The organism is Rhizobium sp. BK312, from assembly GCF_014193605.1.
GTDB lineage: Bacteria > Pseudomonadota > Alphaproteobacteria > Rhizobiales > Rhizobiaceae > Rhizobium.
In genome coordinates, this window is record NZ_JACHZP010000009.1 from 1 (window position 1) to 114,075 (window position 114,075).

A 114,075-nucleotide genomic window follows, 5' to 3' on the forward strand; every position below is an offset into this window, starting at 1 on the left:
ATATCTATAGAATCTTGCAAATGAAGTAATAACAGATATTATTATGTCGCGTTTCTAAATTGATTACTTTGTCTCATCTCTAAATAGCTGTGACATTAGTTGTAGCCGGGTACATTCTTTTTTCAAGTGCGACAGACACACAGCATCAGCCATGGTTTCTTGAGCACCGGATGGCCTGCTCTTTTGCGCGATTGAACATGCCTGCCCCTCATGCCTCCAGTGTCATGACAACGATCCAGGCCTGCCATCTGACGGCAGGGATTTTGAGCAGCAGATTGTCGATCTGTTCGCCTGTACCCCGGACCGCGGCGCCGAGCGGGCTCCTGCGAAACGGAATGGAAGCAAGCGCAGCGAGCCCGAAAAACTCCAGATCACACTTCGAGAAATATTTGCGCACGATCTCGAAGTCGGATTTCAAGAGCGGATGCTCATCGACCGTTCGGGCCTCCGGCGTCCGATTGCGATAGAGATTGATCACGGGGTTGTGGCCGAGTGGTTCGAAGAAGAAAGCCTTGCCACCGGGTCTGAGCACACGCCGGATCTCGCTAAGCGATTTCTCCAGAACCAGATGGTGCAGGATGCCGCTGCCGAAGACGACGTCAAAACCCGCTGACGGCAGGCTCATATCCTCGGCATTATCGACCTGAAACGTCACGTTGTCGATTCCGAGGAGAGCCGCCGAATTCTTGGCCTGCTGAATAGCGACATCAGAAATGTCGATACCGGTGATCCGCTCGGCGGAGTGCGCAAGACCAATACTGCTCATGCCGTTCGAGCATCCGTATTCGAGCACATCCCTTTCGGGACAAGCCGCCCTCACCAGCCGCCAATAGGTGTCCACGGCGGCTCTGACGGCGAAATAAAACGAATCCTCCTTGCGCTCCTCCACCGCACCGAAGCGTTCATTGTGAAAGTCGCGCTCACGCGTCAAACGTGCATCATCATACGTCATTCCGGTCCTCCCAACTTGACCCTAATGCGTTGAAATATTTGCTTTGCGAGATTTTACAGGAGCATCAGACCGGTCGCGGCCAATGATGGATCCTTCATTTCGGAGAATACAAACTGAAACCAGATATCTCCGCCTACGCGAATTCGCAGTTCGGCGCTGATTCCTACCAAATCACGGCAAGCGCAGCGAACGAGCAACAGTAGACATAGGGCAGTCCGCCAGTTCGGCAATCACTGTTCGACTATTCATCATGAGAGAGCCCTCTCACTGATCAACCATGAAAAAGCCTTGCGTGAAGGTGGCAGGTCAGCTTCTCCACGGAGCGGCTTCGGAAACGGAGCCCCCCCTCGTCAGCCGCCCAAAGATCAATGGTCGGCCGGACGCTGAAATCAAGCAGAAGTCAGTTCGCCCAGCTTTGCTTGGGAGCGCCGGTCGATACCGTGGTCGTTGATGCCACGGGGGCGAGATAGGTGTCCAGAAGGTTCGCCATCTTGTCGTCGCGAATTTGCGCCGTCTTCTCCCCCATCACGACGCCGACGACGCGGCGGCCGTTTTTCGAGGCTGACGTCACGAGATTGTAGCCGGAGGCATCGGTATAGCCGGTCTTGATGCCATCGGCGCCTGCGTAACGATACATCAGATTGTTGTGGCCCCGCAGCTTCATGCCGCGGAACTTCATGCCGCGCAGCGAGAAAAGTTTGAACTCTTCCGGAAAGTCGCGCATGAGCGCAACGCCCAGCGTTGCCATATCGTGTGCGGTCGTGACCTGTTCCGGATCCGGCAAACCTGACGGATTCTTGAAGACGGTCTTGCTCATACCAAGCTGGTGCGCCTTCGCGGTCATGATCTTGCCGAAGCTCTCCTCCGAGCCACCAAGCTGCTCGGCAATCGCGACAGCCGCATCATTGGCCGACAGGACGACGATGCCTTCGACAGCCTCGCGCGTCGTGACCTTGCGGCCTGCACCGATCGCGAATTTGAAGGGCTCCTTGCTCTCGGCATTCTCCGACATGTTCAGCTTCTGATCCCATTTCAGGCGACCGTCATGCAGCGCTTCGAAGGCGAGATAAAGCGTCATCATCTTGGTGAGCGAGGCCGGATAATTCAGCTCGTTCTCGTTCGATGCTTCCAGCACCTGACCGCTATGCGCATCCACGAGATAACTCGCCTGCCCGGCCTCCGCTGCCGAAGCTGCGCCGAGAAGCGATAGGGTCGAAATCGCCGCGGCGAGGAGCAGGGATTTTGTCTTGAGCATGGATTTTGCGGTCTCTTACTTTGATGTTCCAGGCGAAACAGCAGATCACCGAGGAAACCGGCTGCCTGCTTTCGAGCGGAATGGATCGGGCAAATCTGTGGCGGAAAAAAGAACAATGGGATGAAAAAAGGACGATCGGAAAATACTCCCCAGACCATTTTGCCCGCCCTCGCCCAAATGCCAAGCTTTCAACCGCTTTCCGCCAGCAATCGCTGCAAAATACCGCTATTCCAACCCGCGCGCCGATGGTTTGAACGCCTTCAAGCGCCCTATCCCCAGAACCATGACTTATTGACTTCGGTCCTGGCCTCGGTGCGCGTCATGCCAATGTCTCGAAGCTGGTCATCGGTCAGCTCGCGCAGGTTCCATCTCGTCTCGCGCTTTTCAAGATAGGTCAGGAATCTCTCCAGCGCTTTTCGCCACAATTCTCGCTTTCGCCGACCTCTACCTGCAACGGCGGCCGCTGCTTGCATCGGTCTGTTGATATCGGTCGTCATTTTCCTGCTCCTCAGGCTCATTTGAACATGAGCTTAGGATGCACTGGCGCTGACAATGAATGAAGCTTATGATATTTATACAAATCATAAGGAATTCTTTTTGCTCAACCTGGATCAGCTAGCCGCCTTTGTCAGTGTTGTCGATCTCGGAAGCTTTACAGCCGCTGCCGACAAGGTCGGGCTCACACAACCGGCTGTCAGCCTGCAGGTGAAACTGCTGGAACAGCATCTCGGCGTAAAGCTGATCGAGCGCGTCGGCAGGCGGGCGCAGCCCTCGCCGGCCGGGCTTGATTTGCTTGCGCATGCCCGCCGCATCATCGAAGCCTGCTCGATCGCAGAGGAATCGATGACGCCTTTTCGGGAGGGATCGGTCGGACGCGTGCGGATCGGCAGCGGCGGCACCGCTTCGATTCATCTGCTGCCGCGCGCCATCGCCATGGCAAAGAAGCGCATGCCCGATCTCGAGATCATCGTCCGTGTCGGCAATATCGAGGAGATCCTGCGTGATCTCGAAGCCAATGCGCTGGACCTCGCGGTCGTTGCCCTGCCCGCCTCTGGCCGTTCGCTGGAAGTCGAGCCATTCCATGAAGACGAGCTTTTGGCCGTGGCACCCAAGGGAAGCGCGATGCCGGAGGGCGGGCCAGATGTAGAATTCATGAAAACCAAGACGATGCTGCTTTACGAAGGCGGCAACACGCGTCGCGCCACGAATGGATGGTTCGAGGCCGGCGGGGTTCACCCCGAGCCGGCCATGGAGTTCGGCAGTGTCGAAGCCATCAAGGAACTGGTCGCCGCCGGCCTCGGATGGTCCATCCTTCCCGACATGGCTCTGAGACGGGATAGGTCGGGCCAGCTGGTTACCTCGCCACTCAAGCCGAGGCTCGTTCGGCAACTCGGCATGGTGTTGCGCCGGGACAAGCATCTCACAAGAGGCCTTCGCGAAGTCATGAAAGCGCTGCGTGATTTTCAAACATCGGAATAGGCGATGTAAGCCTTGGCGGGACATCTAGACGGTGTCCCGCCGCCAGCCTTTGGCTGCCTATTCGAGCCGCCTGCGGCGCTCCATCTCCTCTTCAGAGGGATTCTGACCAACGAAGGAGCCCGTCTTCACCGGCCCATCGGGTTCGTAGGTCGCGAAGATGACGCCGGTCGGAGAGATCTTGCTGCGCAGCAGCTTCATTGCGCAAGGCACTGCCCCGCCGGCAAACAGCTTCTTGCCGCCGCCCAGCACCAGCGGAAAGATCACCAGATGGTATTCGTCGATCAGCCCGTGGCGGAGGAGGGTCTGAATGAAATCGCCACTGCCCTGGATCAGCAGATCCGGCCCCTCACCCGCCTTCAGTTCCTTGATTGCAGCAACGACATCCTTGCCGAGCGATCGGCTCCTGTTCCATTTCAATTCGGCGTCGCCGCGCGTCGCGACATATTTGCTGACGCTGTTGAATTTATTGGCAATCGGATTGTCGTTGTCGATATAGGGCCAATAGGCTGCGAAAATGTCATATGTCTTGCGGCCGAGCAGTAGATCGAACGGCTTTTCGAACAGTTCGAAGAGCGTCTTGCCGGTTTCTTCGTCAGAGTGCGGGAAGACCCAACCGCCATACTTGAAGCCGCCGGTCGGATCCTCGTCCGGACCACCGGGCGCCTGCATGACGCCGTCGAGGCTGATGAATGTCGCTGCGATAATCTTGCGCATGATGCTCTCCTTTTCTGGCATGGTGCCCCAAGGACGCCTCATCAAACTCCATCCCGACATCTCATCGGCAATTTTTTGAACACGCAATCTAACGTTCGCGTGGCACTTGTGACCGATTGACTCTTGAACGTCGCCATGGAATCGGCAAAATTCATCCTATCAATACTTTCCTTGAGATACGAACCCGTCAGCGGGCCCGCCTCGTTCAATTATGCCTGGATAAAAGCGTGAGCAGCGATTCATCAAGAAGCGCCGCGAAGCCATTGGCCTCGCGTGCGCATATCAATGCGGTCGGGTGGGGCCAAGGCCTGTCGACGATCGTCCGGATCACCCATATGACGCTGCGCCACCCATGGCAGACGAGCTTCGCCATAGTGGCAACATTCGTAGCTGCAACGTTGCAGCTGACGATCCCGCGCCTGCTCGGTCGCGCGGTCGATCAGACACAGACAGCGGTCGCTGGCGGTACCGCTGGCCAGATCGCCGAAAATGCTTTGATGACGACCGCTTTGCTGCTGCTCGTCGTCAGCGTTCTGCGCGGCCTGTTCACGATGGTGCAGAATTATTACAGCGAATCGGTCGGTCACCATATGGGCTATGAGCTCCGGCTTGCCTGCTACGAGAAGATCCAGCAGCTCTCCTTCAGCTTCCACGATAAGGTCCATTCCGGTGATCTTATCACCGTCGGCCTGCTCGATCTCGAAGGCGTGCGCATGTATTTCTCCACCGCGCTGGTGCGCATGGTGCTGCTCACCATGCTGATCGGTGTCGGCGCCTATATGCTGCTTACGACGGATGTGGCACTTGGCCTCCTGGCCTTGAGTTTCGTGCCCTTCGTCGCTTGGCGCTCCTCCGTCACACAGCTGCGGCTGCGTTCGACATGGCTGGAGCTACAGGAACGGCTCTCGGTGCTGACGCGCGTCATGGAGGAAAATCTCGGCGGCATCCGTGTCGTCCGGGCCTTTGCCGCTCAGGCGCATGAAATCCTGAAGTTCGATCGTGCCTCCCACAATGCGCTTTCGCTGGCGCACAAGCGCGTCGGCATCCGCGTGGTTAACACCAGCGCCATGAACTTCTCCTTTTTCGCGTCTATGGGGCTAGTGCTTTGGCTGGGTGGTCTCAAGGTCATCAATGGCGAGATCAGCGTCGGCACGCTGGCCTCGTTCCTGACCTTCATGACCATCTTGCAGATGCCGGTGCGCCAGCTTGGCCTGATGGTGAATGCCTTCGCCCGCGCATCGACCTGTGGTTCGCGCCTGTTTGCGCTGCTCGATCTCGATATCCCCATCAAGGATGCGCCGGACGCCAAGCCGCTCGTCGTGACCGACGGCACGCTGCGGTTCGAGAATGTGGACTTCAGCTATCTAGGCGCTGAAGAGCGCCCAGTGTTGAAGAATATCTGTTTCGAGGCAAGACGCGGTGAAACGATCGGCATTGTCGGCCCGCCCGGTAGCGGCAAGTCCACCATCGCGCATCTCATTCCACGCTTCTACGATGTCACGGCCGGAGGGATCACTCTTGACGGTCAGGATATCCGCAAGGCGACACTGCAATCGCTGCGACAGAACGTTGCCGTCGTGCAGCAGGATTCCTTCCTGTTCACCACAAGCATCGAGAACAACATCGCCTATGGCGATCCTTGGGCAAAGGAAACCCGCATCGAGCGCGCCGCAGAGTCGGCGCAGTTGCATAATTATATTCTCGGCCTGCCCGCCGGCTACACCACGGTCGTCGGCGAGCGCGGCGTATCTCTTTCCGGTGGTCAGCGCCAGCGTCTGACGATCGCTCGCACATTGATGCTGAAGCCCGCCGTCATGGTCTTCGACGATTCCACCGCCGCGATCGACGCCGCGACGGAGCAGCGCATCCGCAGCGCCATGAAGCGTTTTGCCCGCGACCGCGTGACCCTGATCGTCGCCCATCGACTGAGCTCGCTGATGCATGCCGACCAGATCCTCTTCATCGAGGATGGCGAGATCGTCGAGCGCGGCACGCATGAGCAGCTTTTGGCCGCCGCTGGCCGTTACAAGGCGCTTTACGATCTCCAGGTTCGCCCGGAGGACGATGTCGTCAGGACGTCGGGCGACGTGCTCGAAAGAGCAAAGAGGGAGGTATGACAATGTCGGACATCACCGAAACCGAGCGCAACGATGTGCGCGACGACGGTCGCCGCCCTCCCCGCGCAGTTGTCGGCTCGCACCGTGTCGAAGAAGAGATCTTTGGCAAGGTCTTCGACAGCAAGATCATCCGCCGCATCTGGGCCTTCGTCAGCCCCTACCGCCGGCAGGTCTATATTTCGGTCGTCGCCGTTCTGCTTTTCACGGGATCGCAGATCGTCATCCCGCTCGTGATCCGGCATGCGATCGACAAGGCGATGGCACCCGGTGCCATCGATTACTCCGCGCTTTGGCTGTCCCTGGCGATTTTTTCTGCGGCCATTCTCGTCAACTACGGCGCGAGCTACGTGCAAGAAACCTTTGTCGGCCAAGTCGCCGAAGAAGTGTTGTTCGACATCCGCCGGGCGATGTTCGCGCATCTGCAGCGCGTCTCTCTGTCCTTCATGGACAAGACGGAAGTCGGACGTTTGATGTCGCGCCTGCAGGGCGACGTGAACTCGATGCAGGAATTCCTTGAAACTTCAGTGCTTTCCGTCGGCGATATAGCCCTGCTTTTCGGCATCGTCATCGTCATGCTGTCGCTCGATTTCCGGCTCGGCCTGCTGACGCTATCCGTCATGCCGATCCTCTTCATCGTGCGGCTGTTCTGGCTGCCGAAAGCGCGTGTCGCCTTCATGAACGCGCATGAGACCAACTCCGTCACCAATGGGGCGCTGGCGGAGGCCATCCATGGCGTACGCGCTGTCCAGGGCATGCATCGGCAATCCGTCAATTTCGCTCTTTTTGATGACAAGGCACATACGAATCTTCAGTCGCATCTGACGGCGGCACGCTATGCGCAGATCATGGTGCCGATCGTCGATACGCTGACCGGCATGGCTATGGCGATCGTTATCATTGTCGGCGGCTCGATGGTGCTGAACCACAGGCTCGATGTCGGCATCATGGTCGCCTTCCTGTTCTACATCCAGCGCTTCTTCGATCCGATCCGCTCGCTCACCATGCAATATTCGGTGATGCAGCGCGCCATGGCCTCCGGCCAGCGGTTGACCGAGGTGCTTGATGTTCCGATCGACATCAAGGATGCGCCCGATGCGATCGAGCTCTCGGCCGACATGGACGGCTCGGTGGAATTTCGCGATGTGATCTTCGGCTATGATCCGAAGCACCCTGTGCTGAAGAATGTCAGCTTCAGGGTCAATCCAGGAGAAACGGTGGCGCTGATTGGGCCGACGGGCTCGGGCAAATCCAGTTCGATGGCGCTTATCCATCGCTTCTATGATGTGCAGCAGGGCCAGGTACTGGTCGGCGGTCACGACGTACGCTCCCTCACCCAAGATTCGCTCGGCCGCCAGATCGCCATGGTGCTGCAGGAGCCGTTCCTCTTCACTGGCACGGTGCTGGAGAATATCCGCTACAACAAGACGGAGGCGACGCGCGAGGAAGTCATAGAAGCCGCCAAGGCCGTCGGCGCGCATGAGTTCATCATGCGCCTTCCGGATGGCTACGATTCCGTTCTCGGCGAGCGCGGCGGCGGTCTTTCGCTCGGCCAGCGCCAGCTCGTCAGCTTCGCCCGCGCTCTCGTGGCCGATGCCAAGATCCTCGTGCTCGACGAAGCGACGGCGAATATCGACAGCTACACCGAAATGCTGATTCAGAAGGCGTTGGTGAAGCTGCTCGAAGGCCGCACCGGTCTCGTCATCGCCCATCGTCTGGCCACCATCCGCGAAGCCGACCGCATCATCGTGCTGCAAAACGGTCAACTGCTTGAAAGCGGCAACCACAATCAGCTGATGGCAAACGGCAAGCTTTACTCGAAGCTCTATAACCTCAATTATGCGTCCTTCGACGATATTCCGGAGGAGGAGGCGTCTGCTTCAGTGCCTGCGGAGTCGCAGACCTAGAGTAAGGTCACACAAAACTGTTGGGGGCATAATCAACAATGACCGACAGTATTCTGGTTCTCTACGGTTCCTACCGCTCGGATCGCCTCGGCATCCGTCTCGCGAATTATCTCGTAACCAGCCTGCGTCAGCGCGGAAACGATGTGGAGCTCATCGACGCCAAGGCAGTTGGCCTGCCGATGCTGGACCGAATGTATAAGGAATATCCCAAAGGCTCCGCTCCTTCGGCCATGGAGCAGCTTGCCGAGAAAATTCTGGCTGCCGATGCCTTCGTCTTCGTCACGGGCGAATATAATTGGGGCATGCAACCCGGCCTGAAAAACCTGACCGACCATTACCTTGAGGAGTGGTTTTGGCGACCGGCGGCGATTGCCAGCTATTCTGGCGGCCGCCTTTCCGGCGCCCACGCGGCGGTCTCCTGGCATGGCACCCTTTCCGAGATGGGAATGGTCGTCATCTCAAGCACCCTCGCAGTCGCCAATATCTCGGCCGCGTTGGACGCTGACGGCAAACCTACCGGGAACGGAGGCGATGCCCTTGCGAAAGCATTTCCCCGTTTTGCCGAGGACCTCGCCTGGTGGACCGAGGCAGCAAAACAGCAGCGTGCCCGCAAGGCACCTCCCTATTGAAACCTCTTTGCGATGAACAATTATCTCGTATAGATGACTTGTTCGGCTCCAAACCGCTGCAATCGTCGTAGCTCCTTCATTCCTAGCCTTTCGAGCAGACGGCGGGACGCAGTGTTGGCAGACTGGGTTTCCGCTATCAGCCGCTTGAGCTGCAGATCATTCAGAGCAAATTCGATGACACACATTGCTGCTTCGGTTGCATAACCGAAGCCCCACGCATCAGGATGAAGCTGATAAGATAGTTCATAATCCTCGCCGTCTGTGTGGCGTGAAATGCTAATCAAGCCAAGAGGATGTCGCACTTCCCTGGTTTCCACCAGCCAAACCAACTTTCCCTCGGCGAACGAGAGATAATCAGATATCGCCGCTTCGCGCTGAACAGTCGGAACAGGACCGCCGAGAAAGCGCCGCACCTCGTCATGGCTGATCAACTCTCCGATGAACGAGACGTCGGAAGTAAGAATTTGGCGTAGGTGTAACCGCTCCGTGATGAAATATGGGGTTGTTATCATATCGCTACGCCAGTGGGATTCTCTCTCAATATCAATCCTATAAGAAGCTGAACATCTGGATTGAAATTATGGCAAGCGGATTCCGGTTCGCTCCATTTTATTGCTGATACCCTGATGCAAATTCCCATAAATGCTGCGCCAGTTTAGTAACTTGCATCATGATAGCTACTTGTGCTATCTGCCTCCACATGCAGAGAACGAGCTTCAGCAGTTTCAAATGCCCAGCCGCCCGTGCGCTCGAAAGTGTCGGCGACTGGTGGAGTATCTTGATCCTGCGCGATGCGCTTCAGGGGTTGAGGCGGTTTGATGAATTCCAGAAAAGCCTTGGAATTGCACCCAATATTCTGACGCGCCGGCTCAAGCATCTGACCGATGAAGGCCTGTTTGAGCGACAACTCTATCAAGAGCGGCCGCCACGCTACGAATATGTCTTGACTAACAAGGGCCGAGATTTCTTCCCTGTGCTGATGGCGCTCTTCACTTGGGGCAATCGGCACTTGCCTGCCGAAGAAGTCGCCGTGCGGCTAGCCGACGCTAACACCGGTGAAGATCGCGACCCGCTTCTCATCGACCGCGTCACCGGCCGCGCCTTTCAGCCCGAAGACACGATCCTCGTGCCGGGACCGGCCGCCGACGACGCGGTTCACGAACGCATTGCCCAGATGAAAGCATGGTTTCTGGGCTTCGACGCCTGAGATAATAGGAGCAAAAGATGGATCGTATCGTCGTCACCGGCATGGGGCTGGTTTCGCCCCTTGGCGTAGGTGTCAATGCAAGCTGGAAGAGGCTTGTCGAGGGGCGCTCAGGCCTGAGGCTGTTGCCCGAGGAGATGGTGGGCGATCTCGGGGCGAAGATCGGCGGCGTCGTTCCCGATAGCGCCGAAGATCCCGAGGCTGGCTTCGATGCCGATCGCTATGTGCCCGTCAAAGACCAGAAGAAGATGGATCGCTTCATCCTCTTCGCCATGGCTGCCGCCGAGGAAGCGATCCTCCAGTCAGGCTGGCAACCGACTGACGTCGGCGCTCTGGAGCGGACGGCCACGATCATTGCATCGGGCGTCGGTGGCTTTCCCGCCATCGCCGATGCTGTGCGCACAGCCGAAACGAAGGGCGTGCGGCGTTTGTCACCCTTCACGATCCCCTCCTTCCTCGTCAATCTTGCCGCCGGCCAGGTGAGTATCCGCTATGGTTTCAAGGGGCCGCTCGGTGCGCCGGTCACCGCCTGTGCAGCCAGCGTGCAGGCAATCGGCGACGCGGCGCGGCTGATCCGCTCCGGAGAGGCCGATGTTGCCATCTGCGGCGGAGCGGAAGCCTGCATCGACAAGGTCAGCCTTGGCGGCTTTGCTGCGGCGCGTGCGCTTTCAACAGGCTTCAGCAATCGCCCTGAGGAAGCCTCCCGTCCCTTCGACAGTGGCCGTGACGGCTTCGTCATGGGTGAAGGCGCGGGAATGCTTGTCATCGAGACGTTGGAGCATGCCCTTGCGCGTGGTGCCACGCCGCTTGCCGAGCTTGTCGGCTATGGCACCGCCGCCGATGCCTATCACATGACGGCAGGGCCGGAAGACGGCGATGGCGCACGCCGGGCTATGCTCGCTGCCCTCGCCCAAGCACGGATTTCGCCTGCCGAGGTCAAACACCTGAATGCGCACGCGACATCGACCCAAGTCGGTGACCGCGGCGAGATGGAAGCAATTAAGACCGTCTTCGGCCGCGAGGGTGCGATTGCCGTCAGTGGCACGAAGGCGGCGACTGGCCACCTTCTGGGCGCGGCCGGCGGCATGGAAGCGATCTTCACCATCATGGCGCTGCGGGACCAGATCGCGCCGCCGACGCGCAATCTGCAGGATCCGGATCCCGCGGCCGAGGGCATCGACATTGTCGGCGGCACGGCGCGACCGATGGCCATGGACTACGCAATCTCCAATGGTTTCGGTTTCGGCGGCGTCAACGCCAGCGCCCTCTTCCGCCGCTGGCAGTAATCGCTTCTGCTTGCGATCAAAGCGCGCTAAGCTTTCTCCATATGGCTGGGGACGGACATGCGCGCTTTTTCTTTCGCCGTTTTTCTCTTCTGCGTTGCCTTTGCACCGGTCGCTTACGCGGAAGATCCGGTGCAAACGGCACAGAGCCTTATTGAGCAGCAGATCGGAGCTTTTCTGCACGATGATGCAGCAACGGCCTATTCCTTCGCCGCACCTGGCATCAAGGCGCTCTTTCCCGACAAGGACAGCTTCTTCGCCATGGTGAGGAAGAACTACCTGCCGGTCTATCATCCCGGCAACTATGCCTTCGGCAAAAGCCGCGCGATCGACAATGGCGCAGTCGTCTATCAGGAGGTGTTGATCACAGGCACTGATGACAAGGACTGGACGGCGATCTACCAGATAACTCGTCAGCCGGACGGCAGTTATAAGATCAACGGCGTGCAGATTCTTGCCAAAACGGCAAGTGAGGGCATTTAGAGCATTTCCGCTTTTATTCGAATCGCGAAAACGCTCTATCTTTTTGTTTTTACGCAGTTCCGGACGCAAAACCGCTTCGCACTTTTGCTGGAACTGCTCTAAGGCATCGCTGGCCACAAAATGCAAACAGCGCACCTCTAAACAAGAGGCGCGCTGTCATAAAGCATGGGCCTGATCTTATTAACCGCGAACTCTAAGCGAGTTTCCTGCGGGCGTGTTGCCTTCGAATTCCGGCCGCGGCTGCGGAATCACAACTGTCGAAGCCGGCATAGGCGTATTCGTGTATGTGGTCTCGCCGCTCGAGAGCGGTCCTGAAATTGCCATGTCCGTAGGTGCGGGCGTCGGGATCGGAACCGCAGTCGGGATGACGACGGCACTCTGCGGCATGGTCACCGTCGGATTCGAGACCGGCGTGAAGGCCGCTACGGCAGACGTCATGGACGCAGGCTGCGTTTCCGGCAGGACAAACGGAGATTGCGGCGCGCCCTGCGCGGGCACGTAATTCATCGCAACCTCATAGGCCGGAAGCGGCGCAGGCGTCTGCAATTCGCCATCGCGACCACGCTTCTCATAGAACGCGTTGCCGCCAGCATAAGCGACGTAGTGCATATTATCGTATGGGAATCTCAGGCCTTCGGTATGAAAGAACATCGCGTCCTTCACCTGGGGATGCCGTTCGCCGCGCAGGATCTTCGAGGCAGCGACTTCAAGATCGGGCTTTGCCTGGTCCTTGACTTCCCTGGTCATCACGCCTGGAGCGAACTGCTTTTCCTGGGCAACGACGCCGCATATCGTAGGCGGATAAGCACCGGAGGTCAGCCGGTTCATTACGACCGTACCGACAGCCATGTAACCGCTCGGGTCGGAACGCTCTGATTCGAAGTACATTGCCCGTTCGAGACAGTCTTTGTCCTTCGTCGTGTAATTGTATGTTACTTTAGCGCCACGAATGGGCTTGGTGGTATTGCTGGGGGTGGGGGTTGTCTTCTGCGTCGTCGTGCAGCTCGTAGCGGCCAAACCGACAACCAATAGTCCCGAAAGACATGCCCCGAATTTGCGTTGCGCCCTCAACGGCAAGTGCCTCCTATTTTCGGTAGTACAGCCCTTATCGATTAAGAGAATGCGTTTTAGCCGGATTTTTTCAAAATTCCAAGCGGCCACGCAATCAAATCTGCCAATGACGTTTTTCAAAGGCGGATGGACCGTTTATTCCGATTCGCTATTTTTCCCAATGGTTTATTGTCGCCGAGCTCATTTTGAAACACGGCCGGGAACGGAAATTGCCCAAGGCAAGCCCGTTCCAGCCGGCTCAGAATGATGTTTGTTAAGGATAGCAATCAATCGATAATAAATGATTTACCAACAGAGCAAGGTCCATGCGCCAGCCGACTTCGACGAGGATTCGCCCCGGCGCGAAACAATAGAACGACCAATTGCCGCGTATGATCGAAGGTGGTTTCGAAACTTCACAGCCGCTCGATTTCACCCGCTCGAACAACAGATCAACCGCCTCGCGGGAGGGCTGCATGAAGCCGATGTGATAGGTATTGCGACCGACGGAGACGCCATCGGCGCCACCGAATTTCGCGACAGGCCGGCTGATGACAAGTTCAAGTCCGGCATCGTCGCGAAGGATGGCAAGGCCATTTGCGCCCCGCGTTTCCACCTCCGTCAGACCGAAAACGGAAACAAAAAAATCCCGGGTCGCGGCGACATCGGGAACGTGCAAATCCAGGTGGTTCAGTCTCATGACAGCTCCAAAAGGCTTTCCCGCGGAGACATGTCGGTCGAAACGGCACGCCAACGCGAGACACTCGACCACAATGGTCAAGTTCCGCGTCGCGGGCTCTCATAACTAACGGCTAGGAGCAGTGCTTCCAGATTGGAAGGGGTTGGGCCTACCGAAACCAACCCTGCCTTTTTCGACACGCTTCTGTTAGCGCGAAACCGCCACTGGAGCAAGATCGCGTGGCGCATCCTCGTCGTCATTGAATCAAACGGGCTCGAGATCACCCCTCGCCCAATTTTCCTGCGTCTCGGCCATGAAATCGGCAAAGCGGCCTTCGGCGATCGCCTGGCGAATGCCCTGCATCAGTTCCTGATAGTAGGCGAGATTGTGCCAGGAGAGCAGCATACCGCCGAGCGCTTCGTTGGCGCGGACGAGATGGTGCAGATAGGCGCGGGAATAATCCCGCGAGGCCGGGCAATTGGACTGCTCGTCTAGCGGACGCATGTCTTCGGCGTGGCGGGCATTGCGGATATTCACCTTGCCGCGGCGCGTGAAGGCCAATCCATGACGACCCGAGCGGGTCGGCATCACGCAATCGAACATGTCGATGCCGCGGGCGACGGATTTCAGGATGTCGTCGGGCGTGCCGACGCCCATCAGATAGCGCGGCTTCTCCGTCGGCAGCTCCGGAAGCGTGATCTCGAGCATGCGCAGCATGACTTCCTGTGGCTCGCCGACGGCAAGGCCGCCGACCGCATAGCCCTTCAGGTCCATACCGCTCAGCGCCTGTGCGGAGCGGACGCGCAGCTCCGGCACGTCGCCACCCTGGACGATGCCGAACATCGCCTTGCCGGGCTGTTTGCCGAAGGCAACCTTGCAGCGCTCCGCCCACCGCAGCGACATTTCCATGGCGCGCTCGATTTCCTTTGGCGTTGCCGGCAGGGCGACGCATTCGTCGAGCTGCATCTGGATATCGGAGCCGAGCAATCCCTGGATCTCGATCGATCGCTCCGGTGACATGTGATGCAAGCTGCCGTCGACATGCGATTTGAAGGTGACGCCCTGCTCATCGAGTTTACGCAGACCGGACAGCGACATCACCTGAAAGCCGCCTGAATCGGTGAGGATCGGGTGCGGCCAGCGGATCAGCTGGTGCAGGCCGCCAAGGCGGGCGACGCGCTCGGCTGTCGGGCGCAACATCAGGTGATAGGTATTACCGAGAATGATATCGGCGCCTGTTTCGCGTACCTGATCGAGATACATCGCCTTGACTGTGCCGACGGTACCGACAGGCATGAAGGCCGGCGTGCGGATCGTGCCGCGCGGCATGGAAACTTCCCCGAGGCGGGCGCCACCATCGGTCTTCTTCAATTGAAACTGAAAGCTCTCGCTCATTTCGTCCTAGTCTTTCCGGTGGAGCAGGCTGCCATCGCCATAGGAATAGAAGCGATAGCCCGTCTCGATAGCATGGGTATAGGCCGCGCGCATCGTATCGAGGCCGGCAAAGGCCGATACGAGCATGAATAGGGTCGAGCGCGGCAAGTGGAAATTGGTCATCAGCATGTCAACGGCCTTGAAGCGGTAGCCGGGCGTGATGAAGATGCCGGTAGCGCCTTGCCAGGGCTGGATTGTGCCGTCGTTAGCGGCGGCGCTTTCGATCAGTCGCAGCGACGTGGTGCCGACGCAGACGATGCGCCCACCCCTCGCCTTGACGGCGTTGAGCTTCTCGGCGGTGGCGGCATCGACATAGCCGATCTCGAAATGCATCTTGTGGTCGTCGGTATCGTCGGCCTTGACCGGCAGGAAGGTGCCGGCGCCGACATGCAGCGTCACGAAATGCCGCTCGACGCCCATGGCATCGAGCGCGGCAAAGAGCGACGGCGTGAAGTGCAGGCCGGCGGTGGGCGCTGCGACCGCGCCCTCTTCACGCGCATAGATCGTCTGATAGTCGGCGCGATCGCGCTCGTCTTCGGGGCGCTTCGCCGCGATGTAAGGTGGCAGTGGAATATGCCCAACGCTGGCAATCGCCTCGTCGAGAGCCGGACCGGACAGATCGAACCGCAGGGTAATCTCGCCGCCCTCGCCCTTTTCCTCGACAGTGGCGTCGAGCGAACCGAGCGCGCAGACATTTTCGCCGTGACCGAACTGGATGCGATCGCCGATCTTGATACGCTTGCCGGGCTTGGCAAAGGCCTTCCAGCGGTCGGGTGCGGCGCGCATATGGAGGGTAGCAGACACCTGCTGGCCGGGCGCGCCTTCGCGGTGACGAATGCCTTCCAGCTGCGCCGGGATAACCTTGGTATCGTTGAAGACCACCGCGTCGCCTGGGCGCAGGAAGGATGGCAGATCCCGTATCTGATAGTCGCTCAGCGCATGCGAGCCATTGTTCGGATCGACAACAAGCAGACGCGCGCTGTCGCGCGGCTCGGCAGGCCTGAGCGCGATACGCTCCTCCGGCAGGTCGAAATCGAAAAGGTCAACACGCATTCAATTGGTCCAGGCAGTTCATCCAGGCAAAGCGAAACCCGCCCCTCACGCCAAAGGCGCAAGAGGCGGGTTTCAGGAATAATCACGATCAGACGTCGGCGGCAACCCGCGCGGATACGATCGAATCCGGATCCTTCACCGGCTCGCCGCGCTTGATCTGGTCAACGAACTCCATGCCGGAGATGACCTGACCCCAAACCGAGTACTGCTTGTTGAGCCAAGGTGCATCGGTGAAGCAGATGAAGAACTGCGAGTTGGCCGAATTCGGGTTCTGCGAACGAGCCATCGAGCACGTGCCGCGAACGTGGGGAGTTGCGGAGAATTCAGCCTTCAGGTCAGGCTTGGACGAGCCGCCGGTGCCTGCGCGAGCGGTGTTGCCGCCAACCTTGCCATGCTCGACATCACCGGTCTGAGCCATGAATCCGTCGATGACGCGATGGAAAACAACGTTGTCATAAGCCTTTTCACGGGCAAGCTCCTTAATGCGGGCAACATGTTCCGGAGCGACCTGCGGCAGAAGCTGAATGACAACCTGGCCCTTGGTGGTTTCCAGGATGAGGGTGTTTTCTGGATCCTTGATCTCAGCCATGTTCGTTTCCTTGTTCTCTCTGTTTGCTTAGGAATTATTTCTTGGTGACGGTGACCTTGACCATCTTGTCAGGGTTGCTCACTTCGCCGTTCTGGCCTTCGCCACGCTTGATCTTGTCGACGAGCTCCATGCCCGAGATGACCTTGCCGACGACCGTGTACTGGCCGTTCAGGAAAGCGCCGTCGGCGAACATGATGAAGAACTGCGAGTTGGCGGAATTCGGGTCCTGGGCGCGCGCCATACCGACAACGCCGCGCGTGAACGGAACCTTGGAGAATTCGGCCGGAAGGTTCGGCAGATCGGAACCGCCGGTGCCGGCCTTGTTCGGATCAAAACCCTTAGAGGCGTTACCATACTGAACGTCGCCCGTCTGAGCCATGAAGCCATCGATGACGCGATGGAACACGACGTTGTCGTAAGCGCCCTTCTTCGCCAGCGCTTCGATCTGGGCGACGTGCTTCGGAGCAACTTCCGGCATCAGCTGGATAACCACCGGGCCGTCCTTGAGCTGGATGGTCAAAAGATCTGCGGCTGCGGCCGAGAACGCACTGCCTGCGAAGGCGGCAAGGCTCAGGAATCCTGCCAATGCAATATGAAAGAGTTTCATGGATGCTCCGTTCGGGATTGGATTTCGGCTCAGCTGTTGCCGCTGGCCTTATTTTTGAGTTTGCCGTTCAGCGCTTCCAGAACCGCCGACGGCACGAAGGCGCTGACATCGCCGCCCATGGATGCGATCTGCCGCACCAATGTGGCGGTTATAGGCCGCGAGGCCGTGCCGGCGGGCAAAAACAGCGTCTGAATATCCGGCGCCATCTGCCTGTTCATGCCGGCCATCTGCATTTCATAGTCAAGATCGGTGCCATCGCGCAGGCCGCGTACAAGCAAGGTCGCGCCGTGGGCACGGGCGGCATCGACGACCAGATTGTCGAAAGCGACGACGGAAATATCGCCCGCCTTCTGCGGCAGAGCCTCACCGAGCGATCTGCGGATCAACTCCGCCCGCTCCTCGAAAGAGAAAAGCGGCTTCTTGCCCGGATGAATGCCGATCGCGACGATCACCTTGGCGGCGACATTCAACGCCTGCACGAGGACATCCAAATGTCCGTTGGTCATCGGGTCGAAGGACCCTGGATAGAAGGCTGTCGTCATTATCAAGCCGGCTCGTTGTTTCGACGCCTTTTGTCATGGATGAGGCCGTATCGCAAGTGATTTGCAACCCGGCGGCAGCCTCTGAACTGCAGATGAACACGGCGTTCAAGCCTGTTTCAGCTCGACAATGCTTTACTGGCATCAACATCGAAACGGGCCTGGTTCAGCGGCTCGCCGATCTCGGTTTCAGGGACATCATGCCATGCTCGTCTTCATCACCGCAGGCGCCATCATCGGTTCATTTTTCGTCGAATACCTCGTTCATCTTTTCTCCGACCATTATGAGATCGAATGGGATTCCGCCTCGGAAAACGGCAAAGATATCAATTTTGCCCAAGAAATCGCCACTGCCATGCGCAAGACGCATCGCGAATCTGAACGCCAGATGAACAAGGCATTCAAGGTCGCTTCAGGCACGCATTGCTAGATAGCTCTCAATATCGGCGGAACCATTTGGAAAACGCCGCGTTAACAGTCCGAAACTCAGATTGCACATTGCGGCAAGAAGGAAGAAGAGTATGCCCGACAAGATCACCCTTATTAACGTTGTTTGGATGGCCATGATTTCGGGAATGCTTGCAGCAACCGTTGCGCTTTACGATCAGAAACCCGACCAGTCGAAGATCTACGGTCCCTTTGCTTCGGCTCGTCCGTTCGTTGCCTCGAGCCAGTACTAAGGGATCTGAACGCTAGTCCCACCAAAGGAGGGAGCGATCATGTTCACAATTTTGACGCTGCTTACGCTTTTCATCAGCATCATGTTTGTCGTGTCAGTCGCATCCACCATTTCGGCGCTTCATCGCGAAAGCGAAGAGAGCAAGAGGCTGCATAAGCGTCACAAGACGCTCTGATCTCCACGTACCGAGCATCTCTCCCCGCCACATGCTCGGATGAACCCTGAACCGGACGCTTTCCCCGCCAGCGTCCGGTTTTTTATTGCCCTTGTGGTCCCGGCGCTTCCCTTAGGCCCTGCTGCCGAGACGCCAAAGCATGATTTTGGAAGAGGAAGCGCGCCGGCTGCTTCAATCATGCTATGGTGATCACGGTTCATCGAGGGATCAAGATGCGCATTGTCCTGACAGGCAGCTCCGGGCGACTTGGCCGGGCGATCTTTAATGCGTTGGCGCCAAGCCATAGGGTGATAGGCATCGATCGTTCGCCGTTTTTGACGACGCATCTACTCGGAGATTTTACCGATGCGGCGTTGCTACGCCAGGCGTTGACGGGTGCGGATGCAGTCATCCATTGCGCGGCCCTGCACGCGCCTCATGTCGGCGCGGTTTCCGAGGATGAATTTCGCCGCATCAATGTGGACGGGACACGACGGCTGGCGGAAGCGGCGCTGACTGCCGGCGTGAGACGACTGGTGTTTACCAGTACGACCGCACTTTATGGTCGGGCGGTCGTTCCCGGTCATTGCACATGGGTCGATGAAGACACCGCACCGCAACCGAAAAGCATCTATCACCGCACGAAACTGGAAGCCGAGCAGACCCTTAAAGGCATGACTGGCCCGGATTTGCAGGTCCGCGTTTTACGCATGTCTCGAAGTTTTCCAGAAGCAGCCAATGTGATGGCTGTTCATCGCCTGCATCGCGGCGTCGATATCCGCGATGTTGCGGATGCCCATGTCGCGGCGCTGACGAACGGCGGCAAAGATTTTCAACGACATATCGTTTCCGCCGGCACGTTATTCAAACCGGAAGACTGCGAAGCGCTCGCGGCCGATGCCGCCTCCGTCATCCAGCTGCGCGCGCCAGGCCTTGCCGCGAAATTTGCACAGCGCAACTGGTCGCTGCCGGACAGAATCGATCGCATTTATGCATCCAAATCTGCGGGCACGGTTCTCGGCTGGCATTTCCGTTTTGGCTATGACGAGGTTTTTGCGCAGCTGGAACGGGAAAGCTTGGAGGTTCTGCCGCCCTTTTCGCAAAATAACGAACGCCCGGAATAAAGAGTTAGGAATCGGCCGCCAGATCCTATGCGCTCTGCTCCAAATGACAATCGCGTGAGCCTGTTGCCAAGCTCACGCGATCGAAAACCTTCAGCGTCCAGATGGGCCAGCCCGGCCCCACTGCTCTCCAAGCGGGCACAGCGAAGACTATTCTTCGCTGCCCCCCTCGCTGCCGGCATCACCGGCAACAGCATCGTCCTCGGCTGCCGAAACATCATCCTCGTCGCCTTCCGGCTCGCTGATACGCTCGACGGATACGACTTTCTCGTCCTTTGCGGTAGAGAAGATGGTGACGCCCTTGGTGGCGCGGCTGGCGACGCGGATGCCGCCGACTGGCACACGGATCAGCTGACCGCCATCCGAGACGAGCATGATCTGATCGCCATCTTCGACCGGGAAGGCGGCAACAAGCTCGCCGATCTCGCCCGTCTTCGACGTGTCGGTGGCGCGGATACCCTTGCCGCCGCGACCGGAGATGCGGAAATCGTAAGAAGACGACCGCTTGCCGAAGCCCTTTTCCGAAACCGTCAGGATGAACTGCTCGAGCGCCTTGAGTTCTTCATAGCGCTCGTCGCCGAGCTGTCCCTCTTCGGTGACTTCTTCGCCGACCAGTGCAATCTCCTCGTCGTCACCCGTCGCGGAGCGGCGCTCGCTGACGGAGCGCTTGAGATAGGCTGCGCGCTCCCACGGCTCGGCATCCACATGCCGGACGATCGTCATCGAAATGATGCGATCGCCTGGTGCAAGCGTGATACCGCGAACGCCGATCGAATTGCGGCCGGCAAAGACACGCACATCCGATACGGAGAAGCGGATGCACTGGCCGAGCGCCGTCGTCATCAGCACGTCGTCATGTTCGGTGCAGGTCTCGACGGAGAGGATTTCGTCACCCTCCTCCTCGAGCTTCATGGCGATCTTGCCGTTGCGGTTCACCTGAACGAAATCCGACAGCTTGTTGCGGCGCACGGTTCCGCGCGTCGTCGTGAACATCACGTCGAGATTGTCCCAGGTGCTCTCGTCTTCCGGCAACGGCATGATCGTGGTGATGCGTTCGCCGGGCTCCAGCGGCAGCATGTTGATCAGCGCCTTGCCGCGCGATGTCGGCGTGCCGATCGGCAGACGCCAGACCTTTTCCTTGTAGACGATACCGCGAGACGAGAAGAACAGGACTGGCGTATGCGTATTGAGAACGAATAGCCGGGTAACGAAATCTTCGTCACGAGTGGTCATTCCGGAGCGGCCCTTGCCGCCGCGGCGCTGCGCACGATAGGTGGTCAGCGGCACGCGCTTGATGTAGCCGAGATGAGAAACGGTGACGACCATGTCCTCGCGGGCGATCAGATCCTCGTCGTCCATCTCAAGACCGCCATCAACGATCTCGGTGCGGCGCGGCGTCCCAAATTCGTCGCGAACGGCAGCAAGCTCATCTTTTACAATGGTTTGGATGCGGGCACGCGACGAGAGAATATCAAGATAGTCCTTGATCTCAGCGCCGATCTGATTGAGTTCTTCATCGATTTCGTCACGGCCGAGAGCGGTTAGACGTGCCAGACGCAGTTCGAGGATGGCGCGAGCCTGCTCCTCCGAGAGATTATAGGTTCCGTCTTCGTTGATGCGATGGCGTGGATCGTCAATTAGCCGGATAAGAGATTCGACGTCTGACGCATTCCAGCGGCGCGTCATCAGCTCTTCGCGGGCCGATTGCGGATCCGGCGCCTGGCGAATGACGCGGATAACTTCATCGATATTGGCGACGGCAATTGCCAAACCGACCAAGACGTGAGCGCGATCGCGCGCCTTGCGCAGCAGATATTTGGTGCGGCGGCTGATGACCTCCTCGCGGAACGCCACGAAAGCGCGCAGCATGTCCATCAGATTCATCAGCTCGGGTTTGCCGCCGTTCAGCGCCACCATGTTGCAGCCGAAGGAGGTCTGCAGCGGCGTATAGCGATAAAGCTGGTTCAGGATGACATCGGCATTGGCATCGCGCTTCAGCTCGACGACGACCCGATAGCCCTGGCGGTCGGATTCGTCACGAAGGTCCGAGATGCCCTCGATGCGCTTCTCGCGCACGAGTTCGGCCATCTTTTCGATCATCGACGCCTTGTTCACCTGATAGGGAACCTCGGTGATGATGATCTGCTCGCGATCGCCACGCATCGGCTCGATGGTCGCGACACCGCGCATAACAACGGAGCCGCGCCCCGTCTCATAGGCGGAGCGGATGCCGGCGCGGCCGAGAATTTTCGCGCCGGTCGGGAAATCCGGACCGGGGATGATCTCCATCATCTCAGGCAGCTCGATCGCCGGATTGTCGATCAGCGCGATACAGCCGTTGATGACTTCGGAGAGATTGTGCGGCGGAATGTTCGTCGCCATGCCGACCGCGATGCCGCCCGAGCCGTTGACCAGCAGGTTCGGGAAGCGTGCCGGCAGAACCTTTGGTTCTTCCGTCGTCGCGTCATAGTTTTCCTGGAAATCGACCGTTTCCTTGTCGATATCCTCGAGAAGCTCGTGGGCGACCTTTGTCAGGCGGGATTCCGTGTAGCGCATCGCCGCCGGCGGATCGCCGTCGATCGAGCCGAAATTGCCCTGCCCGTCGATGAGCGGCACGCGCATCGACCAATCCTGCGCCATGCGGACCAAGGCGTCATAGATCGAGGCGTCGCCATGCGGGTGATAGCTACCCATGACGTCGGCGACGGGACGGGCCGACTTCACATATTTACGGTTCCAGTGATAGCCGCTCTGATGCGCCGCGTAGAGTATGCGCCGATGAACGGGCTTCAAACCATCGCGAACGTCGGGAAGCGCACGGCTGACGATCACGCTCATGGCGTAATCGAGATACGACCGCTGCATTTCCTCGATGATGGAAATCGGCTCGATGCCTGGCGGGAGCTTCCCGCCGCCGGGTGGTGTTTGCTCAGTCAAAACAGATCACGATCTCTTTTAGAATCACTGCGAAATTTATAGCCGAAAGGCCTGGCGAGCGCCAATTTTGGCCGGTGTTTTTGAACAGGTTTTGCCCCTTTAAGCCATGGAATCGAACATTTCCATGGCGAAACTGATCAACACCAGCGCATGACCCTTTGCGAAAGCCCGTTCCTCGCATAACAATGCTCGCTAACAGCGACAGAACAAGCTTCGGGGACTATATGGCGAGCGCGGATACCCTGATCAATGCCTTCACGACTCTGCTCGTCACTGTCGATCCGCCGGGGCTCGCGCCGCTTTTCATCGGACTTACGGCTGGCATGAATCGTTCGGAGCGCAAGCAAGTGGCGCTGCGCGGCTCGCTGATCGCCTTCTTCATCCTGGCGGCCTTCGCCCTGTTCGGCGCAAGCGTGCTTGGTGTGCTTGGCATCTCCATCGGTGCGTTCCGCATTGCCGGCGGCTTGCTGCTGTTCTGGATCGCCTTCGAAATGGTGTTCGAGCGGCGGCAGGACAGGAAGGAGAAGACGACCGAAGTCGCGATCACCAAGGATCATATCCGCAATATTGCGGTCTTTCCCCTCGCTCTGCCCCTGATCGCCGGTCCCGGCGCCATCTCGGCCACCATTCTGTTGGCCGGCTCGCTGCAGACGACGCTTGACCGGGCGCAGCTAATCGGCGTCATCGCCGTCAACCTCGCCCTCGTCTTTGCAGCCCTTGCCATTTCAGATAGACTCGATCGAATGCTCGGCGCTACCGGCCGCGCCATTCTCACCCGGCTGCTCGGGGTTATTCTTGCGGCGCTTGCCGCGCAGTTTGTCGTGGATGGAGCAAAAGCGGCGCTCACGCTTTCGTGAAAAGCACGTCGGTCAGACGGTTTGTTCGATGAGCCGGGATACTCGGTAACTGAAAGCGCTCGGAGCTCTCGATGTTAAAAAGCATAATAAGATCAGTCTTCAAAAGGTATGGCTATACGTTTCTCAAGACGGTGTATCTGCGCGACCATAAGGACAGCGAATATGCTTCAATGAGCATTGTCACCGAGGATGACCTCAACAAGAAAATCCTGTTCATCTATCTGCGCGATGAGGTTACCCGAACACATATTCTCACCGAGAAAAATCTCACTCAAACTATCGATGCGTGTGAAGCTATACTGAGAGAAATTAAAGGGGCTACGAAGGATAAATCAATTGATAATCCAGCCGCCCTAGAAGAATAGCGAAGACAAATCGAAGCTGATAAAAACCCGCCAAAAGACGGGTTCCAAAGTCAGTCGGGCACGCCGATCTCAGAACGGGATGTCATCATCCAGATCGCGCGAGAAGTTGCCGCCGCCCTGGCTGCTGGCACCACGGTTGCCACCGCCACGGGAGGAGCCTTGCGATGAGGACTGGCCGTAGTCGTCGCCACCGTAGTCGCCGCCAAAATCACCGCCGCCGCGGCCACCACGACTTCCACCTTCGATGGAACCGCCACCCTCGCCGCGGCCATCGAGCATGGTCAGGGTCGAATTGAAGCCCTGCAGCACGACTTCCGTCGAGTAGCGGTCCTGACCGTTCTGGTCCTGCCATTTGCGGGTTTGCAGCGCACCTTCGATGTAAACCTTGGCACCCTTCTTCAAATACTGTTCCGCGACCTTGCAGAGACCTTCATTGAAGATGACGACGCGGTGCCATTCGGTCTTTTCCTTACGCTCGCCGGAATTGCGGTCGCGCCAGGTTTCCGACGTGGCAATATTGAGGTTGGCGATTGGGCGGCCGTCCTGCGTGCGGCGGATTTCCGGGTCCGCCCCGAGATTTCCAACCAGAATTACCTTGTTCACACTACCGGCCATGATACCACCCTGCTTGCCGCCCATCGACGGCTTTGAAATCCTATGGGGAGCACCTTAACCCATAGCGGGCGTCAGGTGCTATTTATGCGGCCTTCTCAGTTCCGTTCATCCACAAAGAAATCGCCGCGATAATTTTGTTCTTTATTTGTTCTAATTTATCCCTATGATGATGTCAACAGAATCGAAAACGCGGCTCCATCCCTTCATTTCAGCCTCGACTCGCGGGCTGACATCACTAAATAAAGGCAGACTCCAAAGGACCTGCATACGACGATGAGCGAACTGAAGACTATTTCGATACGTGGTGCGCGCGAGCACAATCTCAAGGGCATCGATCTTGATCTGCCACGCAACAAGCTGATCGTCATGACCGGCCTTTCCGGCTCCGGCAAGTCGTCGCTCGCCTTCGACACCATCTATGCCGAGGGCCAGCGCCGCTATGTCGAAAGCCTTTCGGCCTATGCGCGGCAGTTCCTCGAAATGATGCAGAAGCCTGATGTCGACCAGATCGACGGCCTCTCGCCGGCGATTTCGATCGAGCAGAAGACGACCTCGCGCAATCCGCGCTCAACGGTCGGTACGGTCACGGAAATCTACGACTATATGCGTCTGCTGTTTGCCCGCGTCGGCGTTCCCTATTCGCCAGTCACGGGCCTGCCGATCGAGAGCCAGACCGTCAGCCAGATGGTCGACCGCGTGCTCGCCTATGAGGAAGGCACGAGGCTCTATATTCTCGCGCCGCTCGTGCGCGGGCGTAAGGGCGAATACAAGAAGGAACTGGCGGAGCTCATGAAAAAGGGCTTCCAGCGCGTCAAGGTCGACGGCCAGTTCTACGAAATTGCCGATGTTCCGGCGCTCGACAAGAAATATAAGCACGACATCGACGTGGTCGTCGACCGCATCGTCGTGCGTCCGGACATGGCGGCTCGCCTTGCCGACAGCTTCGAGACATCACTGCGTCTTGCCGACGGGCTCGCGGTCGCGGAATTTGCCGACAAGCCGCTGCCGCCGGAGGAGACTGCTGCCGGCGGCTCCGCCAACAAGTCGCTGAACGAGACACATGAGCGCGTGCTCTTCTCGGAGAAATTCGCCTGTCCGGTTTCCGGCTTCACCATTCCGGAAATCGAGCCGCGCCTGTTCTCCTTCAACAATCCCTTCGGCGCCTGCCCATCCTGCGACGGCCTGGGCTCGCAGCAGAAGATCGATCCGGAACTGATCGTGCCGGAGCCGGAACGTACGCTGCGCGATGGCGCGATCGCTCCCTGGGCCAAGTCGACCTCGCCTTATTACAACCAGACGCTGGAAGCGCTCGGCAAGCATTATGGCTTCAAGCTCGGCAATCGCTGGAACGAGCTGTCCGACAAGGCCAAGGATGTGATCCTGAACGGCACAGAAGACAAGATCGAATTCCATTACGCCGATGGCGCGCGCTCCTACACCACCCATAAGAATTTCGAAGGCATCGTGCCGAACCTCGAGCGCCGCTGGAAGGAAACAGATTCCGCCTGGGCACGCGAGGAGATCGAACGCTTCATGTCGGCCGCCCCCTGCCCGGCCTGCAACGGCTATCGCCTGAAACCGGAAGCCCTGGCGGTCAAGATCGACAAGCTGCACATCAGCCAGGTGGCGGAGATGTCGATCCGCATTGCTCGCGACTGGTTCGATGCGCTGCCGGGCACGTTCACCGACAAGCAGAACGAGATTGCGGTCCGCATTCTCAAGGAAATCCGCGATCGCCTCCGCTTCCTCAACGATGTCGGCCTCGAATATCTGAGCCTGTCGCGTAATTCCGGCACGCTGTCCGGCGGCGAAAGCCAGCGCATCCGGCTGGCATCGCAGATTGGCTCGGGCCTGACCGGCGTTCTCTATGTCCTCGACGAGCCGTCGATCGGCCTGCATCAGCGCGACAATGCACGCCTTCTGGAGACGCTGAAGCATCTGCGGGATATCGGCAATACCGTCATCGTCGTCGAGCACGACGAGGACGCCATCCTCACAGCCGACGATGTTGTCGATATCGGCCCTGCGGCCGGCGTGCATGGCGGGCAGGTGGTGGCGCATGGCACGCCGCAGGAGATCATGGCGAACCCGAAGTCACTGACCGGTAAATATCTTTCCGGCGAGCTCGGCGTGCCGGTTCCGGACGAGCGGCGCAAGCCTAAGAAGGGCAAGGAGATCAAGGTTGTCGGCGCAAGGGGCAACAATCTCAAGAACGTCACGGCGTCTATCCCGCTCGGTGTCTTCACTGCAGTGACTGGCGTGTCCGGCGGCGGCAAGTCTACTTTCCTGATCGAGACGCTTTATAAGTCGGCGGCGCGGCGTGTCATGGGCGCTCGTGAAATCCCCGCCGATCACGATCGCATCGACGGTTTCGAGCATATCGACAAGGTAATCGATATCGACCAGTCGCCCATCGGCCGGACGCCCCGCTCGAACCCGGCGACCTATACCGGCGCCTTCACGCCGATCCGTGACTGGTTTGCCGGACTGCCGGAAGCCAAGGCTCGCGGCTATCAGCCCGGCCGTTTCTCCTTCAACGTCAAGGGCGGCCGCTGCGAGGCCTGCCAGGGTGACGGCGTCATCAAGATCGAGATGCACTTCCTTCCCGACGTCTACGTCACCTGCGACGTCTGTCACGGCAAGCGCTACAATCGCGAGACCCTCGACGTCACCTTCAAGACCAAGTCGATCGCCGATGTGCTCGACATGACGGTCGAGGAAGGCGTCGATTTCTTTGCGGCCGTTCCCGCCGTGCGCGACAAGCTCCAAAGCCTGAAGGATGTCGGTCTCGGCTATATCAAGGTCGGCCAGCAGGCCAACACGCTTTCGGGTGGCGAAGCGCAGCGCGTCAAGCTAGCCAAGGAATTGTCGAAACGATCGACTGGCCGCACGCTCTACATTCTCGACGAACCCACAACCGGGCTGCACTTTCACGATGTCGCCAAGCTTCTGGAAATGCTGCACGAACTGGTCAACCAGGGCAATTCCGTCGTGGTCATCGAGCACAATCTCGAAGTCATCAAGACTGCCGACTGGATCCTCGATTTCGGTCCTGAAGGCGGTGATGGCGGCGGCGAGATCGTGGCTGTCGGCACGCCGGAGGCGATCGTGAAGGAGAAGCGCTCCTATACGGGGCAATTCCTGAAAGAATTGCTGGAGCGGCGTCCGGTGAAGAAAGTTGCGGCGGCGGAGTAAGGTTACCCGGCCGAATGGCCAAGGAGGAGAGAATGACCAAAGCGGGCGAAATCCGCACAGGCATAGGCGGCTGGACTTTCGAACCTTGGCGCGGGAGCTTCTATCCCGACACGCTGAAGCAGAAGGACGAGCTGAATTATGCCAGCCGCCAGCTGAAAGTGATCGAGGTCAACGGCACCTATTACAGCACGCAGAAGCCCGAAGTGTTTGCCAAATGGGCCGCCGATGTTCCCGATGGCTTTATTTTCTCCCTGAAGGCGACGCGTTTCGTCACCAACCGCCGCGTGCTTGCCGAAGCGGGCGACTCCATGCAGCGCTTTCTGGAATCCGGCATCAGCGAGCTTGGCGATCATCTCGGTCCGCTGCTTTGGCAGTTCGCGCCCACGAAGAAATTCGATCCGGATGATTTCGAGGCTTTCCTCAAGCTGCTGCCGGCGAAGCAGGATGGTCTTGCGCTGAGACACGTCGTCGAAGTCCGACACGATTCCTTCAAGGTGCCGGAGTTCGTCGCGCTGCTCGAAAAGTATAATGTGGCGCCAGTCTGTGCCGAGCATTTCGAATATCCGATGATCGCCGACGTGACCGCGGACTTTGTCTATGCCCGACTGCAAAAAGGCTCGGATGACATCAAGACCTGCTATCCGCCGAAGGACCTGAAAGCCTGGGCGGATCGCCTGAAAATCTGGGCCGCGGGCAAGGTGCCGGATGACCTGCCGCTGATCGATGCGAAACGCAAAATCAAAGCCGAGCCGCGTGATGTCTTTGCCTTCATGATCCATGAGGGCAAGGTAAACGCGCCTCCGGGCGCGATCGCATTGCAGGAAGAAGTGGCAAAGTAACCCTATAGCGGCTTGACGGCTGCTACGAGATCTTCGGCCGTCAGTCCTTTGCCGGCATGATGGCCCGCCAAGCCATGCAGCCAGACGCCGGCCGCGGCGGCTTCGAAGGCGGGCGCTCCCTGCGCCATGAGGCCGCCGACAATGCCGGCGAGCACATCGCCCGAACCGGCGGTCGCCAGCCAGGGCGGCGCGTTCGCGTTTATCAAGGCCCTGCCATCGGGGGCGGCGATCACGCTGTCGGCGCCCTTGTAGATGATCACGGCATGGGCTCTCTTTGCCGCTCCCCTCGCCTTGTCGATCTTGCTCAATGTCTCGTCGGCGGCAATATCGGGAAAGAGGCGGCCAAACTCCCCCTCATGCGGCGTCAGCACCAAGCGTGTCGGTCCTTCGGCAAAAGCATCGAACAATCGCTGCGGCTCGTCGCGAAACGAGGTGATGCCGTCTGCGTCCAATACCAGATGGCGATCCGCAATCGCGAGGCAGAATTGCCGCGCCTTCTCGCCGGCACCGAAGCCCGGCCCGAGAATAAAGGTCGAAAGACGCTGATCGGTAAGCCATTTCCGTAAAGCAGCGTCGTCGTCGACTGCATGCAGCATGATTGAGGTCAATAAACTGGCGTTGACTCCCAGGGCCTCCGAGGGTGATGCGATAGTGACGAGCCCTGCCCCCGCCCTCAGGCCCGCCATCGCCGACATGCGGGCGGCACCTGTCGCGTTCGGCCCGCCCGAGAAGACAACGAGATGACCTCGCTTGTATTTGTGCGTCTCGACGCCTGCCGAGGGTATGGCCGCCTGCCACTGTGCCGGCTTGTTTTCGGCGAGCAAGCGATCGGCATTGGCGCGGACGATACGGTCGGGAATGCCGATGTCGAAAACCTCAAGCTCGCCGCAAAGGTCACGACCGGGAAGGAGAAGATGCCCCGGCTTGCGCGTCATGAAGGTCACTGTTCGCACAGCGCGGAAAGCAGCGCCGAGAATCTGGCCGCTGCGCCCATCGAGCCCGGACGGCAGATCGACGGCAATCACCGGAATGCCGATCTCGTTGACACGCCCAATAATGGCCACCACATCATCCGAAACGGGACGGGAGAGTCCCGCGCCAAAGATTGCGTCGATCACCACATCTCCGGTCAAAGGGGCGTAACCACTGATCGCAGCGCCATCGATGGGACAATCGGCGAAAGCGCGGGCGGCGTCCCCTTTGAGCCGCTGTGGATCGCCCAGATGAAAGAGCTGTACGTCGGCTCCGGCCTGTTGCAGTGCCCGCGCCGCCACATAGCCGTCCCCGCCATTATTGCCAGGCCCGCAAAGGGCGACATAACGCAGCGCTCCGGGAAAGTGCCGAAGTGCAGCGGCAGCAACCGCCTGCCCTGCCTTCTCCATGAGGCCATAGGAGCTGATGCCGGATGCGGCCGCAACGCGGTCGACGCGAGACATGGCGTCAGGGGTGAGAAGCAGATCGGCGAGCGGGAACATCATGGCGGATATTATAGATGCGAAATCTGCCTCAAAAACAACCGCTATTGCGGCGGCCATTTTGGTTTATAAATATGCATTTGCACAACAATTAACCGATAACATTCAAGACCTTGCTGGAGCACAAACATGACGCGCACAGCACTTTTTTGCGAAATTTTGCTTATCCAACGCATTTCGACGCGAAATCGCTTCCATTTTCCCGAAAAATCCTCATCAATTCATCGTCTCGGTGCGAAATCGCCGGGAATTTTTACGGCAGCTTGTTTTCAATTGGCATGATACGTGCATTACGTTGGCCGAGCGGGAAATAAGCCTGCTGTAACAGGAGAAGCGGAGAGACATTTTCTCATGAAAAAGATCGAAGCGATCATTAAGCCCTTTAAGCTCGACGAAGTGAAGGAAGCCCTTCAGGAAGTCGGCCTGCAGGGCATCACCGTCACGGAAGCGAAGGGCTTCGGTCGTCAGAAGGGCCACACGGAGCTTTACCGTGGCGCCGAATACGTCGTCGACTTCCTGCCGAAGGTGAAGGTCGAAGTTGTATTGGCGGACGAAAATGCGGAGGCGGTGATCGAGGCCATCCGCAAGGCCGCGCAAACAGGGCGTATCGGCGACGGAAAGATTTTCGTTTCCAACGTGGAAGAAGTCATCCGAATTCGTACCGGCGAAACGGGCATCGACGCCATCTAATCCGCCCGGCCCTTCGGGCCGCGGCTCGTTCAATCGTCATCTATGTCAAGGGAAGTAATTTCATGACGACTGCAAGCGAAATTTTGAAGCAAATCAAGGACAACGACGTCAAGTTCGTCGACCTGCGCTTCACCGATCCGAAGGGCAAGCTGCAGCATCTCACCATGGATGTGGTCTGTGTCGACGAAGATATGTTCGCCGATGGCGTCATGTTCGACGGCTCCTCGATTGCGGGCTGGAAGGCCATCAACGAATCCGACATGGTGCTGATGCCGGATACGGATACGGTCCACATGGATCCATTCTTCGCGCAGTCGACGATGGTCATTCTCTGCGACATCCTAGACCCGATCTCCGGCGAATCCTATAACCGCGATCCGCGCGGCACTGCCAAGAAAGCCGAAGCCTATCTCAAGGCTTCGGGTATCGGCGACACCGCCTACTTCGGCCCGGAAGCCGAGTTCTTCGTCTTCGATGACGTCAAGTACAAGGCTGATCCCTACAATACCGGTTTCAAGCTCGATTCCAGCGAACTGCCGTCCAACGACGACACCGACTATGAAACCGGCAACCTCGGCCACCGTCCGCGCGTCAAGGGCGGTTACTTCCCGGTTCCGCCGATCGACAGCTGCCAGGACATGCGTTCGGAGATGCTGACGGTTCTGACCGAAATGGGCGTTACCGTCGAAAAGCACCACCATGAAGTCGCAGCCGCCCAGCACGAACTCGGCATCAAGTTCGATACGCTGGTACGCAGCGCCGACGGCATGCAGATCTATAAGTATGTCGTCCACCAGGTCGCCAATGCTTATGGTAAGACGGCAACCTTCATGCCGAAGCCGATCTTCGGCGACAACGGCTCGGGCATGCACGTTCACCAGTCGGTCTGGAAGGGCGGCAAGCCGACATTCGCAGGCGACGAATACGCGGGTCTTTCCGAGACATGCCTCTATTACATCGGCGGCATCATCAAGCATGCCAAGGCGATAAACGCCTTCACCAACCCGTCGACGAACTCCTACAAGCGTCTCGTTCCGGGTTACGAAGCTCCGGTTCTGCTCGCCTATTCGGCTCGCAACCGTTCGGCTTCCTGCCGTATCCCGTTCGGCTCAAACCCGAAGGCAAAGCGCGTCGAAGTCCGCTTCCCTGACCCGACGGCCAACCCCTATCTCGGTTTCGCCGCCATGCTGATGGCCGGCCTCGACGGCATCAAGAACAAGATCCATCCCGGCAAGGCCATGGACAAGGATCTCTACGACCTGCCGCCGAAGGAACTGAAGAAGATCCCGACGGTCTGCGGCTCGCTGCGCGAAGCTCTGGAAAGCCTGGACAAGGACCGCAAGTTCCTGACCGCCGGTGGCGTTTTCGACGATGATCAGATTGATGCCTTCATCGAACTGAAGATGCAGGAAGTCATGCGCTTCGAAATGACCCCGCATCCGGTCGAATACGACATGTACTATTCGGTCTGATATAAGTTGTGAAAGCCCCGGCCTTGCCGGGGCTTTCTTCATTATGAGGAAGCCGGTGGCAGGCGTCCCTCCAAATATCGTCTTCACATTGAGCTGCTGCTCGGAGCAGAACCGAGCCGAGTGTGACAGTTCAATGAAGGAATGGGGGCAAAATCCTTGATATCAGTGGTGAAAGTCACCACATGATTGCTTGAAAGGAAGTCGTGCCATGAAACAACGAAACGCAAAATTCAATATTGGCGACGTGGTTCGACACCGGATGTTCCCCTTCCGCGGTGTCATCTTCGATGTCGATCCGGAATTCGCAAATACAGAGGAATGGTGGAATTCCATTCCCGCGGAAGTGCGTCCCGATAAGGACCAGCCCTTCTACCACCTTCTCGCCGAAAACGACGAGACGGAATATGTCGCATATGTATCGGAGCAGAACCTCATCAACGATGAGAGCGGGCTTCCCTTGCGCAATCCGCAAGTCGCTCAGATCTTCGACCAGGCCCCGACCGGGCAGCTCAAGCCCAAGATGAGCTTCGCCCATTAAGCGTGGGTAAAACCTATCCTATTCCAAAGGGAAGGCGCTCCCAACGCCTTCCCTTTTTATTTGGCTTCCGAGCATCGCTTGCCCTCCCCAGCGCAAAGAAAAAGCCCGGATCGCTCCGGGCTTTTTTTATAGGATAATGAAATTCCGCAAGCTTACTGCGCTTTGGCAGCCTTCTGGGCGTCTTCCAGCTTCTTGCGTGCTTCCTCAGCCTTCTTCTGCATGCTGTCCTGCAGGCTCTTCTGGCTTTCGGCGAGCTTGCTGTCGGAGATAGCCGGGCCATCAAAAGCGGCGCCGAAGCCGGTCAGCGAGATCTTGATCGGGTTCGGAGCGCGACGGAAGTTCACAGACGTGAAGGTGACGTCGGTGCCCTTCTTCAGCGAAGCAATCATCGCGTCCGTCACCGGGACTTCCGCGGTGCACTTGTCCGGGAGGCAGACGGCGTAATCGAGCTTCTGGCCCTTGCCGCCATCGACCTGCATGGTTATGCCCGGCGGAATGAGGCGGGCCGTCGGAACTGAGATCTGCAGGATCTTGCGGTTAACCTTGCCATCGACGGAGATGAGCCCAACAGCCGTAACGAGCTGGCCGTTGTTTGCCATGATCAGGTTCTGCACGATGCAGATGTCGGCATCGTCCTGTTTGGTGCAGGTCTTGTACCAGCCCAGACGCGGCTGGTTGGGATCACCACCGCCATCGGCCGGAGCTGCGTTGGACGCATCCTGCGCGAAAGCGGCAGCTGGCATAGCCGCGCCAATCATGAGAGCCAGAGCAGAAAGACCTGCCCGCATTTTGTTGTCAGTCTTGAACATCATAGCGAAACCGCCTCCTGAAATCCGCTGCGGGACGACAGCGCGCCGTCCCATGCAATTCGGGTCAAACCGTCGTCCACCTGTCGAATGAATAAGGCAAATACATGACCCGAGAAACCCGGCACCCCTGTTACATCGCACTGGCACGGATATCCAGCTTTTCTTTGGCCTTTTCTGCCAAGTCCTAAGATTTCCGCAGTCGCGTGTTGAATTCGGCACGCTCATGATAATGTTCGGCCGAATCATACCCTTCCCGGAAAGGATGCCATGCAAGCGCTCCGGATCGCTGCCTTCCTGTTCTTCGCAACCTTGTGCAATGCCGCGGCAGCTCAGCCGCTTTACGGCATCGCCATGCATGGAGATCCGGCGCTGCCGGCGGACTTCAAGCATTTCCCTTACGTTAATCCGGATGTCAAAAAGGGCGGCCGCGTCAGCTATGGCGTCGTCGGCACTTTCGACAATCTCAACCCCTTCATTCTGAAGAGCATGCGCACGACCGCGCGGGGCATGTGGGACCCGGAATACGGTAATCTCGTTTATGAACCGCTGATGGTGCGCTCGCGCGACGAGCCTTTTACGCTGTATGGGCTGCTGGCGCAGACGGTCGAATGGGACGACAGCCGAAGCCATATTCAATTCAACCTCAATCCCGATGCCAAATGGTCGGACGGGCAGCCGGTGAAGCCGGAAGATGTGATCTTCACGTTCCAGCTTCTTCGCGACAAAGGCCGCGTCCCGTTTTCATCGTGGCTTGAGACCATCGCCAGCATGGAGAAGGTTGGTGAGCACAGCGTGATGATCCGCTTCAACGAGAAAGCCAATCGCGAAACGCCGCTCATCATCGCCTCGTCGCTGCCGATTCTGCCGAAGCATGCGATCGACACGGATAGTTTCGATCAGACCTCCCTGCGCATTCCGATCGGCTCCGCCCCCTACAGGATCAAGAGCGTCGATCCCGGCCAGCGCATCGTCTTCGAGCGCCGTTCTGACTACTGGGGCAAGAACCTCCCGTCGAAGGTCGGCATCGACAATTATGATGAAATCACCGTCAATTACTTCCTGCAGGACACGACGCTGTTCGAAGCTTTCAAGAAAGGCGATGTCGATATTTATCCCGACGGCAGCCCGGGCCATTGGCAGCAGGCTTACAATTTTCCTGCGGTAACTTCCGGCGCCATCATCAAGGAGACCTTTAGGCCAAAAACGCCGAGCGGCATGTTGGGTTTCGTCTTCAATACGCGGCGGCCGATGTTTGCCGACAAGAATGTACGCAAGGGACTGACCCTCGCCTTCGACTTCGAATGGCTGAACCGAAATCTCTATTCGGGCGCCTATAAGCGCACGGAGAGCTATTGGCAAAATTCCGAACTTTCGTCGTTCGGCATTCCCGCGGATCCGCATGAGCTCGCCATGCTGGGACCGATCAAGGACCGCATCGATCCGGATGTGCTCGATGGCACCTACAAGCTGCCCGTCAGCGACGGCTCCGGACGTGACCGCAAGATCCTGCGCGAGGCGGTAGCCCTGCTCAAGGAGGGTGGCTATACAATCCGCGGTGAGAAGATGGTCGATAAGAACGGCCGCCAGCTCAGCTTCGAAATATTGACCCAAAATGCAGATCAGGAGCGCATGGCGATCCCCTATCGCCGATCTCTGGAATTGCTCGGCATTGCCGTAACGATTCGCACGGTCGATGATTCGCAATATCAGCTCCGGACGATCAACTACGACTACGACATGATCATCAAGTCCTACCCTTCGTCGCTATCGCCGGGCATCGAGCAAGTGGGGCGCTGGAGCTCCTCTGCCGCCAAGACCGAAGGCAGCCTTAATTTCGTCGGCGTCGCAGACCCCGATGTCGATACGCTGATATCACATTTTCTGATGGCGCGTTCGGCCGAGGATTTCCGCGACGCCGTGCGTTCTTTCGATCGGATGCTGATTTCCGGATATTATCTAGTGCCGCTCTACCATATCGATCAACAATGGGCGGCGCGGCGCAGCCGCATCAATCATCCCGGCGTTCTGCCGCTTTACGGGTACTATCTGCCTGCGTGGTGGGACGCTTCCGCGCAGTAATCTCGGCCGGTTCCCTTTCGGTAACCGGTTGAAGCCATCGGCACAAAGGCATAGATGGAGAAGAACAGCGCGAAAAACCGAAAGGATAAAACCATGGAACGCATCACGATCGACATCGTCTCGGATGTCGTCTGCCCATGGTGCTATCTCGGCAAGGCCCGCCTGGAGCTCGCCATTGCCGAGGTGCAAGACGAAGTAGGCGTCGACCTCAACTGGCGACCATATCGGCTCAATCCCGACTATCCGCCCGAAGGCGTCGACCAGAAAAAGGCGCTGGAGCAAAAGCTTGGCGGCGCCGAGCGTGTCGCCGAGGGGCACAAGATGTTAACCGAGCTCGGCCGCGAAGTGGGAATCAAGTTCGATTTTGACGCCATCAAGATCGGCCCGAACACGCTCGATGCCCATCGCCTCATCCACTGGTCGGTCACCGAAAGCCGCGAAAAGCAGGACAAGGTGGTGGATGCTCTCTTCAAGGCCAATTTCGAAGAGGGCCTCAATATCGGCGATCATGCCGTACTGCTCGATATTGCCGAAAAGGCCGGCCTCGACCGCTCCGTCATATCAACCCTGCTTGCCTCCGACGCCGACCGCGATCTCATCATCGGCGAGATCGACGCCGCCCAGAAGATCGGCGTCAACGGCGTTCCCTTCTTCATCTTCGACCAGCAATATGCCATCAGCGGCGCGCAGACACCGGACGTGCTCGTCGAGGCCTTGCGCGACATCGCCAAGATGAAAGCGGAAGCACGGGCGGGGATGAACTAAGCGGGATTCCGCTTTTTCGATCATAGCTGCAAGAGCTTCCGCGAATCGCAGATCGCGGAAGTAGCCGCGTCATACCGGCATCAGGTTTTTGCCAGTAATCCCGAAGCCATCGCCCGGAAGGCTTCTATCGCCTTGGGCAGCACTTCCGCCGGATTATCGCTGGCAGCAACCCAGAGGGCGGCATTCAGCGCCGCACCGGAAATGAGCCGGGCTGCCGCCTCGGGATCGACCGGCTTGACCACCTCTTGTTCCAGAAGTTTTGAGACCGTCTGCCGGGTGCCGGCGAGACAGCTGTTCTGGCTGGGCCATTTCGAGGGGTCGCCCAGAACGGCCGGACCGTCGAGCAAGACGATGCGCTGGACCTCCGGATCGAGAGCCATCTTGATGTAGGCCTCGCCTTCCGCAAGCAGACCTTGCCAGTCCCCATCCGCCTGCGCGCCGATCTCCTTCGCCCGCAGCGCCAGTTCGTTGTCGATCTGATCGACGACGGCGGCGAGCAATCCGCGCTTGTCGCCGAAATTATGATAGAGGGCGCCTCTCGTCAGGCCGACGTCTGCCGTCAGCTCATCCATTGAGGCCGCCGCAAATCCTTTCTCCGCAAAGGCTTTCCGCGCAGCGGCAATCAGCTTGCTCCGATTTTCTTCCATGGTTTCCAGGCGCTTTGCCATATCACTCTCAAATTTCACATACGTTTCGTATTTGAAATATTGACATACGTCGCGCATATGAATATTTCACATACATGTCGTATATCAAACGAAGCGGCAGTTTGGAAGTCTCGCGTGAGCTTGCGTTCTTCCGATCTTTTCACATCAACGAAAGCCAAACATTATGACGACACGTAACGCAATCTTCCCGAAGAACAGGCATGCGCTTTATGAGGAGCATGGCTATTCCGCCGCAATCCGCTCCGGCGAACTGCTGTTCGTCTCCGGTCAGGTCGGCAGCCGCGCGGATGGAAGCCCAGAACCGGATTTCGAAAAGCAGGTCCAGCTCGCCTTCGACAACCTGCAGGCAACTTTGGAAGCGGCAGGCTGCACCTTCGATGACATCATCGATGTCACGTCGTTCCACACAGACCCGGAGCGGCAGTTCGGTGCGATCATGGCCGTCAAGAACCGGATCTTCACCGAAAAACCCTACCCGAACTGGACGGCGATCGGCGTCAATTGGCTGGCGGGCTTCGATTTCGAAATCAAGGTCATCGCGCGCATTCCGGATTCTGGGGAGATGCGCGAGCCGCGGGCGGCTTGAGGGTATGGTCAGATTTCAGCTCGCGGCGGAAAATGACCGTCGCGGGCTGGGCGTGGCCGTCAAAGCTAAATTTGTGCAGCCGCGCTTCCAGCCGTTGCGAGATGTGCGGAAGTCGCTACTTTTCTTCGTCGATGAAACTGCGGATTTCGATGATGAACGTTTCCACCCGCCCCGATCTGAGCGATATAACACTGGGAGACTGGGTGGATCGCCGTTTGCCTGCGGCGTTGAGACCCTACACGCGACTTGCGCGGCTGGACCGGCCGGTCGGCATTTGGCTCACGCTTTTTCCCTGCTGGGCAGCGCTCATTCAAGCCTCATACGGTTTTCCAGATATCAGACAGCTGGCCATCTTCTCGCTGGGCGCATTGCTGATGAGAAGCGCAGGCTCGACGGTCAACGACATCGCAGATCGGAAATTCGACGGCCATGTCGAGCGAACCCGCTTCCGCCCCTTGGCAAGCGGTCAAATCGGCGTGCGGCAGGCCGTGCTGTTTCTTGCGGCGGAACTGGCGCTGGCCGCCTCGCTTATATTTCTTCTGACGCCCTTTACGCGCCTCGTCGCGATCAGTGTCCTGCCCCTCGTCTTTGTTTATCCGCTCTGCAAGCGTTTCACATACTGGCCCCAGTCCGTGCTTGGCGCAGCATTCAATTGGGGAATGCTGATGGCCTGGTCGGAAGTCACAGGCGCGATCCCCGTCGGTGCGGTTCTGATGTGGCTTGGAGCCATCGCCTGGCAGATCGGATACGATACCGTTTATGCCTATGTCGATGTTCGCGACGATACGCGACTGGGCTTGAAGTCGACCGCAATCCTGTTCGGCAACCGCGGCAGGGCATGTATCGGCCTGTTCTATACCATTGCCATCGCGGCATGGTCCGCCGGTGGATGGTTGACGGGCATGTCATTGCCTTATGCGACAGGAATGCTTGTCATCGCCGCCCATCTCGGCTGGCAGACTTGGCGCCTCAATCTTTCACGCCCAGAGATCAGCTACCGGCTGTTTCTAGCGAATATTCTAACGGGTATGTTGCTGGCCGCAGCGGCCTTTGCTGGAACTCTATAAGCCGCGCCCAAAGGAAGAGATGCGGATTTTCGGCTCAGAGCCCACGTCCTATTTCGCAAGCTCCGCCAGCTGCGTCATGACAACTGCCGCTCCCTGCAGCCGCTTCTCCGGCGTCGGCAGGTCGCGGGTCAGGAAGACGCTATGGTCGGGGCGGATCTTGGCCATGGTGCCCTGCTTGGCGATGTAGCCGACGAGATTAGCCGGGTTCGGGAATTCCTTGTTGCGGAACTGGACGACGACACCCTTCGGACCGGCATCCAGCTTCTCGACATTGGCGATGCGGCAGAGTGACTTGATGTAGACGACCTTGAGGAGGTGCTGCACCTCCATCGGCAAGGGACCGAAACGATCGATCATTTCGGCGCCGAACCCGTCGATCTCCTTCAGCTCCGTGATCTCGCCGAGGCGGCGATAGAGCGCCATGCGCAGATGCAGATCGGGCACATAGTCGTCCGGAATCATGACAGACGTGCCGACGGAGATCTGCGGCGACCAGCCGGTATCCTGGATCTCGTCGACGCCCTTGACCTCGGCGACGGCCTCCTCGAGCATCTGCTGGTAGAGCTCGAAGCCAACTTCCTTGATATGGCCTGATTGTTCTTCGCCCAGCAGATTGCCGGCGCCGCGGATATCGAGATCGTGGCTCGCCAGCTGGAAGCCGGCGCCAAGCGTGTCCAGTGACTGGAGGACCTTCAGTCTGCGCTCCGCCGTGGTCGTCAGCACCTTGTTGACCGGCAGGGTGAAGAGTGCGAAGGCACGGACCTTGGAGCGGCCGACACGGCCGCGGAGCTGATAGAGCTGGGCAAGGCCGAACATGTCGGCGCGGTGGACGATCAGCGTGTTGGCCGTCGGCACGTCGAGACCGGATTCGACGATGGTCGTCGATAGCAGCACGTCATAACGCCCCTCGTAGAAGGCATTCATGATGTCTTCCAGCTCACCGGCGGGCATCTGGCCATGGGCGACCGCCACCTTCAGCTCCGGCACGTCCGATTGCAGGAAGGCATGGATATCGGCGAGATCGGCGAGGCGCGGACAGACATAGAAGCTCTGGCCGCCACGATAATGCTCACGCATCAGCGTTTCGCGGATGACCAGCGAATCGAAGGGCGAGATGAAGGTGCGCACCGCCATGCGGTCGACCGGCGGCGTGGTGATGAGCGACAGTTCGCGTACACCGGTCATCGCGAGCTGCAAGGTGCGCGGGATCGGCGTCGCCGACAGCGTCAGCACATGCACGTCGCTCTTCAGCTCCTTCAGGCGCTCCTTGTGCTTGACGCCGAAATGCTGCTCCTCGTCGATGATGAGCAGGCCGAGATTGGCGAACTGGATGCCGGCGCCGAGGAGCGCGTGGGTGCCGACGACGATATCGGTCTTGCCATCGGCCACTTCCTTCTTGGTGAGCGCCAGTTCCTTGGAACCGACCAGGCGAGATGCCTGCTGTATGCGGATCGGCAGCCCACGGAAGCGCTCGGAGAAGGTCTTGAAATGCTGGCGCGAAAGCAGCGTCGTCGGCACGACAACGGCTACCTGCACGCCATTCATGGCAGCGACGAAGGCTGCGCGCAGCGCCACTTCCGTCTTGCCGAAGCCGACATCGCCGCAGACGAGGCGATCCATCGGTCGGCCGGCACCAAGATCTTCACGCACCGCCTCGATAGCGTTCATCTGGTCGTCGGTCTCGTCATACGGGAAGCGCGCGGCAAATTCGTCATACAGTCCGTCCGGCGTGCTGAGTACAGGCGCATGCCGCGTCAGGCGTTCGGCCGCGACGCGGATCAAGGCGCCGGCCATATCCAGCAGGCGCTTCTTGAGCTTGGCCTTGCGCATCTGCCATGCGCCGCCGCCGAGCTTGTCGAGCTGCGCCTCGGTGCCCTCGCCGCCATAACGCGAGAGTAGATCGATGTTTTCGACCGGCAGGAACAGCTTGGCATCGTCGGCATATTGCAGCTCGAGGCAGGCGTGCGGTGCGCCGGCTGCCTCGATGGTCCTGAGGCCAACGAAACGGCCGATACCGTGCTCGGCATGAACGACGATCGAGCCTTCGTCCAGGCCCGCCACCTCCGAAATGAAGTCGGCGGCGCGCTTGCGCCGCTTCGAACGGCGCACCATGCGGTCGCCGAGAATATCCTGCTCGCCGATAACGATCAGATCGCCAGCTTCGAAACCAGCTTCGAGGCTGAGCACGGCCGCGGCCGCCTCACCCTTCGCCAGGCCGCCAAGGTCCTTGAAGGCCTCGATCGTCTTGACGCGCGCCAGCCCGTGTTCGGATAGCACCTGCAGGAGGCGATCGAGCGAGCCTTCCGTCCAGGCCGAAATCAGCACCTTGCCGCCCGAAGCCCGCTTGTCGGCGATATGCTTAACGACTGCATCGAAGACGTTGACGCGCTCGCTATCGGTTGTGTCGGTCGCTGACCGCGCCCAGCGCGGCCCCTGGCGGGCATCAAGCTCGATGACGCGACGCGCCTCGCCCTCATGCTCGTTGAAGGGCGAAATACGGATAGCGTCGAAGGCGTCAAGCGCATTGCCGAATGCCTTGCCATCGAGATAGAGCTGGCCGGGCGTTACTGGCTTATAGGGCGTGCCCTGTGCCATCTGCCCCTTGGCCTGCTGGCCGGATTGAAGGCGGGCGTCGTAATAGTCGAAGACGAGCTTGGAGCGCTCCTCGGCCGCCTCGCGCACGGTGTGATCCGTGACCAAGCGAAAGCCTTTAAGGTAATCGAAGACCGTCTCGAGCTTCTCGTAGAACAGCGGCAGCCAATGTTCCATGCCGGCGTATCGCCGACCTTCGGACACGGCGAGATAGAGAGCGTCATCGCGCGTGGCGGCGCCGAAGGCGGAGAGATAGTTCTTGCGGAAGCGGCTGATCGTATCCGGCGTCAGCGTCACTTCGCTCATCGGATTGAGATCGAGCGAACGCACCTGCCCTGTCGTACGCTGGCTGGCCGGATCGAAGCTGCGGATGCTTTCCAGCGTATCGCCGAAGAAATCGAGGCGCACCGGCTCTTCCGTGCCCGGAACGAAGACATCGAGAATGCCGCCGCGCACGGCATATTCGCCGACCTCACGCACGGTTGCCACGCGCTCGAAGCCGTTACGCTCGAGACGAGCCGCAATATCGTCCATCCGGACCTGGTTCCCCGGACGTGCCGAGAACGCCAGGCTTTCGATGATATCCTGCGGGGCGACCTTCTGCAGCATGGCGTTGACGGTCACCAGCACAACGGCTGCATGCGGCTTGTGATGATGCGCGATCAGGCCGGACAAAGCCGCCAAGCGCCGGGCCGAGGCGTCGGAGCTTGGGGAAACGCGGTCATAGGGAAGGCAATCCCAGGCCGGCAGGGTGAGTACCGGAATTTCAGGCGCGATGAAGCCGAGCATCTGCTCGACATCGGCCATGTGCTGGCCGTCGGACATGACATAGGCGACCGGCTGGCCGGCCTTTGCCATTTCGGCAATCAGGAACGGCTCAAGACCGGCCGGAACATGACCGATCGTTGTCGGCTCGCTGGCGGCGAGCAGCTTCTTCGCATCGAAACCGGGGATCATTTCGTTAATCCGAACCTTTCGGCGATCTCTTCGAAATCGGGCTTATAGGATGCCAGGCGCTCAAAGAGCGGTGTGCGCAGATGCTGCGGCGTCGGCTGGCTACCGAGGATCCACTTCAGGAGATCGTTGTCCTCTTCGGCCATGATGCGCTCGAGCTCATCGAGATCGGCTTCAGCGAGGCGCGGCAGCTCGTTGTCGGCAAATTGGCCGAAGACGAGATCCATCTCGCGGATGCCGCGATGCCAGCAACGGAAAAGGATGCGCCGACGGCGAGGATCGAGATCGGCACTGCTGAGGGTCAGCCCAGTCATCAAAAACACCTTTATGTTGATGCGTCTCTATAAAACCAGCGCTCAAAGGTGGGAACCGGTTTTTCAGAAAAAAGCACCCGCGATGCAATTTTCCGGGGAGTGTTAGGCTCAACGGCGCCGAGTTTCCCGCTGCCCCTTGCCAAATGCGCCCTGCCCGTCGCATTTTGCCGGCCATGCGTCCCGCCATCCTCGACCCGCTATTTGCCTCCATTTCTTCGCTATCAGGCGTCGGGCCGAAGGTATCCGAGCTGCTGGTGAAGCTGCTCGATCGCGAGACGATCGACGATTGCCGCGTCATCGACCTTATTTTCCACGCGCCGCATTCGATCATCGACCGGCGCGAGCAGCCCGGTATCGCGAGAGCACCGCAGGGCGCCATCGTCACCATCACCGGCCGCGTCGATCGCCACCAGCCGCCACCCAACCCGCGCAGCAACGTGCCCTATCGCGTCTATCTACACGACGAAACAGGCGAACTAGCGCTGGTCTTTTTTCGTGGCAAGGCACAGTGGCTCGAAAAGCAGCTGCCGATCGATGAAACCGTTACCGTCAGTGGCAAGGTCGACTGGTTCAACGGCCGCCCGTCTATGGTACATCCGGATTATATCATGCGCGAGAGCGAGGCGGAAAACCTGCCGCTGGTCGAGCCGGTCTATCCGCTAACCGCCGGGCTTACGCCGAAGTTCCTGCGCAAGACGATAGAGGCAGCATTGCCGCGCATTCCGCAGCTGCCAGAGTGGGATGATATCGCCCTGACGCAGAAGCAGGGCTTTCCCTCGATCTCCGATGCCTTCCACATGCTGCATGCGCCCAGGGATGCGGCGGATATCGATCCGCAGGCACCGGCGCGGCGCCGGCTGGCCTATGACGAATTCCTGGCGGGGCAATTGTCGCTTTCGCTGGTGCGCCAGAGGTTGCGCAAGGTTGCCGGTCAACCCGTGCATGCAACTGGAGAAATCAGCGGCAAGATCCTGGAATCGCTGCCCTTCTCGATGACGAATAGTCAGCGTGATGCGGTTGCCGATATTCTTAAGGATATGGCAGGCACCGAGCGCATGCTGCGACTGCTGCAAGGCGACGTCGGCGCGGGCAAGACGCTGGTGGCGCTGATGGCGATCGCCGCCGTGATCGAAAGCGGCGGCCAAGCCGTGCTGATGGCACCGACCGAAATTCTCGCCCGCCAGCATTACGCGACAATTTCGAAATTCGCAGCGAGTGCAAACCTTTCCGTCGAAGTTCTCACAGGCCGCACGAAGGGGCGCGAACGGGATGCGATCCTGGAGCGCATCGCCTCCGGCGAAGCGCAGATCATCATCGGCACGCATGCGTTGTTTCAGGATAGCGTCGCCTATGCCAATCTGATGCTGGCTGTCGTCGACGAGCAGCATCGTTTCGGCGTCCATCAGCGCCTGCGGCTAACTGCGAAGGGCATTTCGCCCCACATGCTCGTTATGACCGCAACGCCTATACCGCGAACGCTGGTGCTGGCCGCATTCGGCGACATGGACGTTTCGAAGCTCACCGAGAAGCCCGCGGGCCGCAAGCCGATCCAGACGATCACCATTCCGAATGAACGAACAGGCGACATCGTCGCGCGCCTAAGGAGTGCGCTAGCGGAAGGTAAAAAAGCCTATTGGATATGCCCACTTGTGGAGGAATCCGAAGAATCCGATTTAATGTCGGTGGAGGAGCGGCATGAGACACTGACCAAGGCGCTCGGCCCAGGCATCGGTCTCATCCATGGCCGGATGAGCGGCCCGGAGAAAGACACTGTGATGATGGCGTTCAAGAACGGCGAGATCCGCCTGCTGGTGGCCACGACGGTCGTCGAGGTGGGCGTCGACGTGCCGGACGCGACGATCATGGTCATCGAACATGCTGAACGTTTCGGCCTGGCACAGCTTCATCAGTTGCGCGGACGCGTCGGTCGCGGGGATGAGGCTTCCACTTGCATCCTTCTCTACAAAGGGCCGCTCGGCGAAACTGGACATGCGCGGTTGTCGATCATGCGCGAGACGGAAGACGGCTTCCGAATTGCTGAGGAGGATTTGAAGCTGCGCGGCGAAGGTGAGCTTCTTGGGACACGCCAATCCGGCACGCCAGGCTTCCGCATCGCCAGCCTAGAAGCCCATGCCGATCTTCTAGAAATCGCCCGCAAGGATGCCGCCTATCTGATCGAGCGCGATCCGGAACTGACCAGTGAGCGTGGCAGTGCGGTACGCACCCTGCTCTATCTCTTCCGCCGCGACGAGGCGATCCGCTTCCTGCGAGCGGGGTAGGCGGATGGACGCGTTAGCCGCGTCCACCCCCGTTTCATCAGATCACTTTGCGGCGAGACCGGGAATGGTAACCTGGAATACCTGGAACATGGTATCGACATCCGCGCCACTATCATCCTTGTAGGCAGCGCCGACCTGGAAACCATCCTGGGTGATGAAGTCGTTGTCATTGGCGACGAACAGGAAGTAATCGTCAGGCAGCTTCGGATCCTGAACGCTGACGAGCGACATGGCCTCCCACTTTTCCGAGAGGTTGTTGCGGTCGTTCGGCGCGCCGTTATGCAGACCAAAGCGCGCTAGATCGGCGCTGTCGTTGATATCGATGAAATTGCTGACTGCCGCCGGCTTGACTGAAGGATCAAGAACGCCCTTCGGCGCGACAGCTGTGTCGCCGTCGAACTTGCCGCCGGCAATATCGGTGGCAGCGGAAACATCGACAGCCACAACGCTGCGATAGAGCGACTTGTCGCCCTTCTGGCCGTAGCCATTGTTGCTATCGCGCGCGAGCATCAGGAAGCTTGTCGGTGAGAGCGCCACGATTTCGCTTTGGGCGGCAACGGCCGTCTTGCCCTTGTCGTTGGTGAAGACCGGCAGAGGCACGACATATTCGTGCACCAGCTTCAGATTTGCAGGGTCGGCGGCATCATAGACAAGCGCGCGGGTATTCTGGCGCGTGGAGCTGGAATCGCCGCCATCCTGGCGAGTCGCGGACTGGAGCACGACGATCAGGAACTTACCGTCCGGGGTCAGGGACATGCCCTCGAAGCCTTGGTTGTTCTGGCGTCCGCTGGTCGGATCTTTCGGATCGGGAGCGGTTTCGCCCGGGCCGGGATTGTTCGAGGAAAAATTCACGGCGCCGTGGCGCATCGGCAGAAACGCGGCCGGTGGTGCCGTGGCCGAGATCATCAGCCCACCCGCCGAGAAGCGGTAGATATAGGGACCGTACTCATCACTGATGAACATCGAACCATCGGGCAGCCGGGCAATGGCTTCGTTATCGAGCGAAATCTTGCCGTTTGGTGCCTGTGGCAAAAGTGGCAAGCCGCCTTCCGCCTGGCGAACGCCGTTGGCTGGGTCAAGACCGGTGGTTCCGTTGCCCTTATTGTCCTTCAACAGCAGCGTATCCGCGAGCTTGGCTTCGACGCCCGCCTGTTCCTTACCGGCTGGAGGCGTTGCACCGGAGGCAACCGGCGTCAGTTTGATATCGATGGTGTTGAGACGCGCACGGTAATCGGTGGTGCCGGCGACATTGTAACCGCGGTCCGGCAGCAGCCACAGCGAGCCCTTGTAGGTGCCGTCGGCGTTGCGACCCCAGCTCTTGGTATCGATCGACATGCCTGAACCGGAGCCGAAAGTCTCACCGAACTTATCGCGCTGATTGGCCGGAATGCGGCCGATCGCGACGCGGCCTTTATTGACCAGCGTAACACCGTCAATCGTCACGGAATTATCCGCCAGCGCCAGCATTGGAGCCGTGAAAACAAATGTGGCAAGCGCTGCCGACAGCAGCGGCAAGCTCTTCGAACGCATATATCTCAAAACCATATCCTCCTGATTAAAAACTTCATGAAGGCAACGACATCCATCTCCGGCCGTTTCGGACCGCGTTGGAGAACCGCAGCTCGGTGCCTGTGCCCCGAACATACGATGCTGAGATACGTGCGATTATCTGCCCCGACTGACGATCTAAGGCGTCAATATGATAGAGGCATGACAATTCGCGCAGAACGCGAAGGCATTGATCCAACTATTGGAAGATGAGCAATTGAGGTTAAGGAGCCACGGGAACCGGCTGCCGCAATTCCTTGGCTGCGACCAGCTTCTCGTATTCCGGCGCCACAAGGCCGCCCGAAATCAGCAGCTTGGCACCATCCTCCGGGCTCATATCGAGCACGGTGATCTTTTCGCGCGGAACGAAGACTAGAAACCCGGCCGTCGGCACCGGCGTCGGCGGCAGGAAGACCGCCACCATGTCCTGACCCATGGCATTGAATTTCGAAGCGATCTCGCCTTTGGCATCCGTCGATATGAAGACCATGGACCAGAGGCCCGGGCTTGGATATTCGATCAGCCCTACCTTCTTGAACGAGCTGCCCTGCTCTTTCAGCACAGTCTCGAAGATCTGCTTGACGCTCTTGTAGATCGTGCGCACCAGCGGCACGCGGTTGACGATCGACTCCCCGAAGCGGACGATGCTCTGACCGATCAGGTTCTTGGCCAGAAAGCCGACGATCGTGATGAAGATCATCGCGATCACCAGGCCGGTACCGGGCACAGCGAAGTTCAGATAGCTCTCGGGATCGTAGCGCGCGGGAATATAGGGGCGAACCCAGCTATCGGCCCAATGGACGACGGACCAAGTCAGCCATAGTGTAATGGCAATCGGGGCACAGATAATCAGGCCGGCCAGGAAATTGTTTCTGATCCGCGTCGTCACGGACATTTTGATGAGTTTTTCAGTCATTCGCCGCTCGAAAACTCCGTCCCGTCGCTACCGCTTCCCGGCAAACCCTCCCCACCATCTCCGTGGGCGAATCGTGCCAGAAATTGGGGCGGCATACAACCCGCTAGCCACATCTGTGAGCCGAACAAGCGATCGACTCACGAGGACGTGACGGCAAATGCACGGCGAAAGGAATCCTATTCCACGGTGACCGATTTGGCGAGATTGCGCGGCTGATCGACATCCGTGCCCATGAACACGGCCGTATGATAGGCAAGCAATTGAATCGGCAGCGAGAATATGATCGGCGCGATGATCTCGTCGACGACGGGCAAGGTGATCGTCGCCATGGTCGGCAATGTCGATGCGGCAGCGCCAATTTCATCCGTGATGAAGATGATTCGACCGCCACGAGCCGCAACTTCCTGCATGTTGGAAACGGTCTTGTCGAAGAAGCGGTCATGCGGAGCGATGACGATAACGGGCATGTTCTCGTCGATCAGTGCAATCGGCCCATGCTTCAATTCGCCAGCCGCATAGCCTTCAGCGTGGATATAGGAGATTTCCTTCAGCTTCAGCGCGCCTTCCATGGCGAGCGGGAAGCTGGTGCCGCGGCCGAGATAGAGCACATCCTTGAATTTCGAGATCTCGCGCGACAGGCTTTCCATCTGCGGCTGGATGATATTCAGGACATTCGCCATGATGCGCGGCATCTCGACAAGATGGCGCACCATTTCCTGTTCATTTTCGGCGCTGATGGTACCTCGAGCGACGCCGGCTCCAATCGCCAGCGAGGCGAGAACGGCAAGCTGGCAGGTGAAAGCCTTCGTCGAGGCGACACCGATTTCCGGGCCGGCCAGGATTGGAAACACGGCATCGGATTCGCGCGCGATGGTCGATTCCCTGACGTTGACCACGGCACCGATCTTCAAGCCGTTGTCCCGACAGTAGCGGAGCGAAGCCAAGGTATCCGCGGTTTCGCCGGATTGAGAAATGAATAGGGCGGCCTGCGACGGCAACAGTGGCATTTCGCGATAGCGGAACTCGGAGGCGACATCGATTTCGACCGGCAGGCGCGCATAGCGCTCGAACCAATATTTACCCACAAGGCCGGCGAGATAGGCCGTACCGCAGGCTGATATGGCGAGGCCGGAAACACCGCCGAAATCGATGGCCGAAACATCCGGGCGCACGCGATGGCTGGCGAAATCGACATAGTGACTGAGCGCGTGGGAAATGACTTCCGGTTGCTCGTAGATTTCCTTTTCCATGAAGTGACGATGATTGCCCTTGTCGACCACATAGGCGGTTGCCTGCGAAATCTGCCGCGGCCTAGTCACTTCATTGCCGTTGAAATCGAGAATGGTCGCGCCGGCATGGGTGACGATGGCGCAGTCGCCGTCGACGAGATAGCTGATCTCATTGGTGAAGGGCGCAAGGGCGATCGCATCCGAACCGAGGAACATCTCGCCCTTGCCGTAACCCACGGCAAGCGGCGGGCCAGAACGCGCCGCCATCAACGTGTCAGGATCGTTCTGGAACATAACGGCCAATGCGTAAGCGCCGGTCACGCGGTTCAGCATTTTCAGCATGGCTGTACGTGCGTCCAAGCCCTCGCGGACATATTTGGCCAGAAGATGGGCGACAACTTCCGTATCCGTCTGCGAGGCAAATTCCTGCCCTTCGGCCTTCAGCTCTTCTCGCAGCTCCGAGAAGTTTTCGATGATGCCGTTATGGACGACGGCAACGCCTTCCACGAAATGCGGGTGGGCATTGATTTCATTCGGAACACCGTGAGTTGCCCAGCGCGTGTGTGCAATGCCCGTCGTGCCGGGCAGAGGATCCGTCTCCAGCCGCTTCTCCAGATTGAAGAGCTTTCCTTCCGCGCGGCGGCGATCCATCACGCCGTCATGGATCGTCGCGACTCCAGCCGAATCATAGCCGCGGTACTCGAGCCGCCGCAGCGCGTCCACCAAACGCTCCGCCACAGGCTTCGTTCCGACGATCCCAACAATACCGCACATACAGCTCTCCGTCTGGCCTCAGATATGAAGGCAAGTCCTAATCATTCCTGCAATTTTCTCAATTGTCACAACGGTCACTTTCGATTTCCGACCGTTACGTCAACGCGCGAGAGTTTAGTGGCCGCCCTTTTTCGCTGCCTTGATGGCAAGGGCTCGCTCGCGGATCACCTTGGCCCGCTCCGGCTTTACTTCCTGGCGAGCCCGGCCGAAGGCCAGCGCATCGGCCGGAACATCCTCGGTGATGACACTGCCGGAAGCAATATATGCGCCGTCGCCGATATGGATGGGCGCAACCAGCGACGAATTGGAACCGACGAAAGCGTTGGCGCCGATATGCGTTTCATGCTTGTTAACGCCGTCATAATTGCAAGTGATCGTACCCGCGCCGATATTGCTGCCTGCTCCGATCGTCGCATCACCGATATAGGTCAGATGATTGACTTTGGCGCCCTCGCCAATCTTGCCGTTCTTGACCTCGCAGAAATTGCCGACCTTGGCGCCACCGGCGAGATCGGCCCCCGGGCGCAGCCTCGCAAAGGGGCCGACCGTAGCACCCGCACTGACATGGGCGCCCTCGATGTGCGAGAAGGCATGAATGACTGCGCCTCCCTCGATGACCGCGCCCGGACCGAAGACAACATTCGGCTCGATCAGCGCATCCTGGCCGATCACGGTGTCATAGGCGAGGAAAACGGTTTCCGGCGCTATCATGGTCACGCCCAACAGCATCACCTCATGCCGGCGGCGCTCCTGCCAGAGGCGCTCGATGAAGGCAAGTTCGGCGCGGTTGTTGCAGCCGGTCATCTCGACTTCGGGCGCATCGACGGCAACGGCGCGTCCGCCAAGCGAGCGGGCGATCTCGACGAGATCGGTGAGGTAATATTCGCCCTTGGCATTGTTGTTGCCGATGCGGTCGAGAAGCTCCAGCGCCTTGCGGCCGTTGATCGCCATCAGCCCGCTATTGCACCATTTTATCGCGAGTTCGGCATCGGTTGCATCCTTGGCTTCTCGAATGGCGATCAGCTCGCCATCCTTGACCAGCAATCGGCCATAGGCGTTGGGATGTTCCGTATGAAATCCGATGACGACGATGTCGTTACCATCGGCCAGTCCCTGGCGGGCAGCACGAAGCGGCACATCGGTCAGCAGAGGGACGTCTCCGTAGGCAACGATAATATCGTCATATCCGCGAGCAATCGCCTCGCGCGCCGCCAGCACGGCATGGCCCGTGCCGAGACGTTCCTTCTGAAGATAGGATTCGATGGTGATGCCGCCGATCGACGCTGCGGTACTAACCTCATCCGCATTGCGCCCGACAACCAGAGCAGCCGCCGAAATCCCGGTCTTGGAGATCGCATCCATGACATGGGCGATCATCGGGCGCCCGGCAATCGGATGCAGGACCTTCGACATCGATGACTTCATGCGGGTACTGTCGCCGGCGGCGAGGATGATGGCGAGGCAGCTGCGTTCCATTTCAGGCTCCGAGATATACGGTCAGGCGTCGGCACAGGCCGAGTGACTCCCCTCATATCAACAAGTCGAGCGATGAACTACGGCGAAATTCAAGGCGACCTCAGGCCTCGGCAAGAGCCTCGAAAGCTTCGAGGACATGCTGACGCCCATCGATGATCACGAATTCCATCGCCTTATGGGCAGCAAGGCCGTCCCGTGCCGCTATCGCGTCCACTATGGCCATATGCGTATCAGCAATATTGGCGAAGCCATTGGTTGACGGCGGCGCGCTCATGCGAAACATGCCAACCAGTGCGGCTTTGATAAGCCCACCCAGCGATCGCATGAACGGATTTTGCGAAGCCTCAGTAATTGCCAAGTGGAAATGCAAATCGGCGACTGCGAGGCTATCGGAAGTATGGTGCGGCGCCGCCATGGCGGCTGCAAGATTGCGAAGCAGTTCGATATTCTCTCGGCTGGCCCTTTTCGCCACCAGACTCGCGGCGAAAGGCTCAAACGCCATGCGTATATCGTAAAGATGAAGAAGAAATTCCTTGTTGACGCCGCTCTCGAAATGCCAATTGAGCACTTCATTATCGAACATGTTCCAATGGATCTTCTCGGTCACGCGCGTCCCGACGCGCGCGCGCGGCACCACCAGCCCCTTTGCCGCCAATGTCTTCATGCTTTCACGCAGGACGGTGCGGGATACCTTGAACCGTTGCAGAAGCTCGCTGTCACCGGGAAGAATGCTTCCGATCGGAAATGCACCCGAGACGATCGCCTTACCCAACTCATCGACCACTTGAGCGTGGCTCGTGCGCGATTTTCCCTCGGATTTTCCGGTCTCAAGCATTCGGTTTCGCAAGAGCTCTGTCCCTCCCTCAGACATATCGTCGGTTTAAGCGGGAAAGCAGCAGAAGTCCCTTCTGCATCAGAATAAAGGCAAACAGCAACAAGCCTATCAGTATCTTCGTCCACCAACTGGAAAGCGTTCCATCGAAGGTGATGTAGGTCTGAATCAAGCCCTGTATGAGAATTCCGATGAGTGTTCCTCCGACGAATCCCGCTCCTCCCGTCAGCAGTGTTCCCCCTATGACCACGGCAGCGATCGCATCGAGTTCGACACCGACCGTGGCAAGCGAGTATCCGGCAGATGTATAGATAGAAAAAACGATTCCGGATAGGCCAGCAAGAAATCCAGAAAGGGCATAGATCTGGATCGTCGTCTTGCCGACAGGCACGCCCATCAGCACCGCCGTTTGAGCGCCGCCACCGAGAGCATAGACATTGGCGCCGAAGCGAGTGCGTTGCGCCAGCACAATCCCGCCGGCAAAGACGAGCAGCATGAGACCGCCGATCAAAGTCAGCCGGCCGCCGCCGGGCATCAGCCAATAGAGATCGTTGAGCTGAGAGTAGAAATCATGCTCGATCGGAATGCTGTCGATCGACAACACGAAGGCGATGCCCCGCGCCAGAAACATGCCGGCCAGCGTCACGATGAAAGGCGGCATGCTGAGATAGTGAATGATGGCGCCCATGCCGGCGCCAAAAATCGTCGTGATGACAAGAACAAGAACGAACGCGATCAACGGGTGGATCGCCGTATCGCGCAGAATGACGGCCAGGAAAACACCGGTAAAGGCAATGATCGAGCCGATGGACAGGTCGATGCCGCCCGAGATGATGACGAAGGTCATGCCTACGGCGGCAATTCCCAAAAATGCGTTATCAGTCAACAGGTTGCCCATCACCCGCGTCGACAGCATGTTCGGATACTGCGTCACGCAGGCGATATAGGCCAGAATGAAGATGAGGATCGTTGCAAGCAGCGGAAGATATTTCGAATTCACTTTGCCTGCTCCTTTTGCACCATCTGCCCCTCGTCTCGGCGACGCCAGAAGAATGACGTGGCGGATTGAACCGCCGGAGACTGGATGACCAGAATGACGATGACGATAATCGCCTTGATCACCAGATTGAATTCCGGCGGAAAGCCGGAGAGCAGGATGCCTGTATTGACCGATTGAATGATCATTGCGCCGATCAGCGAACCGACGATGCTGAAACGACCGCCGAGCAGCGAATTGCCGCCAACCACGACCGCAAGGATCGCATCCAGCTCAAGCCACAGACCGGCATTATTGGCGTCCGCACCCTTAATGTCGGCCGTAACGATGATACCCGCGATGGAGGCACAAAGGCCGCTCAATGCGTAAACCGCAATCAGCAGGACCGGGGTCCGGATACCGGACAAGGTGCTTGCCCGGCGATTGATGCCGATGGCTTCGACCAACATTCCAAGAGCCGTGCGCCGGACCAAAGCGATCACCAAAAGCGCAGCGACAAGCCAGATCACCACCGGCATCGGCAGGGCAACGAACGAGCCGCTGCCAAGAAAGATCAGTCCGTCATTGTTGAAGGTGAGGATCGCGCCCTCAGTGATCAATTGCGCAATGCCGCGGCCGGCCACCATCAGCACCAGCGTTGCGATGATCGGCTGGATATCGAGTACGGCGACGAGGAAACCGTTCCAGAGCCCGCATGCCAGACCGACGCCGATCGTCAACAGCAGCGTATAGGAAAGCGAGTAGCCGGCAACGATCGAGGACGCCGCAACAGCACCGCAGATCGCGATGACCGCGCCGACGGACAGATCGATGCCTTTCGTGGCGATGACCAGCGTCATGCCAATGGCAAGCAGCGCTACCGGCGCACCACGATTGAGTACGTCCACCAAGCTCCCGTAGAGCCTTCCATTCTGAACTTCCAGATGAAAGAAATGCGGGAACATTATGAAATTCAAGAGAAGAATAACCGCGAGTGCAATGAGCTGAGGCATCAGCCGAAGCAAGGAGGTTTTGATTGGCGAGCTCATGCGTCCTCCCGCGTCCTTTGAGCCGTGGCGATGGCCTCGACGATATTTCCGGCTGTGATCTCACTTCCGGCCAACTCGGCAATATGTTCGCGGTCACGCAGGACGATGACGCGCGAACTATAGGCGACAAGCTCCTCAAGTTCGGATGAAATGACCACCAGGGACATTCCCTGCCGGCAAAGATCCTCGATCAATCGGATGATTTCCGCATGAGCACCGACATCGATGCCGCGCGTCGGCTCATCCAGGATGAGGAAGCTTGGATTGGTCGCCAGCCATCGCGCAAGGATTGCCTTCTGCTGGTTACCGCCTGAAAGGAGCCTGATCGGCTTTTCGCGGTCGGTCGTGCGGATATCCAGCGCCTTGATATAGCGATCGGCGATGGCGTTCTGCTCGCTGCGCGGCAAAGGCCTTGCCCAGCCCCGCCTTGCCTGTAGCGCCATGACGATATTTTCGCGAATGGAGAGATCACCGATGATCCCATCGGTCTTGCGGTCTTCCGGGCAAAAGCCGAAGCCGCTCTTGATCGCGGCGCGCGGACTGGAAAGCGCAATGGGCTTGCCTTCGATTTTCGCCTCGCCGCTGTCGGCGCGCTCGACGCCGAAGAGCACTTCGGCGGTCTCCGTCCGCCCTGAGCCAAGCAGGCCCGCAATGCCCACAACTTCGCCGACGCGCACCTCCATGTCGAACGGCTTGACCTTGCCGCGTTTGCCGAAGTTCGTGAAATGATATCTGACCGGGCCGCTTTCCGTCTCGCTCTGCTTTATAGTGCCTTCAGCCTCGGCGAGTTCGCGGCCGAGCATCATGGCGATTAGAGTCTGCCGCGGAAGACCGTGCGCATCGCGCGTGCCGACCAGGCGGCCGTTGCGGAGAACGGTGATGCGATCGCAGATTTCGTAAACCTGTTCCAGGAAATGCGTAATGAAGACAATTCCCAGCCCGCGCTGCTTCAATCGCCTGACGATGCCGAACAGCATCTCGACTTCATGCGTATCCAGGCTCGCAGTGGGCTCATCGAGAATGAGCACCTTGCCGGAGAGATCGACCGCGCGGGCGATGGCGATCACCTGCTGAATGGCGACCGAAAAGCGATCGAGCTGGCGGCTGACATCGATATCCAGGCCATATTGTGACAGCAGATCTCTGGCCATCTTATTCATGACGCGGCTGCTGACCATCCCGAACCGTCGCGGCTGGCGGCCCAGAAACAGGTTTTCCGCGACACTCAGATTGGGCAGCAGGTTCACTTCCTGGTAGACGGTTCCAATACCGAGCTTCTGAGCGACAAGCGTATCATGCGGATCGATCTCCGCCCCATCGAGCACCAGAGAGCCCGCATCGCGACGATAAGCGCCGGTCATGCATTTGATCAGGGTCGATTTTCCGGCACCGTTCTCGCCGAGAAGCGCATGGACCTCGCCGCGCATCAATGTGAAATCGACATGATCGAGAGCGGTCGAACCGGGGAAATATTTACAAAAACCTGTCGCCGTCAGAAGTCGCTCTACGTCGTGAGCCATGAAGCGCGAATTTCCTTGGAATGAATCAAATTGCGAAAGCGATAGCCGGCGCATTCCGTGGGTGCGCCGGCATCTTGCACAAGATATCGCACCGGCGCGGCATTGCCGATCCGGTGCGATGGGCTTTCGTCTTAGTAGCCGAGGTCCTTCTTCTGCTCGTAGACCTTCTGCGGATCATCCGCCTGGGTATAGAGCTTGGATTCCGTCTGGATCCACTTCGGCGGCTCTTTCTTGGTCTTCAAATACGCATCGAGCGCGTCGAAGGCAGGACCTGCCATGTTCGGCGTCAGCTCAACGGTTGCGTTCGCCTCACCGGCAGCCATGGCCTTGAAGAGATCCGGAACCGAATCGATCGACACGGTCAGGATGTCCTTGCCCGGCTTCAGGCCAGCTTCCTTGATCGCCTGAATAGCGCCGACGGCCATATCGTCGTTATGGGCGTAGAGCGCGCAGATATCCTTGCCGCCGTTTTCAGCCTTCAGGAAGCTTTCCATGACTTCCTTGCCCTTGGCGCGGGTGAAATCGCCGGTCTGGCTACGAACGATCTTCAGGTTGTCGTGACCCTTGATGGCTTCCTCGAAGCCCTTCTTGCGGGCGATGGCCGGCGAGGAGCCCGTCGTGCCCTGCAGCTCGACGATGTTGCACTTCTTGTCGCCGACCGTCTTTACAAGCCAGTCACCGGCGACCTTGCCTTCATGAACCAGGTCGGACGTGACAGCTGTCAGATAAAGGTCCTTCGGTGCAGCAACCGTGCGGTCAAGCAGAATGACCGGGATCTTGGCTTCCTTGGCTTCCTTCAGGACAGCATCCCAGCCGGTTTCGACGACCGGTGCCAGCAGGATCGCATCAACGCCTTGCGCGATGAAGGACCGGATCGCCTTGATCTGGTTTTCCTGCTTCTGCTGCGCGTCGGCGAACTTCAGATCGATGCCGCGCTTCTTGGCTTCCTGCTTCGTCAGCGTCGTTTCGGCCGCACGCCAACCAGACTCCGAACCGATTTGCGAGAATCCGACGACCAGGTCTTTAGCCGATGCCGATGTGAACATGCAGGCAGCCAGCATCGTCGCACTGATCAGTGCAGTCTTCAACTTCATGATTTCCTCCCAAAGGCCATTTCCTCAGGCCAAGGTTTAAAAATCATATAGTAATACTTTTGTAAATCATCATTCGATGTTGCAACGCAACAAAAAGGGGCGTTTTGAACGCCCCTTTTCAACTTAAACTATTTCTTCTGCTTACTTAGAAGCCGGCAGCTTGTCGTCCACGCCTTCGATGTAGAAGTTCATGCCGAGCAACGTCCCGTCATCGGCCTTTTCGCCGGCCTTGAGCCAGGGCGTACCGTCCTGTTTGTTGATCGGGCCGGTGAAGGGAGCAAGCTCGCCTGACTTGATCTTGGCTTCGGTTTCCTGAGCCATCTTCTTCACGTCGTCGGGCATATTCGTATAGTCGCCCATCTTCAGGATGCCGTCCTTCAGGCCGTCCCAGCTCTGCTCGGACTTCCACGTGCCATCGAGCAGCGCATGAACGCGCTTGGAGTAGTAGTTACCCCAGGTGTCGATGATCGCCGTCAACTGCGCCTTCGGGCCAGCCTTGATCATGTCGGAAGCCTGACCGAAAGCATGGATGCCGCGCTCTTCAGCCACCTGCATCGGCGCCGTCGTATCGGTGTGCTGCGTCAGGATATCGACACCCTGGTCGACCATGGCCTTGGCTGCATCGGCTTCCTTGCCCGGGTCGAACCAGGTGTTGACCCATACGACCTTCAGCTTGAAGCTCGGATCAATCGAACGGGCGCCCTGTTCGAAGGAGTTGATACCCATCACCACTTCCGGAATCGGGAAAGACGCGATGTAGGCGGCGCCATGGTTCTTCGACATCTTGGCGGCGATCTGGCCGAGGATATAGCGGCCTTCATAGAAGCGCGAGTTGTAGGTTGCGAGATTCGGGCCGCTCTTGAAGCCGGTCGCATGTTCGAACTTCACCTTCGGGAACTTGGCGGCAACCTTGACGGTCGCATCCATGAAGCCGAAGGAAGTCGAGAAGATCAGCGAGCAGCCGGAACGGGCAAGACGCTCGATGGCGCGCTCGGCATCCGGGCCTTCCGGTACGTTTTCGAGATAGGGCGTCTCGATCTTGTTGCCGAATTCCTTCTGGATCTGCTGACGGCCGAGATCGTGCGCCTGCGAATAGCCGCCGTCCGTGTGCGAACCGACATAGACGAAGCAGACCTTGGTCGGTGCCGCTTCAGCGGCGGCAGCGAAACCAACGATGGCAGCGGCTGTCGTTGTGAGGGCGAGTGCTAGTTTTTTCATGGTTACCCCTACTGGTTTGACATGTTTTGCAGAAATCGGTCCGGCTGTTGCAATCAGCGCTCCGGAACGAAGGCTTTGCCGAGCGACGCTGGCGTGTTGATCAAGGTCGCGCGGCGATTTTGAGAGATGATGACGAGAACCACAATAGTCGATGCATAGGGCAGCATCGACAGGAATTGCGAGGGTATGCCGACGCCGAAGCCCTGCGCGTGGAATTGCAGGATCGTCACGGCGCCAAAGAGATAACCGCCGGCCAGCACGCGCATCGGCCGCCAGGAGGCGAAGACCACGAGCGCCAAGGTCACCCAACCGCGACCGGCCGACATGTTCTCGACCCATTGCGGGGTGTAGACCAGCGACAGCTGAGCGCCTGCAAGCCCCGCGCAGGCACCGCCGAACATGACGGCGAGATAACGGGTGCGGATGACGTCGATGCCGAGAGCATGGGCCGAGCCATGGCTATCGCCGACGGCGCGCAGCTTCAGGCCGGCACGGCTGTGGAAGAGGAACCAGTTGACGCCGGCGAGCAGCGTGATCGACAGATAGAAGGTCAGGTCCTGCCTAAAAAGTACCGGACCGAGGAACGGTATGTCCGACAGCAGCGGAAATACGATTTCATGCAGCTGCACGCCCGGCACGCTGACATAGCCTTCGCCGATCATGCCCGAAAGGCCGAGCCCAAGGATGGTCAGCGCCAGGCCGGTCGCGACCTGGTTCGTAACCAACGTCAGCGTGAGAAAACCAAACAGCAGCGAGAAGAGCGCGCCCCCGACGATGCCGGTCAGCAGGCCGACATAAGGCGATCCGCTTATCTGCGCTCCAACAAAAGCGGCGACCGCACCGATGATCATCATGCCTTCGACACCGAGGTTGAGGACACCGGAGCGTTCCACCACCAGTTCACCCAGGCCGGCAATGACGAGCGGCGTCGACGCGGTGATGATGGTGAGCAGGATGGCTTCAAACACACTCATGCCGCACCTCCACGGACCCGCGACCAAACCACACGGATTTTGTAATAGATCAGTGTGTCGCAGGAGAGCACGAAGAACAAAAGCAAGCCCTGGAAGACGCTGGCCGCCTTGGCTGATATCCCCGGCGACAATTGCGCGGCTTCGCCGCCGAGATAGGTCAGCGCCAGCACCAGACCGGAAAGAATGGCTCCGAGCGGATTAAGGCGCGCAAGGAAGGCGACGATGATGGCGGTGAAACCGTAACCCGGCGAAATCGCCGGCTGCAGATGGCCGATGGAGCCGGAAACTTCAGATATACCTGCCAGTCCCGAGAGTGCGCCGGAGACAAGGAAGGCGAACCAGACCATTTTCCGCGAGGAAAAACCGGCAAAGCGCCCTGCCCGCGCCGACTGTCCGAGCACGCTTATCTCAAAGCCTTTCAGCGTATATTTCATAATGAACCAGGCAAGGATCGCCGCGACCACGGCGAAGACGATGCCCCAATGCGCACGCCCGGAGTCCTCCCAGATCGCCGGTAAAACCGCTTCTGGCGGAAAGTCGATGCTCTGCGGAAAGTTATGGCCCTGCGGATCGCGCCATGGCCCGCGCGACAGCCAATCGAGGAAGAGCTGAGCGATATAGACAAGCATCAGGCTCGTCAGAATCTCGTTGGTATTGAAATGCGCCTTCAAGAGCGCCGGAATGGCGGCATAGAGCGCGCCGCCGACGGCGCCGGCGATCAGCATCAAAGGCAGGATCACGGGCGAGTGCCAATCGGTGAAGACGATCGGGATGAATGATCCGGCGATCGCGCCCATGGTGAATTGCCCTTCGGCGCCGATATTCCAGTTGTTGGAGCGATAGCAGAGGCAAAGGCCGACGGCGATCAGGATCAGCGGTCCGGCCTTAATCGCCAGTTCGTGCAGCGACCAGACCTCCAGCAGAGGTTCGACGAAGAATGCATCGAGCGCCTCGACGGGATCCTTGCCCATGACGGCGAACATGATGGTGCCGGCGATCAACGCCAATGCGAGAGCAAGCAAGGGCGATAGCAAGCCGAACAGCTTGGAGACCTGCGGGCGCTTTTCAAGTTCAATGCGCATGTGCAGGCTCCGAATGCGTCTTCGATTCATGCAGACCGCCCATCAGCAGTCCGATCTTTTCGCGCGTCAGCTCACCGGCCGGATAGGACGGCGACAGCCGTCCTTCCGAGATGACGGCAATATCGGTCGCGACTTCGAAAATCTCATCCAGATCCTGGCTGATAACGAGCACGGCTGAGCCGTCGCGGGCGAGATCGACCAGTGCCTGGCGGATGCGGCTTGCGGCGCCGGCGTCAACGCCCCAGGTCGGTTGATTGACGACGAGCACGCTCGGCTGGCGATCCAGCTCACGGCCGACGATGAACTTCTGCAGATTGCCGCCGGACAACGCGCCGGCAGCCGGATCCTCGCCGCTCTTGCGGACATCCATCGCCTCGCAGATGCGCTTCGTCGCCTGCTTGACCGCGCCGTGCCTGATGACATTGAAGAAGCCACCACTCAGGAACGACTTGCGATCCGACTGATGCCGGGCAAGCACGAGGTTATCCGACAACTTCAACGTCGATACCGCAGCATGACCGTGGCGTTCCTCGGGCACGAAGCCAGCGCCGATCAGCCGGCGCGCATTAATGCCCTTGGTGCCGACGGACTTGCCGCGAAGCTGGACTCGATCATCCGCGGGGACGGTGTATTCGCCGGAAATGACATCGAACAATTCGCCCTGGCCGTTACCGGCAACGCCGGCAATCGCCAATATCTCACCGGCCCGTACACGCAGGGAAACGTCCTTCAGCGCTATGGCAAACGGGGTTCTCGCCGGTGCCGAAAGGCCTGCGATCTCCAAGAGAATATCGCCCTTGTTGCCAAGCCCCTCGTGCTGCACGCTGGCGACATCGCTGCCGACCATCATGCGGGCAAGCGAACCGGTCGTTTCCTGCCTGGGATCGCAGGCGCCTGTAACCTTGCCGTGACGCAGGACGGTGGCGCGCGAGCAGATGCGCTGCACTTCCTCCAGCCGGTGGCTGATATAAAGCACCGAGCGCCCTTCGTCCCTCAGCTTGAATAGCGTTTCGAACAGTCGATCGGCTTCCTGCGGCGTCAAAACGGAGGTGGGCTCGTCGAGAATGATCAGTTTAGGGTTTTGCAGGAGAGCCCGAACGATCTCGATGCGCTGGCGTTCACCGACGGACAGATCGGCCACATGCGCATTCGGATCGAGCGGCAAGCCATAGGCGTGAGAGAGCTTCGCGGCTTCCTCGGAAATTTTTGCGAGCGGGATGTTGCTGTCGAGCGAGAGCGCTATATTTTCCGCGACCGTCAGCGCCTCGAACAAAGAAAAATGCTGAAAGACCATGCCGATGCCGAGCTTGCGCGCTGTGCCCGGCGCATCGATCGCCACAGGCTGCCCCTGCCAGACGATCTGCCCATGCGACGGTTCGAGCACGCCGAACAACATCTTGACGAGCGTCGATTTGCCTGCGCCGTTTTCTCCGAGGAGAGCGTGAATTTCTCCCGGCTGGATTTCAAGATCGATTTCGTTGCAAGCAGTAAAACTGCCAAACAGTTTCGTCAGTTTGCGAACCGACAATAGTGCGCCGGTTGCCGGCGCATCGGATGACGACACGTTCCCCTCATTTCCTTCCCACCGTTCCTGCCCTTTACGGATCTATGGGATCAGCAGTGTAGTTCCACTCGTTTTCCTGGCTTCCAGATCCGCATGTGCGCGCCCTGCGTCAACAAGCGGATAAGTTTGATGAATATTGATACGCACTTTGCTGCTTTGCACAACAGCAAATAACGCCTTTGCACTGGCTCTCAACTCCTCAGGTGTACCGACATAGGCGAAAAGGCTCGGCCGCGTGGCAAAGAGCGAACCCTTCTGGTTGAGGATGGCGAGATTGAAATTCTCGATCGGACCGGAAGACTGGCCGAAGGTGACCCACATACCGCGCGGCTTCAGACAATCGAGCGACTGCGGGAAAGTATCCTTCCCAACCGAGTCATAGACGACATCGACGCCCTTGCCTCCGGTGATTTCGCGAACGCGCTCGGCAAAATTCTCCTTGCTGTAGTCGACGACGTGGTCGTAGCCATGTGCCAGCGCCAATTCGACCTTTTCGGCGGAACCGGCAGTGCCGATGACGGTTTCGGCGCCGAGGGCTTTGGCCCACTGGCCGGCGATCAGGCCAACGCCACCGGCGGCCGCGTGGAACAAAAGCGTCGTTCCAGGGCCGACCTTGAAGGTGCGGTTCAGCAGATATTCGGCCGTCATGCCCTTCAGCATCATCGATGCCGCGGTTTCGAGCGTGATATCATCGGGCACCTTGACCAGATGACGCGTCTCGATATTGCGCTCGACGCTGTAGGCGCCATCGCTGCCGACATAGGCGACGCGATCGCCGACAGCAAAATCGATCACGCCAGGCCCGACTTCGGTGATCGTGCCCGCAGCTTCCTTGCCGAGCGGCAATGGAAACTGAGGTGCCTTGTAGAGGCCGGATCGAAAATAGACATCGATGAAGTTGAGGCCGATCGCGGCTTGACGAAGCTGCACCTCACCCGCGCCGGGAGGCGGCAGATCCGCCTCCTCCAGCTTCATGACCTCCGGACCGCCATTTTCATGAATGCGGATAACCTTGGTCTTCTTCATGATGCACAATCCTTACTGACGTCCTAGGGACGGGCCTTACTGACGACCTAGGAACGGGCCTTACTGACGTCCGAGCGACGGGAAAAACTGCAGCACGGCACCGATGCAATAGAGATAGATACCGCTGATGATGAAGAGGACAATGGCCCATTGCGGCATGACGAAATGCATCAGCAGCGAATAGATGCCGAGTGCCGACCAGAAGAGAAATATGCCAAGGTTCAGCGGCCGCAAGCGCTTGACACGCACGGGGTGCAGAAAATTGATCGGCAGAAAGGTCAGGACGACGGAAACGCCGACGAGGATCATGGCCGTCGTGGCGCTGGCGCCGATGACGAAAAGCGTGAAGATCACCATGTTCCAGACGACCGGGAAACCGGAGAAGAAATATTCGTCCGTCTTCATGCCGGTATCGGCGTAATAGATGGCACTGGAAACGACAATCATCCCGGCTGCGACAAACGACCAGGGCTCGCCGATCATGCCGCTCTCATAGAGCGCGAATGCCGGCAGGAGCACGTAGGTCACGTAATCGATGATATTGTCGAGCGTATCGCCGGACCAGTTTGGCAACACTTCCTTGACGCGGACCTTGCGTGCGATCGGCCCATCGATGCCGTCGACCAGCAGCGCCAGGCCAAGCCACCAGAACATATCGACAAAGCGATGTTCTGATGCCGCGACGACGCCGAGAAAGGCGAGAAACGATCCGGATGCCGTCAGTATATGAACGGAGAAGGCACGCATCTCCGCATAAGGCACCCGCTTGTAATTGAAGATTTTCATCCGCCCCACGACTCGTCAGCTTATTCACCTGCCCCGGCAGGCGGTTTTTCTTGCTAATATGCATCCTTTGGTCGGCATCGCCAGCGCAAAAGCGTTTATCTGGGCACGCTAGCGCGACTTACTGTCATTTTCACCCGTTGCGATGTTTCATCCCATGGATTTCAACAGGCTAAGCGCTTATTTTCAGTACCGAAGGTAATTGAGGCATCGATATGAAGCAGATTGAAGTGGCCGTTATCGGCGGTGGGCTCGCCGGCATGATCACGGCTTTCGCGCTGGCGCGCGGCGGAAGATCCGTCGCCCTTGTGGCCGCGCCGCACAACAAAGCCGACAAGCGGACCACGGCGCTGATGGATCAATCGATCCGCTTTCTGGAGCGACTGACACTATGGGAGAAGATCGCGCCTTCGGCGGCGGCGCTGACCACGATGCGCATCATCGATGGCACGTCACGGCTGCTGCGGGCGCCGACGGTCTCGTTCCGGGCATCGGAAATCGACCTGGATGCCTTCGGTTACAATATTCCGAATGCCGTGTTGCTGGACAACCTCAGCCAAGCCATCGAAGCGGAAGGCAATGTCAGCCGCATCGAAGCCACGGCTTCCGAAATCGCCTTCCGCGACGATGGTGTCGCGATCACGCTCGACAATGGTGATTCGATCGAAGCTGCATTCGTCGTCGGCGCGGACGGCCGCAATTCGATGGTGCGAGAGACCCTCGGGATCAAAACCAAGGGCTGGTCCTATCCGCAATCGGCAATGGTTCTGAATTTTTCACATAGCCTGCCGCATCAGAACATCTCCACGGAATTCCACACCGAAAGCGGCCCCTTCACGCAGGTACCCCTGCCCGGCAGACGCTCCAGTCTCGTCTGGGTGCAGAAGCCGACCGAAGCCGCTGCCAACGCGGAGAAGTCGCTCGAAGAACTCGGCCGGCTGGTCGAGGAGCGGATGCAGTCGATGCTCGGCCAGGTCACAATCGAGGACAGCTTGCAGGTTTGGCCGCTTTCCGGCATGACGGCCTACCGTTTCGGCAAGGGTCGCGCCGCGCTGATCGGCGAAGCAGCCCATGTCTTCCCGCCGATCGGCGCGCAGGGCCTCAATCTCAGCCTTCGCGATATCCTGGCTTTGTCGGACATTCTCTGCTCGCGCGCCGACCTTCCGATCCCGGCGACATCGGGCGACAATTTCGATCGCAAGAGGCGCGCCGATATTGTCAGCCGCACGGCGAGTGTCGATCTCCTCAATCGCTCGCTTCTGTCGGATTTTCTGCCCGTGCAGATGCTGCGGGCAGCAGGCCTGCATGTGCTTTCGGCCATCGCGCCGCTCCGCAACATCGTCATGCGCGAGGGCATCGAACCCGGCGGCGGCCTGCGCAATTTTTCCTCGGCGTTACGGGAAAAGCTGCGCCGGTAAGACGCCCGACTTTATCAGGTAAAGCACCAGTGAAACCGTCACCACGGAACAGGCCGTGGTGATCAGGATAGTGGCGGAGGCCCGCTCCTGCCAGACACCATATTGCTGACCGATGACAAAGACATTCGTTGCCGTCGGCAATGCCGCCAGCAACACGGCTGCCTCGATCCAGATCGGATCAAAGCCGCCGACCGCCTGCAAAACGATATAGACCACAAGGGGATGCAGGACGAGTTTTGCCGGCACGATGTAGCCGATTTCGACCGGAATCCGCTTGAGCGGGCGCAGCGCGAGCGTCACACCCATGGCGAATAATGCGCAAGGAGCAGCAGCTTGCGCGAGATAATTGACAAATCGCTCGAAGGCGATCGGTTGATGCAGCGATAACGCAGCCACGACGAAACCAAGCGCCGTCGACAGGATGAAAGGGTGCAACAGCACCTTCCGGGTGATATCCGCGGCAACGCGCCATGGCGAGCGCTTGTCGCCGCCTTCCAACGCCATCAGGGCAGGCGCAACGATGAAATGCAGTGCGTTTTCAAAGCATACGATCAGCGCTACCGGAACCGCGGCCCTTTCCCCCAGAGCCAACAGCGCAAGCCCCGGCCCCATGTAGCCGATGTTGCCATAGGCTCCCGCAAAGCCCTGGATGGTGCTGTCGGCAACCGAATTGCGACACAGGAAACGGCCGATCAGAAACAGCAGCAGGAAAATCGAGTAAGTCGCGGCGATATCGGTGGCGATGAAGTCGATCCGGGTCAGCTCGTCGATCGGTGTTTGCGACACAAGCTTGAAAAACAGTGCCGGCAACGCGGCATAGATGATGAACGTGTTCAACCAGCCGAGCGCCTCGGCCGGCTGCTTCGTAACGCGTGCGGCGACGTAGCCGACCAGGATCAGCCCAAAGAACGGCAGCAACAGACCAACAATATCAGCCATGGGGGTCAGCCATCGGGCATGTTCCATTTGCCGAGAAGAACGAGAGGCGAAAATATCGCCCGACTTAGCCGATTTTCATCAGGATCGGAAAGGTCTGCTGAAACCAGATCGCCATGTCGCTGATATAGCCGAAGATGAAGGCGAGACCGGTGAGCACCAAAAGCCCACCCATGATCCGTTCGACCGTGCCGAGATGACGGCGGAAACGGGAGAGAAAACGCATGAAGGCACCGGAAAAGCCGGCGGCGATCCAGAAGGGAATGGCTAGCCCGAGCGAATAGACGGCGAGCAGGCCAGCGCCCGCGCCGACCGTTTCGCGCGATGCGGCAATGCCGAGAATAGCGCCGAGCACCGGGCCGATGCAGGGCGTCCAGCCGAAGGCGAAAGCAAGGCCCATGATATAGGCGCCCGTCAGCGTCGCCGGCTTGCCGCCGCTCTGGAAGCGCGCCTCCCGGGCCAGAAGGCCGATGCGGAAGACACCGAGGAAGTTCAGCCCCATGACGACGATGATCAAACCGCCGATCTTGGCGAGAATATCGAGGTGCTGGCGCAGAAGCATGCCGATCGAGGACGCACCGGCGCCGAGCGCGATGAATACGGTGGCAAACCCCAGGGTGAAGAGCAGCGCCGACATCAACACATTGCCGCGGATGCCCGGTGCCTGAGCGACGGCTGCTCCGCCGCCGCGAAACTGCTCGACCGAAATTCCCGCCATGTAGCAGAGATAAGGCGGCACGAGCGGCAGCACGCAGGGTGAAAGAAACGAAAGCGCTCCGGCGACCAAAGCACTCAGAAGCGAAATATCGGCAAGCGACACGATGGACTCCGGCTATATCATTCCGATCCCCTTCCTAACGGCGCGGGTATCGGAAAGCCAATCACCTTTTCGAGCGGGCGGCATCTTGCCTTAAAGTTGACGGAATTGGGAAAGCTGCAGCCTGTTGCAAAACCGCGATTTTCCCCGATTTTCCGGGCGGGAACAGGCATCCGCAAGCTGCTCGATGAGCGAATTGCATTTGTAAAAATATTGGTTCAAGCTGTTGATGTTCGTCGGACAACGCACATTCCACTCAAGCTAGTCAGCAGAGGAAAAGCCCCAATGAGAATTGCTACCATGTTCACGACTGCAGCCTTTGTCGCACTCTTCAGCGTAAGCGCGATGGCACAAACGGCAACTACTCCGAGCACGACGACAACGACTACGCCAAGTGCAACCACGTCGGCTCCATCGACGACCAACACGATGAAGCCAAAGGCAATGAAGCCCGCTCAAACCGCGGTTTCGAAGGCATGTTCGGCCCAGGCCGATGCCAAGGGCCTGCATGGAAAGGCGCGCGCCAAATTCCGAAGCGATTGCAAGAAGAACGGCGGCAAGGCCTAGACTTTTTCACTCTGAAATCGCGGTCAACTTTACCATCCAGCTGGCGGTAAGGTTGATCGCGACCGGTTCGTTACTCTCACGCAAAATTCAGATGAAATGCCAGGCCTCGGCGAAAAATCGCGTCAGCCGGATTTGAATTTCGTTCAATCGTTCAGGTGGCTACCAAATGTATGGGCAGCAGTTGTCGCTCATGCATCTCTCGGTTTGCGCTCCTTTGTCGCCGGATCGGTCTTGCCCTCCGCAAGCCTATTTCTGGGATCGGCAACGACTGAAGCTCCGTCCTTTTCCCTACTCATTCGATCGCTCTGATGCGCCTTGCTGTGCTGTATCTTTGCCAGCGCTTGCTTCTTCTCACGTTCGCCATTCGATTCATGTCCATCCTGTGCCAAGGCGTGCCTCCTTTTTGTTAAAGAGGGAACTCACCCGATGAAATTAGGTTCCGATCGAAGGCACGACACGATTATGCTCAGCGGTCCCTATCCCACTAACGAGCGGATTTGTTGTCTTCGAATTAGGCAAATGCCGCTTCGCTGTACTTTTAGCGACATATAATATAATAATGCGACGACAGGCGTGAAACGAATCTTGAATTCCATCCGTTTAAGCTTCGCTGCCATGCGAGGAGTGCTGATCATGACGTCGATCGAAAGAAAGAAGCTCGCGCGGCTTGTTATGCTCAAATTGCTGCCGATCTTCGGTGGACTGACAGCGGTCGCAGTCGTTGCGCTCTCAACAATCGCGTAAGTACCGGTCACGACCTCCGCAGAGGCGAGCGCGGTAATAACGCTGTCGGGGATATGGAATCTTGCTGCTCGATATTTCGCCTGCCCAACGTCAGGAACAGTCGGTGCTGTCGACCGAAAACGAATAGTCCCTGCCCTTCAGCTGATAGATGTAATTCGCCAAAGATGCTTCGCCGGAACTGAATTTCGGCAGTAGGAAGTCGCAGAGATCCGTAAGCTGCGCGGATTTGACGAGAGGTGGATCGAAATCGTCATCCTCGTCATCGAGATCGTAGAAATAGCTGTAAATGTGATCGCTGAGGTCTATCTTCATCAGGGTGGTTTTCTGGTCGATCTTCTTAGGCAAATCCTTGTTGGCGAAGATCACCGGATAACGCTCGGAGAGGTAGGGGATCACAAGCCGCTCGGTCGCGGGCGCGGTGATCGCGATTCCGAGAAGCGGCAGCACTCTCAAGGCTATAGAAAACCTCCTGCCCGCGATCAGCCCGGCCAAAAGGCCCAAGGATACCAGCAACCCGCAAACGATTGCATAAATCTCCCACAGAGACAGCTCTGCCACGAATTCCATCATTCGCCCGTCGTCTTCACCAACAGTCTTATTGATGAAGCTATGATACTATCAAATCGAGATTCGTCACCAGCCAATTCGGACTAAACGTCATCAACAACCTGTGCGTTCCGGTTGACGGACGAAAGCGCGATGCGAACAGAGGCAAGACAATCAGCGAGATTCAGCAATGCAAAAACTGCGAAGGTTGCCGGGCTGTGCGTGGCCTTCGGGTAGGCTCATGATCGTTCTAATGAACCAACTTCGCAACCTGGGGGACAGTTTGCATCGCGCTCTCGTGCCGTCCCGAAGTCAATCCGATGATGACCGCAACCGCAGCGACCATTATGTAAATAATGGTGCCTTTAGGCTTTCGGTCCGATAAGCAACGCCTTGTCGACTCTAATGAACGCGGATGGTCAGACATCTTGATCCTTTGGTATTTAAGAGCGCTCGTTTAGTGGATCAGCGAGCTCAGTTAAATATCTCGATTCGCGCATCTCCCTTGCAGGCAGCGAATACCGGGTTATTCTTGTGTCTGGGTTGCTCGGTAAAAAATTGGCCCTTCCTGTTTGTGTGTCGCATCTTGGCCGGGTGCCTGGTCTAGGTAACGGCGATATCACTGGAAAATCGAGCAATACGAAAATCCGCACCTTCGCCTAAGGGCGTTTGGCGACCTATCTCTCCGGGCTGGACAAAGAAACGATGGTGAGAGCGATGGGATTCGAACCCATGACCTACTGATTAAAAGTCAGTTGCTCTACCGACTGAGCTACGCTCTCCCTCTCCGCTGGCAGAAGCTGCCCCGGCTGGAAGTGCGCGGAACATATGCAGACGCCTTATTGTGGTCAACCCATAAAATTGCGGTTGTCAGCGGCCGAGGATGCTTTTCCTCGCCTCACTACCACGAAACGACGCCATAGGGCCGAAGAAGCCGCCCGTTCTTCAGGAAAATCAGAACTCCGGCGCCAGCGACGAATGAGCTGCGGCAAGACAATCGATTCTCAGAGACCCAAACAACCGTAACAATTTCCCTTAATAATCAGGGTTGCAATGAACGGATCAATCGACTCGCCATGCGCAACAGTTGGGGTGCGAATCGTTTTTGGTGTATATCAGCTATTGTTAACAACCTGTCGGGCCCTCAGGAGGTTCTTTTATGGAAGACGCAAACGTAGGTTGGATTGCAGCAATTATCATCGGCGGTTTGGCTGGCTGGTTCGCCGAGATGATCATGAAGAGCAACACCGGCATCGTCATGAACATCATCCTCGGCATTGTTGGCGCGCTCGTCGCCAGCTGGCTGTTCCGTGCCCTCGGCATCGCGCTGCCGTTCCATGTATGGCTGAACTATCTGGTCACTGGCTTCATCGGCGCCTGCATTCTTATTTTCATCGGGCGATTGATCAGGCGATAACAGCGTATCGGGCTGCATACGCCCGAATTGGGAAGAGGAAAAAAGGGAAGGCGGAGCAAATCGCCTTCCCTTTTTGTTGCGTGAGCCCCGGCGGAAGGCTGCCTTTAGCGGAGGCAACGCGACTTTCAAGGTCTTTCCAAGCTCCACCTTGGCGCTATCTATCGGATGAGGAACCGAAAGGAGGTTGGAAACATGATAGAAAACACCAATCGGACAACCGCCCGCAAAGTTATCCGCGGCCGCCCATACAGTATTGCCGAGTTTGCACGGAAATATCGTCTCGACGATGCGGAGGCAAAACGCCTCTTCTACAAGTTCGGCCCGTCGTCCACCGAGCTGGACCTGCTTATGGCCGCCAAACGAAGACCGCCCACCCTTGCCACCGCAATCGGCCAATAACGACGCGGCACCTTTACTCCACTTGCGAAATATCCCGAAATCGTCGGCCCTTAGGGACGACGATTTCCGGTACGGCGATTTGAACGGACCGCCAAGCCGGCCTTGTTGACGTGTCACGACCGTTGCCTTCGACGAGGCCAGATGACACTGTGTGCCCTCACGCATAAGCCGGACATGATTTCGGATGCAGAATTCGCTCAGCCATCTTGCCTATCTCGCGCTGGAATATGCGATCGTGTCGCTTGAGCTGAAGCCAGGCGGCCTTGTGACCGAAAAGCAGCTGATCGAGATGGCGGGACACGGACGAACGCCGGTGCGCGAGGCCATTCAGAAGCTGGCCTGGCAGGGATTGATCCATGTGCGCCCGCGCGTCGGCCTGCAAATCGCGGAAATTCGTCCGGAAGATCATCAATATGTCATGCAGGTGCGGCGCGAACTGGAACCGATTGCCGCCGCGCTCGCCGCCACCTATGCCGATCCGCAGCAGCGGGAGCGATTGCGGGAATGCGCCCGACGGATGGAGGAATGCGCCGGTACCGGCGACCTGCCCGGTTTTTTCACCGCCGACAAGACATTCGATGAAATTCTGGAAGCCGCCTGCCCCAACAATTTCATCACAGCGGCGCTCGCCCCAGTGCAAACACATGCGCGCCGGCTGTGGTATTCGACTGGAACGCATGACCGCATGGGCGGCGCGATTGCCATGCATGTTCACGCGATAGACGCCATCCGCGGCGGCGATGCCGACAAGGCACGCACAGCCATGGCCGCACTCATCGATTATCTCAACAATGCATGAAAAAGGCGGCTTCGTTGCCGAAACCGCCTTTTTCATGCATTGGAATAATTCGCTTAACCGACGAAAGCGCGTTCAATGACGAACTCGGCCGGCTTGTTGTTGGCACCTTCGTTCAGGCCGGCCTTTTCGAGCAGGCCCTTGGTGTCCTTCAGCATGGCGGAGGAGCCGCAGATCATGCCGCGATCGATCGCGGGATCCAGCGGCGGTACGCCGAGGTCGCTGAAAAGCTTGCCGTTTTCGATGAGATCGGTGATGCGGCCCTTGAAGGGGAATTCCTCGCGGGTGACGGTCGCATAGTGGCGCAGCTTATCGCCGACGACTTCGCTGAGGATCTCGTCATTGCGGATTTCCTCGACAAGATCGAAGCCGTATTTCAGCTCGGCAACATCGCGCGTCGTGTGGGTGAGGATGACTTCCTCGAATTTTTCATAGGTTTCCGGATCGCGGATAAGGCTCGCAAATGGCGCAACTCCGGTGCCGGTCGAGAACATATAGAGCCGACGGCCAGGCGTCAGCGCATCCAGAACCAGCGTGCCCGTGGGCTTCTTGCGCATCAGCACTTCGTCGCCGGGCTTGATGTTCTGCAGGTGCGAGGTCAGCGGACCGTCCGGCACCTTGATGGAAAAGAATTCAAGCTCGTCGGCCCAGGCAGGGCTCGCGATCGAATAGGCGCGATAAAGCGGCTTCCCCTCGACCATGAGGCCGATCATGGCGAACTCGCCCGAGCGGAAACGGAAGCCCTGCGGCCGGGTCATGGTGAAGCGAAAGAGCCGATCGGTATAATGCGTAACGCTCAGCACCTTCTCGGCGAAGACGCCGGCGGGTACTGCTGAAGCAAATTCATCTGTCTTTGCGGGGGCGTTCATTCTGTCTCGAATCCCGTATTAGTCTTACGCGTTCTTCCTGGGCACGTATTCCCTGGCAGGCTCATTTCGCGACGCTGATATAACAATATAGCCGGTTTTGAAAGGCATTCCATTCCAGCCGACGCTACGGGAGTGAAATATGCCTATTCCAGTCAAGTTTCCATATCACCGAGCGTACATAATTCGAAAGGTTTGAATACGGCAATCCGACACCAAATTGCCGCAACGGCCGCCTTTCGACGTCAGGCCGACTTTGCCGGCAATCGCCGCCAGCTATAGGCCTGCCCGCCTTCTGCGCGGCGCGCGGTCGGCTGATAGTAATGCGGAATGCCCGGAAGGCGGTTCTCCGCCAACCTCCTCAGTGCTGTTTCATTCGTCACCGAGAAACTATCAATGCCGACGCGCAGCATCAGCGGAATCTGGTCGATCAGCACGTCGCCGACAGCCCGCAGCTCATTGGCGTAGCCGAGGCGTTGGCGCAGCAGCGAGGCATGGCTGAAGGCGCGGCCATCGTTGAATGCCGGAAAAGCAACCGCGACGATATCGAGACGATCGAGATAGGGCTGCAGCCGTGTCACGTCGTCGGCTGGCTTGATGACGACGCCGAGGCCGGCCTCATTGCTCTCTTCCGCCTTTGCGATCAACGCATCGAGGCCAAGCAGCGGCTTCTGCGCCTCGGTTGCCTTGACGTCGTCAGTTTCGATGACCCACGGATCATGCTCCACGAAGCCTGTTTCACGCCAGATCTTGGTCATGATCAATCTCCTTACGCTGCTTCGGCTGCCGACGAGGACGCGCCGTAAAGTGCGGTCTTGAACGGCTGCGGCCCGACGCGACGGTAGGCGGTCAGGAAGGTTTCGGAGGGATCCAGACGAAGACCGAGATAGGTGTCGACGATGGTCTCGATGGCGTCGGTCACCTTGTCGGGCTCGAAGCCGCGGCCGATGATCTCACCGATCGACGTATTCTCGTCGCCGGATCCGCCGAGCGTGATCTGATAGAGTTCTGCGCCCTTCTTCTCCACACCGAGCAGACCGATGTGGCCGACATGGTGATGGCCGCAGGCATTGATGCAGCCGGAGATCTTGATCTTCAGCTCGCCGATCTCCGCCTGGCGCTCGGGCGAACCGAAACGCGTAGAGATTTCCTGCGCAACCGGAATGGAGCGCGCATTGGCAAGCGCGCAATAGTCGAGGCCAGGACAGGCGATAATATCCGTGATCAGGCCGGCATTGGCCGTCTCCAGGCCGATAGCGACGAGGCCGCGATAGACGGCTTCGAGATCTGCCAGTGCAACATGCGGCAGGATGAGATTCTGCTCGTGGCTGACACGGATTTCGCCGAAGGCATATTCCTCGGCGATATCGGCGACAGCGTCCATCTGCACATCCGTCGCATCGCCAGGAATGCCGCCGATCGGCTTCAGCGAGATTGTCACCATGCCATAATCGGGGTTCTTGTGCGGCTGCACGTTTTGCTGCACCCAGCGGGCAAAGACCGGATCGGCCTTCTTCCAGCGCGCCAGGCTTTCCCAGCCTTCAGGGCGCTCCGGCAGCGCCGGCGGCGCGAAATAGGCCGAGATGGCCTGGACATCGGCTTCCGGCAGCTTCAGCTCGGTGTCTCGCAGCTTGTCGAACTCGACTTCGACCTGGCGCGCCAGTTCCTCGGCGCCCGTTTCATGCACGAGGATCTTGATGCGCGCCTTGTACTTGTTGTCGCGGCGGCCATGCAGATTGTAAACGCGCATGATGGCGGTGATGTAGGAGAGAAGATCCGCTTCCGGCAAATAGTCACGGATCAGCTTGGCAACCAGCGGCGTACGCCCCTGCCCGCCGCCGACATAGACAGCAAAACCGATCTCGCCCTTGTCGTTTTTCTTCAGATGCAGGCCGACATCATGCACCTGAATGGCGGCACGGTCGCGCTCGGCGCCGGTGACGGCAATCTTGAACTTACGCGGCAGGAAGGAGAACTCCGGATGAACGGAGGACCATTGGCGCAGGATTTCGGCATAGGGCCTGGGATCGGCGACTTCATCGGCCGCGGCGCCGGCAAAATGGTCGGCGGTCACGTTGCGAATGCAGTTGCCCGAGGTCTGGATGGCGTGCATCTCGACCGAAGCGAGATCAGCCAGCGCGTTCGGCATCTCGGAGAGCTTCGGCCAGTTAAACTGCAGGTTCTGACGCGTGGTGAAGTGGCCATAGCCGCGGTCATAGGTGCGGGCGATATGGGCGAGCATGCGCATCTGGCGCGAGCTCAGCGTGCCATAGGGAATGGCGATGCGCAGCATATAGGCGTGCAGCTGCAGATAGACGCCATTCATCAGGCGCAGCGGCTTGAAGGCGTCTTCCGAAAGCTCCCCTGAGAGGCGTCGCTCCACCTGATCGCGAAACTGGGCAACCCGTTCCGCAACAAAGGCGTGGTCGAATTCATCGTAACGATACATGACTTCCTCGGGACTTCTCAGACTGCAATGAAATCGGGATCGGCGGCGGCATAGCCCGGCGCGTATTCCATGGTTGGGCCTTCGGCGCGGATGCGCTCGCGCAGGCGCAGCGGCCAAAGCTTGCCGCCGGTTTCCTGCACGTCGATCAGATTGACGTCGACGACCTTGTTGTCAGCATAGGCCTGCTTGCCGATCGCTTCCAGTGCGGCTTCCGCTTCGGTATGCCGAGCGACCAGCGCCTCCTGCAGCGATGTCACCCACCCGCCATTTGCGTTCAGCCAGACGGCGACGCCATCGGTGAGCCGGTTTGCGGTCAGAACCTTGTCGACCATCAATCAGTTCCTTGCATAGTCTTGAGCAGCGGTCTCGCGACGGACCAGCGGCTCGGATTGTTCAAAATTCGCACCGGCGACGGCATCGCCGATAATGACCATGACCGGCCCACCTAGCTCATCGCGGTGTTGGAGATCGGGCAGATCCCGCAATATTCCGTGCATCAGTCGGCGATCACGCCGGCTCGCATTCTCGATGATGGCAACGGTCGTCTCGGGCGGCAGGCCAGCTTGCATCAGACGGCCGGCGACGGAAGCGGCAACCGTACGTCCCATATACACCGCAATCGTGGCGCCGGATACGGCCAAACTCGCCCAATCGGGCAGCACATCGCCTGTGAGATCGTGACCCGTTGTGAAGACCAGCGACGAGGCGACGCCACGCAGCGTCAGCGGCAACTCAAAATCGGCAGCGGCGGCGAAAGCCGAGGTGATGCCCGGAACGATCTCATAGCCAATGCCGGCAGCGCGCAGAGCCGCCATTTCCTCACCGGCACGGCCGTAAACCAGCGGATCGCCGGACTTCAGCCGCACGACGCGCTTGCATTCGCGGCCAAGCTGCACCAGCAGATCGTTGATCTCTTCCTGCGACTTGCTATGGCATCCCTTGCGCTTGCCGACGGACAGGCGCTCGGCATCGCGGCGGCCCATGTCGACGATCGCCTGCGGCACAAGCGCGTCGTAGACGATGACATCGGCCTCCATCATGACGCGCTGCGCCCGCAGCGTCAGCAGATCTTCGGCGCCCGGGCCGGCACCGACCAGCCATACGCGACCCTCGACCTCACGTGACGACCGCAGCAGCTCATCGGCTGCCTGCTCCGCCCGCGCGACATGGCCAGCATTGACGGCGTCGGCGACGGATCCGGAAAAGAACTCCCGCCAGAAGATGCGGCGAGCAACGCCACGCGGCACGAGGCGATCGACCGGTTTGCGGAAGCGCGTCGCCAATTCTGCAAGCTTGCCAAGCGACGGCGACAGCATCTGATCGATCTGCGCACGGATCATCTGCGCCAGCACAGGTCCAGCACCCTCGGTGCCGATGGCAACGGCAACAGGTGCGCGGTTGACCAGCGCCGGCGTATAGAAATCGCAATAATCGGGCTGATCGACGGCGTTTGCCGGAATTCGCTCGGCGCGAGCCGCATCGACGATAGCGCGATCAGCTTCCGCATCGCCAGTGGCGGCAAAGACGAGCGTCGCGCCCTTGACCTGATCGGGTGAAAAATCGCCACGTACAGTTTCGATGCGGTTGGCGATGAGGAAAGCATGATAGTCAGCCTCGGGCGCCGGCGTAAAGGCAACGACTTTCGCCTGCGTGTTCAAAAGCAGTCGCACCTTGGCAAAGGCCTCGTCGCCATTACCGAAGACAGCCGCCACCCTTCCTTCCACGCGGAAGAAAGCGGGAAACACCGAAAGCTGTTCAGTCCTGGGAGGCATCACTATTCCACTTCAAGATTTAGCGAATATCGCCCCTGCGGCCAAGAGATTGAAGAAACAGAAATTCTAATGCCCATGCATGCGCGTATTCTTTTGCTCGACATGCCAAGGATTTGAGCAAAACTCACCAGGCGAGCAGATCGCAATAAGCCTATAAAATTTATAGATTTTTATGACTTAGCCCCATTGCCGAGCTGCTTTATTGCTTGTGGCAAACATAGTCTTTAAGGTATTTACGCATACCGCCGCATTTGCAATCCCGATAGACTGCAGCGAAAATCGCTGGAGAAAACCCTTGTCTGACAATAGCATCGCTGCACGCCTCCTCAATGTCGTCGAGCATGACATCCTGCCCCTGACCCGCAGAGGCGTGGCTGCCGGCAACAAGGTTTTCGGCGCGGCCATCCTGCGGAAGTCCGATCTCTCACTGGTCGTTGCGGAAACCAACAATGAATTGGAAAACCCGCTCTGGCATGGCGAGGTTCACACCCTCAAACGCTTCTACGAGCTTGGCGAGAAGCCGGCGACAAAGGATCTGATCTTCCTGTCCACGCACGAGCCGTGCACCATGTGCATGTCCGCCATCACCTGGGCCGGCTTCGATAATTTCTACTATTTCTTTAGCCATGAGGATTCGCGGGACGCCTTCGCAATCCCGCACGATCTTAAGATCCTGAAGGAAGTCTTCGGCCTGGAGCCGGGCGGCTATCGTCGCCAAAACGCATTCTGGAACAGCTTTGCCATCTCCGACCTGGTGGAGACGGAAGCGGATCCACGCAAAGGCGAGCTCAAAGACCAGACAGCGCGTATCAAGCAGGCCTATGCCGATCTCTCCGACAACTACCAGGCGTCGAAGAGCGGCAACGACATCCCTTTGAATTGATAGAGCAAGACCAGAGGCAATGATGGAAGCATCGCGAGACATTTCCCGTCTGATCGACATCATGGCGGCGCTGCGAAACCCGGAGAGCGGTTGCCCCTGGGACATCGTCCAGACCTTCGAAACCATCAAGCCCTATACGATCGAAGAGGCCTATGAGGTCGCGGATGCGATCGAGCGCAAGGATAACGACGATCTTTGCGACGAGCTCGGCGATCTCCTGCTGCAGGTCGTCTTCCACGCGCGAATCGCCGAGGAAGCCGGAGCATTTTCCTTCGGTGATGTCGTGCACGCCATTACCCGCAAGATGATCCGTCGCCATCCACATGTCTTTGCCGTCTCCGATGCCAAGACCGAGGATGCGGTGACGCTGCAATGGGACCGGATCAAGGCCGAAGAGAAGCGGGAACGCGCCGAACGCCGTGCCAAGAGCGGTATCACTGAAGATTTCAAGGCCGGTTTCCTGGGTTCGGTGCAGCGGACTTTCCCTGCCCTTACCGAAGCCTTGAAACTGCAGGAGCGCGCCGCCAAGGTGAGTTTCGATTGGTCTGCGCCGGAGCCGATCCTCGACAAGATCGAGGAGGAGATCGGCGAATTGCGGGCAGCGCTTGCAAGCGGCGACAAGGCCAAGGTCAGCGACGAACTCGGCGATCTAATCTTTGCTGTCGTCAATATCGGCCGGCATGTGAACGCCGATCCCGAACAGGCGTTGCGCGGCACGAACACCAAATTCCGCCGCCGCTTCCATCACATCGAAACGACGCTCGAGGCTAAAGGCGAAACGCTGGAAGGCGCCTCGCTGGAGCGGATGGAAGAAATCTGGCAGTCAGCAAAGGCCATCGAGCGGCAGCTGGCAGGTGTCAAGTCGGCGTAAAAGCCGTCTTATTCCCAATCTTCGCGTTGCGGCTTCGGGCCGTTGCCCATGCGCCGCTCCAATTCAGCCGCTTCGGTCTCTGTGAGTCGGACGTCGAGCGTCACCGTGCCATCCTCATTGTCCTCACGGTTATCGACGATGGCGTGATTATAGAGCCAGGGCAGCAGCGCCAGCTTTTCGACGGGCAAGGTGATCGTCGTTTCCGTCAGCACGCCGGAAAGGCGCCGGCTGATTTCATCCATCAGACGATCAACGCCCTCGCCTGTTATCGCTGAAACGGCAATGACGTTTTCCGCGGTCGACGCCTTCTGGACGATGGCATCGTGAGCTTCCGGTTCCAGGCGGTCGATCTTGTTCCAGACCTCAAGGATGCGCTCGGCGCCTTCGGCCTCGCCAATGCCGAGATCGCCGAGAATGCGCATCACGTCAGCGCTCTGGGCCTGATTGTCGTCATCCGAGAGATCACGGACATGCAGGATCAGGTCGGCTTCCAGCACCTCTTCCAGCGTTGCGCGAAACGCGGCCACCAGATGAGTCGGCAGGTCGGAGATGAAGCCAACAGTATCTGAGAGAATGACCGTGCGGCCATGCGGCAGCTTCATGCGGCGCAGCGTCGGGTCGAGCGTCGCAAACAGCATGTCTTCTGCGAGCACGCCGGCGCCGGTAATGCGATTGAAGAGCGTCGACTTGCCGGCATTGGTATAGCCGACGAGAGCCACGATCGGATGCGGCACCTTCTTGCGTTTGGCGCGATGAAGCTGGCGGGTGCGAACCACCTGTTCGAGCTCGCGCTCGAGCCGGATGATCCGCTCCTGCAGCATGCGCCGGTCGGCTTCGATCTGGGTTTCACCCGGGCCGCCCATGAAGCCGGCACCGCCGCGCTGGCGTTCAAGGTGGGTCCAGCTTCGAACCAATCGGCCCTTCTGGTAGTTCAGATGCGCAAGCTCGACCTGCAGCGTACCCTCCTTGGTGGAGGCGCGGCGGCCGAAGATTTCGAGAATGAGGCCGGTGCGGTCGATGACCTTGGCGTTCCATGCCTTTTCAAGATTGCGCTGCTGAACGGGCGTCAGAGGATGATCGACGATGACAAGCCCGGCGTTGAACTCGTCGAGGAGCGCGAGGATTTCCTCGATCTTGCCAGTTCCCAGCAGCGTTGCCGGCCGCGGATCGTTGATGGGAACGATTGAGCCGTTGACGACATCGAGATCAATGGCCAGCGCAAGCCCCTTTGCCTCTTCCAGTCGGCTTTCGGGCGGGCGTGAAATGGAGATGGCACTGTCGGCTTGAGCGGAACGCGCGGCGCGCGCCTGTTTCAGCACAGGCACGACGACAACAGCGCGCATGTCATCCCGGTGTTTTACGGTCTCCGGGATGAGGGAATCATTTTTGGTATCGCGTGTCGTGATAACGGCAAGTCCCGGTTAAGATGCGGCTTCTTCGCTCTCGAACATCTGCATCGGCTGACCCGGCATGATCGTCGAGATCGCATGCTTGTAGACGAGCTGCGAATGGCCATCGCGGCGGAGCAGGACGCAGAAATTGTCGAATGAGGTTACGACACCTGTGAGCTTCACGCCGTTAATCAAGAAAATTGTGAGTGAAATCTTTTGCTTGCGAACAGTATTGAGAAACAAGTCCTGCAAGTTCTGAGAACGTTCCGCCATCGCGCCGCTTCTTTCTTTTTTGCCGACCTGAGCCGGTTGAATGTCATGGTATACAGAGGTCCCGGACGGGAGATACCCTCATTCTCTCCCCCCAGCGAATGTTGGTATCAAATCGCAGTCTTTTCCGCAACGTCGAAAAAGGCTTCACGAATTTTCTGTGACATGCTGCCCGGATGACCGTTCGCTATCGTCTCTCCATCGATAGAAACGACCGGAAAACAGATACTTGTCGCCGCCGTGATGAAGACTTCGCGGGCCTTCATCATCTCTTCGACCGAGAAGAATCGCTCGACGATCGTTACGTCGAGCTTGGCTGCAACGTCCATCAGCGTCGTGCGAGTGATGCCGCGCAGGATGCCGTGTTCGGCCGGGCGGGTGACGAGATTCCCGTCGTGATCGACGATCCAGACGTTGGTCGCCGCACCTTCCTTCACCATGCCATTGTGATCGATATAGATCGCCTCCTGCGCGCCGGCCTCCTTGGCCTGCTGACGGGCCATCGCGTTCGGAAGCAGTCCGACCGACTTGATATCCACGCGATCCCAGCGGTTGTCGCGGACGGTGATCGCCTTGATGCCATTGGCGTTCTTCTTGGCGATCACGGACTGATCGGTGCTCTTGGCGGTGACGACGATCGAGGATGGCGTGCCGGCCGGCGGAAAGACGTGATCGCGCCGGGCAACGCCGCGCGTCACCTGCAGATAGAATAGGCCGTTGCGGACATGATTGCGGCGCAAAGTCTCGCGAATCACCAGGATCAATGCCTGGCGCGTCATCGGCCAGGCGATCCGCAATTCGCTCAGCGAACGGTTGAGTCGATCGAGATGGCGCGTCAGGTCGACGATCACGCCATGACGGACTTCGCAAACCTCATAGACACCGTCGGCGAACTGATAGCCGCGATCCTCGATATGCACCATGGCATCGCTGTGTTTGACATAGCGGCCGTTGACGTAAGCTATTCTCGGCATAGAAGCCCCTGATCCGAATTCTGTGATGTTCGAAATGTCGGGCGGCGGTTCAGACGCCCAACGACTTCAGCTTGCGATGGAGTGCCGAGCGTTCCATGCCGACAAATTCCGCCGTGCGCGAGATATTGCCACCGAAGCGGTTGATCTGAGCGATGAGATAATCGCGCTCGAACATTTCGCGGGCCTCGCGCAGCGGCAATGTCATGATGTGGTAATCATTCTTGGCGGAGACCTTCGGCAGCATGTCGCCGAGGTCGGTCGGCAGCATTTCCGCCGTGATCGGCGTTTCTGCGCCGTCAGAGCGCGCCAGGATCATCAGCCGCTCGATATTGTTGCGCAGCTGGCGGATGTTGCCGGGCCAATCATGCGCCTGCAGCACGGCCATGGCGTCGTCACCGATGCGACGCGGACGGATGCCCGCCTGCTCCGAAATCTGGCGCATCAGCTGATCGACGAGGAAGGGAATATCCTCACGGCGCTCGGCAAGAGCCGGGACGCGGACGGGCACGACAGCTAGGCGGTGATAGAGATCTTCGCGGAACAGACCCTCGGCAATGCGGCTCTCGAGATTGTAGGCCGTGGACGAGATGATGCGCACATCCACCTTCACCCGCTTGGAACCGCCGACACGCTCGAACTGTTGGTCAACGAGCACCCGCAGGATCTTGTTCTGCGTCTCGCGCGGCATTTCACCGACTTCGTCGAGATAGAGGATGCCGCGATGGGCCTCTTCCAAGGCACCGATCTTGCGCGCCTGCCCCGGCGAGCCTTCGGTGCCGAACAGGGCGATTTCCATGCGCTCCGGCGTGATTGTGGCGGCGTTCAGCGCCACGAAGGGGCCATTGGCGCGGGTCGATTTCTTGTGGATCATCCGGGCCACAAGCTCCTTGCCGGAGCCCGATGGGCCGAAGATCATGATGCGGCTGTTGGTGGGAGAAACCTTGTCGATGGTCTGGCGCAGCTGCGACACGGCTACCGATGTGCCGATCAATTCAACGGCGTCGCCCGTGCGACGCTTCAGCTCGGAGACCTCACGCTTCAGCTTGGAATTTTCGAGCGCGCGCTCTGCAATCAAGATGAGGCGATCGGCCTTGAACGGCTTTTCGATGAAATCGAAAGCGCCGCGCTTGATGGCGGAGACGGCCGTTTCGATATTGCCATGACCCGAAATCATAACCACGGGCAGCTCCGGATGGCGCGCCTTGATCTCATCCAATAGCGCCAGACCGTCGAGCTTGCTGCCCTGCATCCAGATATCGAGGAAGATCAGCCGCGGCGCGCGATCGGAAATCGCGGCGAGCGCGCTGTCGCTGTCATGCGCAGTGCGAGTTTCGTGCCCCTCATCCGAAAGAATTCCCGAAACGATTTCGCGAATGTCTTCCTCGTCGTCGACTACGAGAATATCAGATGCCATAGACGCTTTCCTTGTCATTTTCTGTATGGGCGACGGCGGCTTGCTCACGGCGCGGCAGATGCACGCGGATCATGGCCCCCCTGCCCTGGTCGAAATCGGCTGGCGCGTCGTGGAGTTCGATCTGCCCGCCATGGTCTTCAATGATCTTCTTGACGATGGCGAGGCCAAGGCCCGTGCCCTTCTCGCGCATCGTCATATAGGGTTCGAGAATGCTGTGCCGGTTTTCCACCGGCAGGCCGCGGCCATTGTCGATGACGTCGACAGTGAAGCGATCACGATCCGGATCGAGCGACGAGCGCACGAGGATCTTCGGCTGCTCGCGAGCCTGGTCGCTCGGTACGCCTTCGATTGCCTCGACGGCATTCTTGATGAGATTGCCGAAGGCCTGGCCGAGCATTCGCGCATCGAACATGCCCTCGAGCCGTTCGTCGCCCAGCTCACGCCCGAACTGGACATGTGTATTGCCCATTTCGCGCAGGAACACGGCGTCGCGCAGAATATCGCGCAGATCGGTCGGCTCCATGGTCGGCTTCGGCATGCGGGCGAAGGAGGAGAACTCGTCGACCATGCGGCCGATATCACCGACCTGCCGGATGATCGTATCCGTGCACTGGTCGAAGACAGGACGGTCGGCATCGGCGATGTTCTTGCCGAAACGGCGACGGATACGCTCGGCCGACAGCTGAATGGGCGTCAGCGGGTTCTTGATCTCATGGGCAATGCGGCGGGCGACATCGGCCCAGGCGGTCGAGCGTTGCGCTATGACAAGATCGGTAATGTCATCGAGTGTGATGACATAGGACTCGTTGGCATCGCGCGATTCCTCACGCGTTACCTGAACGCTGAGCGTGCGTACCGTTCCGCCGCGAACAAGGCTGATCTGCTTGCGGAAATCGCTGCGATGGCGCGTGGTCGCTTCCGTCACGACTTGATCGACCTCTGGTGAGATATCAGACAGATTCTTGCCGATGAGCTCGTCGCTCTTGAGCGTCAGTAGATCTTCAGCCGAGGTATTGACGATGGTGATGCGCCGATCGTGCTCGACACCGATCACGGCCGCCGTCACACCCGACAGCACGGCCTCGATGAAGCGGCGTCGGTCGTCTACCTCGTCCTTCGCTTCAAGGATTTCATCGCGCTGCGTGCGAATTTCCGAGATCATCTTGTTGAAGGTGCGCGACAGGCTGCCGACGTCGCCGTCAGCCGAGCGCACCGGCACCAGCACGTTCATGTTCCCCGAGGCAACGTTATCCGCAGCGCTGATAAGGAGACGGATGGGCCTGACGATACGATCGGCAATTGCGATGGCTGTCCAGATCGCCGCCAGAAGTACGATGAGAGCAAAGCCGATATAAAGAACGGCAAAAGCGATCTGGAGCGACATGCGCCCTTCTTCCATCGCCTTGTACTCGACCGTATTGTCCTCCACCATCCGCATGGCATTCATGACGCGCGGGTCGACCGCCCGAACGGTGTAGAGAAACGCGCCGGGTATTTCATCGAGCTTGATGACAGCGCCAACAAGATTGGTCACGCCAGGCGGGATGAGAGTCGGTTGCCCGTTGGCCGAAGAATCAAGCGCGTCTTTTGGAATGGCCGGCAGCGGACGTTCGGTCTTGATCTCGGCCTGGACAATGGCGCTGCCGTCGCGGCGCACGAGAAATGCACCCAGCAAGCCGCGCCCGCGTGCCTGACGGGTCATCAAGTCGGCAAAGCCGGTGCGATCGAGATTGAAGAGCGAACGGTTGCGCTCCAGATCGTTTGCCATCGACACGGTCTGACCCTGCAGATAGCTCGCATTCTCCATCAGATAGGCTTGCGCGACGTTCTGGGAGGAGCTGATGATCTGCTGTGTGCGCACGCCGAACCAGCGATCCAGGCCGACATTGAGCGTCAGGCTGGCAACGATGGCAACGAGAATGGCCGGTGTGATCGCGACGATCGAGAACAGAACGACGATGCGGATATGCAGGCGGGCTGCCGCGCGACCACGGCTGCGTGCCTTCATCAGGCGCGCCACTTCGCGGGCGATCAGAGCGATCAGACCCAGGACGAAAAGTCCGTTGATAACGACCGAGGTGAAAACGACGGATGATGTCGGGGCGACTGGCGTCAGCCCGAGAAGCATCAGCAAGGTCGCGATGGCGCACAAAAGCGCGCCGCCGGCCAGGATCAGACCAGGTAGGGCAAAGGAAGCACGACGATCCGTCACCTTGACAACCGTCTCGTCGCTCGCCGCCGGCGACACCGCGTCCTGTATCATTCCCATCAATCTCCACGCCCGAGCGACGGTCGGCGCCCTGGTCAAATGCACGGCCAATTACGACCTTCATGCGAGTGACAGGCAGAGGCGGGAACTGTCGTCCGGTTTCGCCAAGGAGCGAAACCCTTACTTCAGGTCATCATTGCAAATAGCTGAAAAATCAGACGAACTCTTGCCTTTGGGAGAGCTGGCCAGACGAATCGCCACTGCAAAAACGACGAATCAACTGCGTGACCTTTAAGCAACGCATTGTGGCGAAAATGCAACGCATCGGCTCGCGTTGTCAAGCCGTTCGGGAACTTCTGTAAACCGAAACACCCAGTTCTCTGATCTTTTTGCGCAGCGTATTACGGTTGAGACCCAAAAGATCGGCCGCCTTGATCTGATTGCCGCGTGTCGCGGTCAGGGCGGCGAGAATCAGCGGATATTCCATCTCCGTCAATACGCGGTCGTAGAGACCCGGGGGCGGCAGGTTCTCGCCGAAACTGGCGAAATAGGTCCGCATATTCTCTTCCACCGCCTGCGCAATAGTCATGGAGCCGGTGCGGACCGGCCCTTTTTCGATCGGGCTGTCGGGCACGTCGGCGCGCAGCTCCGCGTCGATGATCTCCTTGGTGATGACATCCTGCGGATAAAGCGCCATCAGCCGGCGGATAAGATTTTCCAGCTCGCGGACGTTGCCTGGCCAGGGATAGGCCTTCATGAGTTCGAGCGCTTCCTGATCGAAACGCTTGGAACCCAGCCCTTCCTTCTCGGCCTGCTGGATGAAATGACGCACGAGATCCGGGATGTCCTCGGCGCGGTCGCGCAGCGGCGGCAAGCGCAGCGGCACGACGTTGAGGCGGTAATAGAGATCCTCGCGGAAGAGGCCCTGATTAATCGCCTGCTTCAGGTCCTTGTTGGTGGCGGCGACGATGCGGACATCGGTGCGGATCGGGGTGCGGCCGCCAACGGTGGTATATTCGCCCTGCTGCAGCACGCGCAGCAGACGCGTCTGCGCATCCATCGGCATATCGCCGATTTCGTCGAGGAACAGCGTGCCGCCCTCGGCCTGTTCGAAACGTCCGGTCGAGCGGGTCTGCGCGCCAGTGAAGGCGCCCTTCTCGTGGCCGAACAGTTCGGATTCGATCAGGTCGCGCGGGATGGCGGCCATGTTGATGGCCACAAAGGGACCGTTGCGGCGCTTGCCATAATCATGCAGGGCACGCGCCACCAGTTCCTTGCCGGTACCGGATTCGCCGGTGATCATCAACGTGAGATCGGTCTGCATCAGACGCGCCAGCACGCGATAGATTTCCTGCATCGCGGCCGAACGCCCCACAAGCGGCATGCCGTCCTGCGTGTCGTCGTCGAGCTTTGCCGGCTTGCGCTTCGGTTCGGACAGGGCGCGGCCGACGATAGCGATCAGCTCGGTCAGATCGAAGGGCTTCGGGAGATAGTCGTAAGCGCCCTTCTCGGATGCCTTGATCGCCGTCATGAAGGTGTTCTGCGCACTCATGACCAGAACAGGCAGATCCGGTCTCGCCTTCTTGATGCGCGGCAACAGGTCGAATGCGTTTTCATCGGGCATGACGACGTCGGTTACGACAAGGTCGCCTTCGCCGGCGGAGACCCAACGCCAGAGCGTGGCGGCGTTCGATGTGATGCGTACATCGTAACCCGCGCGGCTCAAAGCCTGGTTGAGCACGGTGCGGATGGCCGCATCGTCATCGGCGACAAGGATCGTGGCTGTCATCGAGTAGTCCCTGTAGAGTTCGGAAGTGGGGCATCTTCTGAGGTGATGCCTTTGGAGGCAGGCATCAAAACGCGGAAAGTGGTGCGATGGTTCTGGCTGTCGCATTCGACGATGCCGCCGTGGTCACCGATGATCTTGGCGACCAGCGCGAGGCCGAGGCCGGTTCCATTCGTCTTTGTCGTGATGAACGGATCGAAGAGATGCGGCACGAGATCGGCCGGCACGCCCGGGCCGTTGTCGATGACGCAGAACTCCAGCGGCAGGGAGATCTTCTCGCGCGTGCCGGCAACCGAGAGCCTGATGCCGGGACGATAGGCCGTCGTCAGCATGATCTCGCCATCCTGACGGTCGCCCACCGCTTCAGCGGCGTTCTTCACCAGATTGAGAAACACCTGCACGAGCTGGTCCCGGTTCGCGAAGACCGCCGGCAGCGAAGGGTCGTAATTCTCTGATATCTTGATGTTGCGGGCAAAGCCCGCCTTGGCGACGGCCTTCACATGATCGAGCACGGAGTGGATGTTGACGGGGACGCGATCGACGGGCCGCTCGTCGGAGAAAACCTCCATGCGGTCGACCAGCGAGACGATACGGTCCGTCTCGTCGCAGATAAGGCGCGTCAGCGCGCGATCGTCGTCCTCGACCGACTGTTCCAGCAGCTGAGCTGCGCCGCGGATGCCCGACAGCGGATTCTTGATCTCATGCGCCAACATGGAGGCAAGGCCTGTGACCGATCGGGCGGCGGCGCGATGCGTCAGCTGCCGGTCGATCTTGTCCGCCATGGAGCGTTCCTGGAACACCACCACCACGGAGCCGGGGTCGCTGGAAATCGGCGCAACATAAATATCCACCAGCTTGTCCTGTCCCAGGCGCGGCGAACTCAGATCGACGCGATATTCGTTGACCGGCGCGCGGCGCTCCCGCACCTGATCGATCAACGCCAGCAAGGGGCTGCCGAACGGAATGAACGTCGAAATCTTGTAGCGCGACAGATGCGATGCGCTGGCGCCGAAGAAGGCCTCCGCCTCCCAGTTGGCGAAAGCAATCAAACCCGCCTCGTCGACCATGACGACGGGATTCTGGATCGCGTTGAGAACCGCCATGGCGACAGAGTTGGCCGCGGTATCACCGGCGCCGGAGCTGGATTTCGAGGTCATGCAGCCTCCTGAACGCATTGGGCGAGATCGGCGCCGGCCTGCAGCGCAGCACGGAGGGATGCAGCCACTTCGCCGCTATCTTTCGACGTCATGATTTTTGCCTTGTCGGCAGCTGCCGTTGCCGGCGCATAACGATCGAGATACCAGGCGAGATGCTTGCGGGCATGGCGAATGCCGACGGCTTCGCCGTAGAACTCCAGCATCATGCGATAGTGTTCGAGAGCGATCTCGACGATCTCCTGGCGGCTTGGCTCGCGATGCCCTGCCAGCACGCCTGCGTGCCACGGACGGCCCTGACAGCCCCGGCCGATCATGACCGCATCGGCACCGGAGCGCCGCAGGATTTCCTGCGCGTCCTCTGCCGTTTCGACATCGCCATTCGCCACAAGCGGTATGGAGACGGCATCGCGCACGGCGCAGATGGCATCCCAATCCGCCCTGCCCTCATAGAACTGCATGCGCGTACGACCGTGAATGGTGACGAGCTGGATGCCGGCCTCTTCGGCCCGGCGCGCTATATAAGGCGCATTGATGGAATTCTCGTCCCAGCCCAGCCGCATCTTCAGCGTGACGGGAATGTTCACCGCACGGACCGTCGCTTCGATCAACGTCAGCGCATGATCCGGATCGCGCATCAGTGCCGAGCCGGAATAGCCGCCAATCACCTTCTTGGCGGGGCAGCCCATATTGATATCGATGATATCGGCGCCATTGTCCGCGGCGATCTTTGCGGCCTCGGCCATCCAATGCGCCTCGCGGCCGGCAAGCTGCACCATATGCGGCTTCAGCCCTGCGCTTCTCAGACGCGCCCAGGATTCAGCCGTATCCTGCACGAGTTCGCGGCTTGCGACCATTTCGGTAACGACCAGACCGGCGCCATAGCGCAAGGCAAGCTGCCGGAAAGGCAGATCGGTCACGCCCGACATCGGTGCCAGGATCACACGATTCCGGATGGATACGGAACCGATGGAAAATGGGGCTGCAAGCTTGGAAGACAGCAAATGATTATCTTTCGGGCACACCATACGTCTGCACTATTTTTAGACACGCTTTGAAAGTTTGCCAAGGGGTTTCGAAGAATCCCGATATTTTTTGGGCAGATGCTGGAAAATACTCAGTTGAGGCGATAGACCCTGCTTGAGCAGGGTCCCGTTTTGGCGATCTATTTAGCATGTGCTTGTTCAAAAGAAAGCTCTACGCTTTTCAAAGCCATGCCGAGACGGAGCCTTTCATCTTCGGGGATTTATGACGCAAATGCATTCAAAGCAACCGTTGTCGGTGGGAATCGTCATCGTGGCCGCCGGGCGCGGCGAACGGGCGGGTTCTCCGGAAGAAGGCCCCAAGCAATATCGTCCGATCGGCGGCAGAGCGGTTATTGCGCATACGCTTGAAAGATTCGTGACATGGCCGCAGGCATCGAAAATCGTCGTCGTCATCCATCGCGACGATGAGAAGCTGCTGCGTGCGGCGCTGGAACAGGTTTCAGGCCTGCCTGAGATCAAGATCGCCTTCGGTGGGGCGACTCGCCAGCAGTCCGTGCTTGCCGGGCTGCGCGCTTTGAAAGACAGCGGCGTCACGCATGTGATGATCCACGATGCTGTCCGCCCCTTCTTCGATCATGATCTGCTGGATCGTGTCGCCGCAGCGCTTGCAGACGGCGCGCCGGCCGTGCTGCCAGCTATGCCCGTCACAGACACGCTGAAACGCGGCAATGCCGATGGGCTAGTCATCGACACGATTCCCCGCACCGGGTTGCACGCCGCGCAGACGCCGCAATCCTTCCGTTTCGCCGATATTCTCGACGCCCATGAAAAAGCCGCTGCCAATGGCAGAACCGATTTCACGGACGATGCGGCAATCGCGGAATGGTGTAACCTACCGGTGACACTCGCGATCGGCAGCGCCGACAACGTAAAACTGACAATCAAAAGGGATATTGCCATGGCCGATGAAAAGCTCAGCGCCGGCCTGCTGCCTGATGTGCGCACCGGCAACGGCTATGACGTCCACCAGTTGGAGCCGGGCGATGGCGTCACCCTTTGCGGCGTCTTCATTCCCCACGACCAGAAGCTGAAGGGGCACTCGGACGCCGATGTCGCCCTGCATGCCCTGACGGACGCGCTGCTCGCCACCTGCGGCGCCGGCGATATCGGCGATCATTTCCCGCCCTCCGATCCGCAATGGAAGGGCGCTCCGTCGCGCATCTTCATCGAGCATGCGGCAAAGATCGTGCGCGAACGCGGCGGCACCATCATGAATGCCGATGTCTCGCTGATCGCCGAAGCCCCGAAGGTCGGGCCGCATCGCTACACCATGCGGGCCAGGCTCTCGGAGTTTCTGGGCATCAGCATCGATCGCTGCTCGGTCAAGGCAACCACGAACGAGAAGATCGGCTTCGTCGGCCGCCGCGAAGGCATAGCGGCCATCGCGACCGCCACCGTCGTTTATCGCGGAGGCAAGGCATAATGCATTTTCCCGATGAGATTATCGCGCTCGCGCAGACGATCGTGACGGATTTCACAGCAAAAAGCTGGATGGTCGCGACAGCCGAATCCTGCACCGGCGGGCTGATAGCCGGCGCTCTGACGGAAATTCCCGGCTCATCCGCCGTCATCGATCGCGGCTTCGTCACCTACACCAACACTGCCAAGATGGAGATGCTCGGCGTTCAGGAGCAGACGCTTGCGCAGTTCGGCGCGGTTTCAAAGGAAACGGCGCTGCAGATGGTCCATGGCGCCCTCTTCCGCTCCCGGGCTGATTTCGCCGTAGCGGTTACGGGTATCGCCGGCCCCGGTGGCGGTTCGGCAGAAAAGCCGGTCGGGCTCGTCCACCTCGCCGCCAAGGCTCGCAGCGGCGCGCTCCTCCATCACGAAATGCGCTATGGCGACATCGGCCGTGACAAGGTTCGGCTCGCCACATTACAGACGGCGCTGGAGATGCTAGTCGCACTCGCTCAATGACCGGGCACGGCTTCAAGCATAGATTTTGTTCGCGCGCGTCTCGAAGGCATCCGTGAACATGCGGAAAGCCCGATCGAACATCGATCCCATCAAGGCGCCGAGGATGCGGCTCTTGAACTCGTAATCGATAAAGAAATCGATGCTGCAGCCGCCGTTTTCAGAGGGTGCAAAGCGCCAGCGATTATCGAGATACTTGAACGGTCCGTCGATGTATTTCACGTCGATCGCGCGCTCCGCTTTGTTCAGCAGCACCTGTGTGGTGAACGTCTCGCGGATGGCCTTATAGCCGACCGTCATATCGGCAACGAGCAGGCTCTTGCCGTCACGCTCTTTGCGGCTGCGGATCGTGAGCGCCTCGCAAAGCGGCAGGAATTCCGGATAGCGCTCCACATCGGCGACGAGGTCGAACATCTGGTCTGGCGAATGCGGAACGGGGCGATGAGTTTCGAATTGAGGCATGAGCCGCAATTAAGCAGGACGGCCAAGAAGATCAAGGAGCTGACGCATTTCGCCGCGGGATTTCAGCTGCAAAACGGGGATATCAGGACCGTGCTCGGCAAGGCCGGCAAGAACCCGCGGCGTGAATTTTTCTTCAAATGTCCAGATGAAGCGCAGGAACTCCCAATCGATTTTTTCTATGCAGCCAGGCGCCATCTCCGGTCGCGTGCGGCCCATCCATTTGAGCCAGCGAGAAACGGCGCCCCAGATGCATAGCAGGCGGGGCATCCGCACCCATATGACCAAATCCGTGCGCGGCAGACGCACATCGAATGTCGAGGGATTGGTCCCGTCCATGATCCATCGCTCGCCCTGCACTTTGGCAACGATGATGGCGCGCTGCTCGTCCCTGTCGCGCTGAACCCAGCCTGGCAACCACAAAACGTCGCGATCGATCGACAGATAGGCAAGACCGAAGCGGGCAGCAATTTTTTGCGATAAGGTCGACTTGCCGCCGCCGGAACAGCCCATAACCATGATACGATTCGCGCGGCGGATATGCTCAGCGGCTACATCAAGATCGCGTATCTCGCTGCGCAATGTCGGCATCGCGATTTGATCCATGACAGCCTCTCAGCTCTTGCTTCGGAGACGCGAAAGCAGGTCTTCGCCTTCGCGGTAGGATTTCAGCGTCACGACCGGCACATTACGGCCGTTTTGTTCGAGCATCTCCTGAAACTGCGGCGCTTCGTCACGCTCTAAGGTCCAGATGTAGCGCAGGAATTTCCAATCCAGCCGCTCGGGGCATCCGGGCGCCATTTCGGGCCGCGACCGGCCGCGGTAGCGCAGCCAGCGTGAAATGACGCCGCGCAGTGCCATGTGCCGCGGCGGGCCGGCGACTGCCTGCTCGATCAGCGCGATTGCTTCCGGGCGCGGGCGCGATCTCCAGCCGGGTAGCCAGAAGATGTCGCGATCCATCGAAACATAGGTCAACCCGCGCAGCGACGCGATGGCCTGCGCGAGCGTGCTCTTGCCTGTACCGGAGCAGCCCATGATGAGAATACGGTCTGCCTTTTCGAGGATGCGAGCCGCCTGATCTATATCGACGGCATGGTAAAGCACCTGCAGCGCGACGATCTGCTCCACGATTCGGCTCCATATTCGATCTTGACGGGCGCCGGTACGGGCAACAAACGGCTGGCGTGCTTCCTAAATCAAGCGGATGACGATCCTGTGGCAGAGCACGCGAAAACCGTGGTAAGGATCCCTTGGCCAGATCGGGAGCAGCGCAATGGCGATGGTGCGGTACATAGTCGAGGATGTGGAAGCGGCAGCGGCATTCTATCTGAAGCATTTCGGCTTTACGCTAAAACAACAGTTCGGACCGGCAATGGCGATTCTGACACGGGATGACCTCACATTGTGGCTTGCAGGCCCGATGGCGTCGGCTTCCCGCCCAATGCCGGATGGCCGCAAACCTGAACCGGGCGGCTGGAACCGGTTCGTGCTTGAGATTCAGGAAGAATTGCCCACACTCGTTTCCACTTTGCGCGAACATGGTGTTCATTTCCGCAACGACATCATAGAGGGACCAGGCGGACGACAAATCCTGTGCGAGGATCCGTCCGGGAACGCGATCGAACTATTCGAACCAAAAAGCTCATGAGATCTCCGCGTCGCCGCCCCTGGGGACAAAGAGACTACTTTTTTCCTATTCCGCTGCCAGCAGCAGCTTCTTTTCGCGGGCAGCACGCAGACGCGCGAAATCGTCGCCGGCGTGATGCGACGAGCGCGTCAGCGGACTGGAAGCGACCATAAGGAAGCCCTTGGTGTAAGCCACAGTCTCATAGGATTTGAATTCTTCCGGCGTCACGAAGCTCATCACCTGATGATGCTTACGCGTCGGCTGCAGATATTGGCCGATGGTCAAGAAGTCGACATCGGCGGTGCGCAGGTCGTCCATCAGCTGCAGCACTTCGTTGCGCTCCTCGCCGAGGCCCACCATGATGCCCGACTTGGTGAACATGGTCGGGTCCAGTTCCTTGACCCGCTGCAGCAGGCGGACGGAGTGGAAGTAGCGCGCGCCGGGGCGAACCGTCAGATAATTGCCGGGCACGGTTTCCAGATTGTGGTTGAAGACGTCAGGCTTGGCAGCGACGACGCGCTCCAGGGCGCCCGGCTTCTTCAGGAAGTCCGGTGTCAGGATTTCGATCGTAGTCGAGGGCGAAGCGGCGCGGATCGCCCAGATGACTTTCTCGAAATGCTCGGCGCCGCCATCTTCCAGGTCGTCGCGGTCGACCGAGGTGATGACGACGTGGCTGAGGCCCATCTGCTTGACGGCCTTGGCGACGTTTTCCGGCTCCGCCATGTCGAGCGCGTTCGGCTTGCCGGTCGCGACGTTGCAGAAGGCGCAGGCGCGGGTACAGATCTCGCCCATGATCATGAAGGTGGCGTGCTTCTTGTCCCAGCACTCGCCGATATTCGGGCAGCCGGCTTCCTCGCAGACCGTGACGAGCTTGTGCTCCTTCACGATCGAGCGGGTTTCGGCATAGCCCTTCGATGTCGGCGCCTTCACGCGGATCCAGTCCGGCTTGCGCATGACTTCCGTATCCGGCCGATGCGCCTTCTCCGGGTGTCGCACGCGCTTGGCGTCCGGGTTGATCGTGTCGAGAATGGTGACCATGAAACGTCTACTTTCCGCCGCTTGAAATGCGGCCCTTCATCGCCGAGCGAATTTGGCGAGGAATATCAGAATGCATGCACCGATGAAACCGGTGATGAAAAAGCCAAGCCGGCCGCCGGGTACGCCGACATGCAGGGCCACCATCAGCGCCGCAGCTACGACCGAGCCGGCAATGCCGAGGATGATGTTCAGGATGACCCCATAGCGTGCGTCCATCAGCTTGCCCGCGAGCCAGCCCGCAAGACCGCCGATGATGATCAGACCCAGCCAACCTACGCTTTCCATCAAACCCTCTTTTCGGGCGCCCTTCAGGACAGTCCTGCCGGGCGTCGCGTTGCGTCTTAACGATGATGCTCTAGACGATCAATCTCGCCAACAGCACCACAATGATCGCACCGACCGTGGCATGGATGATCTCCACGACAAGCGCATTTTCAATGCCGAGCGATATCCCGAAATAACGGAAGAGGAAACCGCCCACGAAAGCCCCGATCACACCGCTCACCAGGCAACCGATGAGCCCACCGCCTCCAACGATCAGGCTCGCGAGGAAACCCGCGACCAGCCCGATGAGAAGAAAGACGATCCAACCTTCCGCCGTGATAGACATGTTGATTTCCCTTCCTGTTTTCCACCCCCTGGATAAAGGGCATGGTAGGAAATTATCAAGCGTTCAGTACCCGGCCATAGGCATCCAGCACGGCTTCCTTCATCGTTTCCGAAACGGTCGGATGCGGGAAGATCGTATGCATCAACTCTTCTTCGGTCGTCTCCAGGTTCATGGCGACGACGAAGCCCTGGATGAGTTCGGTCACTTCAGCGCCAACCATGTGCGCGCCGAGGAGCTCGCCGGTCTTCTTGTCGAAGATCACCTTGCAGAGACCCTGGTCTTCGCCAAGCGCGATCGCCTTGCCGTTGGCGACGAAGGAGAAGCGGCCGACGCGGATATCGCGGCCGAGTTCCTTGGCCTTGGCTTCGGTGAGGCCGACGGAAGCAACCTGCGGCTGGCAATAGGTGCAGCCCGGCACCTTGCTCTTGTCGGTCGGGTGAACATTCGGCAGGCCGGCGATCTTCTCGATGCAGACGACGCCCTCATGCTCGGCCTTGTGCGCCAGCATCGGAGGACCGGCAACGTCGCCGATCGCGTAGATGCCCGGCACGTTGGTCTTGCCGTAACCATCGATGACGACGCAGCCGCGGTCGGTCTTCACGCCGAGCGCCTCGAGGCCGAGGTTCTCAATGTTGCCCTGGACACCGACGGCCGAGATCATACGGTCGGCAACGATCTGCTGCACCTTGCCGTCTTCGGTTTCGACATGGGCAGTGATCGAGTTGGCAGCCTTATCGACCTTCGTGACCTTCGCCTTGGTGAAGATCTTCAGGCCGCGCCTCTCCAGCTGCTTGCGGGCAATGCCGGAGATTTCGGCATCCTCGACCGGCATGATGGTCGGCATGACTTCAACGACGGTGACGTCGACGCCCATCGAGCGATAGAAGCTTGCAAATTCAATGCCGATGGCGCCTGAACCCATGACGAGCAGAGACTTCGGCAGGAAGTCCGGCTTCAGCGCTTCGAAATAGGTCCAGATCAGCTTGCCGTCCGGCTCGATGCCTGGCAGCGCGCGCGGACGGGCTCCGGTCGCGACGATGATGTGCTTGGCGGTATAGGTGCCCTCGCCCTTGACGTTCTTCGGCACCGGATGCTGCGGCTCGACGACCGGCTTGGTCGACTTGCCGACAACGATCTCGCCCGGCTTGGTGATCTTGGCTTCGCCCCAGATGACGTCGACCTTGTTCTTCTTCATCAGGAAGCCGACGCCGGTGTTGAGCCGAGCGGAAACGCCACGTGAACGGGCGACCACGGCCTTCACATCCGCGCTGACCTTGCCTTCGAGAACGAGGCCGTAATCCTTCAGATGGTTGGAATGATCGAGAATTTCGGCCGAACGGAGCAGCGCCTTGGTGGGAATGCAGCCCCAGTTGAGGCAGATACCGCCCAGGTGCTCGCGCTCGACGATCGCGGTCTTCAGGCCAAGCTGGCCGGCGCGCACGGCGGCGACATAACCGCCCGGACCGGAGCCGATGATAATGACGTCGTAATTCTCAGCCATGTGTTTCCTGCCTTATTGCTGGCGGCGGATCGGAGCCGGCGCCTTGAATCTATCAGAGACCGAGCATCATCCGCACGATCGGCTCGAGGCCGCGACCGAGCGCCCGGGTGTTTTCCGCATCGAGATGAACGCCATCGAGCGGCGTGGTCACAGCGACCGTATTAGCGTCGAAGAAGCCGCATCCGAGTTCGTCCGCCAGATCGCTATAGAGCGTCGGCAGCTTGCTCGATTCCTTGACTGCGCCGAGAAAGCTGGCCGCAAAAGCGGCATTGGCCGTCTCGGTGATTGCCGGCGGGGCAACGATGAGGATATCGGGCACCTCGTAGTCGAACCCCCAGGCATGATTGCGGACCAGCTGGACCAGGCGGCTGATGCCCTGGAGAGCGGCAAAGGCCGAACCGGCAACGACGGGCTTCATGTCGTTGGTGCCGAGCATGATGATGACGAGATCAAGGGGATTGTGGGTCTGCAGGATCGTCGGCAGTATCCTCGCACCGTTGCGGTCGCAATCGGCGAGATGATCGTCGAAAGCGGTCGTGCGGCCGTTCAATCCTTCCGGGATCACGCGCACCTGGTTGCCGAGCGCCTTTTGCAGCACGCTCGGCCACCGATCTTCATAGGCATGACGGTCGACCGTTTCGGCACTGTAGCCCCATGTCAGCGAGTCGCCGTAACACAGAACAGTCTTGGTCATTCATGCCTCCGTGTCACAACAAAGCTCAGACGAGCATCCCCATCGGATTTTCGATGTAGCCCTTGAAGGCTGCCAGGAGCTCGGCACCGAGCGCACCGTCGACGGCGCGGTGGTCGGTCGACAGCGTGACGGTCATCACGTTGGCAATCACCATCTCGCCCTTCTTGACGATGACGCGCTGCTCGCCCGCGCCGACGGCCAGGATGGTTGCATGCGGCGGGTTGACGACGGCGGCGAAGTTCTTGACGCCCATCATGCCCATGTTCGACACGGCGGTCGTGCCGCCCTGATACTCCTCGGGCTTCAGCTTGCGCTCCTTGGCGCGCTTGCCATAGTCCTTCATCTCGTTGGAGATGGTGGAGAGCGTCTTCTGCTCGGCGCTGCGGATGATCGGGGTGATCAGGCCGCCCGGAATGGAGACGGCAACGCCGACATCGGCATGCTTGTGCTTGACCATGGCGCTGTCGGTCCAGGAAACGTTGGCATCCGGAACGTCGCGCAGCGCCAGCGCCAGGGCCTTGATGACCATGTCGTTGACCGAGAGCTTGTAGGCCGGCACGCCATCCTTCGACTTCGGAGCGGAATCGTTGAGCTGCGTGCGGAGAGCCAGCAGAGCATCGAGTTCGCAATCGACCGAAACGTAGAAGTGGGGGATCGTCTGCTTGGATTCCTGCAGGCGCTTTGCAATCGTCTTGCGCATGCCGTCGTGCGGGACGAGCTCGTAGGAACCCTGCTCGAACAGCTTGAGCACGGCGTCGTCGGACATGCCCTTCGCAGCGGCCGGAGCAGCGGCTGCTGTCGGCTGTGCGGCCGGCGTCGCTGCAGGAGCAGCCTTGGCGGTGCCGCCGGAAACGGCAGCTTCGATATCCTTCTTGACCACGCGGCCATGCGGGCCGGTGCCGGAAACCGCAGTCACATCGATGCCGGCTTCCTTGGCAAGACGGCGTGCAAGCGGAGACGCGAAGGTGCGCTGACCATCGTTTGCAGTCGGAGCCGATGCAACGGGTGCAGGTGCAGCCGCAGGAGCCGAAACGCTTGCCGGAGCCGGAGCCGCCGCAGGTGCGGCTTCCGCCTTCGGAGCTTCCTTGGCTGCCGGAGCAGCAGCGGCACCAGCGCCGGATGCTGCAGCCGCGACATCCTCGCCATCGGCAGCGATCACGGCGATCAGGGCATTGACCTTCACGCCTTGGGTGCCGGCAGGAACGACGATCTTGGCGACCGTGCCCTCATCGACAGCCTCGACTTCCATCGTTGCCTTGTCAGTCTCGATCTCGGCGATGACATCGCCGGACTTGATCTTGTCGCCTTCCTTGACCAGCCACTTGGCGAGGTTGCCCTCTTCCATGGTCGGCGAGAGGGCAGGCATGGTGATGTTGATAGGCATCGATGAGCCCTCCCCTTACTTGTAGCAAACGGCCTTCACCGCATCGACCACTTCGGCGACGCTCGGAAGCGCCAGCTTTTCGAGGTTGGCGGCGTATGGCATGGGTACGTCCTTGCCAGCGATCGTCAGGATCGGCGCATCGAGATAATCGAAGGCCTGCTGCATGACGCGGGTGGCGATTTCCGTGCCGACGGAGGACTGCGGGTAGCCTTCCTCGACGGTGACCAGGCGACCGGTCTTCTTGACCGATTCGATGATCGTCGGAAGATCCATCGGGCGGATGGTGCGCAGGTCGATGAGTTCGACATCGATACCCTGGGCTTCCAGCTCGGCGACGGCCTTCGTGGCATAGGTCATGCCGATGCCGAAAGAGACGACCGTCACGTCCTTGCCAGGACGATGAATGCGGGCCTTACCGATCGGCAGAACGAAGTTATCGAGCTTCGGCACATCGAAATGCTGACCGTAGAGGATTTCGTTCTCAAGGAAAATGACCGGGTTCGGATCGCGGATCGCAGCCTTGAGCAGGCCCTTGGCGTCGGCTGCCGTGTAGGGCATGACAACCTTGAGGCCCGGAATGTGGCTATACCAGGCGGCATAGTCCTGGCTGTGCTGAGCGCCGACGCGGGCAGCAGCACCGTTCGGGCCGCGGAAGACGATCGGAGCGCCCATCTGGCCACCGGACATGTACAGCGTCTTGGCGGCGGAATTGATGATCTGGTCGATCGCCTGCATGGCGAAGTTGAAGGTCATGAACTCGACAATCGGGCGGAGGCCGGCCATAGCGGCGCCGACGCCGATACCGGCAAAGCCGTGCTCGGTGATCGGGGTATCGATCACGCGGCGGGCGCCGAACTCCTGCAGCAGACCCTGGGTCACCTTGTAGGCACCCTGATATTCGGCGACTTCTTCACCCATGACGAAGACGTCTGGGTTGGCGCGCATTTCTTCGGCCATCGCATCGCGCAGCGCTTCACGCACTGTCATCGACACCATTTCCGTGCCGGCCGGAATTTCCGGATCAGCCGCAGCGGCAACCTTCGGCTGGGCCGGGACCGGCGCAGCGGCCGGCGCCGGAGCGGCGGCAGGCGCCTCGGTCTTTGCCGGCTCGGCAGCAGGTGCAGCCTTTGCGGACGAAATGGCGTCTGCGGATTCACCGTCCTGCAAGAGGATGGCGATCTTGGTGTTGACCTTGACGCCTTCGGTGCCGGCGTCGATCAGCAGCTTGCCGATCGTGCCTTCGTCGACGGCTTCCACTTCCATGGTGGCCTTGTCGGTTTCGATTTCGGCAATGACGTCACCGGAAACGACCTTGTCGCCTTCCTTCTTGAGCCATTTCGAAAGGGTGCCCTCTTCCATAGTCGGAGAAAGGGCGGGCATGAGAATGTCGATGGGCATAGTGTCCCTCCCCGATTTAGAGCAGAATGTCGGTGTAGAGCTCGGATGCATCCGGCTCCGGATCGTTCTGGGCGAAATCGGCGCTGTCTGCGACGATGTCGCGGACATCCTTGTCGATATCCTTCAGATCGTCCTCGGTCGCCCAGCCCTTTTCGAGCAAGCGAATACGGACCTGCTCGATCGGATCGTGCTCGGAGCGCATCTTCTGCACTTCATCCTTGGAACGGTACTTCGCCGGGTCGGACATGGAGTGACCGCGGTAGCGGTAAGTCAGCATTTCCAGGATGATCGGGCCCTTGCCGGAGCGGCAATGCGCAACGGCTTCGTCAGCCGCAGCCTTGACGGCGCGAACGTCCATACCATCGACCTGAATACCGGGAATGCCGAAGGAGGCGCCACGCTTGGAGAAATCGGCCTGGGCGGTGGCGCGAGCTGTCGAGGTGCCCATGGCGTAGCGGTTGTTTTCGATCACGAAGATCACGGGCAGCTTCCAGAGCTGCGCCATGTTGAAGCTTTCGTAGACCTGGCCCTGGTTGGCGGCACCATCGCCGAAATAGGCAACGCTGACATTGTCATTGCCGCGATACCAGTTGGCAAAGCCAAGACCGGTGCCGAGCGAAACCTGGGCGCCGACGATGCCATGACCGCCGTAGAAGTTCTTTTCCTTGGAGAACATGTGCATGGAGCCGCCCTTCCCTCGGGAATAGCCGCCCTGGCGTCCGGTGAGCTCGGCCATGACGCCGCGCGCGCTCATGCCGGTCGCCAGCATATGGCCATGGTCGCGATAGCCGGTAATGACCTGGTCGCCATCCTTCAGCGCCAGCTGCATGCCGACGACGACTGCTTCCTGACCGATGTAAAGGTGACAGAAGCCGCCGATGAAGCCCATGCCGTAAAGCTGGCCGGCCTTCTCTTCGAAGCGGCGGATCAGGAGCATCTCACGATAAGCCTTGAGCTCCGCATCACGATCGAAATCTGCGATCGGGCCGCCATTGGTTTCCTTGGCAGGCCTTGATGCTGTTTTACGGCTGGAAACGGTCGCGTTCTTTCGCGGCGCCATTCAACCCTCCCTGTGTGAGTAGCCTCGTTTTTTGGTGAGGCGTAACATAGGGAAGATTGTCCGCCACAGCAATGCTATAATTGCATGGCTCATATTCACCGCAAGTTATTGATATAAATCACAAAAATGCAATTAACCGAAATTCGGTTAATTGTGGCTATTTATTGAAGATGACGATCTCGTTCGCCTTGGAATAGGTCAACTGGTAGCGCGCATATTGATCGAGCATATCCTTATCCAGAGAGCCGTCGCTTAACAGCGCGACCTCCTTTTCAAGGTGCTCGCGCCTGGCGACAAGATCAGCCAGCTCCTTGGCACGGTCGACGCGGCGCTGCTCGAAAACCTCAGTCGCCTTCAGGCCGTAATCGCCATGAATGCAATGATAACCGAAGTAGCTCACAAAAGCGATGGTGATGGCGGGAAGGATGAGACGGCCGAACCTTCTCTTCTTATGATACTTTGTCCACATACTCGCTCGTCACGCTCTGGCTTTGCGCGATCTCCTCAAAGCCCGTTCGGCCCAAACAAGATCACATGAAATCAAATACCTGCAGCCAAGATAACCGGCAGAGATTAACTGTCCGTTGACTCTAACTGGCAGGACCAACAAAAAACCGCGCCCGAAGGCGCGGTTCGATCCAAGCAAACAATCTGGCCGCAGACCCGTGCGGATCCAAGGCTTCGGATATCAGCCACGAAGAATGGAGCGGCCGGCATATTTTGCCTGCGGGCCGAGCGCTTCCTCGATACGGATGAGCTGGTTGTACTTGGCAAGACGGTCCGAACGCGACAGCGAGCCGGTCTTGATCTGGCCGCAGTTGGTGGCGACAGCGAGATCGGCGATCGTGGAATCTTCCGTTTCGCCGGAGCGGTGCGACATGACGGCGGTGTAGTTCGCCTTGTGCGCAGTTTCCACGGCGTCTAGGGTCTCGGTCAGCGAGCCGATCTGGTTGACCTTGACGAGGATCGAGTTGGCTACACCCATGCCGATGCCATCACGCAGGCGGGCAGAGTTGGTGACGAACAGGTCGTCGCCGACGAGCTGGGTCTTCTTGCCGATGAGGTCGGTCAGCGTCTTCCAGCCTTCCCAATCGTCTTCAGCCATGCCGTCTTCGATCGAAACGATCGGGTATTTGGCTGCGAGTTCTGCGAGGTATTCAGCCATGGCGCCGGATTCCAGCGTGCGGCCTTCGCCCTCGAGAACATACTTGCCGTCCTTGAAGAATTCGGTCGAAGCGCAATCGAGGCCGAGAGCAATTTCTTCGCCCGGCTTGTAGCCGGCCTTCTCGATCGACTTCATGATGAAGTCGAGAGCTGCCGGGGCGCTGGAAAGGCCCGGTGCGAAACCACCTTCGTCACCGACGTTGGTGTTGTGGCCCTGCGATGCCAGTTCCTTCTTCAGAACGTGGAAAACTTCCGAACCCATGCGGACGGCTTCGCGGATCGAGTCAGCGCCGATCGGCAGGATCATGAATTCCTGGAAGTCGATCGGGTTGTCGGCATGGGCGCCACCGTTGATGATGTTCATCATCGGGACTGGCAGCAGGCGGGCGTGAGCGCCGCCGACATAACGGTAGAGCGGCAGGTTGGCGCTCTGGGCAGCAGCCTTGGCAACGGCGAGCGAGACGCCGAGGATGGCATTGGCGCCGAGGCGCGACTTGTTCGGCGTGCCGTCGAGCTCGATCATGATGTTGTCGAGCTGGATCTGGTTTTCGGCATCCATGCCGCCGATCGCGTCGAAGATTTCCGAATTGACGGCTTCGACGGCCTTCTCGACACCCTTGCCATGGTAGCGCTTGCCGCCATCGCGAAGCTCGACAGCTTCATGCGCGCCGGTCGACGCACCCGACGGAACCGCCGCGCGGCCCATGCTGCCATCTTCGAGGTAGACATCGACTTCGACAGTCGGATTGCCACGGCTGTCGAGAATCTCGCGGGCGATAATGTCGGTGATTGCGGTCATGATAGCTCCCTGCTCGCTGGTTTATAAATCGATTTAAATCGTCTTAATCGAAGGCGCGGAAATTTCAATGGCGATCCGCGCCGCGATTTGGCACTCCTGCAGGCCCGTAACGCAAGTTCATGTCAGCCTGTTGAATGCCGGCTACGTTTCAGGCCTTGGCGATGGCGTCGAAGGCCAGCAGCTTCTCCAGAAGCCGCGGCATATCCTTCAGATAGACCATGTTCGGGCCATCGGATGGTGCATTGTCCGGATCCTCATGCGTCTCGACAAAAACGCCTGCGACACCGACGGCAACGGCGGCGCGCGCCAGCGTCTCGACGAACCGGCGATCGCCGCCGGTCGAACCGCCCTGTCCGCCTGGCTGCTGCACGGAATGGGTCGCGTCGAAGATGACGGGCGCGCCCATCGCCGCCATGATCGGCAGCGAGCGCATGTCGGAAACAAGCGTATTGTAGCCAAAGGAGGCGCCGCGCTCGCAAAGAAGAATATTCGGATTGCCGCTTTCGTTCAGCTTGGCAAGCACGTTCTTCATATCCCATGGCGCCAGGAACTGGCCCTTCTTGACGTTGACCACGCGGCCGGTCTTGGCAGCGGCAACCAAAAGGTCCGTCTGGCGCGACAGGAAAGCTGGGATCTGCAGGATATCGACCGTCTTGGAAACGATGGCGCACTGCTCTTCCGTGTGGATGTCGGTCAGGACCGGGAAGCCATATTCCTTCTTCAGGTCTTCAAAAACCTCCAGCGCCTTTTCCAGCCCGATGCCGCGCTTGCCAGACAGCGATGTGCGGTTCGCCTTGTCGAAGGAGGACTTGTAGACGAGGCCGATGCCCAGCTTGCCGCAAAGTTCCTTCAAAACGCCGGCAACCATGAAAGCATGGTCGCGGCTTTCCATCTGGCAGGGACCGGCGATCAGCGACAGCTTTGCAGTATTGGAAAAAAGGACCTTGGAGGCACCCTCGCCGACGGTGACTTCGGAATTTGTGCTCATTTTATCTCCTCAAAGGCGAACAATGCGCCCTGACCGGGCGCCAACCTCGCCAATAGACGATTGTTCTTACGCGTATAGGTGACGCCGTTAGCAGTGAAATGCGACGATGTCACGGAAAGATCGCGCGTTTTGAAAAGGATTGCCCGCGCCCTGAGCCCCGGATCATTCGTGCGAACAGGCAGATCATAGAATGCCTCCATTCCTTCCGGCGTCAAAATCTCCAGATCGGCATTGGCAGTCCTGATTGTCAGGCCAAAGGAATGCTCCATAATGCGTGGGGCGCCGACAACCTCTTCGAAGAAACCGCGATAGACCGCCGGCTTCGGCGCGCAAAGCGCTACCCGCGCGATACCAGTCACGCCGTTCTCGTGACGCTCGAGCGCGCTGCGATCAGCCGGCAGCGGATTGATGCGCTGACAGCAGAAAGCGAGAAAATCCGGCGCGCGCAGATCGGCGGCAAAGGCAAGACGAAAGCCTGCCGTGGTTTCGGTTCCATCCGGCATCTTCATCGGACGGGAGAAATCCAGCATTCGCCCCGCCGAAATCGCCGCCGCGTTGAAACGCTTGTCATCCGCCACCGCATCATCCGTACCGAATACCACGGCCGAGAAGCCATCATCCCCCACCCGGAAACGATAAGCCTGATCGCGCGCGACGAAAACATTGCCATCCACGATGCTCTTCTCGCATTGCTCCGGAGATGCGACGCCCAGAGGTTCGAGATAGGTTTTATCGGCAAGGAAGACGCAGGCATTCTGAGTGCCAAAGGGATGGCGCGCATCTGGAGCCACCGTGAAACCGAGCTTGCCGAGGCGTTCGCGCGCCAGAGCGATATTGACGGTCGGCAGCACGAGATGATCCAGCGGATGCGGAGACGAAATCATGGCTTCTCCTGTTTGCTTGCGGAAGCAGATTTGCGCCCATCCCCCAAGCAATTCAAGATGGAAGGACGGAACATCCCGAAGCACACGACATGGATTGAAGGCGATCTCGCAAACGTGATTGCTGATTCTCTCCCATAGCCGGCTTATGCAGTAGTGTGGCACTTTGATCCAAATGCTGGGCGCACGGACTGAACGACAAGGCCCTGGAAGCGAACAGAGCGGCATTTCTCATATTTTTCCATGGGTTAACGCAGATATGGCGCCTCGATGTTCCGATCCGATCTATTCGCAAATGGTAATTATTTAACTGACCCCACAAGGCTTTACCGAAATTTAAGCACTTGCGGAACACATATGGAACATATAGTGTCCGTTCTGGATTTGTTTCACGGCTTTTCTTGATTCTGGGGTTCCAAGACGATGTTGACGCGCAAGCAGCAGGAACTGCTTCTCTTCATTCACGAACGCATGAAGGAATCCGGTGTTCCGCCATCCTTCGACGAGATGAAGGATGCACTGGATCTGGCATCCAAATCCGGCATTCACCGCCTGATCACGGCGCTAGAGGAGCGAGGTTTCATCCGCCGACTGCCGAACCGGGCCAGAGCGCTCGAAGTCATCAAGCTTCCCGACGCCTATAATCCGAGCCTGCAACAGCGCCGCGGTTTTTCGCCCAGCGTCATCGAGGGCAGCCTCGGCAAGCCACAGCCCGTTGCCCCGCCTGCTCCGTCGAAAGTGGCAAATGACGATCACAACGGCTCGGCGTCCGTACCTGTGATGGGCCGCATCGCCGCCGGCGTTCCGATCTCGGCCATCCAGAACAATACGCACGACATTACAGTTCCCGCCGACATGCTCGGCTCCGGCGAACATTATGCGCTTGAAGTTCGAGGAGATTCGATGATCGACGCCGGAATTTTCGACGGCGATACGGTCATTATCCGCAATTCGACCACGGCCAATCCCGGCGATATCGTCGTTGCACTCGTCGACGATGAAGAAGCTACCTTGAAGCGCTTCCGTCGCAAGGGTGCCTCCATCGCGCTGGAGGCCGCGAACCCAGCCTATGAAACCCGCATCTTCGGGCCGGATCGCGTCAAGGTTCAGGGCAAGCTCGTCGGCCTTATTCGTCGCTATCACTGACCGGTGAATTGTCCAGGACTGGTGGTGCCTTCGCAATTGGCGCGTCAAATTTGCCGGTGCGCCAATCATAGGTTCGATGCCTGGTCCATGGGCGCTGCGGGTTGTTGAATGCGGCTGATATAATAGGCTTGTCTGAGGTAAGCACCATTTCGATGGAGCCGGTTTTACGCAATGTCGCACCGGTTATGAGCGTTGCTCCGGAACGGCAATGGTCCAGCCGCAGCCGGATTGGCGTCACGATAATATTCCCGGTGTCGCAAGCCGCGGGCAGATAGGCTGCGTTCTCGATGGTGACCAATATCGCGCCGTTTTCGAGCATGGCGAGGCACCATGCTCCCTTCTGACAGGCAAAGCTGCCTTGCATGGTGCGGTCCAAAGCTTCTTCCATTGCGATGCGGACTGCCTTCTGCTCCTCGTTATTTAGTCGCTTATGCCGATCCGTCTTGCTGATCTGCGGAAGCCGGCTATCGGTCGGAAGCATGGTCGGCGGTTGATGTTCGGCTGCGACCAGTGCTTTTTGCCATTGCTCGAAGATGAAGGCCTGCGGTCTCTCGCGATTGGTGGCGAGGATATCGTCCTGGCGCAAGGCAACGAGAATGCCATCTTCCGAGATCATCAGATCCGGCTTCGGCACACCAGAGCCGAACGCGGCCACACCGACAGATGACAGCAGCAGCAACAGGCCCAGATGGCGAAGCCGGGTCCGCAGCATGCTCATGATCAGGAAGCCAGCGATGAAAGTCGGCATCAGCCAGCCGGGCTGGCGGCCAAAGGTAATGTCACCTCCCCACCCAGCCACCGTTTTTGCAATAGCGATCACAAGCTCCAGTCCCTCACCGGTGACTTTCCAGAACGGTCCATCGATTCCGAAAGGCATCAGCAGCATCGCCATCATACCGAAGGGCATGACGATGAAAGAGACGACGGGCATGGCCGCAAGGTTGGCAGCAAGTCCATATGTCGCCAACCGGTGAAAATGCTCGATCGAGAAAATGGCCGTCGACGCACCACCGATGAACGAGGTCGACATCACGCCCCCAAAGAAGCGCGTGATGAACAGTAGCGGACTTAACAGACGGATGCGCGGCAGGATGTTTTCGCGATGCCGCCGTCGTTTCCAGAGCGAATAGCCTGATACCAGCGCCAGCGTAGCGGCGTAAGACATCTGGAAACTCGGACCGAGTACCTGAGACGGTGACAAGACTAGGATGACGATGGCTGAGAGCGCCACATTGCGCAAGCTGATGGATGGCCTGTCGAAAAGTACGGCCACCAGCATGATCGCCATCATGATGAAGGCGCGTTCGGCGGAGACGCCGAATCCGGAAATGAGGTAATAGGCCGTTACCGTTAGAAGCGCGCCGAAGGCTGCGAACTTCTTCGTCGGCCAAGCCTGGACGACACCGGGAAACAGGCTGAACAAATAGCGCAGACCGACATAGAAGATGCCAGCCGACAACGCCATGTTGAGACCGGAAATTGCGATGATGTGGGTCAGGCCGGCAATTCTCAGAGCCTCGGTCGTATCCTTCGAGATCGCACGTCTCTCATCGGTGACAAGCGCTGCTGCAAAGGCGCCGGTATCTCCGGGCAAGGTTTGCCTGATGCGGTCGCCTATGCTGTTGCGCAGGCCAGCGAGCCAGATATCGGCCGCATCCAGTAACGAGCCGGCAGCATTGTCACCGGATGGCGATAATAATTCCGGCGTTCCGTAGGCAAAGCCATTCGCGCCGATGCCGTTGAAATAAGAGCTGAAGGCAAAATCGTTGAGACCCGTCAATGCCGGTCCGGCCGGAGGCGTCAGGCGCGCCCGGCCCCGGACCCGATCTCCCAGATCGAACGGCTCCGCCTACTTGCGCACGAAGACCGTAACCCGCTGCGGCGCGCGGCGGATAGAGGGTTTTTCCGTTGCCTCGACGCGGACGACATAGCGCCAGCGCCCATTGTCATAGGATTCCCGTCGCTCGATCTGCCCGGTCACAGTCGTCGTCACGGCCGAGTCGAGCATGACAGTGGAAACCCGCCAACTTTCCCACTGCGCGAGCGCCATACCCAGGCAGATGAGCATACCGGCGAAAAGCGTGTGATGAAGCAGCCTGCCCGCATCGCGCTTTAGCAAAAAGCCCAAAGCAAACAGAACGAGGCCTGCGAGAAACGCCTGCGGAGGCGGATCGACTTGCGCCTCGAACCAGATAATCGCACCCAAACCCATATAGATCGGCGCGAAAAGAACAGCACGGCCATGGGCCGCCGCCTCCGCAATCAAGCCGAGAACAGCGGTTCCAAGACGCTTCGGGACACGCAGGAAACGCGACGTCAGCGGCGCCTGATCCTGTGTTCGTTCCCATTGTCGCGCTTTGGCGCGAAGGGTAATCGTGGCGGAAAAGGCGTGAGGTTGCGGAGACGCGGTGACGTCCCTGCTCTCTTCCTGCTGGTCGGATGCCTCGAAATTAGGCACTCGCTGACTGCCCCCGCGCCAAATTACAGCTTCTGCGCGATTTGTGCCGTCACCACATAGTGAATTCAACTGAAATCGGCGGGAACAAAGCTCAATTGGACCGGTTTCCCGACGTAGCATACAAAAAGACGCTTCTGCAGTGCCCAAAAGTTGATACTGCATTGCACAATTCAGCGTTAGGATAACTTGGCATTAGGCTCTGGATCATATAGCTAGTCGGTAGTCGCTTAACCTTTTGGCGCTTTTTATGGCGTCAATCCCGCCAAATCTTGGAGGATCAGCATGACGGAACAAAGCGCGAAACTAACTTGGGGTGAAAAGACGGTGGACCTGCCGGTCAAGACCGGAACCATCGGCCCGAGTGTCATTGATATTGGTGCCCTTTATAAGAACACCTCCACTTTCACTTACGATCCTGGTTTCACCTCCACCGCATCGTGCGAGTCGAGCATCACCTATATCGATGGCGACGAAGGCGTTCTGCTGCACCGCGGCTATCCGATCGATCAGCTGGCCGAACACGGCGATTTCCTCGAAGTCTGCTACCTCCTTCTCTACGGCGAACTGCCGACGGCAGCGCAGAAGAAGGACTTCGACTATCGCGTGACCCACCACACGATGGTGCACGAGCAGATGTCGCGCTTCTTCACCGGCTTCCGCCGCGACGCGCATCCGATGGCCGTCATGTGCGGCTGTGTCGGCGCGCTCTCCGCCTTCTATCACGACTCGACCGACATCACCGATCCGCACCAGCGCATGGTCGCAAGCCTGCGCATGATCGCCAAGATGCCGACGCTTGCCGCCATGGCCTATAAGTACCATATCGGCCAGCCCTTCGTTTATCCGAAGAATGACCTCGACTATGCGTCGAACTTCCTGCGCATGTGCTTTGCCGTTCCGTGCGAAGAATATGTCGTCAACCCGGTGCTTGCCCGCGCCATGGACCGCATCTTCATCCTGCATGCAGATCACGAGCAGAACGCCTCGACTTCGACGGTTCGCCTGGCTGGTTCTTCCGGTGCCAATCCGTTTGCCTGTATCGCAGCAGGCATCGCCTGCCTCTGGGGACCAGCTCACGGCGGCGCCAACGAAGCGGCCCTGAACATGCTGAACGAAATCGGCACGGTCGACCGCATTCCGGAATTCATCGCCCGCGCCAAGGACAAGAACGACCCGTTCCGCCTGATGGGCTTCGGCCACCGCGTCTACAAGAATTACGACCCGCGCGCCAAGATCATGCAGAAGACCGCGCACGAGGTCCTCGGCGAGCTCGGCATCAAGGACGATCCGCTGCTCGACATCGCGATCGAACTGGAGCGCATTGCTCTGACGGACGAATATTTCATCGAGAAGAAGCTGTACCCGAACGTCGACTTCTATTCCGGCATCACGCTGAAGGCTCTCGGCTTCCCCACCACCATGTTCACCGTTCTCTTCGCTCTTGCCCGCACAGTTGGCTGGATCGCTCAGTGGAACGAAATGATCGAAGATCCGCATCAGCGCATCGGTCGTCCGCGCCAGCTCTACACCGGTGCTCCGCTGCGCGAATATGTGCCTGTTTCCAAGCGCTAAGCTTCGGTATTGAAACAAAAAAACCGGTCAGAGATGACCGGTTTTTTTATGGGCTAGAACATCCAGAACAATCTGTGCCGCCTTATCGCCGGGCGGCTCCTCGGTCTGCATTCGCTCCCAGACCAGATCGTAGCCCGCAAGCATCGCCGCACGCTCCAGTGTATCGCTCGACAACCGCTCAATATAACGGGCCAGCATACCCGGCCGCAGAACATCATTGATGAGTTCCGGAAGGACTGCATAGTCGGCGATGAGGTTCGGCAAGGCGGCCGTCCAGATCTTGATCCGCGACAGCACGAATTTCGCCAGCCATTCGGTCTTATAGGTCGAAACCACCGGAACCCCGGCTAGGCCCAATTCCAGGATCACGGTTCCGGAGGCGGCCATGGCAGCATCGGCCTCAGCAAAGGCGCTCCACTTGGCATCCTGCCCAACAAATATATCCGGCTGGACCTGCCAATTTTCCGTCAGCGAGCGAACCAGCGCCTCCTGCTTCGGCACTGTCGGCAGCAGAAAACGAAGATTATTATTTCTCCGGCTAAGTTCTTCGATAGCCTGCTCAAAAACCGGGAGTAGCTGCCGAATCTCAGATGCACGCGATCCAGGCAGAAGCAGGATCGTCTTTTGGGCATCGGGGGCCGCCAGACCGCGCAAGGCGCGCTGACGGCGAGTTTCCAGCAGATTAGCATCGACCGTCAGGCGGTGGCCGACATACGTAGTTGCCGGACCGCCCAGGCGCTCCATGGCAGCAGGCTCGAACGGCAATACGGCCAGTACATGGTCGACGTAAGCGAGCATCTTCTGCGCGCGATATTCCTTCCATGCCCAGACGCTGGGGCAGACGTAATCGATGATTGGCAGGTCGGGCAGCGCCTTGCGCACACGCTTGGCAACGCGATGAGTGAAATCGGGGCTATCGATGATCAGAAGCACATCGGGCTTTGCGGCAACGATCGCATCTGCCGTCTGTCGGATGCGGGCCAGTAACTTTGGCAGCCGCTTGATGACTTGAATGAAGCCCATGATCGAGAGCTCGGAGTAATCGAAGAGCGAGCGCAGACCTTGCGCCTCCAGCGCCTCGCCACCGACGCCCACCAGCTCGATCGCACCACCGTGACGCCGCTTCAGGGCCGCGACGAGATCGCCACCCAAGAGATCGCCGGAGACTTCTCCGGCAACGACGGCAAGCTTCAAAGGCGCGGCGCTCACATGAAGCCCTCGGCGATGAGGCCGCGATCGATGCCGCAGACGAAAATGCCGGCCTCGTCGGCAGCGCCAATTACCGCTTGCCGGTCGAGGATCAGCGCTCTACCGGCTTCGACCGCGACGCCGGCCAGTCCAGCCTTCTTGGCGTTCGATACCGTAGACACGCCGATCGACGGCAGATCAGCCCTGACATCCTGTTGCGGCTTGCAGAGCTTGACGAGCACGCCGCGCCGGCGCTTGGATATGCGTCCTGCCGCGCGCAGTTCGGCAACTCGCTCGATCATCTTGTCAGTACCCTCGGCGCCCTCGAGCGCGACAACGCGGCCTCCGACGCTGACAGCGCCCTGTCCAACATCCAAAAGCCCCAGCGCATCGGCGGCCCTTGCGCCCTGGGCAATATCGCGCAGATCCTCTTTCGCCGGTGAGAATTTTCCAAGCGGCCCGGTCGTCGCCAAAAGATCCGGCGCAATTTCATGCGCACCCACGACGCGAACGCCGCCGGCCTCGATCAGTCGTATGACCATCTGCAGAACGGCATTGTCCCCTCCCGAAAGAAGAGTGCGGATGGTGGAGGGTAATTCCTTGATGACGCGCCAGGTCGGATGCACCTGACGCCACGAAGGACGTCGTGCAACACCGCCCGACATGACAACACGATCGACACCGTGTCGGCGGAACATTGCCTCGAGACCGGCAAAATTGCCGACGCCAAGATTGGCATGATCGAAGGCAGACCAGTCGCGGTCCGCTTCGTCAGTCAAAGCAATAATGACAGGATTCTCTCCGGCTTGGCGGGCGGCATCGGCGACGTAAACCGGCAAAAGCCCACTGCCAGCGATGATCGCCAGTCTGCCCTTGGCGTTTTCGCTGGCCGAAACCACCCTCAGCTCTTGCCGCGATTCGGCGATGAAAGCGCACGGTCGCTTTCGGCAGCAATGAAATCGAGAATTTCCATCACTTCCTTGCAATCGGCATATTCCTCGCGGATAGCCGCTGCATTGTCGCGGATGGATCCTTCGCCTTCGAAGATGCTCTTGTAGGCGCGGCGAACGCGGTGAATGACGGCGCGATCTATCCCTGCGCGGCTCATCCCAACGACATTCAATCCTGACAACACGCCAGGATTGCCGTTCAACATGCCATAAGGGATGACATCGTAGCTGGCTGCCGTAAGCCCCCCAATGAAGGCTTGCCTGCCAATACGCGTGAACTGATGCACAGCGCAACCACCGCCGAGGATTGCACGGTCTTCAATGGTGACGTGTCCCGCCAGCATCACATTGTTCGACATGATGACATTGTTACCGACACGGCAATCATGTGCGACATGCGAATTGGCGAGAAAGAGGTTGTTGTTGCCGACGATCGTCTTGCCGCCGTAATCGGCCGTACCGGTGTTGATCGTCACGCCTTCGCGGATCGTGCAGTTCTCGCCGACATCAAGCGTCGTCTCTTCGCCGTGATGGTGAACGCTCTGCGGATCACCGCCCACAACGGCCATCGGAAAGATCTTCGTTCCCTTACCGATCGTCGTGCGGCCAGTCACGACTGCATTATTGAGCAACTGAATATCGTCGTGCAGAACGACTTTGGGACCGACATAGCAGAGCGGGCCGACAACAACATTCTCGCCGACGACCGCGCCGTCCTCGACAACCGCCAGCTTATGAATGCGGGCGCTCTTTGCGATGCTGCTCATGCCTGTTCCTGATCCTTCCGTACGATCATCGCACCGATATCAGCCTCGGCCACCAGAGAACCGTCGACCTTGGCATCGCAATGGAACTTCCAGATGGTGCCACGCTGCTTCTGCTTGACGACGTGGAACTCGACGCGGTCGCCCGGAACAACCGGCCTACGGAAGCGGGCGTTGTCGATCGTCATGAAGTAGACGAGGTTGCCGCCGATGCCATCCTTACGGGCGCAGATCGCTCCCGCAGTCTGCGCCATACCCTCGATGAGCAATACGCCCGGCATGATCGGCGATTCCGGAAAATGTCCGGTGAACTGCGGCTCGTTCGCTGTCACGTTCTTGATGCCGATCGCGGAATTATCGCTGTCAATCTCAATGATCTTGTCGACCATCAAGAAGGGATAGCGATGCGGCAAAAGCTTCATAATTTCCAGAACGTCAGCCGACGACAACGACGCCTTGGCTTCCTCAGTCATGCTCCGCACTCCCGTCTTTCTTGTCTCTGGCTCCTGACCGCTTCGCGATCTCCGCCGATTCCCTTAGAAAATCCCAAAGCGGCCGCGCCGGAAGGCCCGCATAACGCTCGCCCGCCGGGATGCTGTTCATCACACCGCTCTTGGCGCCGATCTGCACGCCGTCGCCGATGTGGATATGCCCGTTGAGACCCGCCTGGCCGCCGATCTGCACGCCATCGCCGATCACCGTGCTGCCGGCGATACCGACCTGACTGACGATAGCGCAGTGACGGCCAATGCGGACGTTATGTCCGATCTGGACCTGATTGTCGATCTTCGTGCCTTCGCCGATCACGGTATCATCCATGGTGCCGCGATCGATCGTGGTATTGGCGCCGATCTCGACATTGTCCTGGATGATGACGCGGCCGATCTGCACGATCTTGACCATACCACGCGGTCCCGGCGCATAGCCAAAACCGTCCTGACCGATGCGCGTGCCATTGTGGACGATGACGCCATTACCGAGATAGGCGCAGAGCACGCTCGCACCGCCGCCGATGCTGCAATTGCGCCCGATTTTGACACCCGGCCCGATGAGAGCGTTAGGGCCGATATAGGTCCCCTCGCCGATCTCTGCACCCGGGCCAATAATTGCACCCGGCTCGATGCCGACATTGGCCTCCAGCTTAGCGGTCGCATCGATCGTCGCGGCGGGCGAAATCGTCGCCGGATTCGCGGTAAACGTAACCGGCCTCATGGCTTGCGGATGCAGCAATGCACCGGCAATGGCGAAATCCGTATGCGGCTTCTTCGACAGAAGTACCGGGATGTGATCGGGGACGAAAGATCTCAGCGCCGGAAGGCAAATGATCGCCGAAGCCTTGCAAGTCTCCAGCTCACCACGATTCTTTCGGGAAAGGATATAACAAATGTCACCTTCGCCTGCCCGGTAGACGGGAGCGATAGATCTGATGACGACCTCCGAAGAGGTCGCGTCAGCCAGTTCCGCCCCAAGATGCTCAGCCAGCTGTTTCAAGCTGACGCCACCATGGGGCGGGAAAAAACCAGTATGTTCCATAAGCACCAGCTCCAGAACGGTGTTCAAGCCCGCAGTTCTGGACTGCCGATATCAGAACTGGTTGGCGATGCCAAACCGGAAATTCTCAGTCTTGTCGTAATCTTCCTTCAAGACCGGCACCGCATAGTCAACGCGGATGACACCGAACGGCGACGACCAGATCAGACCGGCACCCAGCGATGCGCGGATAGAGCTGTCGTTGTGAAGCGTATCGCCGAAGAGATTCGCCTTGTTGCCGTAGAGCGTGCCTGCATCAGCGAAGGCTGCGATACGCAGACCGATATCCTGAGGAACACCCGGCATCGGCATGCTCGCTTCAGCCGAAGCCGTGAAGTAAGTCGTGCCACCAAGCGGATCGCCATGCGACGAACGCGGACCGATACCAGCATTCTCGAAGCCGCGGATTTCACGGCCGCCGAGCGTGAACTGATCGAAGACGTTCAGCTTGCCATTCGTCGGCATCACATAGCCGGCACCCACCGTCAGCGAGCCGATGATATCGGCTTCGTCACTGATCATCTGGTAGTAACGAGCCTTACCGCTCAACTTGTAGAAGTCGGAGTCGCCACCGAGACCCGCAAACTCATGCGTGAACTTGGCGATGATGCCCTCACGCGGGAGGTTCTGATCGTCCAGCGTATTGTAGGTGAAGGTCTGCGAAACCGTCGACTGCACCCACGGACCGTTCTCGACGAGGTTGAGATACGGAGCCGAAAGATTGTTCTGCCAATCGTTCGTGCCGTCATAGGTCAGACGCTTGTAGTTGTAGCGCAGGGTCGTTGCCAGGTTCTCGGTGATCGGCGCAGTGACGCGCAGCGAGAAGCCTTCTTCCGAATAGTCGTAGTAATCGTCGCTCGACGTCTGGTTCTTGAAGATATCGAAACCGGCAGCCAGACGATAACCGAGGAAATAAGGCTCGGTGAACGAGATGTTGTAGGTACGATTGCCTTCCGTGCCGGCGCCTGCAGCGAGACGGATGTACTGACCGCGACCGAGGAAGTTCTTTTCTTCAACCGAGGCTTCGAGAAGCAGGCCGCCATTGTTGCCGACAGCGTAACCGGCGCCGATACCGAAGGAGCCGGTCGGCTGATCTTCGACATTGACGATAACAACGACGCGGTCCGGAGCGCTGCCCTGAGC

General features: G+C 59.0%; 110 protein-coding genes and 1 tRNA gene (1 of these 111 only partly in view). 37 read left to right on the forward strand and 74 right to left on the reverse strand.

Annotation, left to right across the window (positions count from 1 at the left end):
* Positions 1-208: 208 nt before the first annotated feature.
* Positions 209-952, reverse strand: coding sequence for a class I SAM-dependent methyltransferase (locus FHT85_RS23125; protein ID WP_112338402.1), 744 nt, complete (start codon positions 950-952; stop codon positions 209-211).
* Positions 953-1,352: 400 nt separating this feature from the next.
* Entirely contained in the window at positions 1,353-2,207 is an 855-nt protein-coding gene (locus FHT85_RS23130; RefSeq protein WP_112338401.1) for a D-alanyl-D-alanine carboxypeptidase family protein, read from the reverse strand.
* A gap of 23 nt (positions 2,208-2,230) precedes the next feature.
* Between FHT85_RS23130 and FHT85_RS23135 the strand changes: the two genes are divergently transcribed.
* Positions 2,231-2,461: a hypothetical protein gene (locus FHT85_RS23135; RefSeq protein ID WP_112338400.1), complete on the forward strand. Its 231-nt coding sequence runs from the start codon at positions 2,231-2,233 to the stop codon at positions 2,459-2,461.
* A 15-nt stretch (positions 2,462-2,476) separates the two neighbouring features.
* On the opposite strand, the gene FHT85_RS23140 is transcribed toward FHT85_RS23135, so the two are convergent.
* Positions 2,477-2,704 (reverse strand): DUF1127 domain-containing protein, encoded by a 228-nt coding sequence (locus FHT85_RS23140; protein WP_246780069.1) that lies wholly within the window; start codon positions 2,702-2,704, stop codon positions 2,477-2,479.
* A gap of 55 nt (positions 2,705-2,759) precedes the next feature.
* Between FHT85_RS23140 and FHT85_RS23145 the strand changes: the two genes are divergently transcribed.
* The gene (locus FHT85_RS23145; protein ID WP_112412144.1) at positions 2,760-3,686 is read left to right on the forward strand and encodes a LysR family transcriptional regulator; all 927 of its coding nucleotides are present in this window, start codon (positions 2,760-2,762) and stop codon (positions 3,684-3,686) included.
* Between the two features lie 57 nt (positions 3,687-3,743).
* On the opposite strand, the gene FHT85_RS23150 is transcribed toward FHT85_RS23145, so the two are convergent.
* Positions 3,744-4,400 carry a dihydrofolate reductase family protein gene (locus FHT85_RS23150; protein WP_112412143.1) on the reverse strand — a complete coding sequence of 219 codons (657 nt, stop codon included), beginning with the start codon at positions 4,398-4,400 and terminating at the stop codon, positions 3,744-3,746.
* 227 nt (positions 4,401-4,627) lie between these two features.
* Here FHT85_RS23150 and FHT85_RS23155 point away from each other — a divergent pair, with 227 nt between their 5' ends.
* From FHT85_RS23155 to FHT85_RS23165, 3 genes are read left to right on the forward strand one after another with little or no spacing between them, the layout of a single operon-like run.
* Positions 4,628-6,517 (forward strand): ABC transporter ATP-binding protein, encoded by a 1,890-nt coding sequence (locus tag FHT85_RS23155; protein ID WP_112412142.1) that lies wholly within the window; start codon positions 4,628-4,630, stop codon positions 6,515-6,517.
* 2 nt (positions 6,518-6,519) lie between these two features.
* Positions 6,520-8,421, forward strand: a complete 1,902-nt coding sequence (locus FHT85_RS23160) for an ABC transporter ATP-binding protein (RefSeq protein WP_112412141.1) — start codon at positions 6,520-6,522, stop codon at positions 8,419-8,421.
* 38 nt (positions 8,422-8,459) lie between these two features.
* Positions 8,460-9,050, forward strand: coding sequence for an NADPH-dependent FMN reductase (locus tag FHT85_RS23165; RefSeq protein ID WP_112412140.1), 591 nt, complete (start codon positions 8,460-8,462; stop codon positions 9,048-9,050).
* Between the two features lie 20 nt (positions 9,051-9,070).
* Here FHT85_RS23165 and FHT85_RS23170 read toward each other — a convergent pair whose 3' ends face one another.
* Positions 9,071-9,562: a GNAT family N-acetyltransferase gene (locus tag FHT85_RS23170; RefSeq protein ID WP_112412139.1), complete on the reverse strand. Its 492-nt coding sequence runs from the start codon at positions 9,560-9,562 to the stop codon at positions 9,071-9,073.
* 188 nt (positions 9,563-9,750) lie between these two features.
* On the opposite strand from FHT85_RS23170, the gene FHT85_RS23175 reads away from it, so the two are divergent.
* Genes FHT85_RS23175 through FHT85_RS23185 form a run of 3 tightly spaced genes read left to right on the forward strand, consistent with a single transcriptional unit; the run spans position 9,751 to position 12,020 of the window.
* The gene (locus FHT85_RS23175; protein WP_112412138.1) at positions 9,751-10,257 is read left to right on the forward strand and encodes a winged helix-turn-helix transcriptional regulator; all 507 of its coding nucleotides are present in this window, start codon (positions 9,751-9,753) and stop codon (positions 10,255-10,257) included.
* Between the two features lie 17 nt (positions 10,258-10,274).
* Positions 10,275-11,540: a beta-ketoacyl-ACP synthase II gene (fabF, locus tag FHT85_RS23180; RefSeq protein ID WP_112338392.1), complete on the forward strand. Its 1,266-nt coding sequence runs from the start codon at positions 10,275-10,277 to the stop codon at positions 11,538-11,540.
* Positions 11,541-11,597: 57 nt separating this feature from the next.
* The gene (locus FHT85_RS23185) at positions 11,598-12,020 is read left to right on the forward strand and encodes a DUF4864 domain-containing protein (protein WP_112412137.1); all 423 of its coding nucleotides are present in this window, start codon (positions 11,598-11,600) and stop codon (positions 12,018-12,020) included.
* 180 nt (positions 12,021-12,200) lie between these two features.
* Here the strand turns inward: FHT85_RS23185 and FHT85_RS23190 are convergent, their stop codons facing one another.
* From FHT85_RS23190 to coaD, 7 genes are all read right to left on the reverse strand, one after another.
* Complete coding sequence (locus FHT85_RS23190; protein ID WP_112412136.1) at positions 12,201-13,091, reverse strand: cell wall hydrolase; 891 nt, start codon at positions 13,089-13,091, stop codon at positions 12,201-12,203.
* A gap of 253 nt (positions 13,092-13,344) precedes the next feature.
* Positions 13,345-13,770 (reverse strand): VOC family protein, encoded by a 426-nt coding sequence (locus tag FHT85_RS23195; protein ID WP_112412135.1) that lies wholly within the window; start codon positions 13,768-13,770, stop codon positions 13,345-13,347.
* A gap of 243 nt (positions 13,771-14,013) precedes the next feature.
* Positions 14,014-15,144, reverse strand: a complete 1,131-nt coding sequence (tgt, locus tag FHT85_RS23200) for a tRNA guanosine(34) transglycosylase Tgt (protein ID WP_112412134.1) — start codon at positions 15,142-15,144, stop codon at positions 14,014-14,016.
* Between the two features lie 6 nt (positions 15,145-15,150).
* Positions 15,151-16,236, reverse strand: coding sequence for a tRNA preQ1(34) S-adenosylmethionine ribosyltransferase-isomerase QueA (gene queA, locus FHT85_RS23205; protein ID WP_112400630.1), 1,086 nt, complete (start codon positions 16,234-16,236; stop codon positions 15,151-15,153).
* Positions 16,237-16,324: 88 nt separating this feature from the next.
* A complete protein-coding gene (locus tag FHT85_RS23210; RefSeq protein ID WP_015339890.1) occupies positions 16,325-16,825 on the reverse strand; it encodes a peptidylprolyl isomerase in 501 nt (166 codons plus the stop codon).
* A 34-nt stretch (positions 16,826-16,859) separates the two neighbouring features.
* On the reverse strand, positions 16,860-17,432 hold the full coding sequence (locus FHT85_RS23215; RefSeq protein WP_015339889.1) for a peptidylprolyl isomerase: 573 nt from the start codon (positions 17,430-17,432) through the stop codon (positions 16,860-16,862).
* A gap of 29 nt (positions 17,433-17,461) precedes the next feature.
* Complete coding sequence (coaD, locus tag FHT85_RS23220) at positions 17,462-17,974, reverse strand: pantetheine-phosphate adenylyltransferase (RefSeq protein ID WP_015339888.1); 513 nt, start codon at positions 17,972-17,974, stop codon at positions 17,462-17,464.
* Between the two features lie 202 nt (positions 17,975-18,176).
* Here coaD and FHT85_RS23225 point away from each other — a divergent pair, with 202 nt between their 5' ends.
* The 4 genes from FHT85_RS23225 (at position 18,177) to FHT85_RS23235 (ending at position 19,928) form a co-directional block, all read left to right on the forward strand.
* Entirely contained in the window at positions 18,177-18,401 is a 225-nt protein-coding gene (locus FHT85_RS23225; RefSeq protein WP_246780070.1) for a hypothetical protein, read from the forward strand.
* A gap of 91 nt (positions 18,402-18,492) precedes the next feature.
* Positions 18,493-18,651 (forward strand): hypothetical protein, encoded by a 159-nt coding sequence (locus tag FHT85_RS23230; protein WP_015339886.1) that lies wholly within the window; start codon positions 18,493-18,495, stop codon positions 18,649-18,651.
* Positions 18,652-18,690: 39 nt separating this feature from the next.
* Complete coding sequence (locus tag FHT85_RS30865) at positions 18,691-18,825, forward strand: hypothetical protein (protein ID WP_257713997.1); 135 nt, start codon at positions 18,691-18,693, stop codon at positions 18,823-18,825.
* Between the two features lie 212 nt (positions 18,826-19,037).
* Positions 19,038-19,928 (forward strand): NAD-dependent epimerase/dehydratase family protein, encoded by an 891-nt coding sequence (locus FHT85_RS23235; protein ID WP_112412156.1) that lies wholly within the window; start codon positions 19,038-19,040, stop codon positions 19,926-19,928.
* Between the two features lie 147 nt (positions 19,929-20,075).
* On the opposite strand, the gene gyrA is transcribed toward FHT85_RS23235, so the two are convergent.
* Entirely contained in the window at positions 20,076-22,862 is a 2,787-nt protein-coding gene (gene gyrA, locus FHT85_RS23240) for a DNA gyrase subunit A (protein ID WP_112412133.1), read from the reverse strand.
* A gap of 224 nt (positions 22,863-23,086) precedes the next feature.
* Here gyrA and FHT85_RS23245 point away from each other — a divergent pair, with 224 nt between their 5' ends.
* Complete coding sequence (locus FHT85_RS23245; protein WP_069612164.1) at positions 23,087-23,719, forward strand: MarC family protein; 633 nt, start codon at positions 23,087-23,089, stop codon at positions 23,717-23,719.
* Positions 23,720-23,889: 170 nt separating this feature from the next.
* On the forward strand, positions 23,890-24,084 hold the full coding sequence (locus FHT85_RS23250) for a hypothetical protein (protein WP_162701001.1): 195 nt from the start codon (positions 23,890-23,892) through the stop codon (positions 24,082-24,084).
* 69 nt (positions 24,085-24,153) lie between these two features.
* On the opposite strand, the gene FHT85_RS23255 is transcribed toward FHT85_RS23250, so the two are convergent.
* Positions 24,154-24,699, reverse strand: coding sequence for a single-stranded DNA-binding protein (locus FHT85_RS23255; RefSeq protein ID WP_112412155.1), 546 nt, complete (start codon positions 24,697-24,699; stop codon positions 24,154-24,156).
* Positions 24,700-24,972: 273 nt separating this feature from the next.
* Between FHT85_RS23255 and uvrA the strand changes: the two genes are divergently transcribed.
* Both uvrA and FHT85_RS23265 read left to right on the forward strand, forming a co-directional pair.
* Entirely contained in the window at positions 24,973-27,894 is a 2,922-nt protein-coding gene (uvrA, locus tag FHT85_RS23260; RefSeq protein ID WP_112412131.1) for an excinuclease ABC subunit UvrA, read from the forward strand.
* Between the two features lie 32 nt (positions 27,895-27,926).
* Positions 27,927-28,733, forward strand: coding sequence for a DUF72 domain-containing protein (locus FHT85_RS23265; protein ID WP_112412130.1), 807 nt, complete (start codon positions 27,927-27,929; stop codon positions 28,731-28,733).
* Positions 28,734-28,735: 2 nt separating this feature from the next.
* On the opposite strand, the gene FHT85_RS23270 is transcribed toward FHT85_RS23265, so the two are convergent.
* Positions 28,736-30,211, reverse strand: a complete 1,476-nt coding sequence (locus FHT85_RS23270) for an NAD(P)H-hydrate dehydratase (protein ID WP_112412129.1) — start codon at positions 30,209-30,211, stop codon at positions 28,736-28,738.
* Between FHT85_RS23270 and FHT85_RS30870 the strand changes: the two genes are divergently transcribed.
* The 4 genes from FHT85_RS30870 to hspQ all read left to right on the forward strand — a co-directional run bounded on the left by FHT85_RS30870 (position 30,210) and on the right by hspQ (position 32,908).
* Positions 30,210-30,341 carry a hypothetical protein gene (locus FHT85_RS30870; RefSeq protein WP_281409876.1) on the forward strand — a complete coding sequence of 44 codons (132 nt, stop codon included), beginning with the start codon at positions 30,210-30,212 and terminating at the stop codon, positions 30,339-30,341. The two genes, FHT85_RS23270 and FHT85_RS30870, sit on opposite strands and share 2 nt — an antisense overlap.
* Before the next feature lie 218 nt (positions 30,342-30,559).
* Positions 30,560-30,898, forward strand: a complete 339-nt coding sequence (locus FHT85_RS23275) for a P-II family nitrogen regulator (RefSeq protein WP_015339877.1) — start codon at positions 30,560-30,562, stop codon at positions 30,896-30,898.
* Between the two features lie 62 nt (positions 30,899-30,960).
* Positions 30,961-32,370, forward strand: a complete 1,410-nt coding sequence (gene glnA, locus FHT85_RS23280) for a type I glutamate--ammonia ligase (RefSeq protein WP_112338380.1) — start codon at positions 30,961-30,963, stop codon at positions 32,368-32,370.
* A gap of 208 nt (positions 32,371-32,578) precedes the next feature.
* Positions 32,579-32,908, forward strand: coding sequence for a heat shock protein HspQ (hspQ, locus tag FHT85_RS23285; protein ID WP_015339875.1), 330 nt, complete (start codon positions 32,579-32,581; stop codon positions 32,906-32,908).
* 152 nt (positions 32,909-33,060) lie between these two features.
* Here hspQ and FHT85_RS23290 read toward each other — a convergent pair whose 3' ends face one another.
* Entirely contained in the window at positions 33,061-33,720 is a 660-nt protein-coding gene (locus tag FHT85_RS23290) for an invasion associated locus B family protein (RefSeq protein ID WP_015339874.1), read from the reverse strand.
* A gap of 264 nt (positions 33,721-33,984) precedes the next feature.
* Here FHT85_RS23290 and FHT85_RS23295 point away from each other — a divergent pair, with 264 nt between their 5' ends.
* Both FHT85_RS23295 and FHT85_RS23300 read left to right on the forward strand, forming a co-directional pair.
* Positions 33,985-35,796, forward strand: a complete 1,812-nt coding sequence (locus FHT85_RS23295; RefSeq protein WP_112338379.1) for an extracellular solute-binding protein — start codon at positions 33,985-33,987, stop codon at positions 35,794-35,796.
* A gap of 93 nt (positions 35,797-35,889) precedes the next feature.
* The gene (locus FHT85_RS23300; protein ID WP_112338378.1) at positions 35,890-36,561 is read left to right on the forward strand and encodes a DsbA family oxidoreductase; all 672 of its coding nucleotides are present in this window, start codon (positions 35,890-35,892) and stop codon (positions 36,559-36,561) included.
* 80 nt (positions 36,562-36,641) lie between these two features.
* Here the strand turns inward: FHT85_RS23300 and FHT85_RS23305 are convergent, their stop codons facing one another.
* Entirely contained in the window at positions 36,642-37,229 is a 588-nt protein-coding gene (locus tag FHT85_RS23305) for a TetR/AcrR family transcriptional regulator (RefSeq protein WP_112338377.1), read from the reverse strand.
* 163 nt (positions 37,230-37,392) lie between these two features.
* Between FHT85_RS23305 and FHT85_RS23310 the strand changes: the two genes are divergently transcribed.
* Entirely contained in the window at positions 37,393-37,815 is a 423-nt protein-coding gene (locus FHT85_RS23310; RefSeq protein ID WP_112338376.1) for a RidA family protein, read from the forward strand.
* A gap of 152 nt (positions 37,816-37,967) precedes the next feature.
* Complete coding sequence (gene ubiA / locus FHT85_RS23315) at positions 37,968-38,882, forward strand: 4-hydroxybenzoate octaprenyltransferase (protein ID WP_112412154.1); 915 nt, start codon at positions 37,968-37,970, stop codon at positions 38,880-38,882.
* Between the two features lie 48 nt (positions 38,883-38,930).
* Here ubiA and mfd read toward each other — a convergent pair whose 3' ends face one another.
* On the reverse strand, positions 38,931-42,431 hold the full coding sequence (mfd, locus tag FHT85_RS23320) for a transcription-repair coupling factor (RefSeq protein ID WP_112400640.1): 3,501 nt from the start codon (positions 42,429-42,431) through the stop codon (positions 38,931-38,933).
* Entirely contained in the window at positions 42,428-42,742 is a 315-nt protein-coding gene (locus FHT85_RS23325) for a succinate dehydrogenase assembly factor 2 (RefSeq protein WP_112338374.1), read from the reverse strand. Before FHT85_RS23325 ends, mfd begins: the two co-directional genes overlap by 4 nt.
* 173 nt (positions 42,743-42,915) lie before the next feature.
* Here FHT85_RS23325 and recG point away from each other — a divergent pair, with 173 nt between their 5' ends.
* Positions 42,916-45,021 carry an ATP-dependent DNA helicase RecG gene (gene recG / locus FHT85_RS23330; RefSeq protein ID WP_112412153.1) on the forward strand — a complete coding sequence of 702 codons (2,106 nt, stop codon included), beginning with the start codon at positions 42,916-42,918 and terminating at the stop codon, positions 45,019-45,021.
* 42 nt (positions 45,022-45,063) lie between these two features.
* Here the strand turns inward: recG and FHT85_RS23335 are convergent, their stop codons facing one another.
* The 15 genes from FHT85_RS23335 to pcsA all read right to left on the reverse strand — a co-directional run bounded on the left by FHT85_RS23335 (position 45,064) and on the right by pcsA (position 63,085).
* Positions 45,064-46,488: an esterase-like activity of phytase family protein gene (locus FHT85_RS23335; RefSeq protein WP_409527349.1), complete on the reverse strand. Its 1,425-nt coding sequence runs from the start codon at positions 46,486-46,488 to the stop codon at positions 45,064-45,066.
* A 304-nt stretch (positions 46,489-46,792) separates the two neighbouring features.
* Positions 46,793-47,485 carry a DUF502 domain-containing protein gene (locus tag FHT85_RS23340; protein WP_112338373.1) on the reverse strand — a complete coding sequence of 231 codons (693 nt, stop codon included), beginning with the start codon at positions 47,483-47,485 and terminating at the stop codon, positions 46,793-46,795.
* Positions 47,486-47,661: 176 nt separating this feature from the next.
* Positions 47,662-49,488 carry a glutamine--fructose-6-phosphate transaminase (isomerizing) gene (glmS, locus tag FHT85_RS23345; RefSeq protein WP_112400642.1) on the reverse strand — a complete coding sequence of 609 codons (1,827 nt, stop codon included), beginning with the start codon at positions 49,486-49,488 and terminating at the stop codon, positions 47,662-47,664.
* A gap of 114 nt (positions 49,489-49,602) precedes the next feature.
* Positions 49,603-50,964, reverse strand: coding sequence for a bifunctional UDP-N-acetylglucosamine diphosphorylase/glucosamine-1-phosphate N-acetyltransferase GlmU (glmU, locus tag FHT85_RS23350; protein ID WP_112338371.1), 1,362 nt, complete (start codon positions 50,962-50,964; stop codon positions 49,603-49,605).
* A 100-nt stretch (positions 50,965-51,064) separates the two neighbouring features.
* Positions 51,065-51,799: a FadR/GntR family transcriptional regulator gene (locus FHT85_RS23355; RefSeq protein WP_405047962.1), complete on the reverse strand. Its 735-nt coding sequence runs from the start codon at positions 51,797-51,799 to the stop codon at positions 51,065-51,067.
* Positions 51,800-51,827: 28 nt separating this feature from the next.
* A complete protein-coding gene (gene yjfF, locus FHT85_RS23360) occupies positions 51,828-52,796 on the reverse strand; it encodes a galactofuranose ABC transporter, permease protein YjfF (protein ID WP_112338369.1) in 969 nt (322 codons plus the stop codon).
* Complete coding sequence (locus tag FHT85_RS23365) at positions 52,793-53,821, reverse strand: ABC transporter permease (RefSeq protein WP_112338368.1); 1,029 nt, start codon at positions 53,819-53,821, stop codon at positions 52,793-52,795. Before FHT85_RS23365 ends, yjfF begins: the two co-directional genes overlap by 4 nt.
* Positions 53,818-55,341: a galactofuranose ABC transporter, ATP-binding protein YtfR gene (gene ytfR, locus FHT85_RS23370; RefSeq protein WP_112412128.1), complete on the reverse strand. Its 1,524-nt coding sequence runs from the start codon at positions 55,339-55,341 to the stop codon at positions 53,818-53,820. Before ytfR ends, FHT85_RS23365 begins: the two co-directional genes overlap by 4 nt.
* 131 nt (positions 55,342-55,472) lie before the next feature.
* Positions 55,473-56,435 (reverse strand): galactofuranose ABC transporter, galactofuranose-binding protein YtfQ, encoded by a 963-nt coding sequence (gene ytfQ / locus FHT85_RS23375; protein ID WP_112338366.1) that lies wholly within the window; start codon positions 56,433-56,435, stop codon positions 55,473-55,475.
* Between the two features lie 141 nt (positions 56,436-56,576).
* On the reverse strand, positions 56,577-57,653 hold the full coding sequence (locus tag FHT85_RS23380) for a BMP family ABC transporter substrate-binding protein (protein WP_112400646.1): 1,077 nt from the start codon (positions 57,651-57,653) through the stop codon (positions 56,577-56,579).
* 53 nt (positions 57,654-57,706) lie between these two features.
* Positions 57,707-58,627, reverse strand: coding sequence for an ABC transporter permease (locus tag FHT85_RS23385; RefSeq protein ID WP_112412127.1), 921 nt, complete (start codon positions 58,625-58,627; stop codon positions 57,707-57,709).
* Complete coding sequence (locus FHT85_RS23390) at positions 58,624-59,709, reverse strand: ABC transporter permease (protein WP_112338363.1); 1,086 nt, start codon at positions 59,707-59,709, stop codon at positions 58,624-58,626. Before FHT85_RS23390 ends, FHT85_RS23385 begins: the two co-directional genes overlap by 4 nt.
* Positions 59,699-61,273, reverse strand: a complete 1,575-nt coding sequence (locus FHT85_RS23395) for an ABC transporter ATP-binding protein (protein WP_112412126.1) — start codon at positions 61,271-61,273, stop codon at positions 59,699-59,701. Before FHT85_RS23395 ends, FHT85_RS23390 begins: the two co-directional genes overlap by 11 nt.
* A 42-nt stretch (positions 61,274-61,315) precedes the next feature.
* Positions 61,316-62,299, reverse strand: a complete 984-nt coding sequence (locus FHT85_RS23400) for a quinone oxidoreductase family protein (protein WP_112412125.1) — start codon at positions 62,297-62,299, stop codon at positions 61,316-61,318.
* A 60-nt stretch (positions 62,300-62,359) separates the two neighbouring features.
* Complete coding sequence (gene pcsA / locus FHT85_RS23405; protein ID WP_112338360.1) at positions 62,360-63,085, reverse strand: phosphatidylcholine synthase; 726 nt, start codon at positions 63,083-63,085, stop codon at positions 62,360-62,362.
* 212 nt (positions 63,086-63,297) lie between these two features.
* Between pcsA and FHT85_RS23410 the strand changes: the two genes are divergently transcribed.
* Positions 63,298-64,500, forward strand: a complete 1,203-nt coding sequence (locus FHT85_RS23410) for a UbiH/UbiF family hydroxylase (RefSeq protein WP_112412124.1) — start codon at positions 63,298-63,300, stop codon at positions 64,498-64,500.
* Here the strand turns inward: FHT85_RS23410 and FHT85_RS23415 are convergent.
* Together FHT85_RS23415 and FHT85_RS23420 are read right to left on the reverse strand one after the other, a co-directional pair.
* A complete protein-coding gene (locus FHT85_RS23415; protein ID WP_112412123.1) occupies positions 64,477-65,439 on the reverse strand; it encodes an AEC family transporter in 963 nt (320 codons plus the stop codon). The two genes, FHT85_RS23410 and FHT85_RS23415, sit on opposite strands and share 24 nt — an antisense overlap.
* 64 nt (positions 65,440-65,503) lie before the next feature.
* Positions 65,504-66,256, reverse strand: coding sequence for a cytochrome c biogenesis CcdA family protein (locus tag FHT85_RS23420; RefSeq protein ID WP_112412122.1), 753 nt, complete (start codon positions 66,254-66,256; stop codon positions 65,504-65,506).
* 282 nt (positions 66,257-66,538) lie between these two features.
* On the opposite strand from FHT85_RS23420, the gene FHT85_RS23425 reads away from it, so the two are divergent.
* Positions 66,539-66,820, forward strand: a complete 282-nt coding sequence (locus tag FHT85_RS23425) for a PsiF family protein (protein ID WP_112338356.1) — start codon at positions 66,539-66,541, stop codon at positions 66,818-66,820.
* An 834-nt stretch (positions 66,821-67,654) separates the two neighbouring features.
* Here the strand turns inward: FHT85_RS23425 and FHT85_RS23430 are convergent.
* Positions 67,655-68,017: a hypothetical protein gene (locus FHT85_RS23430; RefSeq protein WP_246780071.1), complete on the reverse strand. Its 363-nt coding sequence runs from the start codon at positions 68,015-68,017 to the stop codon at positions 67,655-67,657.
* Positions 68,018-68,816: 799 nt separating this feature from the next.
* Positions 68,817-68,892: transfer RNA gene (locus FHT85_RS23435), tRNA-Lys, on the reverse strand.
* A gap of 377 nt (positions 68,893-69,269) precedes the next feature.
* Between FHT85_RS23435 and FHT85_RS23440 the strand changes: the two genes are divergently transcribed.
* From FHT85_RS23440 to FHT85_RS23450, 3 genes are all read left to right on the forward strand, one after another.
* On the forward strand, positions 69,270-69,527 hold the full coding sequence (locus FHT85_RS23440; RefSeq protein ID WP_112338353.1) for a GlsB/YeaQ/YmgE family stress response membrane protein: 258 nt from the start codon (positions 69,270-69,272) through the stop codon (positions 69,525-69,527).
* Positions 69,528-69,719: 192 nt separating this feature from the next.
* Positions 69,720-69,926, forward strand: coding sequence for a hypothetical protein (locus tag FHT85_RS23445; RefSeq protein WP_112400651.1), 207 nt, complete (start codon positions 69,720-69,722; stop codon positions 69,924-69,926).
* A gap of 184 nt (positions 69,927-70,110) precedes the next feature.
* On the forward strand, positions 70,111-70,725 hold the full coding sequence (locus tag FHT85_RS23450; protein WP_112412119.1) for a GntR family transcriptional regulator: 615 nt from the start codon (positions 70,111-70,113) through the stop codon (positions 70,723-70,725).
* Positions 70,726-70,778: 53 nt separating this feature from the next.
* On the opposite strand, the gene FHT85_RS23455 is transcribed toward FHT85_RS23450, so the two are convergent.
* The 5 genes from FHT85_RS23455 to cysG all read right to left on the reverse strand — a co-directional run bounded on the left by FHT85_RS23455 (position 70,779) and on the right by cysG (position 75,809).
* Positions 70,779-71,591 (reverse strand): ferredoxin--NADP reductase, encoded by an 813-nt coding sequence (locus FHT85_RS23455; protein WP_112338350.1) that lies wholly within the window; start codon positions 71,589-71,591, stop codon positions 70,779-70,781.
* 242 nt (positions 71,592-71,833) lie between these two features.
* Positions 71,834-72,346: a DUF934 domain-containing protein gene (locus tag FHT85_RS23460; protein WP_112412118.1), complete on the reverse strand. Its 513-nt coding sequence runs from the start codon at positions 72,344-72,346 to the stop codon at positions 71,834-71,836.
* A gap of 11 nt (positions 72,347-72,357) precedes the next feature.
* Positions 72,358-74,037 (reverse strand): nitrite/sulfite reductase, encoded by a 1,680-nt coding sequence (locus tag FHT85_RS23465; RefSeq protein WP_112412117.1) that lies wholly within the window; start codon positions 74,035-74,037, stop codon positions 72,358-72,360.
* 17 nt (positions 74,038-74,054) lie between these two features.
* The gene (locus FHT85_RS23470; protein ID WP_112412116.1) at positions 74,055-74,369 is read right to left on the reverse strand and encodes a DUF2849 domain-containing protein; all 315 of its coding nucleotides are present in this window, start codon (positions 74,367-74,369) and stop codon (positions 74,055-74,057) included.
* A gap of 3 nt (positions 74,370-74,372) precedes the next feature.
* Positions 74,373-75,809 carry a siroheme synthase CysG gene (gene cysG / locus FHT85_RS23475; RefSeq protein ID WP_112412115.1) on the reverse strand — a complete coding sequence of 479 codons (1,437 nt, stop codon included), beginning with the start codon at positions 75,807-75,809 and terminating at the stop codon, positions 74,373-74,375.
* 295 nt (positions 75,810-76,104) lie between these two features.
* Between cysG and FHT85_RS23480 the strand changes: the two genes are divergently transcribed.
* Together FHT85_RS23480 and mazG are read left to right on the forward strand one after the other, a co-directional pair.
* Positions 76,105-76,692 carry a deaminase gene (locus FHT85_RS23480; protein ID WP_112400656.1) on the forward strand — a complete coding sequence of 196 codons (588 nt, stop codon included), beginning with the start codon at positions 76,105-76,107 and terminating at the stop codon, positions 76,690-76,692.
* 22 nt (positions 76,693-76,714) lie between these two features.
* Positions 76,715-77,563 carry a nucleoside triphosphate pyrophosphohydrolase gene (mazG, locus tag FHT85_RS23485; RefSeq protein WP_112338345.1) on the forward strand — a complete coding sequence of 283 codons (849 nt, stop codon included), beginning with the start codon at positions 76,715-76,717 and terminating at the stop codon, positions 77,561-77,563.
* 8 nt (positions 77,564-77,571) lie between these two features.
* Here the strand turns inward: mazG and hflX are convergent, their stop codons facing one another.
* The 8 genes from hflX to dusB form a co-directional block, all read right to left on the reverse strand.
* Positions 77,572-78,906 (reverse strand): GTPase HflX, encoded by a 1,335-nt coding sequence (hflX, locus tag FHT85_RS23490; RefSeq protein WP_112400657.1) that lies wholly within the window; start codon positions 78,904-78,906, stop codon positions 77,572-77,574.
* A 78-nt stretch (positions 78,907-78,984) separates the two neighbouring features.
* Complete coding sequence (gene hfq / locus FHT85_RS23495) at positions 78,985-79,227, reverse strand: RNA chaperone Hfq (protein ID WP_003539403.1); 243 nt, start codon at positions 79,225-79,227, stop codon at positions 78,985-78,987.
* A gap of 107 nt (positions 79,228-79,334) precedes the next feature.
* Positions 79,335-80,198, reverse strand: a complete 864-nt coding sequence (locus FHT85_RS23500; RefSeq protein WP_112400658.1) for a D-amino-acid transaminase — start codon at positions 80,196-80,198, stop codon at positions 79,335-79,337.
* Positions 80,199-80,247: 49 nt separating this feature from the next.
* On the reverse strand, positions 80,248-81,612 hold the full coding sequence (locus FHT85_RS23505; protein ID WP_015339830.1) for a sigma-54-dependent transcriptional regulator: 1,365 nt from the start codon (positions 81,610-81,612) through the stop codon (positions 80,248-80,250).
* The gene (locus FHT85_RS23510; RefSeq protein WP_112338342.1) at positions 81,602-83,875 is read right to left on the reverse strand and encodes a sensor histidine kinase NtrY-like; all 2,274 of its coding nucleotides are present in this window, start codon (positions 83,873-83,875) and stop codon (positions 81,602-81,604) included. The genes FHT85_RS23505 and FHT85_RS23510 overlap by 11 nt, the downstream gene beginning before the upstream one ends.
* 283 nt (positions 83,876-84,158) lie before the next feature.
* Complete coding sequence (gene ntrC, locus FHT85_RS23515) at positions 84,159-85,610, reverse strand: nitrogen regulation protein NR(I) (protein ID WP_112338341.1); 1,452 nt, start codon at positions 85,608-85,610, stop codon at positions 84,159-84,161.
* The gene (locus tag FHT85_RS23520) at positions 85,607-86,764 is read right to left on the reverse strand and encodes a two-component system sensor histidine kinase NtrB (RefSeq protein ID WP_015339827.1); all 1,158 of its coding nucleotides are present in this window, start codon (positions 86,762-86,764) and stop codon (positions 85,607-85,609) included. The genes ntrC and FHT85_RS23520 overlap by 4 nt, the downstream gene beginning before the upstream one ends.
* Entirely contained in the window at positions 86,761-87,789 is a 1,029-nt protein-coding gene (gene dusB / locus FHT85_RS23525) for a tRNA dihydrouridine synthase DusB (protein ID WP_112400659.1), read from the reverse strand. The genes FHT85_RS23520 and dusB overlap by 4 nt, the downstream gene beginning before the upstream one ends.
* 220 nt (positions 87,790-88,009) lie before the next feature.
* On the opposite strand from dusB, the gene FHT85_RS23530 reads away from it, so the two are divergent.
* Positions 88,010-89,230 (forward strand): bifunctional 2-C-methyl-D-erythritol 4-phosphate cytidylyltransferase/2-C-methyl-D-erythritol 2,4-cyclodiphosphate synthase, encoded by a 1,221-nt coding sequence (locus FHT85_RS23530; protein ID WP_112338339.1) that lies wholly within the window; start codon positions 88,010-88,012, stop codon positions 89,228-89,230.
* Complete coding sequence (locus FHT85_RS23535) at positions 89,230-89,724, forward strand: CinA family protein (protein ID WP_210293827.1); 495 nt, start codon at positions 89,230-89,232, stop codon at positions 89,722-89,724. The genes FHT85_RS23530 and FHT85_RS23535 overlap by 1 nt, the downstream gene beginning before the upstream one ends.
* A 12-nt stretch (positions 89,725-89,736) precedes the next feature.
* Here the strand turns inward: FHT85_RS23535 and FHT85_RS23540 are convergent, their stop codons facing one another.
* The 3 genes from FHT85_RS23540 to FHT85_RS23550 are packed head-to-tail and all read right to left on the reverse strand — an operon-like array spanning position 89,737 to position 91,308.
* Positions 89,737-90,183 carry a type II toxin-antitoxin system RatA family toxin gene (locus FHT85_RS23540; protein ID WP_112338338.1) on the reverse strand — a complete coding sequence of 149 codons (447 nt, stop codon included), beginning with the start codon at positions 90,181-90,183 and terminating at the stop codon, positions 89,737-89,739.
* Between the two features lie 9 nt (positions 90,184-90,192).
* Positions 90,193-90,786 carry an AAA family ATPase gene (locus tag FHT85_RS23545; protein ID WP_112400660.1) on the reverse strand — a complete coding sequence of 198 codons (594 nt, stop codon included), beginning with the start codon at positions 90,784-90,786 and terminating at the stop codon, positions 90,193-90,195.
* Between the two features lie 9 nt (positions 90,787-90,795).
* Complete coding sequence (locus FHT85_RS23550; RefSeq protein ID WP_112400661.1) at positions 90,796-91,308, reverse strand: AAA family ATPase; 513 nt, start codon at positions 91,306-91,308, stop codon at positions 90,796-90,798.
* 145 nt (positions 91,309-91,453) lie between these two features.
* On the opposite strand from FHT85_RS23550, the gene FHT85_RS23555 reads away from it, so the two are divergent.
* On the forward strand, positions 91,454-91,828 hold the full coding sequence (locus FHT85_RS23555; RefSeq protein WP_112338335.1) for a VOC family protein: 375 nt from the start codon (positions 91,454-91,456) through the stop codon (positions 91,826-91,828).
* 45 nt (positions 91,829-91,873) lie between these two features.
* On the opposite strand, the gene lipA is transcribed toward FHT85_RS23555, so the two are convergent.
* The 12 genes from lipA to FHT85_RS23615 form a co-directional block, all read right to left on the reverse strand.
* Positions 91,874-92,845, reverse strand: coding sequence for a lipoyl synthase (gene lipA / locus FHT85_RS23560; RefSeq protein WP_112338334.1), 972 nt, complete (start codon positions 92,843-92,845; stop codon positions 91,874-91,876).
* Positions 92,846-92,881: 36 nt separating this feature from the next.
* Complete coding sequence (locus tag FHT85_RS23565) at positions 92,882-93,130, reverse strand: GlsB/YeaQ/YmgE family stress response membrane protein (protein WP_015339819.1); 249 nt, start codon at positions 93,128-93,130, stop codon at positions 92,882-92,884.
* Positions 93,131-93,200: 70 nt separating this feature from the next.
* Entirely contained in the window at positions 93,201-93,455 is a 255-nt protein-coding gene (locus FHT85_RS23570) for a GlsB/YeaQ/YmgE family stress response membrane protein (RefSeq protein WP_015339818.1), read from the reverse strand.
* Positions 93,456-93,510: 55 nt separating this feature from the next.
* Complete coding sequence (gene lpdA / locus FHT85_RS23575) at positions 93,511-94,956, reverse strand: dihydrolipoyl dehydrogenase (RefSeq protein WP_112338333.1); 1,446 nt, start codon at positions 94,954-94,956, stop codon at positions 93,511-93,513.
* A 52-nt stretch (positions 94,957-95,008) separates the two neighbouring features.
* Positions 95,009-95,650 carry an SGNH/GDSL hydrolase family protein gene (locus FHT85_RS23580; protein WP_112400662.1) on the reverse strand — a complete coding sequence of 214 codons (642 nt, stop codon included), beginning with the start codon at positions 95,648-95,650 and terminating at the stop codon, positions 95,009-95,011.
* 25 nt (positions 95,651-95,675) lie between these two features.
* Entirely contained in the window at positions 95,676-97,034 is a 1,359-nt protein-coding gene (locus FHT85_RS23585; protein ID WP_112338332.1) for a pyruvate dehydrogenase complex dihydrolipoamide acetyltransferase, read from the reverse strand.
* A 15-nt stretch (positions 97,035-97,049) separates the two neighbouring features.
* Positions 97,050-98,432: a pyruvate dehydrogenase complex E1 component subunit beta gene (locus tag FHT85_RS23590; RefSeq protein ID WP_112338331.1), complete on the reverse strand. Its 1,383-nt coding sequence runs from the start codon at positions 98,430-98,432 to the stop codon at positions 97,050-97,052.
* A gap of 16 nt (positions 98,433-98,448) precedes the next feature.
* Entirely contained in the window at positions 98,449-99,492 is a 1,044-nt protein-coding gene (pdhA, locus tag FHT85_RS23595) for a pyruvate dehydrogenase (acetyl-transferring) E1 component subunit alpha (protein WP_015339813.1), read from the reverse strand.
* A 157-nt stretch (positions 99,493-99,649) separates the two neighbouring features.
* Positions 99,650-99,961 (reverse strand): FtsB family cell division protein, encoded by a 312-nt coding sequence (locus FHT85_RS23600; RefSeq protein ID WP_015339812.1) that lies wholly within the window; start codon positions 99,959-99,961, stop codon positions 99,650-99,652.
* 219 nt (positions 99,962-100,180) lie between these two features.
* Positions 100,181-101,455, reverse strand: a complete 1,275-nt coding sequence (gene eno / locus FHT85_RS23605) for a phosphopyruvate hydratase (RefSeq protein WP_112338330.1) — start codon at positions 101,453-101,455, stop codon at positions 100,181-100,183.
* Between the two features lie 148 nt (positions 101,456-101,603).
* Entirely contained in the window at positions 101,604-102,443 is an 840-nt protein-coding gene (kdsA, locus tag FHT85_RS23610) for a 3-deoxy-8-phosphooctulonate synthase (protein ID WP_112338329.1), read from the reverse strand.
* Positions 102,440-103,327: a VOC family protein gene (locus FHT85_RS23615; RefSeq protein WP_112338328.1), complete on the reverse strand. Its 888-nt coding sequence runs from the start codon at positions 103,325-103,327 to the stop codon at positions 102,440-102,442. Before FHT85_RS23615 ends, kdsA begins: the two co-directional genes overlap by 4 nt.
* A 420-nt stretch (positions 103,328-103,747) precedes the next feature.
* Here FHT85_RS23615 and lexA point away from each other — a divergent pair, with 420 nt between their 5' ends.
* On the forward strand, positions 103,748-104,470 hold the full coding sequence (gene lexA / locus FHT85_RS23620) for a transcriptional repressor LexA (protein ID WP_112338327.1): 723 nt from the start codon (positions 103,748-103,750) through the stop codon (positions 104,468-104,470).
* Here the strand turns inward: lexA and FHT85_RS23625 are convergent.
* Both FHT85_RS23625 and FHT85_RS30600 read right to left on the reverse strand, forming a co-directional pair.
* Positions 104,451-106,250: a ComEC/Rec2 family competence protein gene (locus FHT85_RS23625; RefSeq protein WP_246780072.1), complete on the reverse strand. Its 1,800-nt coding sequence runs from the start codon at positions 106,248-106,250 to the stop codon at positions 104,451-104,453. The two genes, lexA and FHT85_RS23625, sit on opposite strands and share 20 nt — an antisense overlap.
* 69 nt (positions 106,251-106,319) lie before the next feature.
* Complete coding sequence (locus FHT85_RS30600; RefSeq protein ID WP_246780073.1) at positions 106,320-106,928, reverse strand: DUF4131 domain-containing protein; 609 nt, start codon at positions 106,926-106,928, stop codon at positions 106,320-106,322.
* Positions 106,929-107,210: 282 nt separating this feature from the next.
* On the opposite strand from FHT85_RS30600, the gene gltA reads away from it, so the two are divergent.
* Positions 107,211-108,500, forward strand: coding sequence for a citrate synthase (gene gltA / locus FHT85_RS23630; protein WP_015339806.1), 1,290 nt, complete (start codon positions 107,211-107,213; stop codon positions 108,498-108,500).
* A gap of 27 nt (positions 108,501-108,527) precedes the next feature.
* On the opposite strand, the gene lpxB is transcribed toward gltA, so the two are convergent.
* The 6 genes in view from lpxB to bamA are tightly spaced (at most 51 nt apart) and all read right to left on the reverse strand, a layout consistent with a single transcriptional unit that may run on beyond the window.
* Entirely contained in the window at positions 108,528-109,709 is a 1,182-nt protein-coding gene (gene lpxB, locus FHT85_RS23635; protein ID WP_112338325.1) for a lipid-A-disaccharide synthase, read from the reverse strand.
* Positions 109,706-110,587, reverse strand: a complete 882-nt coding sequence (locus tag FHT85_RS23640; RefSeq protein WP_112338324.1) for an LpxI family protein — start codon at positions 110,585-110,587, stop codon at positions 109,706-109,708. Before FHT85_RS23640 ends, lpxB begins: the two co-directional genes overlap by 4 nt.
* Before the next feature lie 2 nt (positions 110,588-110,589).
* Positions 110,590-111,405 carry an acyl-ACP--UDP-N-acetylglucosamine O-acyltransferase gene (gene lpxA, locus FHT85_RS23645; protein ID WP_112338323.1) on the reverse strand — a complete coding sequence of 272 codons (816 nt, stop codon included), beginning with the start codon at positions 111,403-111,405 and terminating at the stop codon, positions 110,590-110,592.
* Positions 111,402-111,875 carry a 3-hydroxyacyl-ACP dehydratase FabZ gene (gene fabZ, locus FHT85_RS23650; protein WP_041677401.1) on the reverse strand — a complete coding sequence of 158 codons (474 nt, stop codon included), beginning with the start codon at positions 111,873-111,875 and terminating at the stop codon, positions 111,402-111,404. Before fabZ ends, lpxA begins: the two co-directional genes overlap by 4 nt.
* Positions 111,868-112,935 carry a UDP-3-O-(3-hydroxymyristoyl)glucosamine N-acyltransferase gene (lpxD, locus tag FHT85_RS23655; protein WP_112338322.1) on the reverse strand — a complete coding sequence of 356 codons (1,068 nt, stop codon included), beginning with the start codon at positions 112,933-112,935 and terminating at the stop codon, positions 111,868-111,870. Before lpxD ends, fabZ begins: the two co-directional genes overlap by 8 nt.
* Positions 112,936-112,986: 51 nt before the next feature.
* Positions 112,987-114,075: the end of an outer membrane protein assembly factor BamA gene (bamA, locus tag FHT85_RS23660; protein ID WP_112338321.1), read on the reverse strand. The gene runs 1,245 nt beyond the window's last position; 1,089 of the gene's 2,334 nt are visible here — the last part of the coding sequence; its start codon lies beyond the right edge, outside the window; its stop codon occupies positions 112,987-112,989.

Bases quoted from the DNA above. Each gene is read 5' to 3' on its own strand.
- FHT85_RS23125 (WP_112338402.1), bottom strand. From the start codon at position 952: ATGACGTATGATGATGCACGTTTGACGCGTGAGCGCGACTTTCACAAT.
- FHT85_RS23130 (WP_112338401.1), bottom strand. From the start codon at position 2,207: ATGCTCAAGACAAAATCCCTGCTCCTCGCCGCGGCGATTTCGACCCTA.
- FHT85_RS23135 (WP_112338400.1), top strand. From the start codon at position 2,231: ATGTTCCAGGCGAAACAGCAGATCACCGAGGAAACCGGCTGCCTGCTT.
- FHT85_RS23140 (WP_246780069.1), bottom strand. From the start codon at position 2,704: ATGACGACCGATATCAACAGACCGATGCAAGCAGCGGCCGCCGTTGCA.
- FHT85_RS23145 (WP_112412144.1), top strand. From the start codon at position 2,760: ATGAATGAAGCTTATGATATTTATACAAATCATAAGGAATTCTTTTTG.
- FHT85_RS23150 (WP_112412143.1), bottom strand. From the start codon at position 4,400: ATGCGCAAGATTATCGCAGCGACATTCATCAGCCTCGACGGCGTCATG.
- FHT85_RS23160 (WP_112412141.1), top strand. From the start codon at position 6,520: ATGTCGGACATCACCGAAACCGAGCGCAACGATGTGCGCGACGACGGT.
- FHT85_RS23165 (WP_112412140.1), top strand. From the start codon at position 8,460: ATGACCGACAGTATTCTGGTTCTCTACGGTTCCTACCGCTCGGATCGC.
- FHT85_RS23170 (WP_112412139.1), bottom strand. From the start codon at position 9,562: ATGATAACAACCCCATATTTCATCACGGAGCGGTTACACCTACGCCAA.
- FHT85_RS23175 (WP_112412138.1), top strand. From the start codon at position 9,751: ATGCAGAGAACGAGCTTCAGCAGTTTCAAATGCCCAGCCGCCCGTGCG.
- fabF (WP_112338392.1), top strand. From the start codon at position 10,275: ATGGATCGTATCGTCGTCACCGGCATGGGGCTGGTTTCGCCCCTTGGC.
- FHT85_RS23185 (WP_112412137.1), top strand. From the start codon at position 11,598: ATGCGCGCTTTTTCTTTCGCCGTTTTTCTCTTCTGCGTTGCCTTTGCA.
- FHT85_RS23195 (WP_112412135.1), bottom strand. From the start codon at position 13,770: ATGAGACTGAACCACCTGGATTTGCACGTTCCCGATGTCGCCGCGACC.
- tgt (WP_112412134.1), bottom strand. From the start codon at position 15,144: ATGAGCGAGAGCTTTCAGTTTCAATTGAAGAAGACCGATGGTGGCGCC.
- queA (WP_112400630.1), bottom strand. From the start codon at position 16,236: ATGCGTGTTGACCTTTTCGATTTCGACCTGCCGGAGGAGCGTATCGCG.
- FHT85_RS23210 (WP_015339890.1), bottom strand. From the start codon at position 16,825: ATGGCTGAGATCAAGGATCCAGAAAACACCCTCATCCTGGAAACCACC.
- FHT85_RS23215 (WP_015339889.1), bottom strand. From the start codon at position 17,432: ATGAAACTCTTTCATATTGCATTGGCAGGATTCCTGAGCCTTGCCGCC.
- coaD (WP_015339888.1), bottom strand. From the start codon at position 17,974: ATGACGACAGCCTTCTATCCAGGGTCCTTCGACCCGATGACCAACGGA.
- FHT85_RS23225 (WP_246780070.1), top strand. From the start codon at position 18,177: ATGCTCGTCTTCATCACCGCAGGCGCCATCATCGGTTCATTTTTCGTC.
- FHT85_RS23230 (WP_015339886.1), top strand. From the start codon at position 18,493: ATGCCCGACAAGATCACCCTTATTAACGTTGTTTGGATGGCCATGATT.
- FHT85_RS30865 (WP_257713997.1), top strand. From the start codon at position 18,691: ATGTTCACAATTTTGACGCTGCTTACGCTTTTCATCAGCATCATGTTT.
- FHT85_RS23235 (WP_112412156.1), top strand. From the start codon at position 19,038: ATGCGCATTGTCCTGACAGGCAGCTCCGGGCGACTTGGCCGGGCGATC.
- FHT85_RS23245 (WP_069612164.1), top strand. From the start codon at position 23,087: ATGGCGAGCGCGGATACCCTGATCAATGCCTTCACGACTCTGCTCGTC.
- FHT85_RS23250 (WP_162701001.1), top strand. From the start codon at position 23,890: ATGAGCATTGTCACCGAGGATGACCTCAACAAGAAAATCCTGTTCATC.
- FHT85_RS23255 (WP_112412155.1), bottom strand. From the start codon at position 24,699: ATGGCCGGTAGTGTGAACAAGGTAATTCTGGTTGGAAATCTCGGGGCG.
- uvrA (WP_112412131.1), top strand. From the start codon at position 24,973: ATGAGCGAACTGAAGACTATTTCGATACGTGGTGCGCGCGAGCACAAT.
- FHT85_RS23265 (WP_112412130.1), top strand. From the start codon at position 27,927: ATGACCAAAGCGGGCGAAATCCGCACAGGCATAGGCGGCTGGACTTTC.
- FHT85_RS30870 (WP_281409876.1), top strand. From the start codon at position 30,210: ATGGCGGATATTATAGATGCGAAATCTGCCTCAAAAACAACCGCTATT.
- FHT85_RS23270 (WP_112412129.1), bottom strand. From the start codon at position 30,211: ATGATGTTCCCGCTCGCCGATCTGCTTCTCACCCCTGACGCCATGTCT.
- FHT85_RS23275 (WP_015339877.1), top strand. From the start codon at position 30,560: ATGAAAAAGATCGAAGCGATCATTAAGCCCTTTAAGCTCGACGAAGTG.
- glnA (WP_112338380.1), top strand. From the start codon at position 30,961: ATGACGACTGCAAGCGAAATTTTGAAGCAAATCAAGGACAACGACGTC.
- hspQ (WP_015339875.1), top strand. From the start codon at position 32,579: ATGAAACAACGAAACGCAAAATTCAATATTGGCGACGTGGTTCGACAC.
- FHT85_RS23290 (WP_015339874.1), bottom strand. From the start codon at position 33,720: ATGATGTTCAAGACTGACAACAAAATGCGGGCAGGTCTTTCTGCTCTG.
- FHT85_RS23295 (WP_112338379.1), top strand. From the start codon at position 33,985: ATGCAAGCGCTCCGGATCGCTGCCTTCCTGTTCTTCGCAACCTTGTGC.
- FHT85_RS23300 (WP_112338378.1), top strand. From the start codon at position 35,890: ATGGAACGCATCACGATCGACATCGTCTCGGATGTCGTCTGCCCATGG.
- FHT85_RS23305 (WP_112338377.1), bottom strand. From the start codon at position 37,229: ATGGCAAAGCGCCTGGAAACCATGGAAGAAAATCGGAGCAAGCTGATT.
- FHT85_RS23310 (WP_112338376.1), top strand. From the start codon at position 37,393: ATGACGACACGTAACGCAATCTTCCCGAAGAACAGGCATGCGCTTTAT.
- ubiA (WP_112412154.1), top strand. From the start codon at position 37,968: ATGAACGTTTCCACCCGCCCCGATCTGAGCGATATAACACTGGGAGAC.
- mfd (WP_112400640.1), bottom strand. From the start codon at position 42,431: ATGATCCCCGGTTTCGATGCGAAGAAGCTGCTCGCCGCCAGCGAGCCG.
- FHT85_RS23325 (WP_112338374.1), bottom strand. From the start codon at position 42,742: ATGACTGGGCTGACCCTCAGCAGTGCCGATCTCGATCCTCGCCGTCGG.
- recG (WP_112412153.1), top strand. From the start codon at position 42,916: ATGCGTCCCGCCATCCTCGACCCGCTATTTGCCTCCATTTCTTCGCTA.
- FHT85_RS23335 (WP_409527349.1), bottom strand. From the start codon at position 46,488: ATGCTGGCGCTGGCGGATAATTCCGTGACGATTGACGGTGTTACGCTG.
- FHT85_RS23340 (WP_112338373.1), bottom strand. From the start codon at position 47,485: ATGACTGAAAAACTCATCAAAATGTCCGTGACGACGCGGATCAGAAAC.
- glmS (WP_112400642.1), bottom strand. From the start codon at position 49,488: ATGTGCGGTATTGTTGGGATCGTCGGAACGAAGCCTGTGGCGGAGCGT.
- glmU (WP_112338371.1), bottom strand. From the start codon at position 50,964: ATGGAACGCAGCTGCCTCGCCATCATCCTCGCCGCCGGCGACAGTACC.
- FHT85_RS23355 (WP_405047962.1), bottom strand. From the start codon at position 51,799: ATGCTTGAGACCGGAAAATCCGAGGGAAAATCGCGCACGAGCCACGCT.
- FHT85_RS23365 (WP_112338368.1), bottom strand. From the start codon at position 53,821: ATGAGCTCGCCAATCAAAACCTCCTTGCTTCGGCTGATGCCTCAGCTC.
- ytfR (WP_112412128.1), bottom strand. From the start codon at position 55,341: ATGGCTCACGACGTAGAGCGACTTCTGACGGCGACAGGTTTTTGTAAA.
- ytfQ (WP_112338366.1), bottom strand. From the start codon at position 56,435: ATGAAGTTGAAGACTGCACTGATCAGTGCGACGATGCTGGCTGCCTGC.
- FHT85_RS23380 (WP_112400646.1), bottom strand. From the start codon at position 57,653: ATGAAAAAACTAGCACTCGCCCTCACAACGACAGCCGCTGCCATCGTT.
- FHT85_RS23385 (WP_112412127.1), bottom strand. From the start codon at position 58,627: ATGAGTGTGTTTGAAGCCATCCTGCTCACCATCATCACCGCGTCGACG.
- FHT85_RS23390 (WP_112338363.1), bottom strand. From the start codon at position 59,709: ATGCGCATTGAACTTGAAAAGCGCCCGCAGGTCTCCAAGCTGTTCGGC.
- FHT85_RS23400 (WP_112412125.1), bottom strand. From the start codon at position 62,299: ATGAAGAAGACCAAGGTTATCCGCATTCATGAAAATGGCGGTCCGGAG.
- pcsA (WP_112338360.1), bottom strand. From the start codon at position 63,085: ATGAAAATCTTCAATTACAAGCGGGTGCCTTATGCGGAGATGCGTGCC.
- FHT85_RS23410 (WP_112412124.1), top strand. From the start codon at position 63,298: ATGAAGCAGATTGAAGTGGCCGTTATCGGCGGTGGGCTCGCCGGCATG.
- FHT85_RS23415 (WP_112412123.1), bottom strand. From the start codon at position 65,439: ATGGCTGATATTGTTGGTCTGTTGCTGCCGTTCTTTGGGCTGATCCTG.
- FHT85_RS23425 (WP_112338356.1), top strand. From the start codon at position 66,539: ATGAGAATTGCTACCATGTTCACGACTGCAGCCTTTGTCGCACTCTTC.
- FHT85_RS23440 (WP_112338353.1), top strand. From the start codon at position 69,270: ATGGAAGACGCAAACGTAGGTTGGATTGCAGCAATTATCATCGGCGGT.
- FHT85_RS23445 (WP_112400651.1), top strand. From the start codon at position 69,720: ATGATAGAAAACACCAATCGGACAACCGCCCGCAAAGTTATCCGCGGC.
- FHT85_RS23450 (WP_112412119.1), top strand. From the start codon at position 70,111: ATGCAGAATTCGCTCAGCCATCTTGCCTATCTCGCGCTGGAATATGCG.
- FHT85_RS23455 (WP_112338350.1), bottom strand. From the start codon at position 71,591: ATGAACGCCCCCGCAAAGACAGATGAATTTGCTTCAGCAGTACCCGCC.
- FHT85_RS23460 (WP_112412118.1), bottom strand. From the start codon at position 72,346: ATGACCAAGATCTGGCGTGAAACAGGCTTCGTGGAGCATGATCCGTGG.
- FHT85_RS23465 (WP_112412117.1), bottom strand. From the start codon at position 74,037: ATGTATCGTTACGATGAATTCGACCACGCCTTTGTTGCGGAACGGGTT.
- FHT85_RS23470 (WP_112412116.1), bottom strand. From the start codon at position 74,369: ATGGTCGACAAGGTTCTGACCGCAAACCGGCTCACCGATGGCGTCGCC.
- cysG (WP_112412115.1), bottom strand. From the start codon at position 75,809: ATGCCTCCCAGGACTGAACAGCTTTCGGTGTTTCCCGCTTTCTTCCGC.
- mazG (WP_112338345.1), top strand. From the start codon at position 76,715: ATGGAAGCATCGCGAGACATTTCCCGTCTGATCGACATCATGGCGGCG.
- hflX (WP_112400657.1), bottom strand. From the start codon at position 78,906: ATGCGCGCTGTTGTCGTCGTGCCTGTGCTGAAACAGGCGCGCGCCGCG.
- hfq (WP_003539403.1), bottom strand. From the start codon at position 79,227: ATGGCGGAACGTTCTCAGAACTTGCAGGACTTGTTTCTCAATACTGTT.
- FHT85_RS23500 (WP_112400658.1), bottom strand. From the start codon at position 80,198: ATGCCGAGAATAGCTTACGTCAACGGCCGCTATGTCAAACACAGCGAT.
- FHT85_RS23505 (WP_015339830.1), bottom strand. From the start codon at position 81,612: ATGGCATCTGATATTCTCGTAGTCGACGACGAGGAAGACATTCGCGAA.
- FHT85_RS23510 (WP_112338342.1), bottom strand. From the start codon at position 83,875: ATGATACAGGACGCGGTGTCGCCGGCGGCGAGCGACGAGACGGTTGTC.
- ntrC (WP_112338341.1), bottom strand. From the start codon at position 85,610: ATGACAGCCACGATCCTTGTCGCCGATGACGATGCGGCCATCCGCACC.
- FHT85_RS23520 (WP_015339827.1), bottom strand. From the start codon at position 86,764: ATGACCTCGAAATCCAGCTCCGGCGCCGGTGATACCGCGGCCAACTCT.
- dusB (WP_112400659.1), bottom strand. From the start codon at position 87,789: ATGGTGTGCCCGAAAGATAATCATTTGCTGTCTTCCAAGCTTGCAGCC.
- FHT85_RS23530 (WP_112338339.1), top strand. From the start codon at position 88,010: ATGACGCAAATGCATTCAAAGCAACCGTTGTCGGTGGGAATCGTCATC.
- FHT85_RS23535 (WP_210293827.1), top strand. From the start codon at position 89,230: ATGCATTTTCCCGATGAGATTATCGCGCTCGCGCAGACGATCGTGACG.
- FHT85_RS23540 (WP_112338338.1), bottom strand. From the start codon at position 90,183: ATGCCTCAATTCGAAACTCATCGCCCCGTTCCGCATTCGCCAGACCAG.
- FHT85_RS23545 (WP_112400660.1), bottom strand. From the start codon at position 90,786: ATGGATCAAATCGCGATGCCGACATTGCGCAGCGAGATACGCGATCTT.
- FHT85_RS23555 (WP_112338335.1), top strand. From the start codon at position 91,454: ATGGCGATGGTGCGGTACATAGTCGAGGATGTGGAAGCGGCAGCGGCA.
- lipA (WP_112338334.1), bottom strand. From the start codon at position 92,845: ATGGTCACCATTCTCGACACGATCAACCCGGACGCCAAGCGCGTGCGA.
- FHT85_RS23565 (WP_015339819.1), bottom strand. From the start codon at position 93,130: ATGGAAAGCGTAGGTTGGCTGGGTCTGATCATCATCGGCGGTCTTGCG.
- FHT85_RS23570 (WP_015339818.1), bottom strand. From the start codon at position 93,455: ATGTCTATCACGGCGGAAGGTTGGATCGTCTTTCTTCTCATCGGGCTG.
- lpdA (WP_112338333.1), bottom strand. From the start codon at position 94,956: ATGGCTGAGAATTACGACGTCATTATCATCGGCTCCGGTCCGGGCGGT.
- FHT85_RS23580 (WP_112400662.1), bottom strand. From the start codon at position 95,650: ATGACCAAGACTGTTCTGTGTTACGGCGACTCGCTGACATGGGGCTAC.
- FHT85_RS23585 (WP_112338332.1), bottom strand. From the start codon at position 97,034: ATGCCTATCAACATCACCATGCCTGCCCTCTCGCCGACCATGGAAGAG.
- FHT85_RS23590 (WP_112338331.1), bottom strand. From the start codon at position 98,432: ATGCCCATCGACATTCTCATGCCCGCCCTTTCTCCGACTATGGAAGAG.
- pdhA (WP_015339813.1), bottom strand. From the start codon at position 99,492: ATGGCGCCGCGAAAGAACGCGACCGTTTCCAGCCGTAAAACAGCATCA.
- FHT85_RS23600 (WP_015339812.1), bottom strand. From the start codon at position 99,961: ATGTGGACAAAGTATCATAAGAAGAGAAGGTTCGGCCGTCTCATCCTT.
- eno (WP_112338330.1), bottom strand. From the start codon at position 101,455: ATGACCGCAATCACCGACATTATCGCCCGCGAGATTCTCGACAGCCGT.
- kdsA (WP_112338329.1), bottom strand. From the start codon at position 102,443: ATGAGCACAAATTCCGAAGTCACCGTCGGCGAGGGTGCCTCCAAGGTC.
- FHT85_RS23615 (WP_112338328.1), bottom strand. From the start codon at position 103,327: ATGATTTCGTCTCCGCATCCGCTGGATCATCTCGTGCTGCCGACCGTC.
- lexA (WP_112338327.1), top strand. From the start codon at position 103,748: ATGTTGACGCGCAAGCAGCAGGAACTGCTTCTCTTCATTCACGAACGC.
- gltA (WP_015339806.1), top strand. From the start codon at position 107,211: ATGACGGAACAAAGCGCGAAACTAACTTGGGGTGAAAAGACGGTGGAC.
- lpxA (WP_112338323.1), bottom strand. From the start codon at position 111,405: ATGAGCAGCATCGCAAAGAGCGCCCGCATTCATAAGCTGGCGGTTGTC.
- fabZ (WP_041677401.1), bottom strand. From the start codon at position 111,875: ATGACTGAGGAAGCCAAGGCGTCGTTGTCGTCGGCTGACGTTCTGGAA.
- lpxD (WP_112338322.1), bottom strand. From the start codon at position 112,935: ATGGAACATACTGGTTTTTTCCCGCCCCATGGTGGCGTCAGCTTGAAA.